At 39.4% G+C, this 115,343-nt stretch carries 106 protein-coding genes, 1 tRNA gene, 1 other RNA gene, 1 pseudogene, 1 riboswitch and 3 other annotated features (1 of these 113 running past the window's edge); of the genes and pseudogenes, 13 read left to right on the forward strand and 96 right to left on the reverse strand.

The window, feature by feature from the left end:
* Positions 1-31: 31 nt before the first annotated feature.
* From ACJ004_RS18645 to ACJ004_RS18675, 7 genes are all read right to left on the reverse strand, one after another.
* Positions 32-976, reverse strand: coding sequence for an ABC transporter permease (locus ACJ004_RS18645; protein ID WP_410894649.1), 945 nt, complete (start codon positions 974-976; stop codon positions 32-34).
* Positions 969-1,898 carry an ABC transporter ATP-binding protein gene (locus ACJ004_RS18650; RefSeq protein ID WP_410894650.1) on the reverse strand — a complete coding sequence of 310 codons (930 nt, stop codon included), beginning with the start codon at positions 1,896-1,898 and terminating at the stop codon, positions 969-971. The genes ACJ004_RS18645 and ACJ004_RS18650 overlap by 8 nt, the downstream gene beginning before the upstream one ends.
* A gap of 168 nt (positions 1,899-2,066) precedes the next feature.
* Positions 2,067-2,834 (reverse strand): tRNA threonylcarbamoyladenosine dehydratase, encoded by a 768-nt coding sequence (locus ACJ004_RS18655; RefSeq protein WP_335496630.1) that lies wholly within the window; start codon positions 2,832-2,834, stop codon positions 2,067-2,069.
* Between the two features lie 160 nt (positions 2,835-2,994).
* Positions 2,995-3,192: non-coding RNA, 6S RNA (ssrS, locus tag ACJ004_RS18660), on the reverse strand.
* A 66-nt stretch (positions 3,193-3,258) separates the two neighbouring features.
* On the reverse strand, positions 3,259-5,028 hold the full coding sequence (gene aspS, locus ACJ004_RS18665; protein ID WP_410894651.1) for an aspartate--tRNA ligase: 1,770 nt from the start codon (positions 5,026-5,028) through the stop codon (positions 3,259-3,261).
* Between the two features lie 13 nt (positions 5,029-5,041).
* On the reverse strand, positions 5,042-6,313 hold the full coding sequence (gene hisS / locus ACJ004_RS18670; protein ID WP_410894652.1) for a histidine--tRNA ligase: 1,272 nt from the start codon (positions 6,311-6,313) through the stop codon (positions 5,042-5,044).
* A gap of 93 nt (positions 6,314-6,406) precedes the next feature.
* Positions 6,407-6,648, reverse strand: a binding site (T-box leader).
* A 60-nt stretch (positions 6,649-6,708) separates the two neighbouring features.
* On the reverse strand, positions 6,709-6,885 hold the full coding sequence (locus tag ACJ004_RS18675) for a hypothetical protein (protein ID WP_283875240.1): 177 nt from the start codon (positions 6,883-6,885) through the stop codon (positions 6,709-6,711).
* Positions 6,886-7,052: 167 nt separating this feature from the next.
* Here ACJ004_RS18675 and ACJ004_RS18680 point away from each other — a divergent pair, with 167 nt between their 5' ends.
* A complete protein-coding gene (locus ACJ004_RS18680) occupies positions 7,053-8,588 on the forward strand; it encodes an N-acetylmuramoyl-L-alanine amidase family protein (protein WP_410894653.1) in 1,536 nt (511 codons plus the stop codon).
* Positions 8,589-8,626: 38 nt separating this feature from the next.
* On the opposite strand, the gene dtd is transcribed toward ACJ004_RS18680, so the two are convergent.
* The 6 genes from dtd to ACJ004_RS18710 all read right to left on the reverse strand — a co-directional run bounded on the left by dtd (position 8,627) and on the right by ACJ004_RS18710 (position 17,129).
* A complete protein-coding gene (gene dtd, locus ACJ004_RS18685) occupies positions 8,627-9,070 on the reverse strand; it encodes a D-aminoacyl-tRNA deacylase (protein WP_410894654.1) in 444 nt (147 codons plus the stop codon).
* Positions 9,071-9,082: 12 nt separating this feature from the next.
* Entirely contained in the window at positions 9,083-11,281 is a 2,199-nt protein-coding gene (locus ACJ004_RS18690; RefSeq protein WP_410894655.1) for a RelA/SpoT family protein, read from the reverse strand.
* A gap of 178 nt (positions 11,282-11,459) precedes the next feature.
* The gene (locus ACJ004_RS18695; RefSeq protein WP_410894656.1) at positions 11,460-11,972 is read right to left on the reverse strand and encodes an adenine phosphoribosyltransferase; all 513 of its coding nucleotides are present in this window, start codon (positions 11,970-11,972) and stop codon (positions 11,460-11,462) included.
* Positions 11,963-14,326: a single-stranded-DNA-specific exonuclease RecJ gene (gene recJ, locus ACJ004_RS18700; protein WP_410894657.1), complete on the reverse strand. Its 2,364-nt coding sequence runs from the start codon at positions 14,324-14,326 to the stop codon at positions 11,963-11,965. The genes ACJ004_RS18695 and recJ overlap by 10 nt, the downstream gene beginning before the upstream one ends.
* 98 nt (positions 14,327-14,424) lie before the next feature.
* Positions 14,425-16,689 (reverse strand): protein translocase subunit SecDF, encoded by a 2,265-nt coding sequence (gene secDF, locus ACJ004_RS18705; RefSeq protein ID WP_410894658.1) that lies wholly within the window; start codon positions 16,687-16,689, stop codon positions 14,425-14,427.
* Positions 16,690-16,832: 143 nt separating this feature from the next.
* Positions 16,833-17,129 (reverse strand): post-transcriptional regulator, encoded by a 297-nt coding sequence (locus tag ACJ004_RS18710; protein WP_410894659.1) that lies wholly within the window; start codon positions 17,127-17,129, stop codon positions 16,833-16,835.
* 137 nt (positions 17,130-17,266) lie between these two features.
* Between ACJ004_RS18710 and spoVB the strand changes: the two genes are divergently transcribed.
* Complete coding sequence (spoVB, locus tag ACJ004_RS18715) at positions 17,267-18,814, forward strand: stage V sporulation protein B (protein WP_410894660.1); 1,548 nt, start codon at positions 17,267-17,269, stop codon at positions 18,812-18,814.
* 32 nt (positions 18,815-18,846) lie between these two features.
* Here the strand turns inward: spoVB and ACJ004_RS18720 are convergent, their stop codons facing one another.
* On the reverse strand, positions 18,847-19,506 hold the full coding sequence (locus ACJ004_RS18720) for a DUF421 domain-containing protein (protein WP_410894661.1): 660 nt from the start codon (positions 19,504-19,506) through the stop codon (positions 18,847-18,849).
* Positions 19,507-19,769: 263 nt separating this feature from the next.
* Here ACJ004_RS18720 and ACJ004_RS18725 point away from each other — a divergent pair, with 263 nt between their 5' ends.
* A complete protein-coding gene (locus ACJ004_RS18725; RefSeq protein ID WP_410894900.1) occupies positions 19,770-20,132 on the forward strand; it encodes a TIGR04086 family membrane protein in 363 nt (120 codons plus the stop codon).
* Positions 20,133-20,176: 44 nt separating this feature from the next.
* Here ACJ004_RS18725 and yajC read toward each other — a convergent pair whose 3' ends face one another.
* The 12 genes and pseudogenes from yajC to nadB all read right to left on the reverse strand — a co-directional run bounded on the left by yajC (position 20,177) and on the right by nadB (position 32,914).
* Positions 20,177-20,470: a preprotein translocase subunit YajC gene (gene yajC, locus ACJ004_RS18730; RefSeq protein ID WP_410894662.1), complete on the reverse strand. Its 294-nt coding sequence runs from the start codon at positions 20,468-20,470 to the stop codon at positions 20,177-20,179.
* Between the two features lie 29 nt (positions 20,471-20,499).
* On the reverse strand, positions 20,500-21,639 hold the full coding sequence (gene tgt, locus ACJ004_RS18735) for a tRNA guanosine(34) transglycosylase Tgt (protein ID WP_410894663.1): 1,140 nt from the start codon (positions 21,637-21,639) through the stop codon (positions 20,500-20,502).
* Between the two features lie 23 nt (positions 21,640-21,662).
* Positions 21,663-22,691 carry a tRNA preQ1(34) S-adenosylmethionine ribosyltransferase-isomerase QueA gene (queA, locus tag ACJ004_RS18740; RefSeq protein WP_410894664.1) on the reverse strand — a complete coding sequence of 343 codons (1,029 nt, stop codon included), beginning with the start codon at positions 22,689-22,691 and terminating at the stop codon, positions 21,663-21,665.
* Positions 22,692-22,770: 79 nt separating this feature from the next.
* Entirely contained in the window at positions 22,771-23,775 is a 1,005-nt protein-coding gene (ruvB, locus tag ACJ004_RS18745) for a Holliday junction branch migration DNA helicase RuvB (protein ID WP_410894665.1), read from the reverse strand.
* Positions 23,776-23,785: 10 nt separating this feature from the next.
* Positions 23,786-24,397 carry a Holliday junction branch migration protein RuvA gene (gene ruvA, locus ACJ004_RS18750; protein ID WP_410894666.1) on the reverse strand — a complete coding sequence of 204 codons (612 nt, stop codon included), beginning with the start codon at positions 24,395-24,397 and terminating at the stop codon, positions 23,786-23,788.
* A 320-nt stretch (positions 24,398-24,717) separates the two neighbouring features.
* Positions 24,718-25,272, reverse strand: a complete 555-nt coding sequence (locus tag ACJ004_RS18755; RefSeq protein WP_410894667.1) for a BofC C-terminal domain-containing protein — start codon at positions 25,270-25,272, stop codon at positions 24,718-24,720.
* A 131-nt stretch (positions 25,273-25,403) separates the two neighbouring features.
* A complete protein-coding gene (locus ACJ004_RS18760; protein WP_410894668.1) occupies positions 25,404-26,099 on the reverse strand; it encodes a YhcN/YlaJ family sporulation lipoprotein in 696 nt (231 codons plus the stop codon).
* A 104-nt stretch (positions 26,100-26,203) separates the two neighbouring features.
* Positions 26,204-27,193: a phosphotransferase gene (locus tag ACJ004_RS18765; RefSeq protein WP_410894669.1), complete on the reverse strand. Its 990-nt coding sequence runs from the start codon at positions 27,191-27,193 to the stop codon at positions 26,204-26,206.
* Positions 27,194-28,931: 1,738 nt separating this feature from the next.
* Positions 28,932-29,066 (reverse strand): annotated as a pseudogene (gene safA / locus ACJ004_RS18775) (SafA/ExsA family spore coat assembly protein); the annotation flags it as partial.
* Between the two features lie 345 nt (positions 29,067-29,411).
* Positions 29,412-30,509 carry a quinolinate synthase NadA gene (gene nadA / locus ACJ004_RS18780; protein WP_410894670.1) on the reverse strand — a complete coding sequence of 366 codons (1,098 nt, stop codon included), beginning with the start codon at positions 30,507-30,509 and terminating at the stop codon, positions 29,412-29,414.
* A gap of 1 nt (position 30,510) precedes the next feature.
* On the reverse strand, positions 30,511-31,359 hold the full coding sequence (gene nadC / locus ACJ004_RS18785; protein ID WP_410894671.1) for a carboxylating nicotinate-nucleotide diphosphorylase: 849 nt from the start codon (positions 31,357-31,359) through the stop codon (positions 30,511-30,513).
* Positions 31,328-32,914: an L-aspartate oxidase gene (gene nadB / locus ACJ004_RS18790; protein ID WP_410894672.1), complete on the reverse strand. Its 1,587-nt coding sequence runs from the start codon at positions 32,912-32,914 to the stop codon at positions 31,328-31,330. Before nadB ends, nadC begins: the two co-directional genes overlap by 32 nt.
* 167 nt (positions 32,915-33,081) lie before the next feature.
* Here nadB and ACJ004_RS18795 point away from each other — a divergent pair, with 167 nt between their 5' ends.
* Entirely contained in the window at positions 33,082-34,239 is a 1,158-nt protein-coding gene (locus ACJ004_RS18795) for an IscS subfamily cysteine desulfurase (protein WP_410894673.1), read from the forward strand.
* Positions 34,240-34,284: 45 nt separating this feature from the next.
* Positions 34,285-34,824, forward strand: a complete 540-nt coding sequence (locus tag ACJ004_RS18800; protein WP_410894674.1) for a transcription repressor NadR — start codon at positions 34,285-34,287, stop codon at positions 34,822-34,824.
* 56 nt (positions 34,825-34,880) lie between these two features.
* Here the strand turns inward: ACJ004_RS18800 and pheA are convergent, their stop codons facing one another.
* The 28 genes from pheA to ACJ004_RS18940 all read right to left on the reverse strand — a co-directional run bounded on the left by pheA (position 34,881) and on the right by ACJ004_RS18940 (position 60,255).
* Positions 34,881-35,735, reverse strand: a complete 855-nt coding sequence (gene pheA / locus ACJ004_RS18805; RefSeq protein WP_410894675.1) for a prephenate dehydratase — start codon at positions 35,733-35,735, stop codon at positions 34,881-34,883.
* Positions 35,736-35,982: 247 nt separating this feature from the next.
* Positions 35,983-36,423 carry an ACT domain-containing protein gene (locus ACJ004_RS18810; RefSeq protein ID WP_410894676.1) on the reverse strand — a complete coding sequence of 147 codons (441 nt, stop codon included), beginning with the start codon at positions 36,421-36,423 and terminating at the stop codon, positions 35,983-35,985.
* Positions 36,424-36,465: 42 nt separating this feature from the next.
* Positions 36,466-37,758, reverse strand: coding sequence for a GTPase ObgE (gene obgE / locus ACJ004_RS18815; RefSeq protein WP_410894677.1), 1,293 nt, complete (start codon positions 37,756-37,758; stop codon positions 36,466-36,468).
* Positions 37,759-37,819: 61 nt separating this feature from the next.
* Positions 37,820-38,362 (reverse strand): Spo0B C-terminal domain-containing protein, encoded by a 543-nt coding sequence (locus ACJ004_RS18820; protein ID WP_410894678.1) that lies wholly within the window; start codon positions 38,360-38,362, stop codon positions 37,820-37,822.
* Between the two features lie 208 nt (positions 38,363-38,570).
* On the reverse strand, positions 38,571-38,864 hold the full coding sequence (rpmA, locus tag ACJ004_RS18825) for a 50S ribosomal protein L27 (protein ID WP_410894679.1): 294 nt from the start codon (positions 38,862-38,864) through the stop codon (positions 38,571-38,573).
* Complete coding sequence (locus tag ACJ004_RS18830) at positions 38,865-39,206, reverse strand: ribosomal-processing cysteine protease Prp (protein ID WP_410894680.1); 342 nt, start codon at positions 39,204-39,206, stop codon at positions 38,865-38,867.
* A gap of 15 nt (positions 39,207-39,221) precedes the next feature.
* Positions 39,222-39,530 carry a 50S ribosomal protein L21 gene (gene rplU, locus ACJ004_RS18835; protein ID WP_168245219.1) on the reverse strand — a complete coding sequence of 103 codons (309 nt, stop codon included), beginning with the start codon at positions 39,528-39,530 and terminating at the stop codon, positions 39,222-39,224.
* A 13-nt stretch (positions 39,531-39,543) separates the two neighbouring features.
* Positions 39,544-39,625, reverse strand: a sequence feature (ribosomal protein L21 leader region).
* Positions 39,626-39,698: 73 nt separating this feature from the next.
* Entirely contained in the window at positions 39,699-41,156 is a 1,458-nt protein-coding gene (locus ACJ004_RS18840; RefSeq protein ID WP_410894681.1) for an Rne/Rng family ribonuclease, read from the reverse strand.
* A gap of 40 nt (positions 41,157-41,196) precedes the next feature.
* Positions 41,197-42,063 carry a M50 family metallopeptidase gene (locus ACJ004_RS18845; RefSeq protein ID WP_410894682.1) on the reverse strand — a complete coding sequence of 289 codons (867 nt, stop codon included), beginning with the start codon at positions 42,061-42,063 and terminating at the stop codon, positions 41,197-41,199.
* Positions 42,056-42,838, reverse strand: a complete 783-nt coding sequence (locus ACJ004_RS18850; RefSeq protein ID WP_410894683.1) for a peptidoglycan DD-metalloendopeptidase family protein — start codon at positions 42,836-42,838, stop codon at positions 42,056-42,058. Before ACJ004_RS18850 ends, ACJ004_RS18845 begins: the two co-directional genes overlap by 8 nt.
* Positions 42,839-42,998: 160 nt before the next feature.
* A complete protein-coding gene (gene minD / locus ACJ004_RS18855; protein WP_410894684.1) occupies positions 42,999-43,802 on the reverse strand; it encodes a septum site-determining protein MinD in 804 nt (267 codons plus the stop codon).
* 1 nt (position 43,803) lies between these two features.
* Positions 43,804-44,484, reverse strand: a complete 681-nt coding sequence (minC, locus tag ACJ004_RS18860; protein WP_410894685.1) for a septum site-determining protein MinC — start codon at positions 44,482-44,484, stop codon at positions 43,804-43,806.
* A gap of 331 nt (positions 44,485-44,815) precedes the next feature.
* Entirely contained in the window at positions 44,816-45,334 is a 519-nt protein-coding gene (mreD, locus tag ACJ004_RS18865; RefSeq protein ID WP_410894686.1) for a rod shape-determining protein MreD, read from the reverse strand.
* On the reverse strand, positions 45,331-46,212 hold the full coding sequence (gene mreC / locus ACJ004_RS18870) for a rod shape-determining protein MreC (RefSeq protein WP_410894687.1): 882 nt from the start codon (positions 46,210-46,212) through the stop codon (positions 45,331-45,333). The genes mreD and mreC overlap by 4 nt, the downstream gene beginning before the upstream one ends.
* An 84-nt stretch (positions 46,213-46,296) precedes the next feature.
* Positions 46,297-47,319, reverse strand: a complete 1,023-nt coding sequence (locus ACJ004_RS18875) for a rod shape-determining protein (RefSeq protein ID WP_410894688.1) — start codon at positions 47,317-47,319, stop codon at positions 46,297-46,299.
* A gap of 161 nt (positions 47,320-47,480) precedes the next feature.
* Positions 47,481-48,170, reverse strand: a complete 690-nt coding sequence (gene radC, locus ACJ004_RS18880) for a RadC family protein (RefSeq protein WP_410894689.1) — start codon at positions 48,168-48,170, stop codon at positions 47,481-47,483.
* Between the two features lie 43 nt (positions 48,171-48,213).
* Positions 48,214-48,786: a Maf family protein gene (locus ACJ004_RS18885; RefSeq protein ID WP_410894690.1), complete on the reverse strand. Its 573-nt coding sequence runs from the start codon at positions 48,784-48,786 to the stop codon at positions 48,214-48,216.
* Between the two features lie 206 nt (positions 48,787-48,992).
* Positions 48,993-50,108 (reverse strand): SPOR domain-containing protein, encoded by a 1,116-nt coding sequence (locus tag ACJ004_RS18890; RefSeq protein ID WP_410894691.1) that lies wholly within the window; start codon positions 50,106-50,108, stop codon positions 48,993-48,995.
* A gap of 98 nt (positions 50,109-50,206) precedes the next feature.
* Positions 50,207-50,971 carry a hypothetical protein gene (locus tag ACJ004_RS18895; protein ID WP_410894692.1) on the reverse strand — a complete coding sequence of 255 codons (765 nt, stop codon included), beginning with the start codon at positions 50,969-50,971 and terminating at the stop codon, positions 50,207-50,209.
* Positions 50,968-51,798 (reverse strand): hypothetical protein, encoded by an 831-nt coding sequence (locus ACJ004_RS18900; protein WP_410894693.1) that lies wholly within the window; start codon positions 51,796-51,798, stop codon positions 50,968-50,970. The genes ACJ004_RS18895 and ACJ004_RS18900 overlap by 4 nt, the downstream gene beginning before the upstream one ends.
* Positions 51,798-52,793, reverse strand: coding sequence for a type IV pilus biogenesis protein PilM (gene pilM, locus ACJ004_RS18905; RefSeq protein ID WP_410894694.1), 996 nt, complete (start codon positions 52,791-52,793; stop codon positions 51,798-51,800). The genes ACJ004_RS18900 and pilM overlap by 1 nt, the downstream gene beginning before the upstream one ends.
* Before the next feature lie 16 nt (positions 52,794-52,809).
* Positions 52,810-53,565 (reverse strand): prepilin peptidase, encoded by a 756-nt coding sequence (locus tag ACJ004_RS18910; RefSeq protein WP_410894695.1) that lies wholly within the window; start codon positions 53,563-53,565, stop codon positions 52,810-52,812.
* 2 nt (positions 53,566-53,567) lie between these two features.
* Positions 53,568-54,062: a type II secretion system protein gene (locus ACJ004_RS18915; RefSeq protein ID WP_410894696.1), complete on the reverse strand. Its 495-nt coding sequence runs from the start codon at positions 54,060-54,062 to the stop codon at positions 53,568-53,570.
* A gap of 134 nt (positions 54,063-54,196) precedes the next feature.
* The gene (locus ACJ004_RS18920) at positions 54,197-55,414 is read right to left on the reverse strand and encodes a type II secretion system F family protein (protein WP_410894697.1); all 1,218 of its coding nucleotides are present in this window, start codon (positions 55,412-55,414) and stop codon (positions 54,197-54,199) included.
* The gene (locus ACJ004_RS18925) at positions 55,407-56,456 is read right to left on the reverse strand and encodes a type IV pilus twitching motility protein PilT (RefSeq protein ID WP_410894698.1); all 1,050 of its coding nucleotides are present in this window, start codon (positions 56,454-56,456) and stop codon (positions 55,407-55,409) included. Before ACJ004_RS18925 ends, ACJ004_RS18920 begins: the two co-directional genes overlap by 8 nt.
* 10 nt (positions 56,457-56,466) lie before the next feature.
* Positions 56,467-58,128 carry a GspE/PulE family protein gene (locus ACJ004_RS18930; RefSeq protein ID WP_410894699.1) on the reverse strand — a complete coding sequence of 554 codons (1,662 nt, stop codon included), beginning with the start codon at positions 58,126-58,128 and terminating at the stop codon, positions 56,467-56,469.
* Between the two features lie 15 nt (positions 58,129-58,143).
* On the reverse strand, positions 58,144-59,466 hold the full coding sequence (locus ACJ004_RS18935) for a G5 domain-containing protein (protein WP_410894700.1): 1,323 nt from the start codon (positions 59,464-59,466) through the stop codon (positions 58,144-58,146).
* A gap of 21 nt (positions 59,467-59,487) precedes the next feature.
* Positions 59,488-60,255 (reverse strand): hypothetical protein, encoded by a 768-nt coding sequence (locus ACJ004_RS18940; RefSeq protein WP_410894701.1) that lies wholly within the window; start codon positions 60,253-60,255, stop codon positions 59,488-59,490.
* Positions 60,256-60,607: 352 nt separating this feature from the next.
* On the opposite strand from ACJ004_RS18940, the gene ACJ004_RS18945 reads away from it, so the two are divergent.
* Genes ACJ004_RS18945 through ACJ004_RS18955 form a run of 3 tightly spaced genes read left to right on the forward strand, consistent with a single transcriptional unit; the run spans position 60,608 to position 62,688 of the window.
* A complete protein-coding gene (locus ACJ004_RS18945) occupies positions 60,608-61,045 on the forward strand; it encodes a type IV pilus modification PilV family protein (protein ID WP_410894702.1) in 438 nt (145 codons plus the stop codon).
* 18 nt (positions 61,046-61,063) lie between these two features.
* Entirely contained in the window at positions 61,064-61,501 is a 438-nt protein-coding gene (locus ACJ004_RS18950) for a type II secretion system protein (RefSeq protein WP_410894703.1), read from the forward strand.
* Entirely contained in the window at positions 61,501-62,688 is a 1,188-nt protein-coding gene (locus ACJ004_RS18955) for a hypothetical protein (protein WP_410894704.1), read from the forward strand. The genes ACJ004_RS18950 and ACJ004_RS18955 overlap by 1 nt, the downstream gene beginning before the upstream one ends.
* Before the next feature lie 105 nt (positions 62,689-62,793).
* On the opposite strand, the gene ACJ004_RS18960 is transcribed toward ACJ004_RS18955, so the two are convergent.
* The 3 genes from ACJ004_RS18960 to ACJ004_RS18970 form a co-directional block, all read right to left on the reverse strand.
* Positions 62,794-64,515 (reverse strand): sensor domain-containing diguanylate cyclase, encoded by a 1,722-nt coding sequence (locus ACJ004_RS18960; protein ID WP_410894705.1) that lies wholly within the window; start codon positions 64,513-64,515, stop codon positions 62,794-62,796.
* Between the two features lie 60 nt (positions 64,516-64,575).
* Positions 64,576-65,898 carry a bifunctional folylpolyglutamate synthase/dihydrofolate synthase gene (locus tag ACJ004_RS18965; protein ID WP_410894706.1) on the reverse strand — a complete coding sequence of 441 codons (1,323 nt, stop codon included), beginning with the start codon at positions 65,896-65,898 and terminating at the stop codon, positions 64,576-64,578.
* 73 nt (positions 65,899-65,971) lie between these two features.
* On the reverse strand, positions 65,972-68,614 hold the full coding sequence (locus ACJ004_RS18970) for a valine--tRNA ligase (protein ID WP_410894707.1): 2,643 nt from the start codon (positions 68,612-68,614) through the stop codon (positions 65,972-65,974).
* A 203-nt stretch (positions 68,615-68,817) separates the two neighbouring features.
* Positions 68,818-69,054, reverse strand: a binding site (T-box leader).
* A 154-nt stretch (positions 69,055-69,208) separates the two neighbouring features.
* Between ACJ004_RS18970 and ACJ004_RS18975 the strand changes: the two genes are divergently transcribed.
* Positions 69,209-69,400 (forward strand): hypothetical protein, encoded by a 192-nt coding sequence (locus tag ACJ004_RS18975; protein WP_410894708.1) that lies wholly within the window; start codon positions 69,209-69,211, stop codon positions 69,398-69,400.
* A gap of 18 nt (positions 69,401-69,418) precedes the next feature.
* Here ACJ004_RS18975 and ysxE read toward each other — a convergent pair whose 3' ends face one another.
* Together ysxE and spoVID are read right to left on the reverse strand one after the other, a co-directional pair.
* Positions 69,419-70,453 (reverse strand): spore coat protein YsxE, encoded by a 1,035-nt coding sequence (gene ysxE, locus ACJ004_RS18980; protein ID WP_410894709.1) that lies wholly within the window; start codon positions 70,451-70,453, stop codon positions 69,419-69,421.
* 109 nt (positions 70,454-70,562) lie between these two features.
* Positions 70,563-71,765 carry a stage VI sporulation protein D gene (spoVID, locus tag ACJ004_RS18985; RefSeq protein ID WP_410894710.1) on the reverse strand — a complete coding sequence of 401 codons (1,203 nt, stop codon included), beginning with the start codon at positions 71,763-71,765 and terminating at the stop codon, positions 70,563-70,565.
* A 749-nt stretch (positions 71,766-72,514) separates the two neighbouring features.
* Here spoVID and ACJ004_RS18990 point away from each other — a divergent pair.
* Positions 72,515-72,682, forward strand: a complete 168-nt coding sequence (locus tag ACJ004_RS18990; protein WP_410894711.1) for a hypothetical protein — start codon at positions 72,515-72,517, stop codon at positions 72,680-72,682.
* A 45-nt stretch (positions 72,683-72,727) separates the two neighbouring features.
* Here ACJ004_RS18990 and hemL read toward each other — a convergent pair whose 3' ends face one another.
* The 6 genes from hemL to hemA are packed head-to-tail and all read right to left on the reverse strand — an operon-like array spanning position 72,728 to position 78,945.
* Entirely contained in the window at positions 72,728-74,014 is a 1,287-nt protein-coding gene (hemL, locus tag ACJ004_RS18995; protein WP_410894712.1) for a glutamate-1-semialdehyde 2,1-aminomutase, read from the reverse strand.
* A 19-nt stretch (positions 74,015-74,033) separates the two neighbouring features.
* Positions 74,034-75,014, reverse strand: coding sequence for a porphobilinogen synthase (hemB, locus tag ACJ004_RS19000; RefSeq protein ID WP_410894713.1), 981 nt, complete (start codon positions 75,012-75,014; stop codon positions 74,034-74,036).
* A gap of 3 nt (positions 75,015-75,017) precedes the next feature.
* Positions 75,018-75,800: a uroporphyrinogen-III synthase gene (locus tag ACJ004_RS19005; RefSeq protein WP_410894714.1), complete on the reverse strand. Its 783-nt coding sequence runs from the start codon at positions 75,798-75,800 to the stop codon at positions 75,018-75,020.
* Positions 75,797-76,732 carry a hydroxymethylbilane synthase gene (gene hemC / locus ACJ004_RS19010; protein WP_410894715.1) on the reverse strand — a complete coding sequence of 312 codons (936 nt, stop codon included), beginning with the start codon at positions 76,730-76,732 and terminating at the stop codon, positions 75,797-75,799. Before hemC ends, ACJ004_RS19005 begins: the two co-directional genes overlap by 4 nt.
* 23 nt (positions 76,733-76,755) lie before the next feature.
* Positions 76,756-77,589 carry a cytochrome C assembly family protein gene (locus ACJ004_RS19015; RefSeq protein WP_410894716.1) on the reverse strand — a complete coding sequence of 278 codons (834 nt, stop codon included), beginning with the start codon at positions 77,587-77,589 and terminating at the stop codon, positions 76,756-76,758.
* A 12-nt stretch (positions 77,590-77,601) separates the two neighbouring features.
* Entirely contained in the window at positions 77,602-78,945 is a 1,344-nt protein-coding gene (gene hemA / locus ACJ004_RS19020) for a glutamyl-tRNA reductase (protein ID WP_410894717.1), read from the reverse strand.
* A gap of 278 nt (positions 78,946-79,223) precedes the next feature.
* Between hemA and ACJ004_RS19025 the strand changes: the two genes are divergently transcribed.
* Positions 79,224-79,712 carry a LiaF transmembrane domain-containing protein gene (locus ACJ004_RS19025; protein ID WP_410894902.1) on the forward strand — a complete coding sequence of 163 codons (489 nt, stop codon included), beginning with the start codon at positions 79,224-79,226 and terminating at the stop codon, positions 79,710-79,712.
* A gap of 33 nt (positions 79,713-79,745) precedes the next feature.
* Here the strand turns inward: ACJ004_RS19025 and yihA are convergent, their stop codons facing one another.
* The 13 genes from yihA to ACJ004_RS19090 form a co-directional block, all read right to left on the reverse strand.
* Positions 79,746-80,327, reverse strand: coding sequence for a ribosome biogenesis GTP-binding protein YihA/YsxC (gene yihA / locus ACJ004_RS19030; RefSeq protein WP_410894718.1), 582 nt, complete (start codon positions 80,325-80,327; stop codon positions 79,746-79,748).
* The gene (gene lon, locus ACJ004_RS19035) at positions 80,327-82,651 is read right to left on the reverse strand and encodes an endopeptidase La (protein ID WP_410894719.1); all 2,325 of its coding nucleotides are present in this window, start codon (positions 82,649-82,651) and stop codon (positions 80,327-80,329) included. Before lon ends, yihA begins: the two co-directional genes overlap by 1 nt.
* A gap of 241 nt (positions 82,652-82,892) precedes the next feature.
* Positions 82,893-84,560 carry an ATP-dependent protease LonB gene (gene lonB, locus ACJ004_RS19040; protein WP_410894720.1) on the reverse strand — a complete coding sequence of 556 codons (1,668 nt, stop codon included), beginning with the start codon at positions 84,558-84,560 and terminating at the stop codon, positions 82,893-82,895.
* Between the two features lie 222 nt (positions 84,561-84,782).
* A complete protein-coding gene (clpX, locus tag ACJ004_RS19045; RefSeq protein ID WP_410894721.1) occupies positions 84,783-86,042 on the reverse strand; it encodes an ATP-dependent protease ATP-binding subunit ClpX in 1,260 nt (419 codons plus the stop codon).
* 390 nt (positions 86,043-86,432) lie between these two features.
* Positions 86,433-87,710, reverse strand: coding sequence for a trigger factor (tig, locus tag ACJ004_RS19050; RefSeq protein WP_410894722.1), 1,278 nt, complete (start codon positions 87,708-87,710; stop codon positions 86,433-86,435).
* Between the two features lie 169 nt (positions 87,711-87,879).
* Positions 87,880-88,905 (reverse strand): tetratricopeptide repeat protein, encoded by a 1,026-nt coding sequence (locus ACJ004_RS19055; protein ID WP_410894723.1) that lies wholly within the window; start codon positions 88,903-88,905, stop codon positions 87,880-87,882.
* 298 nt (positions 88,906-89,203) lie between these two features.
* Positions 89,204-89,277 (reverse strand) — tRNA-Arg (locus ACJ004_RS19060).
* Between the two features lie 111 nt (positions 89,278-89,388).
* Positions 89,389-89,904 (reverse strand): metallophosphoesterase family protein, encoded by a 516-nt coding sequence (locus tag ACJ004_RS19065; RefSeq protein ID WP_410894724.1) that lies wholly within the window; start codon positions 89,902-89,904, stop codon positions 89,389-89,391.
* Positions 89,904-90,512, reverse strand: a complete 609-nt coding sequence (locus ACJ004_RS19070) for an XTP/dITP diphosphatase (RefSeq protein ID WP_410894725.1) — start codon at positions 90,510-90,512, stop codon at positions 89,904-89,906. Before ACJ004_RS19070 ends, ACJ004_RS19065 begins: the two co-directional genes overlap by 1 nt.
* 12 nt (positions 90,513-90,524) lie before the next feature.
* The gene (rph, locus tag ACJ004_RS19075; protein WP_410894903.1) at positions 90,525-91,280 is read right to left on the reverse strand and encodes a ribonuclease PH; all 756 of its coding nucleotides are present in this window, start codon (positions 91,278-91,280) and stop codon (positions 90,525-90,527) included.
* A gap of 128 nt (positions 91,281-91,408) precedes the next feature.
* On the reverse strand, positions 91,409-92,467 hold the full coding sequence (locus ACJ004_RS19080) for a GerMN domain-containing protein (protein ID WP_410894726.1): 1,059 nt from the start codon (positions 92,465-92,467) through the stop codon (positions 91,409-91,411).
* Between the two features lie 213 nt (positions 92,468-92,680).
* The gene (racE, locus tag ACJ004_RS19085) at positions 92,681-93,475 is read right to left on the reverse strand and encodes a glutamate racemase (protein ID WP_410894727.1); all 795 of its coding nucleotides are present in this window, start codon (positions 93,473-93,475) and stop codon (positions 92,681-92,683) included.
* Between the two features lie 15 nt (positions 93,476-93,490).
* Complete coding sequence (locus ACJ004_RS19090; RefSeq protein ID WP_410894728.1) at positions 93,491-93,940, reverse strand: MarR family winged helix-turn-helix transcriptional regulator; 450 nt, start codon at positions 93,938-93,940, stop codon at positions 93,491-93,493.
* 209 nt (positions 93,941-94,149) lie between these two features.
* Between ACJ004_RS19090 and ACJ004_RS19095 the strand changes: the two genes are divergently transcribed.
* Positions 94,150-94,452, forward strand: coding sequence for a HesB/YadR/YfhF family protein (locus tag ACJ004_RS19095; RefSeq protein WP_410894729.1), 303 nt, complete (start codon positions 94,150-94,152; stop codon positions 94,450-94,452).
* Between the two features lie 123 nt (positions 94,453-94,575).
* Here ACJ004_RS19095 and ACJ004_RS19100 read toward each other — a convergent pair whose 3' ends face one another.
* The 7 genes from ACJ004_RS19100 to ACJ004_RS19130 all read right to left on the reverse strand — a co-directional run bounded on the left by ACJ004_RS19100 (position 94,576) and on the right by ACJ004_RS19130 (position 101,255).
* Positions 94,576-95,661 (reverse strand): ATP-binding protein, encoded by a 1,086-nt coding sequence (locus tag ACJ004_RS19100; protein WP_410894730.1) that lies wholly within the window; start codon positions 95,659-95,661, stop codon positions 94,576-94,578.
* A gap of 105 nt (positions 95,662-95,766) precedes the next feature.
* Entirely contained in the window at positions 95,767-96,468 is a 702-nt protein-coding gene (locus ACJ004_RS19105; RefSeq protein WP_410894731.1) for a Na-translocating system protein MpsC family protein, read from the reverse strand.
* A gap of 499 nt (positions 96,469-96,967) precedes the next feature.
* Entirely contained in the window at positions 96,968-97,192 is a 225-nt protein-coding gene (gene gerE / locus ACJ004_RS19110) for a spore germination transcription factor GerE (RefSeq protein ID WP_026563391.1), read from the reverse strand.
* Between the two features lie 144 nt (positions 97,193-97,336).
* Positions 97,337-97,918: a class D sortase gene (locus ACJ004_RS19115; RefSeq protein WP_410894904.1), complete on the reverse strand. Its 582-nt coding sequence runs from the start codon at positions 97,916-97,918 to the stop codon at positions 97,337-97,339.
* A 145-nt stretch (positions 97,919-98,063) separates the two neighbouring features.
* A complete protein-coding gene (sdhB, locus tag ACJ004_RS19120) occupies positions 98,064-98,825 on the reverse strand; it encodes a succinate dehydrogenase iron-sulfur subunit (RefSeq protein ID WP_410894732.1) in 762 nt (253 codons plus the stop codon).
* A gap of 5 nt (positions 98,826-98,830) precedes the next feature.
* Positions 98,831-100,588 (reverse strand): succinate dehydrogenase flavoprotein subunit, encoded by a 1,758-nt coding sequence (sdhA, locus tag ACJ004_RS19125; protein ID WP_410894733.1) that lies wholly within the window; start codon positions 100,586-100,588, stop codon positions 98,831-98,833.
* 58 nt (positions 100,589-100,646) lie between these two features.
* Positions 100,647-101,255: a succinate dehydrogenase cytochrome b558 subunit gene (locus ACJ004_RS19130; RefSeq protein ID WP_410894734.1), complete on the reverse strand. Its 609-nt coding sequence runs from the start codon at positions 101,253-101,255 to the stop codon at positions 100,647-100,649.
* Positions 101,256-101,698: 443 nt separating this feature from the next.
* Here ACJ004_RS19130 and ACJ004_RS19135 point away from each other — a divergent pair, with 443 nt between their 5' ends.
* Positions 101,699-102,142: a YslB family protein gene (locus tag ACJ004_RS19135; protein ID WP_410894735.1), complete on the forward strand. Its 444-nt coding sequence runs from the start codon at positions 101,699-101,701 to the stop codon at positions 102,140-102,142.
* Positions 102,143-102,335: 193 nt separating this feature from the next.
* Here the strand turns inward: ACJ004_RS19135 and ACJ004_RS19140 are convergent, their stop codons facing one another.
* The 11 genes from ACJ004_RS19140 to polX form a co-directional block, all read right to left on the reverse strand.
* Complete coding sequence (locus ACJ004_RS19140; protein WP_410894736.1) at positions 102,336-103,553, reverse strand: aspartate kinase; 1,218 nt, start codon at positions 103,551-103,553, stop codon at positions 102,336-102,338.
* A gap of 109 nt (positions 103,554-103,662) precedes the next feature.
* Positions 103,663-103,840, reverse strand: a riboswitch (Lysine riboswitch).
* Between the two features lie 70 nt (positions 103,841-103,910).
* Positions 103,911-105,683: an excinuclease ABC subunit UvrC gene (gene uvrC, locus ACJ004_RS19145; protein WP_410894737.1), complete on the reverse strand. Its 1,773-nt coding sequence runs from the start codon at positions 105,681-105,683 to the stop codon at positions 103,911-103,913.
* A 135-nt stretch (positions 105,684-105,818) separates the two neighbouring features.
* Positions 105,819-106,133, reverse strand: a complete 315-nt coding sequence (trxA, locus tag ACJ004_RS19150; protein ID WP_218347862.1) for a thioredoxin — start codon at positions 106,131-106,133, stop codon at positions 105,819-105,821.
* Positions 106,134-106,286: 153 nt separating this feature from the next.
* Positions 106,287-107,264, reverse strand: coding sequence for an electron transfer flavoprotein subunit alpha/FixB family protein (locus ACJ004_RS19155; protein ID WP_410894738.1), 978 nt, complete (start codon positions 107,262-107,264; stop codon positions 106,287-106,289).
* Between the two features lie 38 nt (positions 107,265-107,302).
* Positions 107,303-108,076, reverse strand: coding sequence for an electron transfer flavoprotein subunit beta/FixA family protein (locus tag ACJ004_RS19160; protein WP_410894739.1), 774 nt, complete (start codon positions 108,074-108,076; stop codon positions 107,303-107,305).
* Between the two features lie 114 nt (positions 108,077-108,190).
* A complete protein-coding gene (locus tag ACJ004_RS19165; RefSeq protein ID WP_410894740.1) occupies positions 108,191-108,964 on the reverse strand; it encodes an enoyl-CoA hydratase in 774 nt (257 codons plus the stop codon).
* Between the two features lie 24 nt (positions 108,965-108,988).
* Positions 108,989-109,573 carry a fatty acid metabolism transcriptional regulator FadR gene (fadR, locus tag ACJ004_RS19170; RefSeq protein ID WP_410894741.1) on the reverse strand — a complete coding sequence of 195 codons (585 nt, stop codon included), beginning with the start codon at positions 109,571-109,573 and terminating at the stop codon, positions 108,989-108,991.
* A gap of 204 nt (positions 109,574-109,777) precedes the next feature.
* Complete coding sequence (locus ACJ004_RS19175) at positions 109,778-111,484, reverse strand: AMP-binding protein (protein ID WP_410894742.1); 1,707 nt, start codon at positions 111,482-111,484, stop codon at positions 109,778-109,780.
* 234 nt (positions 111,485-111,718) lie between these two features.
* Positions 111,719-112,126 (reverse strand): DUF350 domain-containing protein, encoded by a 408-nt coding sequence (locus ACJ004_RS19180; RefSeq protein WP_410894743.1) that lies wholly within the window; start codon positions 112,124-112,126, stop codon positions 111,719-111,721.
* A gap of 19 nt (positions 112,127-112,145) precedes the next feature.
* Positions 112,146-114,503 (reverse strand): endonuclease MutS2, encoded by a 2,358-nt coding sequence (locus ACJ004_RS19185; RefSeq protein WP_410894744.1) that lies wholly within the window; start codon positions 114,501-114,503, stop codon positions 112,146-112,148.
* A 12-nt stretch (positions 114,504-114,515) separates the two neighbouring features.
* Positions 114,516-115,343 carry the 3' end of a DNA polymerase/3'-5' exonuclease PolX gene (polX, locus tag ACJ004_RS19190; protein ID WP_410894745.1) on the reverse strand. The gene runs 891 nt beyond the window's last position, so only the last 828 of its 1,719 coding nucleotides appear in the window; the start codon falls outside the window, past its right edge; its stop codon occupies positions 114,516-114,518.

Consider the following 115,343-nt stretch of genomic DNA (forward strand, 5'->3'; position numbering starts at 1 on the left):
ATTCACATGGTGCCTGACACCCTTTATTTTTTTATGCGGCCACATCCCGTTTTTTGAAAACAATAAACGCTAAGAATTGGAAGACCGCAAAGTAGATGAGCAGCATGATGACTGAAAATGTCATTGTCATCCCTTCGACCATGGGTGCTCCTTCGACATATTGCATTAGATTTGTGTTGGCAAACAAGATGTATTTCGCCCAGTTAAATTTCATGGACAATAGCACTGTAAATTGGGCCCCTGTGAACAGTAAAAACAGCGATAAGCCGATTGCTAAGGAGCTGTTTCGAAATACGGATGAAATCATGAATGCCATTGTCGCTAACATAATTGTATCAATCGAACTTAATCCATAATAGATCAGCAAGTGGACTACAATAGGTTGTTCGGTTACTTGGCCATTGGAATAATTTAAATATGGCACCGCATGGTCTGGCATTCCAAAAAGGATTGCACCCAGCAGCGCAGAGAAAACAAACAGAATCGCCAGCATCGACACCGCAAAAAGTAAGACGGTCAAATATTTCGACATCAAAATCTTGTTGCGATTTATCGGCCGGATTAATAATAATTTGATCGTACCCCAATTAAATTCACTCGCAACGATCCCTGCTGAAATGATAATCGTAAACAGGCCGGCTAGAATAATAAGTTGGGATGCATCTTTCACAAATGTCCAGACATTATATTTTTCATTAAAGGGGATATGATGCTTTATCCGATAGTCATTTATGGCGATTTCTTCCTTGTAATATTGCTTCTCCAGCTTGGAAGTGCTCTGTTCCATCTGCTTCTTTAGTGCTTCATTTTCTTGTTGTAATGTTTGTTCCCAATTTTTATCGAGATTGAAGTCCTTTTCTTGATATTTGTGGAAAATACCAAAGATGGATATGATAACAACAAGGATCGCAATCATTACATAGGTCCCTGGTCGTTTAAAAATTTTCATCCATTCATTTTTAATTAAATTAACCACGACTTGTCACCCCCTTGTCGGTTGTCAATTCAAGGAAGCGATCTTCTAATGTCTTCGAAACCTCTCTAATCGCAAAAACTTGAATATCTTCTAATACCAACTTTTTAATTAAAAATGGAATTTGTTCTTTTGGAAGTTCGACAGTTATTCCATTCCTCGACCGATTTGCACGAACATTTGGATAGTGAACGTCAATCAGGTTCAAGGCTTGATCCGCTGGGACTACTTCTAATTCACAGGTCATTTCCGCAGCACCGTGGACAAGTTCCTGGACAAGCTGCACATCAATTAAGCGGCCATTTTGAATAATGCCAATCCGGTCACACATCATCTCCATTTCTGAGAGAAGATGACTTGAAACAATCACAGCTAGATTCTTTTCACGAGCTAGGAGACGGACATAATCGCGGATCTCTCGGATTCCAGCAGGATCTAATCCATTTGTAGGTTCGTCCAAAATTAAGACTTGAGGGTCATGCAAGAGGCACTGAGCCAATCCTAATCTTTGCCTCATTCCCAAGGAATAGGTTTTTACCTTATCATGAATTCGGTCTGATAACCCTACAAGTTCAACAGTTTCGGCAATTTTCTCTTTGGAAATGCCCTTTGCCATTCTTGAATAGTGAATTAAATTTTGATATCCCGTCAAAAATTTATACATTTCCGGGTTCTCTACAATCGCACCGATATGTCGAACAGCGTTTTCGAAATTATTTTTGATACTTGCACCGCCAACCTCGATGTCCCCTGATGTGATTGCCATTAACCCGACAATCATTCGGATCGTTGTTGTTTTACCAGCGCCATTCGGGCCTAAGAAACCAAAGACCTCTCCTTTGTTTACTTGAAAGCTAATGTTATCTATAATAGTTCGACCTTTAATGACTTTCGTTACATTTTTCAACTCGACAATAGTCTCCAAATTCTCTCTCCTCTCTTTATATCCTCATATAGTTTATCTTATTGTAGAAAAATTTGCCTCCTTATAATTGCTTATTTAGATTGGTTTGGTCACGCAGAGCCTTCTTTCCTTACCATAGAAAAAAATAGAAAACCCCAAACCAAATAGGTTCAGGGCCCAAAAAAACGCTTATTTCTCATCCGATACACGTTGTATTTTGATGCTGCTTAATAATTGTCGCACGACATAGCTTGCCATGATCAGCCCTGCAGCAGATGGAACAAAGGCATTAGATGCTGGGGGCATTTGCGCTTTGCGGATCGGTGCATTTTCATTTCCTACTTCTTTTTTGATATCTTCTCGAATCACTATCGGACTTTCGTCGGAAAATACAACCGGAATACCTTTGTGGATTCTTTCCTTACGCAGTTTTGTACGGATAACTTTCGCAATCGGATCCGTATGGGTCTTTGAAATATCAGCAATTTTAAAACGGGTTGGGTCCATTTTATTGGCTGCCCCCATACTCGAAATGATTGGAATATTTCTTTTTAAGCATTCCTTCATTAAATGGATTTTATAAACAATCGTATCTGATGCATCAACGACAAAATCCAAATTGTGGCTAAAGATCTGTTCATATGTTTCTTCTGTATAAAACATTTTTAAGGAAATGACTTCGCAGTCTGGATTAATATCTCTAATCCGTTCTTCCATAATCTCAACTTTCGGTCTTCCAACAGTGGAAAGTAAGGCGATCAACTGGCGATTGATATTGGTAATATCCACATCGTCTTTATCTATTAAAATTAACCGGCCAACTCCAGAACGAGCCAATGCTTCGGCAGCAAAGGAACCTACACCGCCGATACCTAAAACAGCGACCGTACTATTTTTCATAATTTCAAGGCCTTCTTTACCAATGGCCAGTTCGTTACGTGAAAATTGATGCAGCATGATGTTCACTCCAATTTATTAAATTCGTTAAGTTTCTTTTTCCCGATTAAAAATATATCATACACTCCATCAAAAACAAGTATCTTGATAGGAATAATAAAGTCCATAGCAAAATAAAACCTCCTGTATTGGCCAGGAGGTTGATAATATGCAAATAGAAAAGAGTCCCAATTATGCCGTCACTCTTAATTCCTTAGTTTTGATCCCGCACTCAGCAGGTGGGTGTCCTGTTCCCAAAATTGTAAGTCCCCTTACCCGTAATAGGGTGAGGCATTTACGCAATCAGGAAACTCTGGACTCCCGTATAAATAATGTTCGGTCAAAACTTCAGGCAACGTAACGTACATTTCAGGACTCTTCTTTGTTGCTTTTATGATAGCATATTAAAAAACAGGATTCAAGGCTTCATGAAAGCGAATTCTTGCTATTTTTTAACATTTAGTGACAAATATAATTCCTTCAATTGGGCCTCAGAAACTTCACCCGGAGCGTCCGTTAACAAGCAGCTGGCGCTTGCAGTCTTAGGAAATGCAATGGTATCCCTTAGATTTGTGCTTCCAGCAAGCAGCATAACCAATCGGTCTAATCCAAGCGCGATACCGCCGTGTGGTGGTGTTCCATATTCAAACGCATTTAATAAGAAACCGAATTGTTCATTGGCCTGTTCAGGTGTAAACCCAAGAATGTTAAACATTTTTTCTTGGATCGGACGTTCAAAAATACGGAGTGAACCGCCGCCAAGTTCATAGCCATTTAAAACAATATCATAGGCTTGTGCTCGCACTTTGGAAGGATCAGAATCTAAATATTCAAGGTCTTCCCTAAATGGCATTGTAAACGGATGGTGGGCAGCGTAATAACGGCCTTCTTCTTCATCGTACTCAAGGAGCGGCCAGTCAGTGACCCACAAGAAGTTGAACAAGCTTGGATCAATTAAATTTAAATCTTTCGCTAGCTTCTGACGAAGGGCACCTAATGCATCAGCGACAACTTTTTTCTTATCAGCAACAAACAGGAGTAAATCTCCGTCCGTCGCTTCAAGTGTAGCTTTAAGTGCTTGCGCGTCCTCTTCAGAGAAGAATTTAGCAATTGGTCCCTTTAGACCTTCTGAATCGACTTTAAGCCACGCAAGTCCCTTTGCTCCATATACAGCAACGAAATCTGTTAAGGCATCAATGTCTTTACGTGAGTAGTTGTCAGCAGCCCCCATCACATTGATGGCTTTTACTTGACCGCCATTTGCCACTGCTGATGCAAATACTTTAAAGCCTGAGTCCTTGACGATTTCTGAAAGATCGACAAGTTCTAAACCAAAACGAGTATCAGGTTTATCAGAGCCAAAGCGACTCATTGCTTCATCATAAGTCATCCGTGGAAAAGTGGCAGGGAGATCAACACCCTTAACTTCTTTCATTAACTTGGTCATCATTTTTTCCATCATGCCCATGATATCTTCTTGGCTTAAAAAGCTTGTTTCAATATCAATTTGGGTAAATTCAGGCTGACGGTCTGCACGTAAGTCCTCATCGCGGAAACAACGGGCAATTTGGTAATAGCGTTCAATTCCCCCCACCATAAGCAACTGTTTAAACAGCTGTGGTGATTGTGGTAAAGCATAGAACTCTCCAGGATGGACACGGCTTGGCACTAAATAATCACGTGCTCCCTCAGGAGTACTTTTTGTTAAAATAGGTGTTTCAATATCTAGGAAGCCTTCACTATCAAGGAAATCCCTGATTTGCTTGGTCACTTGATGACGCATTTTTAAGGTTTCAAAAATAACCGGACGACGGAAATCAAGGTAGCGGTATTTTAAGCGGACATCTTCGGACGCATCTGTTTTATCCGAAATCATAAATGGCGGTGTCTTTGCCTCATTAATGATTGTTACTTCTTCCGCCTGCACTTCAATCTTACCAGTTTTCAAATTATCATTAATGGTCGCTGCATCACGTGCAACAACTGAACCAACAATATCTAAAACGAATTCATTACGGATTTTTTCAGCAATTTGCAACGCTTCTTTGGATAAATCAGGATTAAAAACTACCTGAACTACCCCTGACCGGTCACGGAGATCAATAAAAATTAATCCGCCAAGGTCACGTCTTTTTTGAACCCAGCCTTTCAAGGTTACCTTTTCACCAACTGCTGACTCTGGAACTTCCCCACAAAAATATGATCTGCCAAACATAATTATCCTCCTCTTAATCCTGCAACTCTTGAAATTGTTTAATAAAAGTTGCTAAATCAATTTCTACTTGCTCACCTGTAGCCATATTTTTTACATTGATTTTATTATTTTTGATTTCTTCATCGCCTAAGACAGCTACAAACTTAGCTTTTAGACGATCCGCTGATTTAAATTGAGCTTTAATTTTTCGATCCAAATAATCTCTTTCTGCTGAAAAACCTGCTCTTCGCAACTGCTGTAACAATCCAACAGTGTAATCCTTTGCTTCCTCCCCGAGTGAGGCTAGGTAACAATCAATGCCTTCGTTGACCTCAAGCTCGATCCCTTCTGCATTTAGGGCGGCAATAAATCGTTCAATACTTAAAGCAAAGCCGATACCCGGCGTTTCAGGGCCGCCAATTTCTTCTGCTAAACCGTTATAACGGCCGCCGCCACATAAAGTGGTAATCGCACCAAATCCTTCGGCGTTACTCATAATTTCGAATGCCGTGTGGTTATAATAATCCAGTCCACGGACTAAGTTAGCATCGACCTCAAAAGGAATATCCAATTGCGTTAAATATTTTTGTAATTTTTCAAAATAAGCTTTTGAAAAATCATTTAGGAATTCAAGGATCGATGGTGCTGTTTTCATCAATTCATGCTCACGGTCCTGCTTGCAATCTAAGATTCGAAGTGGATTTTTTTCAAGACGATTTTGACAGTCATGACAAAACTCACCGATTCTTGGTTTAAAGTGATTTACAAGTGCTTCGCGGTGTGCATTTCGACTTTCCTTATCACCAAGACTATTAATTATCAACTTCAGCTTTTTTAAGCCCATTTCTTTATACAGGTTCATTGCCAGTGAAATGACTTCTGCATCAATGGCAGGATCGTTACTGCCTAATGCTTCAATTCCAAATTGAACAAACTGACGAAATCTTCCTGCCTGTGGTCGTTCATATCTGAACATTGGTCCCATATAATACAGCTTCACCGGCTGATTTGGCAGTCCAAACATTTTTTTCTCTACATAAGAGCGGACAACCGCTGCAGTACCTTCAGGTCGGAGTGTGAGACTACGTTTACCGCGGTCTTCAAATGTGTACATTTCCTTCTGGACAATATCCGTGCTGTCGCCAACGCCTCTTGAAAAAAGATCGGTGTGTTCGAATATTGGGGTGCGAATCTCTTTATATTGATATTTCTCACAAAGCTCACGGGCTTTTGTTTCAATCAGTTGCCACTTTTCTACCTCACCAGGTAAAATGTCTTGCGTCCCCCGAGGAATGTTTATGGACATAGTGGAAAACCTCCTTATATTTTTCTTATGTAAGTAGACGGACACTTCCGCTTATTTCTATACAAACAAAAAACTCCCATCCCTTGTATGAATACAAGGGACGAGAGTTAGATTTATCCCGCGGTGCCACCCTAGTTGAAGGCATAAATATCATGCACTTCCTCTTTAACAGTTAACGCCTGCTACGTTCTTCTCCTACTAGAGGTAACCCTTTTTCAGAGAGAAGCCTACGGAGTGTTCATTCATTAAGTTCCATGTAGAAATGCTTTCAGCCCAGGACATTTCCTCTCTTTTCATGAGTTTGCTTAATTACTCTGCTCCATCATTGGTGTATCACAATATGTCATTTTATTTATTTAATATTACGGAGCATCGCTGGTATTGTCAATAGCCATTTAAGATCTTTCTAAATGTTTTTTTAACTTTCTGACATCACCAATCGTAATTCCAAATTCTGATGCAAGTTCAAACGAGGTTGCATGCTGTTCCTTTTGAATAAAATCATGAAAATCAACACCGAAAAGTCGTCCATCCATTGATTGGATGTTCATTCCTTTTTCACTCGCTCTCATTCCTAATCACCTCTGTCTTTTCTTCGATACTGATATTATCTCCACCAATAGTGAAAAACTTGCATAATGGGGATGGATTTCTCAAATTATTGGACAATTTTAGTAATTCAGGAATGATTTTCAGCATTTAATACGCTAAAATAAAATAAAAAGAAAAGGAGGCTGCTATGGTCAAAAAGTATAGTTTATTGCTATTATCTATTATTCTTATTTTTGGAGCTTTCATGCCTCATGGAAAAAGTGTGGCAGCAACAGAGTCCATTACTATTTCCACCGACTTTGTCAATGTTCGTGGCGGTCCAGGACTTAGCTATCCCCTGATAGAAAAAGTTTATCGAGACGAGAAATATCCGATTGTGAAAGAACAAGGCGACTGGATTGAAATTCAATTAGCATCAGGGCAAACGGGATGGCTAGTTAATTGGCTCGTCACGAAAGAAACAAATTCAAATAATATGGGTGCCCATCCTAATTCTGAACCCACAGATAATACAGGCATTGTTAATGGAGATACCTTAAATATGCGTACGGAACCATCTGCAACCAGCCCTGTTATTGGGAAACTAACTTATGGGACAAGCGTATCCATTTATGCGAAACAAGATAATTGGTTGGAGGTTGGCTTTTCTAATCTTAGAGGATGGGTTAGTTCTGAGTTTATTGACAGCCAATCAACAAGTGTCTCTTCAGGTCCTACTCAAAAAAGTAAGTTCACAGGAACGGTAACAGCTAACAGTCTTAGTGTCCGCTCGAGTGCTTCATTAAATTCAACCCTTATTGGGTCAGTAACCATGGGCCAAAGTTTTACAATACTAGAGGAAAACAATAGTTGGGCAAAAATAGAATATAAGTCTGGTAGTTTTGGATGGGTAGCCGGATGGTTTCTTGAGAAAGATGCCATGAAGTCCCAAGCTAGACAAGCCGTGAAGGAAAGTATTATTACGATCATATATAGCGGGACGAATATCCGAAATAGACCAGATGTCCAATCAGATGTTGTCGAACGCGCCAATCAAGGCGATACTTATACCGTTAAAAGCATCATTAACGACTGGTATGAAATTATCCTAAATAACGGAAAAACAGGTTATATTGCCGGCTGGCTTGTTTCCACTAACGGGACCAATCCACAGATTGTAAAGCCAGGAGCCGAAGAATATCTAAAGAATAAAACGATTGTCCTTGATCCAGGGCATGGAGGTACTGATAAAGGGGCAACAGGAGCTAGTGGCACGTATGAAAAAGATCTTACCCTTCTTACAGCGCAGCGTTTGTCAGATAAATTAATAGCGGCAGGAGCTAATGTCTACGTAACGAGAACAAATGATTCTTACTTACAACTAGCCTCACGAGTAAATATGGCACGTAACTACAATGCGGATGCCTTTATTAGCCTTCATTACGACAGCAATATAGACCCAAGTGTTCGTGGTATGACGGGCTATTATTATCATTCATATCAACAATCTCTCGCTGAATCCATTTTCGCTTCAACAATTGGGCAAACGAAAATGCAAAGTCGAGGGGTGCGTTTTGGAGATTTCCATGTGATTCGTGAAAATAGTCAAAAAGCCGTTTTAATGGAGCTTGGCTATTTAAGCAATCCGGCAGAAGAAATGATCATAAAATCTAGTGGATTCCAAGAAAATGCCGCTTCAGGTCTGTATGATGGGTTAGCCCGATATTTTAAGGAAAATCCATAAAAAAAGGCTTAGCACTTAAATTAAGTGCCAAGCCTTTTTTATGCTTTACTGTCAACAATCAGCGTCACGGGACCATCATTGATTAGTTCGACATCCATCATTGCACCGAATATGCCGGTTTCAACACGGATACCTTTTTCCCGGAGCAAGCTATTAAAAACCTCATAAAGTTCAACGGCTTGATCTGGGCGTGCCGCATCCATGAAGTTAGGCCTTCTACCCTTTCTGCAATCACCGTAAAGGGTAAATTGCGATACAGAAAGAATTTCACCACCAACATCCACTAATGACAGATTCATCTTTCCATCTTCATCTTCAAAAATACGGAGATTGGCAATTTTATCAGCTAGATATACGGCATCCTCATGTTTGTCTGCATGGGTAACACCCACTAGTAAGACTAGCCCTTTTGTTATTTGACCCTTTACTTCCCCTGCAACGGTTACGCTGGCACCTTTACTTCGTTGAACAACTACACGCATTTTTGAAACTCCTTAATTCATCATTCGACGTACTGAATATATATCTGGGATCTGTTTAATGCGATCGACCACCTTTTGCAAGTGAGCCACATTATGGATCGCAATCGACATGTTAATCGTCGCCATTTTATTTCGATCAGTTTTTCCAGAAACGGCAGAGATATTTGTTTTCGTTTCGTTTACCGCTTGTAGTACCTCATTCAGAAGCCCTCTTCGGTCATATCCGCTAATTTCTATGTCAACATTATATTCTTTCCGGTCATTTAAAGAAGATTCCCACTCGACCGGGATTAACCTTGACTGAGCATCATTCGAGTCGATATTCGTGCAGTCCGAACGATGAACAGATACTCCGCGGCCCTTGGTAATAAAACCAACTATTTCATCGCCTGGCACCGGGTTGCAGCATCTAGATAATCGAATTAATAAATTATCGATGCCAGATACACGGACACCGGATTCACGTTTTTTCGTTGCTGGAAATGTTTTTAAATCTGTTATTGCATTAGTAATATTCGAGCTCTGTTCTTGATCTCTCTTTTTACGCCATTTCTCGGTGAGACGGTTTGCCACCTGTAAGGCTGTTACACCATTGTACCCAACCGCTGCATACATATCCTCTTCATTGGAAAAATTAAACTTTTCGGCAACCTTTTTCAGATTGTCTGTGGTTAATATTTCTTTAATATCAAATTCCATATTACGAATTTCTTTTTCAACCAACTCTTTGCCTTTATCTACATTTTCATCACGGCGCTGCTTCTTAAAGAAGGCCCGAATTTTGTTTTTCGCTTGCGATGTTTGTGCAAGCTTCAACCAATCCTGGCTTGGACCGTATGAATGTTTCGATGTCAGGATTTCAATAATATCACCAGTTTTAAGTCGATAGTCAAGGGTAACCATTTTGCCATTCACTTTTGCACCTATCGTCTTATTGCCAATTTCAGAGTGGATACGATAAGCAAAATCAATAGGAACAGAACCAGATGGCAACTCGATCACATCGCCTTTCGGCGTAAAAACAAACACCATATCGGAAAATAAGTCGATTTTCAAGGACTCCATAAACTCTTCCGCATTGGCAGTATCATTTTGAAACTCAAGGATTTCTCTAAACCAAGTTAATTTTTGTTCGAAAGAAGTGCTTTCGTTGATCGCTTCTTTGCCCTCTTTATACGCCCAGTGAGCAGCAACCCCGAATTCTGCAATTCGATGCATTTCATTTGTTCGAATTTGCACCTCGAGAGGGTCTCCCTTTGGTCCGATTACTGTGGTATGCAAGGATTGATACATGTTCGGCTTCGGCATCGCAATATAATCCTTAAAACGACCAGGCATTGGTTTCCAGCAAGTGTGAATAATCCCTAAGACAGCATAGCAATCTTTAATACTATTTACGACAATACGTACAGCTAGTAAATCATAAATTTCACTGAATTGCTTATTTTGCAAAGCCATTTTTCGGTAAATACTGTAAATATGCTTAGGGCGTCCAGAAAGCTCTGCTTTAATGGCCACTTCTCCCATACGGTTCTTTACTTCTTCAATAACATCCTCTAAATATTGCTCGCGTTCGGCTCGCTTCTTTTTCATTAAGTTTACAATTCGATAATATTGCTGCGGATTTAAATATCTTAATGCTGTATCTTCTAGTTCCCATTTAATCTTCGAGATACCAAGACGATGTGCCAAAGGTGCAAAAATTTCAAGTGTTTCGTTTGAAATCCGACGCTGCTTTTCTAAAGGAAGATGTTTAAGCGTCCGCATATTATGCAAACGGTCGGCAAGCTTTATTAGAATTACTCGGATATCCTGAGCCATTGCCACAAACATTTTTCTGTGGTTTTCTGCTTGCTGTTCCTCGTGAGATTTATATTTAATTTTCCCTAATTTTGTTACACCGTCGACAAGCATCGCCACTTCGTCATTAAAAGCTGTTTCTATATCTTTTAAGGATACATTCGTATCTTCAACAACGTCGTGAAGAAAACCAGCAGCGACCGTCGCAGGATCCATCTCCAAGTCCGCTAAAATACCTGCAACCTGGATGGGATGGATAATGTATGGCTCTCCCGATTTTCTATATTGTTCACGATGAGCATGTTTTGCGAATTCGTATGCATTTTTTACCAATTCAACATGTTCCTCATTTAAGTAGTTCCGAGTCTTGTCGATGACTTGGTCGGCTGTCAACACTAAATCATTCGCCATGAAATCACCTTTATTTTCGTCTCATTTTATTTATATAAATGTCATTCGCTAAAAATTGTTCTTTAATTTGAATGATTGTTACTATTATCGAAAAAAAAAGCCAAGATGTAAAGGGATTGAGAAGTTTTTTTTATTATATAAAGAGAGCACTCGCCTCTCGAGTGCCCTCATCAATGGTTTAGTAATGCATTAATGTTAAAACATCATAACCATCAAGTTTTTGTCTACCTTCTAAATAGCTTAACTCAACTAAGAAAGCGATACCTGCAACTACTCCGCCAAGCTGCTCCACTAATTGAATAGTTGCATCAATGGTTCCACCAGTAGCTAACAAATCATCTGTGATAAGGACTCGTTGCCCTGGTTGAATCGCATCTTTATGGATTGTTAGAATATCTTTTCCATATTCAAGTCCATACCCCACTTTAATGGTTTCCCTTGGAAGCTTTCCTTCTTTACGGACTGGGGCAAAACCAATTCCTAGGGCATAAGCCACAGGACAGCCAATAATGAAACCGCGAGCTTCTGGTCCAACGATAAGATCAATTTGACGCTCTTTGGCGTAAGCAACGATTTGGTCTGTTGCATATTTATATGCTGCACCATCATTCATTAAAGGAGTAATATCTTTAAATTTAATTCCTTCTTTTGGCCAGTCAGGTACAATTGTAATAAATTCCTTTAAGTCCATTCTGTAATTGCCTCCTCGATTTCAACCGACTCTTGAATTACTTGATCGAACCAGCCTTTTAATTCCTGAAAGGACGAAAACAATAACTCTCTTTCAAGTTCATATTGTGCTTGTTTTATTTGGTAGGTTCTAGAGTCTGATAAGTCACGCTTTTGCGCACTAGTTTTTAAAGTGATAAATCCATTGTTTATTGTAACAAAATCCAGGTCAGAAAACACCTTTGACATAAAGTTTATGGTTTCCTGTGACCAACCGCGGTGTTTAGCAAGTTCATCACCATCACGTTTCAGATCAATTGGCCCTTTTTTTAAGAGAAAAGCATAAAACCATTTAAAATGATCACGGGTCGGAACCGTGCTAAAGAAATCACTAGATTCTTTATAAAAATAAGCATAAATCCTCGCCGGCTGTTGCCCCTGAAATAAAACCTGGAGAATCTCTTTTGATGATGGAAAATCAACAAGAACAATATTTGACTTGCTCCCATTGAAGGCTTTTGCCTCTTCGATATCTTGAATTAAAATCGTCTCAGCCATCAAACTCGGATTAATTTTTTCTAGGTGTTCTTTGTTGAAAATAATAAATTTCCTGTTTTCTACAGGGACTGTATGAGAGAGACTATTGATTCGCTTCTGTCCTCGATAGTCAAATAATTGCCATGACTCTACGGCAATATCATGGATAAAAATTTGTGGTTTTCGTATATTGTTCCATTCGTTAACAGATAATTCCCCAATTAACGAAATTTTTGATGCAGGTGAGATATGGTCCACCAAGTGGCCTAACCCAAAGCCAACCCCATCCAGATTCGCACCCTTCTCATTAACGAGCAGCTTTAAATGGTTTTGTTCACTGCCTATTTTTCTGATGCTTGAAATATCAACATTATTTATTAGGACCTTTGGCTTCGGGTTGTCCATGCCAAAAGGCGCTAAAAGACTCATTTCATCTAATGCTGATAAATTGACATGTTCAAGTTGAATTTCCTCATCAAGGAATGTCACTGGAATAAAATCTTCATCGGTAAGTTGCTCTTCTGCAAGAATATTTAACCTTGCGCGAAGTTCAGCAACATTCTCTAGTTTTAAGGTCATTCCTGCAGCCATTGGGTGTCCGCCAAAGTGAGGCAGAATTTCACGACAAGTTGATAAATTCTTAAAGAGGTCAAACCCAGCAATACTGCGGGCAGAACCCTTTGCTACTCCCTTTTCTGGGTCAAAGTTTAAAACGATCACGGGCCGGTAATATTTTTCAACCAACTTTGAGGCGACAATCCCAATGACACCAGCATTCCAGCCTTCTTTGCCAATGACAAGGACTTTGTTTGTCTCAATTGGGAAGTTTTTTTCAACCTCTTCCATCGCCTCCGTCGTAATCGAATTAACAATCGACTGTCTTGACTTATTAAGAGCATCCATTTCCGCCGCCAAGTTCTCTGCTTCGATTGGATCATCTGTTAAGATTAGCTGAACAGCAAGGTCAGCATCTTCTAAACGACCCACGGCATTAATCCTTGGTGCGATTGTAAAACCAATCGTTTCTTCATTTATTGACAGGGGATCAACCCCAGCCAGCTTTAATATGGCTTTAAGGCCAATATTTTTAGTTGTTTTTAAATTTTCTAGTCCTTTTTTGGCGATCAGACGATTCTCATCTTTTAAGGAGACTAAATCAGCAATCGTTCCGATCACAGCAATTTCTAACAAATGCTCTGGTACTTCTCCGTAGAGAGCATGGGCTAATTTAAAGGCTACACCTACTCCAGCCAACTCACGAAACGGATAGGTACTCTCCGGGAGCTTTGGATGAATAATAGCAAGTGCCGTTGGTAATACCGGCCCTGGCTCATGGTGATCTGTAATTATTAGATCGATTCCAAGCTCTTTGGCAATGTTTGCCTCATGGACAGCTGATATTCCAGTATCCACAGTTATAATTAAATTTATTCCGTTTTCCGCTGCCTGACGGAAGGCATTCTCATTCGGACCATATCCTTCATTGAAGCGGTTAGGGATATAAAATTGTACATTGGCACCAAGTTCACGTAGCGTAATCATTAATACGGACGTACTGCTTACTCCATCAGCATCATAATCACCGAAAATGAGAATCCGCTCTTGCTGTTTAATGGCTTGATGAATTCTATTAACTGCAATATCCATCCCTTTTAAAAGAAAAGGATCGTGGAACTCTTCCTTTCCAAATAAAAAATACCGTGCAGACTCAACGGTATCAAAGCCACGGTTGACAAGCAGTGAAGCGACAAGAGGCGTAATATTTAATTCAGTTTTTAGGTTTTTGATAAGTTGCTCATCGGATTTACGAACAATCCATCTTGTTTTGGAACTTAACATGTGTATATTCACCCCTCAGACCTTCTTATTATACAGGAGTGTAGAACAGGATTCAATAAAAGAAAAACCGCAGAAGATCTGCGGTTTCTTTCGAAAAATTATACTTGTGGTTGGTCTGAGTACTTTTTCTTTTCCTTAACGGTTCGAATAACACCCTTCTTTTTCAGCTCTTTACCTTTCAACACAACCCAAAGGGTAGAAGCGATAAAGATAGAAGAATATACCCCAACAAGCAACCCGACAAGTAAGGCGATCGAGAAGTTACGAATCGATTCACTACCAAATAAAAGCAGTGAAATGACTGTGATTAATACTGTAAAAACTGTGTTCACAGAACGAGTCAATGTTTGACGAATACTCACATTGGCAATGTCAACAATATCTTGGAACGTTTTTATACGCTTTTTCTTATGCATGTTCTCACGCATCCGGTCAAAGGTTACGATTGTATCGTTTATCGAATAACCAACAATCGTTAATACAGCAGCGATAAACGTTAAATCGACTTCAAGTCTTGTGATGCTGAAAAAGGCAACCATGAAAAACGCATCATGCAGTAAGGAAACGATAGCTGCAATCGCCATGTATAATTCAAATCGAATACTTACATAGATAATTATCCCGATCGAGGCAATGATTAGGGAAATCACCGCATTCTTAGCCAGTTCCTTTCCAATCGTTGGAGAAACCGTGCTAACATTCGGCTCTGCACCAAATTCCTTTTTAAAATCAGATTTTAATGAAGCTACCTCATCTTTATTTAATACACCAATAAGACGAGCTGCACCAATTTCTTTTTTATCACCGGAGATAACAATATCATCTGTTTCTAAATTATGTTTCTCAAAAGCACTTTGAATTCTTTCCGTTGTCAACGGAGTGTTAGATAAAACCTCTACCCGTGTTCCACTTGAAAAATCAATCGACAAATTCAAACGGAAAATAATCAGTATGACTAAACCTACGGCAATTAGCACTCCAGAAATCATAAAATATTTGTTTCTTGGCTTAATGAAATCAATCTTATCAAAACGAGTTGGAAGATCGAGTGTATCATAATTTTGGGAGATATCCTTAATTTTAGACGGGTTGACCCCAAACCAGCTTGGTTTCTTGTTAAATAAACCACTATGAACCCAAAAACCTAACAATAGACGAGATCCGTAAACCGCTGTTAAGAAGCTCATGAGTATACTTACTATTAACATTGTCGCAAAGCCTTTAACCGTGCTTGTCCCGTAAAAGAAAAGCACACCAGCAGTTAGAATCGTGGTTAAATTCGAGTCTAGAATGGATGTAAAGGCATTTTTCTCACCAGCCTGGAAGGCTGATTTAATGGACTTACCAACCTTTAGTTCTTCCTTGATCCGCTCATAAGTGATGATGTTCGCATCAACGGCCATACCGACACCGAGTATAATCGCAGCGATACCTGGCAGTGTCAAGACTCCATTCATCCAATCGAAAATTAATAAGACGAGATAAATATAAATCGATAACGTAACCGTAGCAATGAAGCCTGGAAAACGATAATAGAAAATCATAAATAGATAAATAATGATAACGCCAATAATACCAGCGAAGATTGTTTCATTTAATGCTTGTTCCCCGAATTTTGCTCCAACTGAAGTAGAATACACTTCTTTTAGCTTAACTGGCAGGGAACCAGCATTTAAAAGTGACGACAAGGTTTGCGCTTCTTCAGCAGTGAAACTACCAACAATCGAGACTGTATTTTGATTAAATATTTGTTTTACGGTTGGAGCTGATAAATATTTGGGGTTCTCTTTTTTTACTTCCTCTTTAAAAGAGTCTTTTCCTTCTTCAAAATCAAGCCAAATAACAAGAACATTATTTGGTGCCATATTCATAATTTGTTCCGATACCTTACGGAATTTATCAGCACTCTTTAGTGTTAATGAAACGCTTGGAGCTCCATTTTCATCAAAGGTCTGCTTAGCACCGCCTTGTTTTAAGTCAGAACCATCCATCATCAATTTGTCATTAGCATCTCGGAAGGTTAGATTTGCCTGGGTAGACAAAATCTCACGTGCTTCATTTTGGTCTTTAACACCTGCAAGCTGAACGCGAATCCTGTTTTTCCCTTCAATTTGAATACTCGGTTCACTGACACCAAGGACATTAATACGTCTGTCAAGTGCCTCAGCCGTGCTGGCCATGACTTCTTTGTCAATTTTTTGGCCTTTTTTAGCAGGTTTAACATCGTACAAGACCTCAAATCCACCTTGCAGGTCTAGCCCGAGCTTAATATTGTTTAAAATGTTCTTGGTGGTTGCTCCCATTGTGCTCCCGATAATTAGAACCAAAAGAAAGAAAGCAACGATTCTACTGCGCTTTACCATTATGTATTGTTCCTCCTTAATGCATGTCCAATCGCACTATTCCGTCAATTTCTTAAATAAATATAAGAAAAAAGTCACTTCCTTCATTATGAAAGAAGATAGATTGGCTGTCAATTTACAATAAATGATAATATATATTATTTTTATTTAAGAAGTTCTTTTAATTCATCTTCATCTTCCATAGAGAATTCCGAAGCCTTATAAGCCTCAATCGTCGCAAAGTTGATGTAATCACTAGATTTAACAGACAGTATTTCTTGGATAATTTCGTACAGTTTCATTTCTTCCTTCTTTTTTTTCCACTTTTTCTTAATTAAAAAATCCCAAAATTCCTGTTCTGATACAGAATCAAGCCCTAGCAGCTGAAACTCCACAAGTTTACTTGATATGGCTGGTTGAACCTGGGTGCGAAAATGTTCGAATCTGTGACTATCATCCATTATGACTTCCTCCTTGGAAAATCTCCCCTTGAATTGAACCCTGCAAAAAGCTGTTACTACTTGTCATGCTTTGTCCACCCTTAAGCATATAGTTAATTGTATATGAATTCTTCTTATTTGAGAAGGTGGGAATCAGCATGTCGAAGTTTTTAAGAGGGACCTTTATCCTATTAATTGCAGGCCTTGTCACAAGGGTCCTTGGTTTCATTAATCGGATTGTTATAGCACGAAGTATAGGAGAAGAAGGCGTTGGCTTATACATGATGGCGTTTCCTACATTTATCCTTGTAGTAACGCTAACTCAGATGGGACTCCCTGTGGCTATTTCAAAAAATGTGGCAGAGGCAGAAGCCAATGGAAATTTTGCGGAGATTAAAAAAATTCTTGTCGTTTCCCTCGCGACAACAATTTCACTGTCCCTAATTTTTACCCCAGCACTAATTTTACTTGCACCACTGCTAGCGAAAACATTGTTTACGGATCCACGGACCTATTATCCCTTAATTGCAATAGCTCCAGTTGTTCCCGTGATTGCGATTTCCTCGGTGTTAAGAGGCTACTTTCAAGGAAGACAACAAATGCGTCCTTCCGCCATTTCACAGGTTTTAGAACAATTTGTACGAATTACGCTGATTGCTGTAATGACAAAAGCATTCCTGCCTTATGGAATCGAATATGCTGCTGCTGCTGCCATGGTGTCTTCTGTGATTGGTGAACTTGTATCACTCGTCTACTTAATGACTACCTTTAAATTAAAAAAACGCTTTAAACTACGGAAAAATTTCTTTCAATTTGTTAACAGTGGTAAACAAACATTCAAAGATCTCATGGATATTGCCCTGCCGACTATGGGAAGCCGGATGATTGGCTCCGTGGCATGGTTCTTTGAACCAATTGTTGTGGTTCATAGCTTAGCCCTTGCAGGTGTCATCACCGTCGAAGCCACGAAACAATACGGTGCCTTAACTGGTTTTGCGATGCCACTGTTGATGTTACCGTCATTCATTACCTTTTCTTTAGCCACTTCACTCGTCCCAGCGATTAGTGAGGCAAATACCCAAAACAACAAAAAATTGATTGAATACCGATTACAGCAAGCATTAAGATTTGCTTTTTTATCAGGTGGATTGGCCGTCGTTGTTCTTTATGTGTTAGCAGACCCTTTAATGCAACTTATGTATGGCTCAGCAAAGGGCTCTTATTTCATTCGGCTAATGGCTCCCTTCTTTATATTCTATTACTATCAAGGACCATTACAAGCCGTACTTCAGGCATTGAATCTTGCGCGAGCCGCTATGATTAATAGTCTTATTGGTGCCATCGTTAAAACAGCTGTGATCTTTTTACTAGCATCGCAAGCCACATTTGGCATTAATGGAGTAGCATTAGGGATTATCGTCGGCTTTGTTTTGGTAACAGTTCTTCACTTTGCCACAGTATTAAAAAAGATTTCCTTTTCGTTTTATGTTCGCGATTATGTAAAGGGATTTTTGGTTATGGGTGGCACTGGTTGGCTTGGCTATTGGATATTTGCCCATCTATTCCTTAATGAAGTGTTAACCATTAGGGTCTTATTTTCATTACTAGCAATGGCCATTTCCTATATTGTCTTAATACTTTTATTAGGTCTGATTAAAAGGGATGAGCTCCAACGGATCCCTTGGCTAGGAAATTTTTTCACCTAAAAAATAAGACACGCTTCCCGCGTGTCTTTTGTTCATTCATCTTTTATATCGATAAAGAATTTTCCATTTTCAAAACTACAAAATGAGATCTTCTTAACATCCCTATAGCCCTGTTTTTTCAATTCCTGCCGAAGCCAGAGATTTGTTTTATTAATTCGCTTCAAATTTTCTTCTTCAATATACCCATCTAAAATTAGAGGAATGGTAATGTCTCCCTGATGAGATTCATCATCACTATTTTTTAATTTTTCAATGACTGACAAACTTCCAGAGGATTCAAGGATTGCAAACTCTACGTCAGCAATACTACGAATGTTTTTTTCACGGAGCTGAGTCATTAAATCATCAAAATTATAACGCTGCTTCCGCATCGCTGACTCATCTATTTTCCCCTTATTAATAATAATGCTTGGCTGTCCATCAATGAGATTTCGAAATTTTTTACTCTTTAAAGAAATGATTGCAAACAATATTTGAATTAACATCAATAACACCATTGGGATTATCGTATGAAAAATTTGTATTTCCGGTTTTTCAATGGCTACTACTGCCAACTCACCAATCATAACGAAAACCACAAGATCTAAAATACTTAATTCACCAATTTCCCTTTTCCCCATCACACGAAAAATGATCAGGATTAAGCAATAGAATACTAGCGTCCGTACCACAATCGTTACATAATTGTCCACAACAGTCTCCCCTTTATTTACATTCAATTATATTGTTTGCATTAATCGATAAAAAATCAGCGGAAGAAACTGCCAAATATATCTCAATTCATGAAAAGTAACGAATTTTTAATTCTACTTTTCCCCTTCCACGAATACGCTTGTACTAGGAAGAAACTTATCTAGGGTCTGGCAGTACAGAATTTGAAAATAAAAATGCCAACCTAAATGGTAATTGAAGGGGGAGAGTTAAAATCGAATCGAAAAGCTTTGGTACTTCTATTCTGTACGGATTAATTTTCATTCTAGTTTTTGCTGTAATTAGCAGCCTAATATTTGCGTTTATACTTAGGTTCACGTCTGCACGTGAAGTATCACTACAATACGTAATTACGGCATTATCATTCATCGGGCTATTCGGAGGCGGTTTTCTATCTGGTGGAAAAAGAAAAGAAAAGGGCTGGCTTATTGGGGGATTAACTGGATTAATTTACTCGCTCATTGTCTTTTTGTTCCAATACTTAGGATATGATCGCTTGTTTAACGCCGAACAAGTAATATACCATACTTGCTACACATTAATTGCAATGATGGGTGGAATTTTAGGAGTAAACATTTCAACAAACAATTCACGAAGATCGGTATAAAATATAAAGGAAGCCATAATCACGGCTTCCTTTTTTGTCTGTCATTATTTTGTTAGATTAACGCTTCCCTCACCAGCATCAGCAGTGACTTCACGAATGGCATTACGATCAAATGTTAGACGGCTTCCGTCACCACATTTGATTACGGCTTTATTCTCATCAATTGAATCTATAAATCCATGTAGTCCACCAATCGTGACAATTTTATCACCCTTTTTTAAATCGCTTTGCATTTGCTTAACCGCTTTTTGGCGCTTTTGCTGTGGGCGAATTAATAGGAAATAAAATAACACAAACATTAATATTAATGGAATGATTGTACCAATTCCTCCAGACATCCTGTTTCCCTCCTTTCAATATACATCTATTAGAAATTTTTCGCGTTCGGTTTGTTAAAACCATAACGTTCAAAAAATTCTTCTCTAAAATCACCAAGCCGGTCTTCCATGATAGCTTGTCTGACTTTCTCCATTAATCTTAACAGAAAATAGAGATTATGGTAAGACGTTAAGCGAATTCCAAACGTTTCATCACATTTTACTAAGTGACGAATATATGCCCGGCTATAATTTCGGCAAGTGTAACAATCACAATTTTCATCAAGCGGACCAAAATCCCTCGCAAACTTAGCATTCTTTACCACTAGGCGGCCGGTGCTAGTCATCAATGTCCCATTTCTGGCAATCCTTGTTGGCAATACACAGTCAAACATATCAATCCCACGAATAGAACCGTCTATTAAAGAGTCTGGGGAACCCACTCCCATTAAATAGCGTGGTTTATTAGATGGTAAAAGTGGTGTCGTAAACTCAAGCACACGATTCATAACATCCTTCGGTTCACCTACTGACAAACCGCCTACAGCATAGCCCGGGAAGTCTAACGAAACAAGGTCTCGCGCGCTCTGCTTGCGAAGTTCCTCATATTCTCCTCCCTGGACGATTCCAAATAGACCTTGGTCATTTGGGCGGCTATGTGCAGTTAAACAGCGCTCCGCCCATCGAGATGTTCGCTCCACAGACTTTTGCATATACTCAAATGTGGCAGGAAATGGCGGACACTCATCAAATGCCATCATAATATCAGAACCAAGGGCATTTTGAATTTCCATCGCCTTTTCTGGTGATAAAAATAATTTTTCACCACTCATATGGTTGCGGAAATGAACGCCTTCTTCTTCAATTTTACGGAATTCACTTAAACTAAATACCTGAAACCCGCCAGAATCAGTTAGGATTGCTCTATCCCAGTTCATAAATTTATGTAATCCGCCAGCTTCCCTGATGATCTCATGACCAGGTCTGAGCCATAGATGATAGGTATTACTTAAGATAATCCCCGCGCCCATTTCCTTTAAATCTTCGGGGGACATTGTTTTTACCGTTGCAAGTGTTCCAACAGGCATAAATGCAGGCGTATCAAACGTTCCGTGCGGTGTATGTACCCTGCCGAGTCGAGCCCCTGTTTGTTTACATGTCTTGATTAATTCATAACGAATTGCAGTCAATATTTTTTCTCCTTCCTAATGCTTTAGATGATTAACATCGCATCACCAAAACTAAAGAAACGATACCGTTCAGTAACCGCAGTTTGATAGGCATGTAACACATGTTCTCTGCCTGCTAAGGCACTGACTAACATAATTAAGGTTGATTTTGGTAAATGAAAGTTGGTAATCATCCCATCAATTGCTTTAAATTCATACCCTGGATAAATAAAAATATTCGTCCAACCGCTGCCTTCAATAAACTGTCCATCATTTGCAGAGGCAATGGTTTCAAGGGTCCGTGTTGAGGTAGTCCCTACTGAGATAATTCTGCCCCCATTTCTGCGAACTTCGTTGAGCAGCCGTGCTGTCCCCTCTGTGACCATATAAAATTCGGAGTGCATATCGTGTTCCAAAACTTCCTCTACACTCACAGGACGGAATGTCCCAAGACCAACATGGAGGGTAATAAAGGCAATATGGACTCCTTTTTCTTTAATCTTTTCTAATAAGCTGTCTGTAAAATGAAGACCTGCTGTTGGCGCCGCGGCTGATCCAGGTTCACGTGCATACACGGTCTGATACCGATCTCTGTCCTCAAGCTGCTCTTTTATATATGGCGGCAGTGGCATCTCACCTAATTGGTCAAGTACTTCATAAAAGATACCCTCATATTTGAATTCTAAAACACGCCCGCCATGGTCCGAGGTACCTGTACATACAGCTGAAAGAAGGCCCTCGCCGAACTCAATTTCGGTTCCTTCCTTCACTCTTTTTGCTGGCTTGACAAGTGTTTCCCACCGGTCTCCTTCCAGCTGCTTCAAAAGTAAAACTTCGATTTTGGCACCTGTATCTTTTTTGACACCAAAAAGACGTGCAGGAAGTACCTTGGTATCGTTTAATACAAGGCAATCTCCTTCACGCAAATAATCAATCACATCTTTAAAGACTTCATGTTTTATTTCGCCTGATTGTTTATTAAGGACCATTAATCGGCTGTCGGTTCGATTATGTAATGGAACCTGCGCAATTAATTCCTCAGGCAAATGAAAATCAAATAAATCTACCTTCATATTATGACACCCTAATCTATTTTTTAATAATAAGGCTGTGTTAAACTTGTCTGTTGATTTCCGCTTCAGACGCTTCGGTTTAGCTCTGGGGTGGAACTTCCATACCAAAATGATGATAGACCAACGGAGTTACCACCCTGCCACGTGGAGTTCTTTGTAAAAAGCCAATTTGTAATAAATACGGTTCATATACATCCTCGATTGTTTCAGATTCCTCGCCAATGGAGGCGGCAATCGTATCAAGGCCGACAGGTCCACCGCGGAATCTTTCAATAATGCCTTTTAGCAGTTTATGGTCGATATGGTCTAACCCAAGTTTATCGACTTGGAGGAGTTCGAGCGATTCTCGTGCAACGGCAAGATCAATTGTCCCATTCCCTCTTACCTGGGCAAAATCTCTAACCCGGCGGAGGAGACGATTTGCTATCCTTGGGGTCCCTCGAGATCTCCTAGCTATCTCTGCTGCTGACAGATCGTCGATTTCGGTTCCGAACACTTCTGCTGTTCGAAGCACAATATTTTTCAATTGGTCTTCTTTATAATACTCGAGACGACTTAAAACTCCAAACCGGTCGCGTAATGGTGCCGATAAGGAACCTGCCCTCGTTGTCGCGCCTACAAGAGTAAACGGTGGGAGGTCAAGGCGGACAGACCTCGCACTTGGTCCTTTACCGATGACAATATCAAGACAAAAATCCTCCATCGCTGGATATAGCACCTCTTCAATCGTCCGTTGCAAGCGATGGATTTCATCGATAAATAAAACATCTCCAGGTTCGAGTGCAGTTAGAATAGCAGCTAAATCACCAGGCCTCTCAATTGCAGGTCCTGATGTGGTCCGAATGTTTACGCCCATTTCATTGGCAATAATCACTGCAAGTGTTGTTTTCCCCAATCCCGGTGGTCCATAAAGAAGGACATGGTCTAACGTTTCCTTCCGCATTTTTGCCGCTTTGATATAAATATCGAGGTTTTCCTTTACCTGATCTTGTCCTATATATTGACTTAGAACTTGCGGCCTAAGGCTCTGTTCAATGCTCAACTCGCTCTCGTTAACTTCACTAGAAATAATCCGGTCTTCCATCAATCATCACCTATTTTAAAAGCCGCTGAAGGGCTTTCTTAATGTATTGGTCCGTAGACATTTGTTCTTTTCTTAACTCAGGTGTAATCTTTTTGATTTCTTTCTCGGAGTAACCCAATGCTTTCAAGGCAAGAATTGCTTCTTCTAAGTTAGAGCTGCCAGATTGTGTTTGTAAGTGAAGTTGGTCGCTATTAAATAGATTTGGGAAATAGTCTGGAACGATGTCCTGCAGTTTTCCTTTTAGGTCCAGGATCATTTGACGGGCCGTTTTTTTACCAACTCCAGGGAATTTGACGAGGAAACTTTCATCTTCATTTTCAATGGCGGTCACCACTTGCTGAACTTCACCGGAAGCAAGGATTGCCAGGGCCCCTTTTGGTCCAATTCCGGAAACATTTAATAATTTTGTAAAAAGCCTTTTCTCTTCCCTTGTTTCAAATCCGTAAAGAGCAATGACATCCTCACGAACATAGTGGTAAGTATATACTGTTACCATTGATTCCATTTTACCCGTATAGATAAACGGATTGGGCGTTGCGATTTGATAACCGATTCCATTGTTCTCAATCACGATATATTCAGGCCCGACAAATTCGACGGTCCCTTTAATAAATTCGTACACTTATATTCTCTCCCCTAATTTTACACTGTATTTCATTCTACCATACTATTTTAAGTAAGTTGTAGAAAATAACGGTTTGGCGGAATATCAAACTATTCGAGAAATTTGAAATTTGCTAATTGTATTTGGGATTCGCTCATTGAATTGTGGAATTCGCCCATTAAACCGCAGAATTCGCTCATTGAATATGGAAATTCGCTCATTATACTGTGAAATTCGCCCATTGAATCCCAAAATCGCTGTTCGAACTCGATTTTTAACTGAGAATTCAAAAAAAAACCAAACTGAAATGGCGGCATCAGTCTGATTCGTTGATATTGCTATTCTTTTTTTAATGAATACGGCTTAAATGTCTCTAAAACTTCGACATACCGATTCTTATTTTTTATAGGAATGCCTTGAATCAATTCTTCTTGCTTTGTACTTTCTAACTTCTTAATATCTATTTGAAAAAATGATTGAATAATCCGTAACTGGTCAGGTCTGCCATTAAATATACTTAAAACACCCTCTTCGGTAATTCCAAAAAAGCCATTTGCTTTAAGCAATGGTGATATGTCATTAACTTGCTTCCGAAATACCATTGTTGACTCGTCCATATCAATTAGCTGCCACTGGTCATATTTTGCCCAAAAATTTTCCATGGACCAGCATGTCTCATGAACCACTTCTTGACTTATTTCCCCGTCCAAATAGACCCGTTCCAAAATAACCTCCATATTTAGCGGTTCGGTCTTTCCCTCTTTCTGATGGTTATCGATTGGAGCGGCTGAGCCAATGATCGTTATTCCCTTAGCATTAAAAATAAACATGAAGAGAAGAACAGCGAACCCGGCAAAAATAAACCGATACCATGCCATCCAATGATACCTCATGCTACTCACCTCTTATTGTTAAAAATTGAACATTCTATTCAGTACTAGTGTAGCCTTATTTTGCCTTTTTATCCTTCAGTCCATTTTAAAAAGGGTAAAGCAAAAAAAGCTTTACCCTCGCTCAGAAGGAATTACCTTCCACCCTTTTCTTGTTGACTGTCATTGTAGATATTGCGGTCGCGGCCAATCTTTCCCTCATCAAATATGACCTTAACCGTTCTTCCATTTGCGTACGGCTTTACGGCTTTCTTAATGGCTCTTTTGGTTGCAGAGGCTTGATCATTATCAATTAAATTTACAGAAACTATAATTGAACTACCGTAAGCGACGGATCTGACGTCCTCTACATTTGGAACCGCGGCTACGGTGTTTCTGATTTTATTAGTTACGTTATTCTGAAAGTCAGGGTCGGTAGCTACCCCAGTATTTCTCATATTTACATTTAGGTGACCGTGATAATTCATATCGCTTGTACTAAATCGATTATCACGTTGCAAGAAATTACGATCTTTGGATGCAATCGGTGTTGTTGGATTTTTCGGATTCCCATTTTCATCCCTTGTTTGAAGCTGATTTCTTCTATTTTCGTTAATAACTTGATCCTCATCCCCAAGAGTATGGTCCATCATTTCCGTAATTGCCCCGTCATTATCTCTAAAGAGATTGTTATTAGAGGTTGGGTGGTTTTCATTGGAGTAATAACCGACCGGTGTTGGTGAATAATTATTGTTTTCGTTAACCCCTGCACGATCATTATTACTTGCACATCCAGCCAGCCCAATCATTAATGTGGCTGAAAGAGGAATCATCCACTGTTTCTTTTTCAAGCGAAAAAACCCCCTCCATTAACATCCTGAGCATGTTAGCTATGCTCTCTATTAGGGTGCTAACTTTGAGGGGATTTCATTCAGACGGTTACTTCCAGCTAAGTTCAGTTTAATAACTCCTTTAGGTGATCAATAAATTTTTTCCTTGCATAAAATTGACTGATCGTTAAGTCCATAACTTGTTTGTATTTTGTATGATCAGTGTAGGATTTTTCACGAATCATTCGATTCCATTCCCGAAAAATGTCCGCAGGATAGGCTAATGCATATAAAAAAGCCGCTTCGTGTAAATATTTCTTTATTGGAGAAAGGCTCGAAAGTCTTTCGAATGACCAATCGATGTAAGGTAAAATCCGGTTGGCATATTGTAAATAATCAAATGAGGCAGGACCAATACTGATTAAATCAAAATCAATTAGATTTAACTGGCCGTCTGAATCCCTTAAAAAATTATGGTGGGCTACGTCCCCATGGAGAATGAGCGAGGGTTCTTTTAGAAAGAACCTCCGGTTATTTTCCATTCCTTCTAACGACCAGTTTGCCCAATCAATCATTTCAATGATGAATTGATCATTGATAAAGTACCCAAGATAGGGCAGATTATTTGAAAACACATTTAATCTTTCCGTCCATTTTTCGATAAGGTGACCTTTTGGAAGTAAGGTTCGATAGCGCGCTTCAATCGAGGCTGTGGTTTGGTGAAATAATTCTAATAACTCAATTCCTTCTTGGCGATTTTTATGAGAGTGGAAAGAAAATACAGCTTTATTTGGAGGTATGTACTCCATACATCCAAAATAAGTTCCTTCAAAAAATAACTGTTCTCTCACAGGTGAAGTTAAAAATAAATAGGTCTTTGTAAATCCCTCTTTTTTCAGAGTGGCTGTAAAAGCTTCTTGGAGTCTAAGTCTACTGTTGGTATGGTACCCTTTAATGACATAAGTATTTTTATCCGTTCTTAAATAAATCACAGATTTTCGAATCGGAACCATCTGTAGGATTTTTTCATGAAACTGTGATTGAAAATAAGAGAGGAGACGATCAAAATAATCATCGTCTCCCTTTTTATGATTTGTCGTATTAAAGGCTCTCATCTTGGTAACCTGGCATACCGTAAGGATTTGTTCCGAGCGAACCCATACCATATGGATTCAAATAAGGTGGCTGTGCAGCATTAACAGGTCCTGTATATGGTGCGCTGTAAATTGGCGGTGTTGGCGGCACAAAGTTTGTTGGCATTGGTGCTTGCTGCGGCATAGCTGTTGGTGCCGGCATTTCCGCAGGTGCCGCTCCACAGCCGCAATCGCCCATTGCACCACTTCCCACTGGTAACCCTTCCGTCGGCTGCATGAATGAACCAGGACCAGTTATTTCTGGAGATCCGTAGTTATAAGGTTCACCCATTTGACCACTCATTTGTGGATACCCGAATGGCGTTTGGCCATTTGGTGCTCCCATTCCATATGGATTTCCCATAGCTGGATTTCCGAACATGTTCCCAGGCATTACCCGTGATGGAGCAAAGTCAGTTGGATAATGTACTGGTTCGAAGCCAGATGGGCTTTCCATTGGGTATCCGGTTGGCATTTGACCGTATCCCGCTGGCATCTGCTGGCCATAACCTTGTGGCATTTGACCATATCTCGCTGGCATTGCCTGACCATAACCTTGTGGCATTTGATCGTATCCCGCCGGTATCTGCTGGCCATAGCCGTGTGGCATTTGATCGTATCCCGCTGGCATTTGCTGGCCATAGCCGTGTGGCATTTGATCATATCCCGCTGGCATCTGCTGGCCATAGCCGTGTGGCATTTGATCATATCCCGCTGGCATCTGCTGACCATAGCTTTGTGGCATTTGACCATATCCTCCTGGCATTTGCTGACCATAGCCGTGTGGCACTTGACCATATGCTCCAGAATCCATGTATGGGTACACTGGCTGTTGTGGTGATTGTACACCCATGACTGCACCCGGACTATATGCTGGATTCATAACAGGCAATTGCGGCATAAAGGATGATGATTCATCAGCGAAATGCGGCGCAGCAAACGATGTGCCTGCAATAGTTGGTGCTGCTCCTGGACTGCCTGCAAACCCACTAGGCATTACCTGTGGCATTGGCATCATCCCTCCCTGCACTTGTGGGTAAGGCATTATTGGGTGCATAGGCATCGGGAATCCACCAAATGGAGGACAGAATCCAGGTCCTGGCATAATTGGAGTAACTGGTACACAATAATCCTGTTGCGGTGCCACCGCTGCTGGTGCTTCCATTACTGGTGGTGGTGGTGCTGGAATAAAAGGAGTCTCTTTTATTGGAGCTTCCTTTATTGGCGCTTCTTTGATTGGAGTTTCCTTGATTGGTGCTGCTTTGATTGGTGCTGCTTTGATTGGTGCTGCTTTGATTGGTGCTTCTTTGATTGGAACCTCTTTCTTTGGTACTTCTTTTATTTCAGGTAGGATATTGGCAGGTTGTGGCTGTTGTACAGTCATATTTTGCATATTCATCATGTAATAATTGTTAATATCTATTTCTGGGACGATTTGTAGAGGCATTTTTGGAGTATAAGGTGCTTTTGGTGCTTCTTTTATTATTGGAGCTTCTTTAATTGGTGCCTCCTTGATTGGCGCTTCTTTAATTGGGGCTTCTTTGATAGGCGCTTCCTTAATTGGTGCTGCTTTAATCGGTGCTTCCTTTACGGGTTTCTCTTTGACTAACGGTTGCTCAGCAAGCGGCTGTTCTTTCTTAACTCCTAAGTTGATTGTTGTACCTGGTTTAGTTCCCATTGGGGCTTCTTTTTTTATTGTTCCACCTGAAGTTGGGACCTTTATTTTCATACCGGGCATAATCATATCAGGGTTGCTGAGCTGTGAATTCATCTTTTTCAGCTCTTCAAAATTCACGCCGTACTTCTTGGCTATCTTCCAAAGAGTATCCCCTTTCTGTACGATATGGATCTTCACTCTGATTTCCCCTCCTATGGCATAAGTCCATATAGTCTATGTGAAAATGGGCAAAGTGCTATCCTTCTTCACAAAAACTTATGCTATTTTTCAAAAGAATATGAATCCCCCCTGATGATTTCATTAAATAATAAAGGCTATTTACGCAAAGATTATTGTTTTTCGTATAAGTTCATCAAACCGTAAAACTATTTGCTTCGTGGCATCTTTTCGTATGAACTTTTGCGAAAATTAACTAGAAACTTAGTAAATAACCTTTATAAAGCTCCAGAAGCAGTAAAGTTTACGAAAAGAGCCATAATGAAAAAGATGCAATCAGAATGAATTGCATCTTTTTAAGATTTATTATGAATTTATTAACATCCGCTCAAGAGCCAATTTGGCATTTTCAGCAACGTCAGGACTTACTGTAATGATATTATTTGTCTCTTCAAGTGTGTCGAGGCTCCAGACCAAATGCGGCAGGTCAATCCGGTTCATCGTTAGACATGGACACATTTGCGGATTTAACGAGATGATTTTTTTATCAGGATGATTTTGAATCAAGCGATTGACAAGATTCATTTCTGTACCAATTGCCCAAGCCGTTCCTGGCTCTGCCTTTTCAATGGCTTTGATAATATAACTCGTTGACCCTGCCATATCGGCTAATTCCACTACTTCGCGGCGGCATTCTGGATGAACGATGATTTTCATATCAGGATATTTGTAGCGTGTATCAATAACATTTTGAACAGTGAAATTTTCATGAACCGAACAATGCCCTTTCCAAAGGATGACCTTAATTACTGAAGGATCACCTTCAAATTCTAGTTCATTTGTAATTGGGTTCCAAACAGCCATTTCGTCTAAGCCTACACCTAGTTCAACGGCTGTATTTCGGCCTAAATGCTGATCGGGTAAAAATAAAATACGTTCCTTCATTTCAAATGCCCACTTAACCATCGTTTCTGCATTCGAAGAAGTTACTGTTGCCCCGCCATGTGCACCAACAAACGATTTAATAGCTGCTGTTGAATTGACATAGGTTAAAGGAAGGATTGTATCTCCAAAAAGTTCCTGAAGCTTTTCCCATGCTTTTTCGGTTTGTTGAAGATCGGCCATATCAGCCATCGAGCAGCCCGCGCGCATATCAGGCAAGATGACCTTTTGATTTTCGGTCGTTAAAATATCTGCTGTTTCTGCCATAAAATGAACTCCACAGAAGACAATAAATTCTGCTTCTGTATTATCAGCTGATAACTGTGCGAGCTGTAAGGAATCACCCGTGGCATCCGCAAACTGGACAACCTCGTCTTTTTGATAATGATGGCAAGGAATATACAGTCGTGAACCAAGCTCTTTCTTGACCTCAATTACCCGGTTTTCGAGTTCTTCTCTTGACATTTGTTTGTATTTTTCTGGGATCATCTTATTTTTTTGTAACGTCGCTAATATGTCCATATTACTCATCTCCTTTAATCCATTGCACTTTTACACTAATATCGAGTGCTTTATATGAATGAGTTAAGTACCCGAGGGAAATATAATCCACACCTGTTTCGCGATAATCAGCAATATTAGTCAATTGGATTCCGCCTGAGGCCTCTGTAATGATCGAGTCTGGAACCAATTTTATTAATTCTTTAATTTCTGCCGGTGTACGGTTATCAAACATGATCACATCTGCTCCTGCATTTACGGCTTCCAATACCTGTGCTTCCGATTCCACTTCCACTTCTACTTTCACCATATGGCCTGCATTTTTGCGAACTGCTTCAACTGCCTTCGAAATGGAACCGGCAAAAGAAATATGGTTATCTTTAATCATGATTCCATCATATAAACCGAAGCGATGATTATATCCGCCTCCACAGCGTACAGCATACTTTTCAAGCATGCGGAGACCAGGCGTTGTTTTCCGAGTATCACAGATTTTCGTATGGCCGCTATCTAGGGTGTTAACCGTTTTTCTAGTTAGTGTAGCAATCCCGCTCATCCGTTGAATAAGATTCAAGATCACTCTTTCCCCTTTTAATAAATCAGCTATTTTCCCAGAGACTTGAGCTAGCTGATCACCATATTTAATGGTTTGACCATCCTTCACAAACACACGAGTAGAAATTTCATTATTTAGCAGCTGAAACCCAGTCTTAATAATTTCCTCTCCGCAAAAAATTCCTTCATCTTTTGAAAGAAATACAATTTCTCCATTCGTTTCATCTGCAAAGATTAAATCGGTGGTAATATCTTGTTCCCCGATATCTTCAATAAAAAACTTCTCAAGTTGCGAGCGCAGTTTCAATGTGTTCATTGCACTTCTCCATTCCCTGTTTATAGTTATGAATAATGGTTTTCCTTAACCACTGGTGATCATCTTCTTTTGGAAAATCACTTCGAAAGTGACCGCCCCTGCTTTCTGTCCGTTTTAATGCCGCATCTGTGATCAGATTAGCAATAATCAACATAAAAACCTTCGTTATATCATCTGGTGAACATGTATCCAAATGGATGCTTTCGGCCTTGTATTGATTTAACCAGGCTAGCTGCTTTTTCAAATTCTCTTTATTTCGAACAATTCCAACCCGTTCCATCATTAAATCTTTAATTTGCTGGACATCTGGTAAATTCAATACTCTTTCTTGATTGGGATGAATGAAGTACTTGTTCTGTTCTAACTCTTGCGGTACTTTACATGTTTCATTTATCCACTTTGATAATCGTTCCCCTTGAAATAATCCCTCTAATAAGGAGTTACTCGCTAAACGATTGGCACCGTGTAAACCAGTACAGGAAGCTTCACCGATAGCATATAGTCCATCGATCGAAGAACGTCCCATTAAATCGGTTTTAATTCCTCCCATTAAAAAATGACTTCCTGGAGCAACAGGGATTTTTCCACCCGCTATTTGGATACCATTACCCTCACATATAGAGGTGATCGAAGGAAATCTTTTTTCAAAGTCATCAATGTTGCTGATATCTAAATAAATCTGTTTTCCGTTTTTTAGGAATTCATAAATCCTTTGTGAAACTACATGCCTAGGGCCGAGGTCTTTTAAGGGGTGAACACCCTCCATAATCTGAGTCCCATCATCTGTAACTAGAGTTGCTCCTTCTCCCCTCACAGCTTCAGATATTAGCCCCTTTGTTTCACCATTTATATATAAAAGCGTAGGGTGAAATTGATTAAATTCCATATCAACGATGTCTGCACCTGCTAGATAAGCCATTGCAATCCCATCACCACTGACAGTTTTTGCATTAGAGGTATAGGTATATAACTGACCACAACCCCCAGTTGCGATGATTACATGCTTGCCATAAAAGCTTTGAATCGCTTCAGTCGATGTTTTAGATTTAACGCCGATACATCGGTTCTGTTTGGCATTTAGGAGTAATTCATATGCGAAGACATTTTCTTCAATAGTGATATTTCGCTTTTGCCCCAATTCACTAATCAGATGTTCCATGACATTTTTACCAGTGGCATCACCACCGCCATGAACAATTCTCTTCTCACTATGTGCTCCTTCCATTCCAAGGAACAATTCACCATTTCGTTTTTTATCAAATATTTCGCCTTGTTGTGCTATGTGCATGATAAGATCCGGTGCCGCAGTAATGACTTCCTGAACAACCTCTTGATTGTTGTGGAATCTTCCCGCTTCAAGCGTATCGACAATATGCTTAGAGGGGTGGTCGTTTACCCCTAGTGCAGCCGCAATTCCGCCTTGAGCAAGATAAGAATTGGCCGTTCTTATTTTTTCTTTTGTGATTATCCTCACATTTAAATCGTTAGTTAACTTTACAGCCAACTGTAAAGCCGCTACTCCACTTCCAATAATTAACACATCATCATTTGTCATATGTTAACCCTCCTGACCTAACAGGTGTCTTGACATATATATTTACATAGAATTAAACTAAAAACAAGTATTTTTATAGAAAAATAGAAACACCTCCTGATGGATCTAGATTGTTTCTAAGTTTATGTTGATTCATTACCCTATAAAATGAGAATTGGAGAAGGATCATGAAATATTTTGATTTTGCAGCGACAACTCCACTTGACCCTGAAGCCGCGGAAGTATATTTGAAGGTGGCAACAGAATACTTTGGTAACTCAAGCAGTCTCCACGATACTGGCGGTCAGTCCGCTGCATTACTTGAAAATTGCCGGGAAGAATTGGCCAAACTTTTAGGAATTGATAAAAATGGGCTGTTTTTTACAAGTGGTGGTACGGAGGGGAATTTTTTAGCAATAGAGGCCTTGTTGTCCGTTCCCAAAAAAGAGGGTAACCATATTATCGCAGGAATGGCGGAGCATTCATCCATCCATGGAATCCTAAATAGACTAAAGGAATTTGGATATGAAATTACACTGCTTCCGCTTAATTCACAAGGCCTGATTGACCCAGAACAGCTCAAACATTCAATAAAACCAGAAACCATTTTATTCGTGCTGCAGCATGTGAATTCTGAAATAGGCACGATCCAGCCAATTGATGAAATCACAAAGATTTGCAAGGACAACGAAATACATTTTCACAGCGATTTTGTTCAGTCTTTTGGAAAAATTGATGTAAAAAGGATTGCTCCACTTATAAGCAGTTTTTCTTTTTCTGGCCATAAAATATATGGTCCAAAAGGGATTGGGGGAGTCTATGTCGATCCCATTCTTAAATGGGAGCCATTCTTTCCTGGAGGCTCGCATGAACGTGGATTTCGTCCAGGAACGTTAAATGTTCCGGCCATTGCGGCAATGACAGTCGCCGCGCAGAAAATAATCGGAAATTTGCAAGAGGATACTAATAAATATCAATTATTGCGGAAAACCTTTATTGAAACGCTTGAACCAATTAAAGAAAAAGTGAAAATTCACCAAGCAAATGAAGCCTCGCAGCTCGCCAATATTGTTGGACTAGGGATTTCCGGCATTGAGGGCCAATGGATGATGCTTGAATGTAATCGGCTTGGCTTTGCGATTTCAACGGGTAGTGCCTGCCAAATTGGCATGCAATCCCCTGCAAAAGTGACTCAAGCATTGGGATTATCCACTACGGAGGCAAAAGAATTTATCCGGATCTCTTTTGGTCATTCCACGAGCTTGGAAGATGTAGTGAAGCTTGGGGAAAGTATCGTTTCTATCGTTCATGCCTTCGAGGCTGCTTCCGTTATATTAAAAAATTAAACTGTGCTAAAATAGTAAAACAGCAATAGAAATAGGGGGAATTTTATGGTAGAGCAAAAAAAAATATTGGGAGAGGAAAGGAGGTCTTTCATTTTACAGCTGCTAAAAGACAGTCCTGTCCCGTTGACAGGAAGTGAACTCGCCAATCGAACGAATGTTAGCAGACAGGTGATTGTCGGAGATATCACGCTTCTTAAAGCAAAAAATGAACCAATTATTGCAACCAGCCAAGGTTATATTTATTTAAATCAGAACGCCACCAATTATTCCTTTGAAAGAACCATTGCATGCAGACATTCACCTGAAGACACCGAAAAAGAACTATATTTGCTCGTTGATCATGGGGTATTAGTGAAGGATGTCAAAATTGAACACAAGGTTTACGGTGATTTGACTGCGTCGATTATGGTTTCAAATCGCCAAGAGGTGAAACAATTCATGGCAAACATACAAAAGACAGGTGCTTCTTTATTATCTGAGCTAACGGATGGAATCCACCTTCATACCATCTCAGCCTCAAGCATTCAAGTCTTAGATCACGCCGAAGCAGCCTTAAAAGCAGAAGGCTTTTTGATCGAATCCTAAAAGCTTCCGTGCCGAAATCGAACTTAAAAGGACCCGAAAAACGGGTCCTTTTTATGTTAGTCTAAATTCACTAAAACAGATGGATAGCTGCCTAATAAGGTGACACCACAGCCTAATGCTTCTATTTCTGCAATTGCTCCAGGTATTAACACCTCATCCAGTTTCATTTCCAAATCTATAATAAAAAAGTAATTGCCAATTCCTGTTTTCATCGGTCTCGATTCAATCTTTGATAAGTTTAATTTTCTCCAGGCAAACGCGGATAACACCTGATGAAGGGCCCCGGCTGGGTCCGAAGGGAGTGTTACCATCAGTGTCGTTTTATAATGGGATGAACCGCTAATCGACTGAAAATCGAGTTCTTTCTCGGAAAGAACGACAAAGCGGGTATGGTTATAATCAAAATCGTGTATATTTCTTTTAACAATGGATAATCCGTATTCCTGCGCAGCCAGTTCATTGGCAATCGCAGCAATTTTCAACTCTGGGTTTTCCATTACCATCAATGCCGCTGCTGCTGTTGACGACACACTTTCAAATGGAACACCCTTTAAATGGTTATGTAAATATTTATGGCACTGGGCAATAGCATGAGAATGGCTAAATACCTTACTGACATCCTGCCAATTTTCCTGATTATCCGGATGGACCATCAAATGCTGTTTGATTGGCAAGGTAATTTCACCAATAATTGGTATTTGAACAACCTGTGTTAAATAATCAAGAGTAATATTCACTGAGCCTTCTAAAGCATTTTCGATTGGAACCACTGCCAGTTCTACTTCTTTATCGACGATGGCATCCATACTTGCAGGAATTGTTTGATAGGGCTCAAGTTCAAATCCTTGAAAAACTTTTTTGACTGCTAATTCTGTGAATGTAGCTTTTGGTCCTAAGTATCCAACCTTCACTTTCCCCACTCCTTATTTTTTTGGCTGTGTTAAACTTGGCTGTTGATTTCCGCTCCAGGCGCTTCGCTTTCCGCGGGCGTTGCGGGGAGCCTCCTCGGCGCTTCTAGCGCCTGCGGGGTCTCCCCTGCCCCGCACTCCCGCAGGAGTCTTCGCGCCTTCCGCTCCAATCAACAGAGTGGAAAAATCAACAATACCCCTTCACACGGCCATTTCTAAAAAGAAAGCTGAGAGCCAGTGGTAGTTATTTCTACACACCTGTTCCCAGCACTTCTACCTTTTCTACAAATTCGAGTTTCCTTAGTTCTTTCAGCAACTCATCTATTTCCATCATAATGTTAGAAGTGTTTAATGAGAGTGTCACATTCGCCCTGCTTTGCAACGGAATCGTTTGGTGAAGGGTAACAACATTACAGCCTGAGTTTGCAACAACACCGAGCAATTTGGACAGCGTACCTGAGCGATCTTCCAAATGAAAGAAAAGCGAGATGATCTTTTCCTTTTTAATGGTTGAGAAAGGAAAAACAGTATCTCTGTATTTATAAAAGGCACTTCTGCTTAAATCCGCTTTTTGCACTGCATCTGCAACTGATTCTGCTTTACCACGATCTAACATTTCTTTCACATCAAGCGTTTTTTTCATCGCTTCCGGCAAAACGTCTTCACGCACTAAGTAAAATTTTTTATCCATTTTTATCACTCTACCCTACTCTCTTCAGGACAGAAACCCTTCTTATTCAATAAACTCAAATTCGAACTCCATTAATTTCACAATATCCCCGTCTTTTGCTCCTCTTTCCCTCAAGGCTGCATCTACACCAAGACCACGAAGTTGACGTGCAAAACGACGAACCGATTCTTCTCTTGAGAAGTCTGTCATTTTAAAGAGTTTATCTGTTTTTTCACCAGAAACGACAAATGTACCATTCGGTTCTCTTGTAATTTTAAATGCTTCCGGTTCTGCCTCGTGCTTATAAAGAACACGATGCACACCCGTTGTTTCCTCTTCCTCATGCTCAAGTGGAAATTCTGGTGTTTCCTCAATCTTATCTGCAACAGCATATATTAATTCGCGAAGACCTTTTCTGGTTACCGCTGAAATCGGGAAGATAGGATATTCCTCTTCAAGCTGCTCCTTAAACTTTTTCAAGTTCTCTTCTGCTTCAGGCATATCCATCTTATTGGCGACAATGATTTGCGGGCGCTCGGTTAAACGTAAATTGTATTCACTTAATTCACGATTGATGGTCTGGTAGTCCTCATATGGGTCCCTGCCTTCCATCGCAGCCATATCTATAACATGAACAATAACCCTTGTCCGTTCAATATGACGTAAGAATTGATGACCTAAGCCCACGCCTTCACTTGCTCCCTCAATCAACCCCGGAAGGTCTGCCATAACAAAGCTTCTGCCATCTTCTGTTTCTACCATCCCAAGATTCGGAACAATGGTTGTAAAATGGTACTCGGCAATTTTTGGCCTTGCCGAAGATACAACTGATAATAGCGTTGATTTTCCAACACTCGGAAATCCAACTAGACCGACATCAGCAAGCAGCTTCAATTCAAGAATGACTTCACGCTCTTGACCTGGTTCTCCATTTTCCGAAAGCTCAGGTGCTGGGTTTGCAGGGGTAGCAAACCGTGAATTTCCGCGCCCGCCACGGCCGCCTTTGGCAATAATCGCCTGTTGACCATTCTCCACTAAATCAGCAAGGACTTCCTGCGTATTTGCATCAATGACAACGGTTCCTGGCGGTACCTTAACAATCATATCCTTTGCACCGGCACCGTGCTGGTTTTTGGACATGCCATGCTCACCACGTGGTGCTTTAAAATGACGTTGATACCGGAAATCCATTAAAGTGCGTAAGCCTTCATTTACTTCAAAAACAACATTCGCACCTTTCCCGCCATCTCCACCAGCTGGACCACCTTTTGGTATATATTTTTCTTTACGGAACGCGACCATACCATTACCGCCATCTCCGCCTTTTACATAAATCTTCGTTTGATCAACAAACATCTTATTCCTCCAGTCTGCATTTCGAGTCAATAAATGTCACGAAAAGTGTCTTAACTTTAACCTATTTTTTTTGAAAAGGTATAAAAACCTCTATTGCAAGTTCACTTTCTGAGAAGTCCTTAACCACTATATCGAGTAGACTATGGGGTCCTGCCAGGAATTCTTCAATTATTTCACTTTTTATTATTATCCCGCTAAAATCAAAAAAGAAACGAATTCCCTTTGATTGCTGGTCAATTGTTATCGATAAATGATTTTCTTGGAAAGCCTCAATTGCTTCATTTAAACATTTAAATAAAAGGGTTGTCCAATTGGTCAACAGTGCTTCATTCAATTGAAAAGATTCTGTATCTTGAAGCACCTCATATTCCAGTTTAAAGGAAGGATTCTCCCAATTTGATTTTAACAGCAGTGAGGCAAACAAAGGCATTTTCAAATTCGAGAGCTTTGACTCATGTTGGGCTTCTATAATAATTTCATCGATGACCGATTTAGCCCGGTCGATACGGTTTAAATCCAAGTTCCCTTTTATTAACTGAAGCCTATTTAACCAATCATGCCGAGAATGCCGAAGCACCTCAACAATATCCCATTCTTTCTCCATACGTACACTCCCACATTAAGTGTCGCAACACCAGTTTGCTGATAGTATATCAAAAAATTAACAATGAGTAAGCTTATTTTTGTGATGAAAGATAATTAGAGGCAAAAAGAAGCATCTACGAAGCGTTTCCCGAAGTATAATATGGAAGGAAAATTCGTTAGCAAAAAGAAAACTCTAACCAAACAGGTTAGAGTTTTCGGTAGTTAGCTTAAGCTTCTTGAGCTACTGGATAAACGCTCACTCTTTTGCGATCACGACCGACACGTTCAAATTTCACAACGCCGTCAACTTTTGCAAAAAGTGTATCGTCGCCTCCACGGCCAACGTTTTCACCTGGGTAAATCTTTGTACCGCGTTGACGGTAAAGGATTGAACCACCAGTTACGAATTGACCATCTGCACGCTTAGCGCCAAGACGCTTTGAGATAGAGTCACGTCCGTTTTTTGTAGAACCTACACCCTTTTTAGATGCAAACAACTGAAGATCTAATTTTAATAACATTTATTCCACCTCCTGCTTTTTGAAGGTAATCTTTATGTGCTTTCCGTACTCTTCTTCAATCGCCCGTAATGAAACGGCCATTCCTTCGAGAAGAAGCTGTACTTTCTCTTGCGTGTTTTCTGGAAGATTTTCCGGGATTACACAGCGGAGAAAACCAGGCTTATTTTCAAACTCTGGAGTCACACCTGTTAAGGCATGAACTGCATTGATTGTCCCAACAGATACTGCCGAAGCTCCTGCACAAACGATATCCTCGCCATGCTTAGCAAACTTGGCATGTCCGCTCATTGTAAACGAATGAATAATTCCGGACTCCGTACGATTAATCGTAATTTGAATCATCTATTATTCAACACCTTACGCGTTGATTTTTTCGATGACTACTTTAGTGTAAGGTTGACGATGACCTTGCTTCTTGTGGTAGTTTTTCTTCGCTTTGTACTTGAAAACAGTAATTTTCTTTTGACGACCTTGCTTTTCAATTTTAGCTGTAACCGTAGCACCTGCAACAACAGGGCTTCCTACTTTTACGTTTTCACCGCCAACGAAAAGAACTTTGTCAAAAGTAACTGTTTCACCAGCTTCTGCATTAAGTTTTTCAATGTAGATAGCTTGGCCTTCTTCGACTTTCACTTGTTTACCACCAGTTTCAATAATTGCGTACATGAACTGCACCTCCTTATAAACTCAGACTCGCCATATACAGGGGCTTATGCTTTCACACAAATCTTACTACCTGTTCTGTGCGGTTGTAGCACGGGTGCTACAAACATAACATTAAAATCCTAACATATTCTAGGCAAAAGTGTCAATAGAAATTTAGGAAGATCAGTTTCATTCCAATTCTTTTGGAGCGATCTCGTTCACATTGCCGAACTGCTTTAATACATAAAAATGGCGGTTAGATGGTTGAATCGAAAAGTACAGTTTAAAATGTAAGAACTCTTCTAATGATTCTCGATGGGCTTCATTAGGTCCTAGAAGCTGATCTTTCACTTCAGCGGTTGTTTCCACCAAGACAGCCTCAAATTCGGAATAGCGGTGCTCAAGTAACTCTCGCTCAAGCCTAAAGCCTAATGTTTCTGGACTGAGGATCCGGCCCGTCCCATCACAAACAGGACACTTCACCTCCAACGCCTCTGAAAGGGTGACCTTTGTTTTCTTTCGTGTCAGTTGAAGTATGCCTAACGGGGTAAAGCCCATAACTTTTGTTCTTTTTTGATCCTTAGTTAATTCCGATTCAATTAGATTGAGAATGACTTGCTTGTCCTTTTCACGTTTCATATCGATGAAATCGATGAGGACGATTCCGCCAATATCGCGCAGACGCAGTTGTCTTACTACTTCCTTCGCAGCCAATAGGTTCGTCTTTAATACTGTTTCCTGATAATCTGTCTTCCCGGAAAATTTACCAGTGTTTACATCAATGATGGTTAACGCTTCGGTTTCATCAAAAATCAGGTAGGCGCCATGATCAAGCCAGACAATGCGCTTCAGAGCTTTATCAATTTCATGCTCTATATTATGTACAGAAAAAATATTCTCTTTTCCATTGTAATAACTATGTTTAACCCGATCATTTTGCTCTTCGGTCAGCCTTTTTAGTGGTAAGTCATCGACGATAACTTCTCCATCCGTCATTCTATCCACTTGGTCCAAAATCATTTCAACGAAGCTATCTTTTTGAAAAAGTATCCCTGGCTTTTTTAGGGCGGCAGTTTTTTGCAGTAGTTGTTGATGCTGCTCGCGGAGGGACACTAATTCGGAATGGACTTCTTCTTCCGTACTTGATAGTGCTGACGTCCGGAAAATGATCCCTTCTTCTTCTGTCTTTAAGTGATTTCCGATTCGACGAAGACTCGCTTGTTGTCGTTCATCAGCAATTTTTTTTGAAACTGCTACATAACGGCCCTTTGGCATGTAAATCAGATTAGGGCCCGCGATTTCAATAATCCCCGTTACTCGGGCTCCTTTTGTACCGGTTGCATCCTTGTCAACCTGAACGAGCATTTTTTCACCCTGATGGACGAACGAGCTAACATTCTTTTGTTTATCAGTTGATAAGAGATACGAAGGAAGGACATCTCGGTGTAAATACGCATTTTTCTCTTCGCCAATATCAATAAACACCGCATTCATTCCAGGTAAAACTTTTGTCACAGTCCCAAAATAAATATTACCGACCAGCGATCGATGCTCTGGCCGGTCAAAGATGATATTTTCCACACGGTTGTTTTTCAGATAAGCAAATCGCTTTTCCCGTGAATTGTAATTAATAATTAATGTTTCCAAAAACGCAACCTCACTTTTTTTCTTTACATTATACCGTTAGTTAGTAAGAAAAGAGAAGGTCGCTGATTTTGTCTGTTAATCGTTTCTCGGTAAAATAGGCATGCAATAGCTCATTTTCATCTAACATACCTTTTTCCTTGCCATCGGCTTCAACAATGATTGGATGTTTGCAGCCGCGTTGAAACTTTTCTAGGACGTGAATGAGTAAATCCTCTTCATTGGCCTCAATTGGTTTCAAGGTTTGCAGACTTGATTTCTTCCCATAGTAGCGCTCTAATAAAAATCTCATAAAGATAAAGCGGCGCTGCTTCCATTCATGGTAGAGCGAAAAATAAAGGAAGGCGATGATGATCCATACATTGATATGGGTTGGGGCAGCTATAACGATCATCAGCGAAAAGATTGATAGGCTGACCAAAGAAAGGATGAGCGTTATACGATGGGCATTCGGAAAGGAACTCTTTAATGAAAGTAGTAAGAATACCAGTTTCCCCCCATCAAGCGGCCATACTGGAAAGAGATTGAATATAAAAATCATCAGATTATAGCTTAAGAATAGTTGGAAAAGGTCAACAGGCATCAGGTTAATGCTAACCAGTCCATAGGCTAAAGCCACCATCCACACATGCTGAAGCGGCCCTGCAAGTACGACAATGGTTTCTTCCTTTAACGGTCGGTTGCCATGCTCATCCATTTCGGCAACACCCCCAAATGGCAACAGGGTGATTTTTTTGACTCTCCAGGAAAAAAAAGAAGCCGCAGCCGCATGCCCCAATTCATGAATAAGAATAATTCCCAGCAATAAGCACACCTCAAGGAAATGAGCGGTTGCAACTGCAAGTGCAATGACAATCCATAACAATGGGTGAATAGTAATAAGACGTAGTAATTGTATGACTCTATTCAAAGCGAATCACCTGAATTGGGTCAATAAATTTATCGTCTTTTTTAATTGCAAAGTAATATTTACCTTTATCATCATCTGCGGATCCAGAGACCGTACCAACCACTGTTCGCTTTTCAACATATTCATATAATTTAACCTTGATTTCCTCTAAATTACCATACCATGTTTCCGTTTTATCAGCATGTTGAATGACGACCGTTTTCCCAAGACCGTCTTTTACACCTGCAAACATAACGAAGCCCTCATTAATCGTTTGTACGGACGCCCCTTTTCCTGTTTCAATCATAATGCCCTGCCCATTCTTTTCAAAGTTTTCAAGGATTTTCCCCATTGCTGGGACAGAAAACTGGGTGTCAGCGACCTCTTTTTTCCCTACTTTGTCTTTATCAGAAAAAGGTAGGAGTGCCAAAGGCTTTCCAAACTTGCTTTCGTACCAGTTTGATACTGTCGCGAACTTAAAATCCTTATCCATTGTTTTCATGACCACATCTCTTGCTGGATCAAAAGCAGTCGTATGATTCCGAAATAATATGGCAATCACTAAAAACAGGAGGATAGAAGACAATATTTTGAAAAAGAAGACTTCCTTCTTAAATAATGGATGCCCGTCATCTCCATTACTACTATCTCCTGGTGGGGTATACTGATTAAAGCCATATTTTTCATCATCACTAGGCCAAGCAAGCTGGGGGTCAAGACTTTTTACAGTTGTTCCTTTATCATTTTTTCGCTTGGCGATTCGTCGCCGAATTTCTTCCGGTGTAGACCGCGCCATTTCCATCCACCCTTTTCACACTAATTTGTACAAGTCTATGAAGGGGGATTGAAGAGTATGTCTTTAAAATAAAACAACCTGTCCACAAGTGAGTAGACAGGCTGGTAAAGATATATAAACCAGTGAACATAGGCTAGGTTCAGTGTCGCTTCCGCTTTTTTTACCGCACACCAAAGAACTTTTTAATTTTTGTAAAGACGCCCTTTTCAGTATTTTCAAGCGACTGTAGCGGAATCGATTCACCAAGAATTCTTCTCGCAATGTTTCGGTAAGCAATCGATGCTTTGTTATTAGGATTGAGGGCAATCGGTTCACCGTGGTTGGAAGCTTTAATAACCTCATCATCATCGGCAACAATGCCAATCAGTTCGATCGAAAGATGCTGAGTAACTTCATCAATCTCGAGCATATCTCCGTTCTTCACCATATGATTTCGGATCCTATTGATTACTAATTTTGGAGACTCCATGTTTGGTTGTTTTTCAAGCAGGCCAATAATGCGGTCAGCATCACGAACGGCAGAAGCCTCTGGCGTTGTCACAACAATCGCCTTATCAGCTCCAGCAATTGCATTTTGGAAACCTTGTTCAATACCTGCTGGACAATCAATAATGATATAATCGTAGTCTTGCTTTAATTCTATGATTAGTTCTTTCATTTGCTCTGGCTTTACAGCGGATTTATCAACAGTTTGTGCGGCTGGCAATAAATATAATAACCCTTCAAACCGCTTATCCTTAACTAGGGCTTGATGGACTTTACACCTTTTTTCGACGACATCGACAAGATCATAAATAATTCTATTTTCAAGTCCCATAACAACATCCAAGTTACGAAGACCGATATCTGTATCTACTAAACATACTTTTTTTCCTTGAAGGGCTAATGATGTGCCGATATTAGCAGAAGTTGTTGTTTTTCCCACACCACCCTTACCGGATGTAATTACGATTGCCTCTCCCACTTTAATGTCCCCCTTCTAATCTCGTTAAATTAGGTCTTAATTGGATTAAAACTTGTAATCTATCAACAATGATTTGACGGTTATCATCGATGTAAGCACATTCCATTTCCCGTTTTTCATTGTTATGTATGCTGTCAGGTGCACTATTTAAACAATCACTAATTCGAAGCTGAGATGGCTTCATACTAGATGCGGCAATGACTGAATCATCATTCCCATAGCAGCCAGCATGTGCAATACCCTTTAATGTTCCCATTATAAAGATGTTTCCACCTGCAATAACGGTTCCACCAGGATTAACATCGCCAATTAACAGCAAGTCACCAGGTACTTCGAGGACTTGTCCGGAACGAATAATTCTAGAAACAGTCATTACTTCCGTTTCAGCTATTAACTGCTCAGCTTCATCCTTTGTAATTACATTAGATTCAATATCATCAACCACAAAATTTTTCTTTTGGCGAATTAAGTCTTTAAGTTCTTCCCTCTGCGGTTCTGTTAAATAGCGGTTACCGATTTCCACTTTAACAGAAGTTAAATGACGCTCATCCTGCGTCCTTGAGTTTGCTGAAAGTTTATGGTCAAGTTCCCTTTTTAGTTCTTCGTAAGAACAGCTATCATCAAGATGAAGGACAAGACCTTCCTTCGTCCCTTTTATTGTAACATTTTGCCGTTTTTTCATGGAGATTTTTTCACCTCATAATAAGAAAGCAATTTCGAAACAAGCCATTCCTGTCTATTTCAAGAGGGATTGGAAATCCCTCTTGCTTATTCCGAATCAATAGTCATACTATCCTAATTAAATTTCGACATGATGCGTCCATTCTCCTCTTTTTTTGAAAAGGCTATTTTCGCATAGATTGTTGTTTTTCGTATAAGTTTATCAACCCGTATAACTATATGCTTCGTGGCACTTTCGTAAAAACTTTTGCGAAAATTGCCTAGAAACTTAAGTTATGACCCTTATAAAGCTCCAAAAGCAACAAAGTTTACGAAAAGAGCCTTTGAAAAAATCAATCAGCCCTTATTGCTTCTGAATGTTTTTCAAATAGCCACTTTAATGGATAGGCAGCAATAAGCGTAACCACTGCATTTAATATAAGGGTTGGGTAAAAACGCAAGTTCATAAAGCCGATAAAATCAAGGTCTGTAACATGGATTAAATAGTTCATTTCATAAACACCAATTTCTAATAATGAGATCCCGAGAAGAGCCGCAAGAAATGCTGTAATAATATTGGCTTGCAAAACCTGCAGTAGTTTATAAATAAGATAAGAGATAAATGGATAAAGAAATAAGTAAATGCCAATAATTTCGACATAAACAATGTCAAATAACAGTCCAAAAATGGCCGCAAAAATGATTCCATGTTTTTTTCCGACAAAAATCGTTAAAAACAAAAGGGCAATAAAAAGAAAGTGGGGAACGAATATTCGTTCAAACCCAAATACTTTTTCCGGTAAATACTCCACAAAAAGACTTTCTACAATAAAAAGTAAAAGAAATAAAAGAGGAAGAAGGAATTTTCTCACAAATCCTGCCCCTTCCCGTCTGTTGTTTCCATATTAACTGGCTTGGTCATTAATCTTTTTATGACAATGACATTTTCAATATCATAAAAGTCCGCCCCAGGCTGTACTAAAGCCGTTTGATTTAAGCCATACTGATCGGGTGTAACCTCAACCACTTTTCCAATCAGCAGTCCTTTTGGAAAAACACCACCTAGGCCAGAAGTAATAACTTTTTGACCTTTTTCAATTTTTTCTCCTGATGGAATGGCCTTAACTAATAGCAATTTTCGTTTGTCATCAAATCCCTGGACAAACCCGTAAACATCTTTTTTGCCCTGAATAACCGCTGAAATACGATTTTTAGGATCCATTGCACTTAACAGTTGTACGGTTGAACTAAATTGTGTTACATTTTTTACTTTTCCAATCAGGCCTGTTGCCGTAACGACCGCCATATTTTTTTCGATGCCGTTTAATTTGCCTTTGTCGATAATAATCATTTCATGCCAACGATCAGGGTTTCTGCCAATTACGGTAGCTGGTAATGGTTTGAAGTCTCTCAGGGTTCTTTTTTCACCGAGAATGTCACGTAATTCTACATTGTCTTGTTTAAGCTCTTGAACTTGAGCTTCAAGATTAACAAGATTTTCGACCCGCGATTTTAATTCCTTATTCTCATCGTATGTATTTTGCAAGTCCTGAAGATTTTCAAAAAAGCCTGTCACAAAATGGGTAGGCTTTGAAACCAGGGATTGAACCCAGCCGGTGGTATCTTTTAGAAATTGCTCCGGCCAGGATAGTTTGCTTCTCTCCCTTAAAGAAAACCCAATCAATGCCACGAGAACAATGATGCTGACAAGCAAAATAATCAGACGTTTATTCAGGAAGAACTGTGGCATGATTATACACCTCTATTTTTCTAGATAAAAAGTATAGTTTGTAAATTTCGATATTCGATACATGTGCTCATGGCACAAATGAATTTAACGAGAATCTCTTGATTTGTTTTTAAATAAATGAATATGATCCAACGCTTTACCAGTACCGATCGCAACGCAATCAAGCGGGTTCTCGGCAATTAGAACAGGCATTTTTGTTTCTTCACTAATAACCCTGTCCAGATTACGGAGTAATGCCCCCCCACCAGTTAGAACAATCCCGCGGTCCATAATGTCAGCGGCAAGTTCCGGTGGTGTTTTTTCCAAGGTATTCTTGACTGCTTCGACAATTGCAAAGACCGTATCTCTTAAAGCTCCGGCAATTTCTTTGGCGGTTATTTCAATCGTCTTTGGCAGACCTGTTAATAAATCCCGCCCGCGAATTTCCATATTGTCGACGCCTTCAGGGTCCCCTGCAGAGCCAATTTCCATTTTAATAGCTTCCGCGGTCCGGTCCCCGATCATCAAGTTATAGTTTTTTCTTATATAAGTAATAATGGAATCGTCCATTTCATCGCCAGCTACGCGAATAGATATGCTTGTAACAATTCCACCTAATGAAATGATGGCCACCTCAGTGGTTCCCCCGCCAATATCAACGACCATGCTGCCAGTTGGCTCCCACACAGGTAAATTGGCGCCAATTGCTGCAGCGAATGGCTCTTCAATCGTATACGCATCCTTTGCGCCTGCCTGTCTCGTTGCATCGATCACAGCCCTTTCCTCAACGGCCGTAATCCCTGAGGGAACACAAACCATGACATAAGGATTGCTAGCAAATACATTTTTACTTTTCTGGGCTTGACGAATATGGTACTTCATCATTGCCGCTGTTGTTTCAAAATCAGCGATAACTCCGTCCTTCATCGGTCTTAATGCGACAATATTCCCCGGTGTCCGCCCAATCATATTTTTCGCGTCGTTACCAACTGCGACTATGTTTTTTGTATCTGTTTGCATCGCCACAACCGAAGGCTCACGCAGGACAATTCCTTTTCCTTTTACATATACAAGGGTATTTGCAGTCCCCAAGTCAATCCCAAGATCTCTTGCTCTAATTCCAAACATAGTTTTGTATCTCCCTTTCTGAACCTTAATGCAAAAACTCTAATAGGTAATTAATCACTCTAATATCATGTCTTTTTTCTTAATATTTATCTAGTTAGTACTTAAGTAGTCCTAAAAAATCATAAGCATTATTATAACTCAACGTTAAATAAATTCATAGTTTATAAATACCCTTTTTCCTTAAGACTTACAAACTTATTCTCCCCGATAATCAAATGATCAAGTAAATCGATGCCAATGATCTTTCCGCATTCGACAAGCCGCTTGGTCACCTCAATGTCCTCACGGCTTGGAGCCGGATCCCCAGAAGGATGATTATGTGCCGCAATGATGGATGCCGCGGACCGCTTTAAAGCCTCGCGGAACACCTCTCTAGGGTGGACAATCGAGGCGTTTAAGCTTCCAATAAAAATGGTTTGTTTATGAATGACTTGGTTTTTGGTGTTTAAATACATACAAACAAAATGCTCTTGTGATAAAAAGCGCATATCATTCATTACATACTTTGCTCCGTCTTCCGGGGAGCGGATCACATATCGGTCCTTATAATCCAGGTTGGCAATCCTTCGGCCAATTTCGACAGCGGCAAGGATTTGAACAGCCTTGGCTGAACCAATCCCTTTGATCTCGGTCATTTCTTCTAAGGTAGCTGCTTTTAAAGTACGTAACCCTTCAAAATGGGTTAATAGCCGATTCGATAATTGCAGAACAGATTCGTCTTTTGTTCCAGTTCTCAGCAAAATAGCGACTAGTTCATGATTCGATAAACTTTGTGGCCCATGTTGAATAAAGCGTTCTCTCGGCCTTTCATCTTGAGGGAAATCACGGATCATTAATGTATTGGTGGACACTTTTTTTCCTCCCTTTTTTAAGGGAGTTAATGAACAAAAAAGTTTAATACGGCAACTGGTAGCCTGCCTTTTTCAATTCTCTTATCAATCGTGAAACAGGCAGTCCGACAACCGCAAAATAGTCTCCGTTTATTTTTTTGACAAGCATACTTCCGAGTTGTTGAATGCCATATGCACCTGCTTTATCAAGCGGTTCACCACTTTTTACATACGCCCGTATTGAGTCGTCCGTTAACTCCCAAAACCAAACTTCTGTTCTTTCATAAAACTTTGTCGTACCGGTTGGAGACACAATTGATACTCCTGTAAAAACTTCGTGATGCTTACCTGACAAGCTTTTTAACATAGCAAAAGCTTCTGCTTCGTCTGCGGGCTTCCCTAAGATTTGATTATTCGCTACAACAATTGTGTCCGAGCCAATCACAAAGGCGTCCTGATTTTCTTTAAAAACAGATTGTGCCTTACGATCGGCTAACTCCATCACAACTTCTTTAGGAGAGAGAGCTGGGTCAAAACTTTCATCAACTTCACTGCTTGAGATCGCGAATGTTAAACGGAGAGTTTCTAGAAGTTCTTTTCGCCGTGGAGAAGAAGAGGCTAAAATGAGGTTCTGCATTCGATCACCTGACCTTTTGGTACGTATTAGGGAGATACAATTCAATCGTATCAGAAATTGTAATAGCAAACAATTTTTATATAATTAAATTTTGATGGAATTTGTAAAATTATGCGGATTATTTCTGTTATGAGCAGAACAAAAAGGCCTATCAAGAATTCGATAGGCCTTATTTCCCGGAAAATATCGAGGACTGTCGATATTGATTAATTAGAAAAATATATCGACAGGAAGTTTAATAAATGCTGTTGTGCTTCCGTAAGATTTTTCTCTTCTTTTGACTCTTGATATGACTTTACTTTTTCATTCGCACTAACTAATTCTGCTTTTAGATCTTTTATCTTTTCATTTTTCACACTACCTTTTAATGTTGCATCAATATCGGACAGAACATTGCTCTCATCCTCAGAAAGGTCCTTGGTCACGAGTGCATTGGATGTAGTAAGAGATAACGTTTGATAAATAGTCGGGACTGTTTTTAAGAAAGTCTTTTCTTTATCCGTGAGATTAGAAAACTTTTTTTCCTCTAATAACAATGGCTTGGCAAATACATCTTTAACTCCATTTTCTTTATATTGGGCTCCTAATGCCTTCGCTTCTTCAATCGAATCTGCTACACCGAGAAATAAATAATACTTTCCATCCATTTCCACTGCTCGGGATGGCACGCTTTTTGATAGATTGGAAGAAATTTCTTTAGCACCAGCTTCTGATGAAAAGACCCCGCCTTGAATGACATAAGTCGTTAACTGCGATATGGCCGCAGAGGAAGTATTCTTGCCTTCCGACGTTTTCGTCTCCGTGCTGACAGGCTTTTCTGTGACCTCTATTGGTTCGGTCGTTACCGCCTTATTAGATGGGGGGGTTATCACTAACTTAAGCATAACCACTCCAATAGTTGTTCCAATCAGGATGGCGAAGGCTGCCGAAATTAAGATCGTGCCAAAAGGACGGCCATTTTTCTTTTTAGTGTTTGTTGAAAAGGTTGTTATTTTTGGAAGGACAGTTTTTTTGCTAGTTTGACTGGGGACAATTTTAAACTCCTCAATGTCATGATCAGAGGATTCAGGGATAATCCAGTCGAAACTTTCGTCAACCGACTCTTGTGCAGCCGCCGTCTCACTAAAAACATCCGATTCTGATTCTGTATTCTCCCTATTTATTTTTATCACTTTAGGGATGACGTCATTATTGGCTTCATCCTCTTTTTTTAGAGGAATTTCTTGATGGGGCGGGGTTTCTCCATTTAATTTTATCTTAATTGTATTGCCTTTATTAGGCTTGTCCACTAAACCGTACTCCTCTCTCTTCCGATGGGTCATTGATTTCATCCTATCATAAGAGAAAAAAAAAATAACAAGACTTTTGTCGTCTTGTTATCGTAGACTTTCGCCAAATTATTTACTAGTTTGCCATGATGTTAATTAGATCCTGTTGTATCGGAAAACTGGCTAAGTGGATTTTCTTTATTTGCTGGCTCTGGTGCATCTATTTCTGGAAGTTCAGCTTCTAGGTCTTGTAAGTCAGGCATGTAAAAAGCTGAAACAGTCAGACTGTAGCTTATTGGCTGTTCCTCTTGCGACAAACTAGTTATTTCTTGACCACCAGAATAAGTAATCGCGTCGACAACAACAATCCTTGGCAACGATTCAAGAGTTTCAATAAACTTTTCTAAATCCTTGTAAGTTGGGGATTCCACACTAAGCTGGACTGTTAACTTTTTTAATCCAGTTGGTGCAGCCGAGCCAGTTTGCTGATTTTCTGAGTTCGAATTTACAGTATTGGGATCAGCCGTTGTTTGACCAGCATTTGCATTTTCCGGATTCGTTTGATCATTGGTTGAAGCCGCATCCGCATCTTTACTAAAGCTCATGGCAGAAATTTTACTATTAGAAATGTTTTCTGCTTTTTCTAAATCTAATATGAGCTGTTCTTGAAGCGGCTGGACAGGGACTCTTTTCTGAAGCCCCCTTGTATCTTCAGTATTTCCTTCAGCAGTGCTAACCTTTTTTTGACTAACAACCTCTAATAGCTTTTGTTCGGACTCTAAGGATTTCGTCTTAATTCCTACTTCAGTATTCAATGGTGTTAGGATAAAAAATTGGGCATATGCAATGAGTAATATTAACAAAAGAGTGCTGGTTCCAATTATAAGTTTGTTTCTTAGGGAGAAATGAAGCTTCATGAACCCTTCACTCCTTCCTCATTTTGATCTTTGTCTTTGATATCTTTCTTAATGGCCTCTTTATTAAATTTAATTTCAAATTGTCCTGTATAACGAGGCACAATATTACTCGTAGAACTGTCTGAAGATGATATTGTGTTATTTTCTATATTTTGATTTACGGTGGTATTTGTTGTATTAGTAGAGGTATTCTGATTAGATGTTGAATCAGTCACCGCATTATTTTGATTTACAACGGTTGAATTAGCATCAGTGATCGTTTGATTCGCAGAACCTGTTGTTGTACTTGTTGTATTTTCTTGGCTATTTGAAGCTACTTCATTATTAGTAGCATTGCTTTCGGCTTTAGACTGCGCTGCAGATAAAGAACTCAGACTTGCTTCTTCCACCCATTTAGAGTGATTGAGGCTGTCTAAGAAGTATGCCGCTTCCCTTGCCGTGTCAAATTGAACCGACAGTGATACTGCTCCAGTTTCTGTGTAACCAAAAGAAAGAATAAAACCACGCTCTGGCAATAGAGAGGTAAGATGCTGCATTACTGGTACCGTTTGAATAGGATATTCGTTAGCCCATTGAATTGCGCTTTTTAATTGGTTAACAGAACCTGCTGAAGCGCCTGTTTCGCTAGTTTGATTTTCTTTTTCAACAATTTTTTGAGTACTCGAAATTTGTTGTTCTAATGAAGCTAATTCATTTTTTATTATTTGTGCTTTCCAAAAATAAAAACCACCTATTAGAACTGTCAGTACAAGTAAACTAGATAATGTAATAATGAAACTATATTTTTTTGGTTCCTTTTGCGGAAGCAGGTTAATATCTACTAACATTATTTCACCTCTTTTAAAGCAAGACCTAAAGATAGTAAAAAGTTAGCCGGTAAGCTTCCTGTTTTTCCATTCGATATTGCATCTAGAGATAACAAATCAACTGGAGCTTCAAATCTTTCTTTCATTTCATCTTTGATTGCTTGAAGCATTGGATGGTCACCAGTAAGCAGGAACCTAGATACATCCTGTTTTTCCTTGCTTAGTGAGTATCTATAAAAATCAAGTAATTTAAGTAATTCTTTAAAAATATCTTCAAACTGAAGGACCAAATCATTTGTATCACCAATAAATTTAATTTCCACCTTGCCTAAGTTGTCCCGTTTAATATCCCACTGTTCGGAGTTAAAGGGTAATGCGAATGGGCGCATAACAACAGGAACACTATCTTCAAATATACATAAGTTAACACTTGTTAAATCAAACTGAACAATAATAAGTTTTTCATTTTGATTTGCTTGACCAAGCTCATGAAATAGACGGTAGAGTGCAAGTGGTGAAATATCCGCTGCGATTGGATTTAATTTCAAACTAGTAAATAAGTTGGCATATTCCATTACATGCTGTTCTGGTGCCGCGAACAGGAGAAGGTCCTTTGTCTTCCCATTATTCGACAGTGGAAAAATGTCAAATATCGGTTCTTCAAAAGGTAAATGGATACTTGATCCTAGTTCCAAATACAGATAGCCCTTCATTTCATCTTCCAGGATTTCTGCTGGAACCGTTACTTTTCGGATGATGACTAGCTGATCTGGTACGATAAAGCGGACCGAACGTCGCTTAATCTTCCAATCATCAATACATTCATCTAAAATAATCGCTAGGGAATCAATATCCATAATTTTCCCATTACTAATAATTCCTGGTGGAAGCAGGCGTTCTCCCCATTTTTGTGCTCCTGGGGGGTTTGTTTGTTTCAATTCAAGAAAACGAATCGAATGGTCATTGACCACCAGGTTAACTATTCGGTTTTTGGATGTGAAGAGGGAAAAAGCCATATAAATAACCCCTTAATTAATTTCCGTTATTTAGAAAACGTAAGTAAAAGTCAATGATTTCTGTTCCCCAATAATAGGCGGTTAGTGTACCTGCAGCAATAAACGGTCCAAATGGAATGGGTTGCCGTCTTTTGACGATTTTAAAAAGTAAGGCTAATCCACCAATTACTGCACCGTATAATGTTGAGAGAAAGAAAGATAAGAGGACAAGCTTAAATCCAAGGACTAAGCCAAGCAGTGCGTAAAGTTTCACATCCCCGCCTCCCATTCCACCCTTGCTGACAACAGCAATAAGTAAAAGGAGGCTGAAACCTGTTACTGCACCAAGGATACTGTCCCACCATGGGCTAAGCGGCCAAAGTATACGCTCCAATAAAAAAATCCCTGCAAACCAAATGAGAATTTTATCAGGGATGAGCATATAGTGAATATCTGAAACAATGATAATCATAAACATCGAAATTAGTGAAAGTGCAACTAACAATTCACCAGACCACCCGATCACTAGTGGTGCAGTTGCAAACAGAATCCCTGTAAGTAGTTCAAAAGTCGGATAGATAGGAGAAATCCGCGACTGACAGCCGCGGCATTTTCCTCTTTGAATTATATATGAAACCACAGGGATGAGTTCGTGTGCTTTTAATTGGTGCCCGCATTTTGGGCATGCTGACCGTGGTGTTACGATTGATTTTTTTAATGGGACCCTTAGACCTACTACATTTAGAAAGGAACCAATTATGATACCATAAATAAACAATAAAAAGAGGATCATTTTTATTTAACATTATCTCTTGTTAAATTAGTAGCGCTTACTGCTACAGCACTATCTCCTTGAACACCTCTTGTAGCATTTACAAGTTTAACTTCAGAAACAGCGCCACTAACAACCTTTACATATGAACCTGTAGTTGGAGCAGCATTAAGTGCTTTGACTTCAGCAAGTGTATTGTTAGTACCTTTTGTATATCCATTTGATGTTTTATCAGGGTCAGTTACTGTATCAAGATATTTTGCGTCTTCTAAGTATTCCAAAGTTAAAAATTTATCGCCGGATTGCAAATCTGCATTATTAGCAATTGCCATCTTAGCAGCAGATACCATTTGTTGAGCATTAGCTACGTGTGCATCTTTTTTAGTATTATCAATTAACCCTAAAATTGATGGTACTGCAATGGCAGCAAGAATACCTAAAATAACAATAACTGCAAGTAATTCGATAAGGGTAAAACCCTTTTGATTTTTAAGCTTATTTTTTAAGATTTGACGCATTATTCCAGCTCCTTATGGTTCTATGAACCTAGTAATAATTACTCTTGTAGTATACAGTAATTGACAATGAAAAGAAAAGAAGATTTTATGGTATTTTGTCATATTCCGTCGGGAATTTCTTATTCTTTTTGCAATTATTGATTGTTCTGTTGAAACTGGTCGAACATAGTGAACATTGGGACCATAATTGCTGCTACAATCGTCCCAACCAATCCTGCCAAAAGAACAACCATGATTGGTTCAATTAACGATTTCAAGCGATCAGTACCTGTTTCTACTTCCTTCTCATAGAATTCAGCAATTTTCGAAAGCATCGCATCAAGTGCACCTGTTTCTTCACCAATCACAATCATTTGAGTGACCAAAGGCGGAAAGGCCCAATGGCTTTTCATCGGTTCTGTCATGGACCGTCCTTTTTCCAGTGAGTCGCGTGATTCTTGAATGACTTTCGCGATAACTTCATTTTCTACTACCTTTTCAACAATCGACATCGCTTGAAGTATCGGTACAGAACTAGTGAATAAAGAACTAAGCGTCCTCATCATCCGTGCAAGGGCTGCTTTTTGTAACAGGTTACCAAAGATAGGCATCCTGAGCAGAAAATAATCAAAATAGTATTTCGTTCTAATATTTTTATTAATAGTAATTATGGCAAATACAATTAAAAAAATAAATATAGCTACTAACCACCAAAATGATTGCATAAAATCACTTGCGGAAAGAACAATCCTTGTAATTGCAGGTAGTTGTCCACCTAAATCAGCAAACATCGTTACAAAAGTTGGCACGACAGCTACAAGTAGAAAGATGACAACGACGATCGCAATAATTCCAACGGCAGCAGGATAAGCTAAGGCAGAAACAATCTTTTGTCTTGTATAGTGCTGCTTTTCGAAATGATCGGCTAAGCGCTCGAGCGTCTCATCTAAACTCCCGCTGACTTCGCCTGCTCGAACCATATTAATGAACATCGGAGTAAAGATTTTCTTATGTTTCGAGACCGCCTCAGAGAGTGGATTACCCTCCCGTAATTCCTGTTCAACGTCTAACAATGCCTTCTTAAGTGCTTTACTATCTGTTTGTAATGCAAGAATGGCGGTTGCTTCGACAACCGTCACCCCTGCCCTGATTAACGTCGAAAATTGTCTTAAATAAATGACAAAATGCTGTATTTTAACTGGATTTCCTATTGATATATCCTTAGTCATTATGGTCTCAGGGACTTCAGTCATCCCAATGACTCGGATCCCTTCTTCCTTCAACTTGAGCATCGCTTCCCGCCTGGAGCCAGCATGAACAGTGCCCTGCTTTTTGCCTCTACGATCCCGGCCTTCATATTTATATCTAGCCATTCATCATCATCTTTTCGTGCAAATATTGGGTCGCTGATTCTTTTTGAATCAGTTTTCGATCAAGAAGGTCACGAATACTCATTTCAAGTGTATGCATTCCTTGGGCACGGGAAGTTTGCATTGTACTTTGAATTTGATGAACCTTTTCATTCCTTATTAAATTGGCTATCGCAGGATTATTTACCATAATCTCAGTTGCAGCTTTTCTTCCTTTTTTATCTGCTGTAGGAAATAATCGCTGAGAAATGACCCCAACGAGGACCGACGCTAACTGAACACGAATTTGAGGCTGTTGTGCCGATGGGAACACATCAATAATCCGATTAATGGTTGTCGGTGCACTCGAAGTATGCAGTGTACCTAATACAAGATGTCCTGTTTCAGCTGCAGTTATGGCAATTGACATCGTCTCTAAATCCCGCATTTCACCGACAAGAATAACATCTGGATCTTGCCGAAGTGCCGCCTTTAATCCACTTGCATAATTATTTGTATCAAAACCAACCTCACGTTGATCAATAATTGAGTTTCCATGGCGGTGAAGATACTCAATTGGATCCTCTAAAGTTATGATGTGCTTCCGCATTGTCCGGTTCATATAGTCAATCATCGAAGCAAGTGTTGTTGATTTCCCGCTGCCAGTTGGACCAGTAACAAGAATAAGTCCCTGGGGCTTTTCCACTAGTTGTGAGACAATCTCTGGCAAGTCTAACTCCTCTATGGATGGAACCTTTGATGACACTACCCTTAGGGCAATTGAGACACTTTTCCGCTGATGATAGGAATTGACACGAAAGCGTGAACTTCCCGCCACACCATATGAAAAGTCGAGCTCCCCTTTATCCTTAAAAACATCCCACATATTTTCAGGAATAATGGCTTTTGCCATTGCTTCCGTATCGGCTGGTAGTAAATTGTCTGTCCCGTACCTTTTAAGGTCCCCATTAATTCTCATAACAGGAGGAACACCGACTGTTAGATGTACATCCGAAGCTTTATATTCAATTGCAGCACGCAGTATTGCGTCGATTTTTTCTTTCATGTTCGCACTCCTACTCTAGAATCGCTACACGTAATACTTCTTCGGTTGTTGTTAACCCTTGTTTGACTTTTAATAATCCATCGTCAATTAAAAAGATTGTTTTATTTTTACTAGCTAATTCCTTTAGTTTTTGAAAGGATTCGCCGTTCATCATTGCCCTGCTCATTTCATCATTTATTACTAAAACCTCATGTAAGGCAATCCTGCCTTTATAACCGGTCATGTTACAAGAAGAGCAACCTTTTCCTCGGGATATTTTATCTACTTTCATCCCACGTTTAGCAAAAATTTCAATTTCACGCTTTGAGGGTTCTTGAATTTCCGTACAGTCCCGACATACTTTACGGACAAGGCGCTGTGCTACAATACCGCTTAAAGAGGAAGCAAGCAAGAACGGCTCAACCCCCATGTCTATTAATCTCGTAACTGTACCGATTGAATCATTTGTATGAAGAGTACTTAGTACTAAGTGTCCGGTTAATGAGGCACGAATCGCCACCTCTGCTGTCTCTCTATCACGGATTTCTCCCACCATGATAATATTAGGATCTTGACGAAGAATCGATCTTAGTCCTGCTGCAAACGTCATACCTACATTTTGATTCACTTGAATTTGGCTGATTCCTTCCAGTTGGTATTCGACAGGATCTTCAATTGTAATGATATTGACTGCTTCGCTGTTCAGTTTGTTTAGTGCTGCATAAAGGGTCGAAGATTTACCTGATCCTGTTGGACCTGTAATAAGGACGATACCAGTAGGCTTTTCAATCATTTCAGCAAATCTTTTCGCATTAAGAGAATTAAAACCAAGTTTATTAATGTCATTTAATGTTGAGCCCATATCCAAAATCCGCATGACTATTTTTTCACCATACACAGTCGGCAGCGTGGATACACGAAGATCAACTGGATGAAACTCAAGATTTAATTTAATCCGCCCATCTTGGGGAATTCTGTGTTCAGTAATATCCAGTTTAGACATAATTTTTATTCTAGCGGTTAACACGCTTTGCATATGACGCGGGAGAACACGTTCCACCCGAAGAACACCATCAACTCGGTAGCGGATAACAACCTTGGTTTCTTGAGGATCCATATGAATATCGCTAGCCCTTTGGATGACTGCATTAGACAAAATCTGATTCACTAGGCGGACAATTGGTGAGTCAAGGTCGGTTACATCATCAACTCGTCCCTTGTCATTATGCTGAAGTTCATCCAACAGTTCGTCGAATGCATCATCCACATCATAATATTTGTTAATAGATCTAAGAATATCGTCTTTTGTGGCAATCGCAGGCTCTATTTGAAATCCTGTTGACAAACGTAAGTCATCAATAACAAAGAAATCCATAGGATTAGCCATAGCCACAAATAATTTATTTCCATCTTTTTTTAACGGAATAATTAAATTCCTTCTTGCTGATTCTTTTGAGATAAGTGAAAAAAGGTTTGTTTCAAATGGATAATTAAAAAGGCTAATATGTGGGATACCGAGTTGAAATTCCAACACTTCAATTAACTGTTGCTCGGTTATTAAGCCTCTGTCCAATAAAGCCTCTCCAATTTTTTGAGTCGGACTCTTTTCTTCTAGGGTAGTTTGAAGCTGCTCAACTGTAATTAATCCTTCTTCAATTAATAAATCACCAAGTCTTTTACGTGCTTGCCTCATATTCATCCCTGCTTTTTATTTTGGTTGTTCATTCGTGTTTCCCCAAATTTTACTTTCATTTGTATCTTGCTGTTCTGGATCAGAAGTTGTCGCTGTATGGTTATTGTTTGTGGTTGTTTCAACAGACTGATTAGTTGTATCAACCTGAGTACCAGATGAATCAATGGTTGGTGTGGTTTCTTGCGTGCCTTCAAGTCCATGTATTTCCACTTGATATATAGGTGGATAATAATCCTCAGAAATTAGTTCAGTCTTAATAAGTTGGTCACCTTGATATATTTCGCGATATACCTTAACAATCTGACCCTCTTCTCCCTTTGTTTGTATCTTTGTTTTACCTGGAAGTAGCAGTGGGCTATATTGAATGATAGTCTTAGGTGCTAATTTTTGTTCATCTTTTGTGCTTATTTTATAAGTATAAATTAATTTTTCACCCTTCATCTCAACCTTTAACTGGTTATTTTCCAGGTGTAGTGTAAGAATATACTTCGCTTTATTTGGATTCGTAATCACAAAATCCGCCTTTTTGATCGGGTTAACTTTAGCTTCGAATCCTAAACTAGAATAATCTGGTAAACTACTATTGATGTTTCTTTCTACAATTGAAAAGTTTGAGGGCAGAATTACTTGATAAATTCCAGTTGCCATCAAGTTTAATGAATCAATATCATCAATTTTTTGTTTCTTAGCAAACTCGAGTAGTGAAAAAGTAGATTCTGCGGCAATTTCTATTTCAGGATTCTTCTCTATAATTGATTGCAAACCTAACGGTATATCTTTTATTTCAACTACTGCAGTGTTTACGACTGACTCCTTTTTGATATCGTCTGAAAGTAAGAAACCATTAAAAAGGTCGATAGTCTGTGAACCAAATTCAAAAAGTGCAGCAGTGGAGTTTAGATTCTTGGTAAGCTTGTCCGCATCAACGTCACTCGTTTTAATCTGAGGAAAGAGTAGCCCTAATTGTTCTTCAACCTGAACTTTATCAACAGTAATGATTGCAGGATTTAATTGACCATCCTTCATGGAGTTGACTGTTTGCTGGGCATCAAGATGAAATTGGTTTAAATTAAAAGGAGCAGTTTTTTCTCCGTACTGTAGTTCGATAGACGTTTTCTTAAGCCAATCCAAATACTTTTCCTCTAATAGACTAATTGCTTCATCCTCTGTTTTCCCTGAAACATTTAATGGACCTATTGTTGTCCCTTCGGAAAATTCTCCATCTATATTTGTTATTTTTTCAAATGCTTTCACACCATAATGAGAGAAGCCGAAAATAAATGTGGTTCCAATAAATAAAACAAAAAACAACTTTATGAGTTGCTGATTTTTGCCCAAATGTATTTGCCTCCCTTCATACTACTTTTGCAAACTAATTTTTTTTATGGCGCTAATTTCATCAAGAACTTCATCTTTACTCACAGCCACTTCTTTAGGTGCCAGTAAAAAATCAAATGTAGAATCTTCGATTAAAATATCTTCATAGTTAAAATCCATTTTATTAGGGATGATTGTTGTGCTTTGATTTATTTCTTCAATCTGGTCAACTTGTTCTTCTAATGCTTCAACGAGTAATGACTCAATATCAGACAAATACCCAATTTCAGGTTCAATTTCTGGAAAATTCTCTATAACTTCATCTTCTAAATTCCGTTTAAGTAAAAATGAAATGTCATCATCATAAAGATTTTTTTCATCCTCAATATTTTTTTCAAGTCCATATCTTGTCAAAAGATCTCTACTATCAGTCACATTTGCAAGTGTATGTTCAACTATTGTTTTATCCTTAAGGTCAAAGGGTTTAGTAGTCTTTTCTAGTTCACTTTGTGAAACTGAAGCATTGAAAAAATACTCGTCAGATAGCTCTTCTTCAATTAAGGGTACTTCTTTAAACAGCAAAGTACCAATGCGTTTGTTCATGAAATAAGCTGTAAAAAAAATGAGTGCTACTAACATCATTGCCGTTTCCCATAATTGGAAAGTTGAAGCAGCCGCAAGACCTCCTAGTCCAAGTAAAAAACTTGCCAAAACTGCCAATAGCTTTCCTTTGAAAGTGAAACCCAGCGGTATAACGAAAATTATTAACATTAGAATTATCATAGAACCAAAGGCCCAAATAATCGACATATTAGATTCACAACCTATCTATCATCATTAATACTATTAATCTACATTTTATCTTAAATTATTTAATTATTTGATCATTTCTATTAAAAATAGACAAAATTCTTCCACAAAATATTGTATAATACTATTAAATATTTTAAAAGCAGCAGGATCAAGATAATTTTCTGGCAGTATTTTCAAATGTTTTCTACTTAAACTCTTCCTCTCTATAATTCTATCTATATTTGTTAGTTGATAATTATAGTATTTTTGTCCTATTATAAGATAGATATCTTCTTGAATTCTTTGAGACCCACTCAATCTTCCAAAACAAAACCTTATTATGAATTCACCCTTGAAGGGATTGGAATAGATGGAAATAAATAATAATGAAAAAGGGTTTACTTTAATCGAGGTACTTGTATCATTAGTCATTTTATCGATTATATTTTTATCAATTTTGCGCTTATTTCCACAAATGGGACTTATGAATAAGGTAAATGAGGATAAAACCCAAGCTATAAATACGGCTAAACAATTATTAATAGATTGGCAAAACTCCGTTGAAGTGCAAAATTATCTTGAAGACCCAACAACTGGAAGTCTGCCTGGATTTGTTAAAGCTGAAGGTGATTATTACTACTGTACAACAACTAAAGGTGAATTTACTGCAAATATAAAAATAAAGCAAACAACTGACTTAACTTCGGCTGCAACAGCTTCTCCATTTGAAGTCCATTATATTGAGATCCAACTTTTGAATAAAAGAAATTCTGTTGTCAGTGAAATATATGGTTACATTAGATTTTGATTAGAGGAGATGATTTTATTGATCCGTAACCACCGTGGATTAACATTTATCGAGTTATTGGTTTCTATAGCTATCGTCTCCTTTATTGGTATTATTATTGTTAGTACCCTATCCCAAAGCGTTAACTATTCACAAAAATCTATTTCTAAAAATTTTATACAACAAGAAGCAAATATCCTGAACACACAATTGATAAAAATCCATCAAAAATCTAAACAATATGTCCTTAGCAATTCAAATTGTGAAATAAATGTATCTATTACCAATAAAGACGATAGTACACAAACCCAGCTATTTACCAATACCAAATTATGCTATTCAATAAATCTTTCAGGGATTGTAATTCCAGGGCAGGAGGATAAAAATTTAATTCTTACTGTATCAGATCGTAATGACCCTAATAACAGTATCAAGATTACCACATTACTCTATCGTTTAAAGGATGGTGGATTTTGATGAAGAATGAGCAGGGGTATACACTCGTTACTGTTTTATTAATAATAACAATCTCGATGATTATTTTCTTATCATTTGTGGGACTATCTTTTAGCAGTGTTAAACAAAATCAGGTAGTCGAGAAGAACTCCAAGTCAGTAGCATTGGCTGAAATGGGCATATCCTATTATCAGGTTGCAGTACAAAATATATATGAAGCTAACAAACAATCAGTTAATGATCAAGTAAAAGCAAGAATCGAACAGGATCGAGAGGATCGAGCTACCGGACTTAAAACTGAGGACTATTATGTTAGCCTAGGAGTCTCGTTAATGAAAGAAGCCATTCGACAAGGGCTTGCTTCGGAGCGAAGTTCTGTTTCGTTAGAGGGAAAACCAAATTCTTCATTTTCCATTCAAGAAAGTAACTATTTTGATGTGAGCAAAGATAAGAAAATTCTTTTGAAAATTAATGGTGTCGAGAATGGAAAAAGTACCACACTTAGTACCGAGCTTGGCTTTACTCCCGTCATTAGTGGTCTAAATGGAACTAGTGGAGTTTCTTCTACTTATGTTCTACCTACCTTTAGCACGGTTCCATTACCTATAAATGTTCAAAGTACCTGTAAAAATCCTGTCACATTTAATATCGCTTGTACCGAAACATTAGTTGATACTCTTAAAACCTATTCCGATAATATCAACGGACTTAGCAATAAGCTTATTTATTCCTCCTATCCGACAGGTGTTTTTACCATTAATGGAAATGCCAATAGCATGACAAATATGAAAATCCATACAGAAAATTCCTTTTATTTAGGAAAGAATGCCAATAATGCCTCCACTTTGTTCCTTGAAAGTAAGGGAAATGCAACGTTTGATAGCCAATTTAGGTTAGATACTGCCTCAAAGGTTTATATTGGTGGGATATTAACCGTCAATGGGCATTTCGAATTAGCTGGTAATTCCATCGTTTATGTCGGGGGAAATGCAATTATCGGTGGGAAGTTAACTATCCCTAGTGGTTCAACGATGTGTGTCGGAGGAACATTAACTGTTGCGAAAAAACAGACAATCACTGGTAATTTAATTGTAAAAGGAAATGTAACAGACGCTGTGTTTAAACAAAAATGTGGAAACCCATCCACTCCACCTGTGGACATTACTTGGGAAGATAAACTACTAAATAGTGTTAACTATGAATACTAATTGATAGTAAAAAAGTACACATTCAAGGAAATTCACAAGAATGTGTACTTTTTCTATTTTTCATATAAACTCAATTTTTGAAGTAAAGACCTATTTAACATCTACTTAACACGACGAATACTCCGCCACCCGATTCCTACCAGCTCTTTTCGCACCAACATAAAGTGCTCTGTCTGCATGGCGGATTAGTGCTAAGGAGTCTTCCGCATCCTCAGGTGCCGTAGCTACCCCAATCGAGGCAGTAATCATGACCTTCTGCTGTGTGTTTTCAACATCTAAGGACTGTTTGATTGTAAATGGCCAATTGGCGATCATTCGCCTTATTTGTTCTGCCATTACGAAGGCAGCTTCTTTTGATGTATCAGGTAAAAGAATGACAAATTCTTCTCCGCCATATCGAGCGACGGTTCCATGCGTATGTTCAATTAGCTTACTTAGCCGGTTTGCCAGCTCAGACAGGATTTCATTGCCGCTTTGGTGCCCATACGAATCATTAACTTGTTTAAAATGGTCAATATCAAGAATGATTAATGATAGCGTTCGGCGCTCGAACCGGGTTAATTTTTCATATTCTTCGGATAGCAGATTTTCAAAATAGCGATAATTATACAGTTTTGTTAACGAGCAGCGTTCACTTTGCATTTTTGTGAGTTCATAATGCTTGGCATTTTCAATGGCAACCGCAAAGTGAGAACAAAGGATATCAATAATCATAAGCTGGAACTTTTCAAAGGCACGCTTTCGCTTCGATGCAAGTAATAATACGCCAATTACTTTCTTGCTTCTCACGATCGGTACACCAAGAATACTTTCAGCATCATCAGGTAGATGCCCATTTGAATATTGATGCCACTCTTTCCTTGCTGTGTATAAGAAAGTTTCTTGCTCACCCCAAACCATCCCGCTAATTCCTTGACTTTTTTTCACAGGTGGTAAACTATTGGGCATGCCATCTTCGATCCCTCGAACCAATATAAGCTCATCATTCTTTGACACCTCAAGGATATAAGCATAATCAACTGGTAGCATTTCACTAACCTTTTGAATTAACAACTCAACCACATCATCAACTTTTAGACGCTCGGCCATCTGATGTCCAATCTCTGCAGCCTTTTGTAAATATTCATTGATTTTTTCACTAGAGTAATAGAGTCTGAAAATCATCGATAAACTAACAAAAGGGATCCCTACAAACAACAGGGCTAAACTTCCGACCTGATTATAAAGGATATACAACACAAACCCAATCGGAAAGGTGATGAAAGTCGTCGTGGTCTCAACAATGAAATCCTTTCCAAAATAAGATTCTTTGCTTTTATAGACAAGGCGAAGATTACATGAAAAGATAATTTGATTCACTGAATAACTTACGACTGCATATAAGAAGGCAAGCCACATTGATTTGGTGTCGTAAGCAAAGTCAGGACCTGTCTGTCCACCAAACAGGTAATAAGCAATACCGCTGGTAAAGGAAACTATAAAGAACATATTCAAGTTAAGTGGCAAGCGGAATAATTCACCGTTTCGGAGAATTCTTGACTTAGTCAGTACTACAAAAACTGCTATTTGTGCAAAAATGATTTCAACAAATAAACCAAACATTAAAAAGGTAGCAAGCGCCACCCATTGGATTAAGAATATAAACATCTCATTAATGACAATTGGCATCGAAGCAACCACACAGGTTAAAAGCAAAAATGCAAAGATATCTAACCATTGCCCAGATATATGTGGAGGATAAGTCTTATAGGTGAACCAGGTTCCAGCGGGAACCATTAGAAACCAGGTAAGAAAAATCGCGTTCTTAATGGACGGTTTCACTTCCATGCTTATCCTCCTTACTGTTTTATAAAGATAAAATAATTTTACCATTATTAAAATAACTTGTCACAAAGAAGTTGTCTTATTTTTCAAACATTTGTCTAAAAATGGTTTTACCTCTGAAATAAAATAGAGTGAACCAGTTATTACTAATACGCTGTTGCTTTCTAGTGTCTTTATCTCCTCTATAAGAAAAGATCGCCAATCATCGACGGCCAGCTTGTTTGCTGACTGGCTTATTATCAGTAATTCCTCCGCTTTCTCTGCCCGTGGAAAATCAAAGCTAACAAAGGTAATTTGTGAAGCAATTTTATCAAGTTTGGCAATCATCTTGTCCAGCTTTTTATCCGTTAACGCAGCAAATACCACTTGGATTTTACGATTTGGATATCTCGTTTCTAATTCATGAGTGAGAGCCGCAACCCCTTCCTCATTATGAGCCCCGTCAATGATGACAAGTGGACTTTCAGACAGAATTTCAAACCTTCCTGGCCAATACGCCTTCTTTAATCCAGCTCGAATCGCCTGCTCAGTCAGGATAAACTCATCCTTCTGATGTAAAAATTGAGCGGTAATAACAGCAAGAGCCGCATTTTCAGTTTGATGCTGGCCAATCATGCTGATTTCTAAATGGTCGAGTGCTTCAAATTGGGTGGAAACGTTAAACACTTCGCCCTTTACTAAAGATTTATGGCCGCTAATCGAAAATTCCTGATCTAACCGATAAAGTGGTGCCTCTTTCTTTTGCGCTTGTTCTTCAATTTCCTTAATTGCGCCAGCGTGTTTAACAGCTGTAAAAAGAGCCGTGTTCTTTTTAATGATCCCTGCTTTTTCAAAGGCAATTTCTTCATAGGTAGACCCAAGGATATTGGTGTGATCTAGACCGATGTTGGTAATGATGGAAGCTAACGGTTGAATAATGTTTGTGGAGTCAAATCGACCGCCTAAACCCACTTCAAAAATAACGATGTCAACCTTGTTTATATGTGCAAAATAATGGAACGTCATTGCGGTAATCACTTCAAACTCGGTTGGTCCGCCCAGCTCCGTTTCTTCTAACTCATCTGCCAGCGGAAGAATGATGTTTGTTAGCTGAAGCAGTTCCGCATCGGTAATTGCTTTGCCATTGACACTAATTCGTTCGTTAAACTGTTCAATATAGGGCGAGGTAAAGGTACCAACCGTATACCCACCTTCTTCAAGAATCGAGCGAAGAAAGGTAACGGTGGAACCCTTTCCATTTGTACCGCCAATATGAACGGTCTTCATTTTTGTTTCGGGATGGCCAAGTCTTTCCATCATCCATTCCATCCGCTTTAAACCTGGTTTGATCCCTAGTCTTAACCGTGCATGGATCCATTCTAGGGCTTCTATATAGGTAGTAAACATCCGTGACACCCCATCTTTTTGTAAGATTAATAAGATGAGACGACCCCATTGCTGGACTCGCCTCACCTATTGTTTACCCTCTTAATTCTTTAATTCGCGCTTCAACAATCGCTCTCTTCTCGCGATAGTCATTTTCCTTTGCCCGCTCTTCAGCTACAACACTTTCAGGGGCTTTTTTCATGAAGCCTTCATTGCTTAATTTCTTTTGAACCCTTTCCACTTCTTTATTTAAGCGGTCAAATTCTTTTTCAAGACGAGCAATTTCTTCGTCAATGTTAATCAGGCCTTCAAGCGGCAGGATGATTTCTAAGCCAGTGATTACAGCTGTCATGGCTTTTTCAGGTGTTTCAAGCTCTACGCCCATTTGCAATTCTTCTGGATTACAGAAGCGTTCAATGTAGCTGCGGTTAGTTTCAATCGATTTAAGAACCGTTTCATCCTTTGCTTTCACAAGCATTTTGATTTTCTTACTCATTGGCGTGTTTACTTCAGCACGAATATTCCGTACGGAACGAATCATTTCCACAAGCAGCTTCATTTCTTGTGCGGCTTGGTCATCAGATAGTGCTGGATTTACTTCAGGCCACTTCGCTGTCGTAATCGATTCCCCTTGATGAGGAAGGTTCTGCCAAATTTCCTCGGTGATAAATGGCATGAATGGATGTAATAAACGCATCGTTTGATCTAATACATGAGCCAGTATTGAACGAGTTGTTTTCTTAGCCGTTTCATCTTCGCCATATAACGGCAATTTCGCCATTTCAATATACCAATCACAGAAGTCATCCCAGATAAAGTTGTATAAAGAACGGCCAACTTCACCAAATTCATAGCGGTCAGAAAGTCTTGTCACATGTTCAATCGTTTCATTTAAGCGTGTTAAAATCCACTTGTCTGCAACCGATTTTTCGCCGCTAAAATCAATTTCATCATAGGTCATGCCGTCCATATTCATTAACGCAAAGCGAGAAGCATTCCAAATTTTATTGGCAAAGTTCCAAGTCGACTCTACTTTTTCAAAGCTAAAGCGTAAATCTTGACCTGGAGAGCTTCCTGTTGAAAGGAAATATCTTAGCGCATCGGCACCGTATTTTTCAATAACATCCATTGGGTCAACGCCGTTGCCAAGGGACTTACTCATCTTCCGTCCTTGCTCATCACGAACGAGGCCGTGGATGAGAACATCTTTAAATGGACGCTCACCTGTAAATTCGATACTTTGGAAAATCATTCTCGATACCCAGAAGAAGATAATATCATAGCCAGTCACTAAAACATCAGTTGGGAAGTAACGCTTGTAATCGGACGCTTCAGTATTCGGCCAGCCCATCGTCGAAAATGGCCATAATGCGGAACTGAACCAAGTATCTAGAACGTCCTTATCCTGTTCCCAATTCTCAGCATCTGCAGGTGCTTCTAGACCAACGTATACTTCACCTGTTTGCTTGTGGTACCAAGCCGGAATTCGGTGACCCCACCAAAGCTGTCTCGAAATACACCAGTCGCGGATATTTTCCATCCAGCGCAGGTAGGTTTTTTCAAACCGGTCTGGTACAAAGGTTACTTTTTCTTCTTTGTTTTGTAAGGCTATCGCTTCATCAGCGAGCGGCTGCATTTTAACAAACCATTGTGTAGAAAGGTACGGTTCAACAACGGCACCGCTTCGTTCGGAGTGACCTACGGAATGTGGATGCTCTTCAATTTTGAAAAGAACCCCTTGTTCCTGCAAGTCTTTTACGATTTGCTTACGGCATTCGAAACGGTCTAGCCCTTTATACTTGCCGGCCTTATCATTCATAGAGCCGTCTTCGTTCATAACGAGAATCCGTTCAAGCTTGTGACGATTTCCTATTTCAAAATCGTTCGGATCATGCGCTGGTGTAATTTTTACCGCTCCAGATCCGAATTCCATATCCACATAATCATCAGCAACAATTGGAATTTCACGGCCAACGATTGGCAGTATAACGGTTTTACCTATGAGGTGCTTGTAACGGTCATCTTCTGGATGAACGGCAACCGCGCTATCACCAAGCATCGTTTCCGGACGGGTTGTCGCCACTTCGATCTGTCCAGAACCATCGGCAAGCGGATAACTCATATGATAAAAAGCACCTTGAACATCTTTATAAATTACCTCGATGTCTGATAAAGCTGTTTTGGTGGATGGATCCCAGTTAATAATATATTCCCCGCGGTAAATGAGGCCTTTGTTATAAAGGGTAACAAATACCTCTTTAACAGCATCAGACAAGCCTTCATCCAGTGTAAATCGCTCACGGCTGTAATCTAAGCCTAAGCCAAGTTTTGACCACTGCTGTCGGATATGGGAAGCATACTCTTCCTTCCACTTCCATGTTTCCTCAACGAACTTTTCTCTGCCTAAGTCGTAGCGGCTTTTGCCTTCACTGCGAAGCTTTTCTTCTACTTTTGCTTGGGTAGCAATCCCAGCATGGTCCATCCCAGGTAACCAGAGAACATCATATCCCTGCATCCGTTTCATGCGAGTAACGATATCTTGAAGAGTTGTATCCCAGGCATGACCTAAATGAAGTTTTCCCGTTACGTTTGGCGGCGGGATAACAACCGTATACGGTTCTTTACCCTCATCATCTTTTGCTTCGAAAAACTTCCCTTGTAACCACCATTCATACCGACCTTTTTCAATCGTTTGCGGGTCGTATTTAGTAGGCATTGTTAGTTCCTTTGTTTCCATAGTTAATTCCTCCTTATAATAAACTAATCGTGAAAAGTGATTTCATATGAGCAGCACACCAACCAACATAACAAAGGCGGTGTGAGCAGAGCCAGGCTTCACTTAATTCGTGTGTAAAATGTATTTTTTCACAAAGGTTGAATATCCTGATTCGTTCTTGCGCCGCTCCGCCCTTTTTCCACATAAAAAAACCCCAATCGTCATAAAAGGACGAATGGAGTTTGCTTCGCGGTACCACCTTTTTTCCAATCAAAAAAACTGATTGGCACTTATGTAGATAACGGATTTAGTCCGTCTCCAACTAATAGGATTTTTAAAATCCGTTCGCTGAAGAAGCTCGTGGGCGACCTTCCGACTTTCTGCTTAGGAAATCTTCCAGCTAATGATTTCCCTCTCTTTAAGCAGGTTTGTATCGTACTCTTCCCTGTCATTGCTTATATAATTAAATTTATATTGTTATACTACCGAAAAAAAGGGTTTGACGTCAATAATGATATCCACTTTTTTTATTTTTTATACTATATGCTTCTTTTTTGGAGAATTCTCCGCACTAGTGGAATATACATAAAGAAAATAAAAAAGGGGGGGTTGTCGGTGAAGAGAAATTTCCATAAATTTAAATACCAACCCTGGTTTCGGACTTGTCGGAGGGTTTGCGCGCAGTTAGTTGTTCCTTTTGTGATCTTCCAATTTATTCGAACACTGATCATTCCTACATTCTTTGATATCGTGTTATTAACTTTATTTGTCGCGATTGCGGTGTCCATCTATTTTGAAATCGTATAAGGAGCCCTTGTAGCAAGGTTATTGCTGCTGGGCTCCTTCTTTTGCTGCTGCCTGCGCATCAATCTCGGTCATTCTCATGACGACATACTCAGAATTTTTCAAATGCCAGTAACGGTGCTGCAGCTGGCGTACATATTTTAACTCATTTTTAGGACGCTGTTTCCGATAGTAACTCTCTGCTACTTGGATAATCGGAATTGGAAGCGCTAAATAGCTGAAGAATAATAATTTTTCGTCTGCTTTAAATGGAAAGTATTTAAAGTAATGATACACCCAATCGATAGCTGTATCGCTTCGTTTTGGATTGGTATTTAGGGCTCTTGATAAATAAGGCAGAAGGTCATGAATCGGTGATCCATACCGAGCATTCTCAAAATTTATAAAAAAGCCATATCCTTTATCATCATATAAAAAATGCTCGGGTGATAATTTTCCGTGTGTAATCACCATGCGGGCCTTTTCGTTGTCTTTTGTTTTTTCATACCACTCTTCAAATTTCGTTTTCGAGAATCGCAGCGCCTGGCTGATTTCGTTGTAATACAGGCAATATAACAATTCGAACGGCGACATGTACGTCTTTTTTTCACATTCGTCGATGTAACCATCGAGAAATTCCTGTTGTTTTTCAAGCTGCTGAAGGGTCTTCTCATAGTGCTCGGTTCGTTCTTCTTTGTTCATAGTAATTTCTTTGGCGGAAAGGGTATGAAGCCGCGCAAGCTCACGAAAAAGCTGCTGATTTTTGTGCTCACGGTCTTCCTTTTGTTCATTGGACATCCACGGCATTAAGTAATAAAGATTATTTTCATGTAAGACTGCATACCTGCCATCCATGGTAGGGTAAATGGGAACGATGCGGTTATACCCTTTTTGGTAGAGAAGATGAACATGGCGAATAAAGTCGGTCCCGGTCGTGGGGTCGATTTTTTTTAAAGCAAAAGTTCCTTTGTTTGAATAAACCTTTAGAACGCTGCCAAAATCCTCTACAAAATGTGGTTCGATTAGGTAATGTTTTAAAATAGATGCAAGTGGGCCTATATAATTCGAGTTATTCATGAGAACTCAACTCTCTTTCATCAGAAGAGCGTAATCGCCTATTTAGCGGCGACAAACATGTCATGAAAAGAAGGTGAGCAGGTCAAATGAACCCGCTCATCTCTTTCAATTATTTTTTTGCAAAGCTGCTAGGAATATATAATACTTGGCCTTCGTATACATCTTGATTGATTTCAAGATTATTAACGCGAAGGAGGTTTTGCACCGATACGTCATATCGATCGGCCACGCTGTTAACGGTATCTCCCTTTTGGACGATGCAAATCTTTACTCTTGCTTGCTCAGTACTTTCATCCTTCCGAGCAAAAAACTCGGTTAAGGTCATACTTTTCTTTTTGGCGGCTTTTTTCTTTTTCACATTCTTTGGTGGTGGTTCTTCATGTGCGGAAGAGCTTTCTTCAACCTGACCAGCTGGGGCATGCTCTGCCTCGGAAACAATCTCTTCCGCATCCTCTGGTCCAGGCACACCAGCTTCACTTCTTGCTTCTTGCAAATACCATGCAGGTTGGCTCTCTTCACTTTTTACTTCTGGGATATTTAATGCTGGTTGGTTTTCGTCATTTTTTTCTTCTTGGCTATTCCATGATGGTTGATTCCCTTCATTTCTGGCCGCTTGTAATTCCCATACAGGTTCGTTTTCCTCTTCTTCCATTTCTTCCTGTGGTTGATAATTGAAGGTCGGAAATTTCGGTAAAACCTCTACACTCTCTTCTTCCTGCGGTTTCCTAGCCTCTGCTTCAAACAAGAAGTTATCTTGATAATTACTTTGAACTGTTTCTAGTTCAACTTCTACTTCTTCCACTTCTTCATTGGCTTTTTCAAGTTCAGCACGATAGACAACCTCAATTTCTTCTACTTCTTCCTGCGGTTGTTGTAGTTGATCGGTTCCATATAAGCCGCTAATAGTTAGTTCTGCTGCCAACTTCAGGCAACTGCGTTCAGGAATCGAATAGTCAAACGATTCAACGAGAACATCGATATCGTAGATACTTTGAATCCGATTATTAGGGATGGTAATGTCGACTGGGAATCGATGTGAAAATTCACATGTTCCTTCCTCGCTTGCATCGACCCTCTCCACAAACTTTTGTGAAACTACACCTTCCTCTTCGCTTTCATTGTTAGTTTCGTAACTTTTATATTCGCCTGTGAGTTCGAGCGAACCTCTTATGGTTACGTACTGATCGTTTTCCTGGATGGTAATGTCCGGATCTAAAGAAATGGAGACCAATTCTTCGACTTCCTGTCCTTTTCTAAACCACAAAGATTCCTCCAAGGAAAAGCGTAGGCACGATTGGTTCTCTTGGGACAAAGCGACTCCTCCTTTCGTTTCCTTTACGCAAAATCACTATGTCACTTACACTCTATGACCCATGGGCTCTAAATATGATACTTTTGATTAGAAAAGAATCGTAGTTTTTGGGGATGGAGACTTAGATAAAGCTTATTTTGTTTTTAGAGGGGTTGATTCCTCCATGATGAGTGGGAATTCCGCCGATTTTCTATTTTATTCCGCCAAACTTGAACTTTATTCCGCCAGCTTCCATCGTTATTCCGCCAAAACTCGAATCTATTCCGCCAAACAGCTTTTAAATACTATTTTAATGAGTGCTCAGGCCTGGAGACCTCTGTATTATCATGGGAGCGGGCCTTACTAAGGTACGGGGGGATTCCGCCGATTTTCTATTTTATTCCGCCAAACTCGAACTTTATTCCGCGAGTTTTCATCGGTATTCCGCCAAAACTCGAATCTATTCCGCCAAACAACTATTATTTACCTATTTTAATGAGTGCTCAGGCCTGGAGACCTCTGTAATGTCATGGGAGCGGGCCTTACTAAGGTACGGGGGGATTCCGCCAAGTTGAGTAGGAATTCCGCCGATTTTCTATTTTATTCCGCCAAACTCGAACTTTATTCCGCCAGCTTCCATCGTTATTCCGCCAAAACTCGAATCTATTCCGCCAAACAGCTTTTAAATTCTATTTTAATGAGTGCTCAGGCCTGGAGATCTCTGTAATATAAGATAGTATGCCTTTACTAGGGTACGGGGGGATTCCGCCATGTTGAGTGGTAATTCCGCCGATTTTCTATTTTATTCCGCCAAACTCGAACTTTATTCCGCCGGCTTCCATCGTTATTCCGCCAAAACTCCTATTTATTCCGCCAAGCCCGATTTGTCATCTCCCAAAAGCCAGTCCACAGACTGGCTCAACAAATTAAGCCCTTAATCATACAAAAACACCCACCATACCTGGTGGGTGCCTAGAACAATATTATTTAAGCTTTGAGAATGCGATCTCAGCTGCTCGGATTGTCTTTTCGATATCTTCATCTGAATGCTCAGTGGATAAGAACAAGCCTTCAAATTGTGATGGCGGTAAGAAGATCCCTTGAAGAGCCATCTCACGATAATATGCTGCGAAGAACTCCAAATTGGATGATTTCGCCACCTCATAATTTATAACATCTTGATTGGTAAAGAAGAAGCCAATCATTGAACCCGCACGGTTAAATGAGATTGGAACATCATATTTTTCAGCCGCTGCCTTGAAGCCCTTTTCCAATAGATCTCCTTTACGGATAAATTCCTCGTAATGTTCTGGAGTTAATTGGCTTAATGTTTCAAAACCGGCTGTCATTGCAAGTGGATTACCTGACAAAGTTCCTGCTTGATAAATTGGACCGCTTGGTGCAATCTGCTGCATGATTTCCGCTTTACCGCCGTAAGCTCCTACAGGAAGTCCACCGCCGATTACTTTACCCAGACAGGTAATGTCAGGAGTGATATTGAAATACCCTTGAGCACAGTTATAGCCCACACGGAAGCCTGTCATCACTTCATCAAAAATTAGCAATGAGCCGTTTTTGGACGTAATCTCACGAAGTCCTTCTAAGAACCCTGGAAGAGGTGGCACTAGACCCATGTTCCCAGCAACAGGTTCAACAATGATACATGCAAGATCATCACCGAATTGTTCAAACGCAAACTTCACACTTTCTAAGTCATTATATGGTACAGTGATAGTGTTTTTTGCAATGCCTTCAGGAACACCTGGGCTGTCAGGTAACCCAAGTGTTGCCACTCCAGAACCCGCCTTAATCAACAGGGAATCCCCGTGACCATGGTAGCAGCCTTCAAATTTCAAAATTTTGTTACGGCCTGTATAGCCTCTAGCTAAGCGAAGCGCACTCATCGTCGCTTCTGTTCCTGAAGATACCATCCGAATCACTTCAATCGATGGTACTCGTTCAATCACAAGATTAGCAAGTTTATTTTCCATTAATGTCGGGGCACCGAAACTTGTACCAAGCTCTGCCACCTTTTTTAAGCCTTCAACTACACGGTCATTCGTATGACCAAGGATAAGCGGTCCCCATGAAAGGACGTAGTCAATGTATTCATTGCCATCAATATCATAGATCTTTGAACCCTTGCCTCGTTCCATAAAAATCGGGTCCATATTTACTGATTTAAAAGCACGTACCGGGCTATTTACTCCGCCTGGCATGAGAGTTTGGGCTTCTTTAAATGCTTCTATCGACTTAGTATACGAACGCATGCCGTTCCCTCTTTTCAAATTATTGGTCTTCTCTTAACCAGCGAACCGCATCTTTTGCAGCATAAGTGATGATCAAATCCGCCCCTGCACGTTTCATGCCGATTAACATTTCAAGCACGGTGTTTTTCTCATCAATCCAGCCGTTTTGTGCAGCCGCTTTAATCATTGAATATTCTCCACTTACATTATAAATAACAATTGGTAAATTAAAGGTATTTTTCATATCACGAACGATGTCAAGGTATGGCATACCTGGCTTCACGATCAGGAAGTCTGCCCCTTCAGCCACATCAGATTCGGCTTCTCTAAATGCTTCCATACGGTTCGCAGGATCCATTTGATACGTCTTACGATCACCAAATTGCGGTGCTCCTTCAGCTGCTTCACGGAATGGACCGTAGAAAGCTGAGGCATATTTTACGGCATAAGACATAATCGGAATCTCAGTAAAGCCCGCTTCGTCTAATCCTGCACGAATAGCAGCCACAAAACCGTCCATCATATTAGATGGTGCAATAATGTCTGCCCCTGCTTCTGCCTGAGCTATTGCAGTTTTTACAAGCAATTCAAGGGATTGGTCGTTCAGAATCTTCTCTCCTTCAACGACTCCACAATGCCCATGGCTTGTGTATTCACATAAGCAAGTATCAGCTACGACAATAATCTCAGGGAATTTTTCTTTGATAAAGCGAGTCGCTACCTGGACAATCCCATGGTCATGGTATGCTTGCTCACCGCATGCGTCTTTCGTTTTCGGAATGCCAAATAGTAAAACTGACTTAATTCCATGGGCAACGATATCTTCCATTTCTGCTTCTAGATGATCCATTGATACTTGGAATACACCCGGCATGGATGAGACTTCCTTACGGATATTTTCACCTTCGTAAATAAATAGTGGATATATGAAGTCCTCCGCTTTCAAGTGATTTTCACGCACAAGCGAGCGCATACTTGCACTTGAACGTAAGCGGCGATGACGTTTAAATTGAAGTTCCATTTATTATTCCTCCATCTCTAAATAAGCAATCGTACTTCTAATCATTTCTTTAACCGTATACTCTTTAGGTGACGCATGGACCGTTAATCCATAGGCACGTAATTTTTTCTCGGTTACAGGCCCAATACAGCTAATCAGGCAGCTTCTTAACTGCTCATCTAGTCCATATTCCTTAACGACATCCATTAGATGATCCACCGTCGAAGGGCTTGTAAAGGTAAGGATATCAAGTTGATGATTCGCTAGCATATCCGCCAGCATATCACGACTACTATCCGGCAGGTACGTCTCGTAAATGACCACCTCATCTACCTGTGCACCGAACTTATGTAAGGAACGAGCGATATATTCTCGAGCAAGATTGCCTTTCGGAAGGAGCACCCTTGAATCCCTATCTATAAATGGGCTAAATTCTTCTACAAACGTTTCCGCCACATAGGCGGATGGAACAAACTCAGGTGAGAACCCCATCTCTTTTAAAACCTCTGCCGTCCTTTTTCCAATGACAGCGATTTTTGGAAGGGTACAGCCTTGCCCTTCCTCTTTAAAAAAAGAAAAGAAGGTTTCAACTGTGACATTGCTCGTAAAAATTAACCAGTCATATGTATCAAGTGCCATCAGTGCATCATGCAGACGCTGATTTTTTTCAATCGGACGAAAGGCAATAAGAGGGATTTCGATTGGAATCCCTCCATACCTTTCAACCAACTGCGAAAAGGATTTTGCTTGATTTTCTCCTCTTGGAACAAGAACCTTTTTATCAAGCAAAGGCAACGATTGGATCATTGACCTTCAAGCTCCCGTTTCACCTTTTCAATCAGGTCTTTTCCACCCTTTTGAATTAATAGGTCAGCCGCCTGAATACCAAGCTCTTCTGGATTTTGTCCTCTAACTTCTTCTTTAATTATTTCATGTCCTTCTGGTGAAGCAACTAAAACATTTAGGACGATTTCATCATTTTCAGCCACATATGCGAAGCCAGCAATTGGTACCTGACACCCACCCTCCATTTTTTGAAGGAACGCACGCTCAGCACGAACGGCTCTTTCTGTTTTCTTGCAGGTGAATTTTTCAAAGAGTTCTAGAAGTTCTTTATCATCTTCACGGCATTCGATTGATAAAGCCCCTTGACCCACAGCTGGAATACAAAGGTCTGCATCTAAAAATTCAGTCACGACATCTGAAGCCCAGCCAAGGCGGGAAAGGCCTGCAGCCGCTAGAATAATCGCATCGTATTCTTCCGTTTCTAATTTTGCTAATCTTGTATCCACGTTCCCACGAATCCATTTAATCTCTAAATCTGGTCGCGCCACTAACAGCTGTGCACTACGGCGCAGGCTGCTTGTTCCGACAATCGCACCTGGCTTTAAATCTTTTAACTTCACATGTCCTCTTGAAATCAGCGCGTCACGGTGATCTTCACGGAAAGGAATGCAGCCAATTGTCAGTCCCTCTGGTAAAACAGCTGGCATGTCTTTCATACTATGAACGGCCATATCAATCTCTTTATCAAGCATAGCCTGCTCGATCTCTTTTACAAATAATCCTTTACCGCCAACTTTTGAAAGGGTAACGTCCAGAATTTGATCCCCTTTTGTGACGATTTCTTTTACTTCGAATTCAAAACGAGGGTCCAAGTTATTGAGCTGGTCCATCACCCAGTTTGTTTGTGTTAAAGCTAGTTTGCTTCGTCTAGAACCTACAATGATTTTTCTCATGATTGCTGCCTCCTTGGTTTGCACTACGCATACCATAAATGAAAAGATGATAATCGACCTAATAAGAAAAAGTTAATTAAGACAATTAAAAATGCGGCTGTATTCCAAATCGCTAATTTTCGTCCCGATAAATTTTTCATAATATGCAAATATAAAAGGATACTATAGGCTATTAATAACATAAAAGATCCAATAATTTTCATATCGTACCAAGGCATCCCGGGTACCTTAAGGAAGGCCCACTGCAGTCCTAAAATCAAACTAAGCAGCAGCATAGGAACACCGATAACGGCCAATATGTAAGATGATTTTTCGAGTTTATCTAAGTCAGCAAGTCGTATGAGCCTAGTTCCCCATTTTTTCCTTTTTAATAAATCATATTGAAGCAGATATAAAGATGAAAATACAAAGGATAGTGAAAAGGCTCCATATGATAGGATGGCCATCGTTATATGGATCAACAGAAGTTCGGAAACAAGCTGCTTAGCCATGATATGCGAACTATATTGCATCGGCGCAAATGTATGAATCGCCATTACCGTAAAGCCAAGGATATTCGTAAAAAAGACGATAAAATCAACACGTAATAAATGATTGATAACAATTGATAATGTGACTAATATCCAAGCATAAAAATAAAGTCCCTCAAAAATCGTTAGTACAGGGAACCTGCCTGTTTTATACATATAGCTTGCGAGGAAGACGGTTTGTAAAATCCATACAAATGCAAGTAACCAGAAAGCAATACGGTTTGCCTTCCGGTTATGGTGTAGAAAATCGAAAAAATATAACAACACACTAAAGGCATAGAGAACAACAGTTAATTCGTGTAGCCTTGTCATAAAGACATTAAACATAGAATGTACCCCTTATGACTGAAAGGAAGCCCGCGGTGTTGTAACCGGTATTAGATTGGTTTCGGCTGCTTTCGAATGTTGTTCTTGAACAAGCTCTTCAATATTAAAGATTTTCATGAATAGATCCATAGCCTGATTTGCATCAGGACGCGCAGCCAATTCTTTTGCTTGTAAGATAGGATCCTTTAAGAGCTGATTGATGATACTTTTTGTGTGCTTATTTAAAACTTTTAAATCACGCTCAGATAAATTTGGTAATTTTCTTTCCAAACTAACCATCGTTTCAGATTGAATGACATGGGCTTTTTCTCTAAGTGCTGAGATAACTGGAACCACACCAAGCATTCCAAGCCATTGCTTGAACTCGACGATTTCTTTTTCGATCATGAGCATGATTTTTTCGGCCGCTTTCTTGCGCTCTTGCAGGTTGGCCTCGACAATCCCCTCTAAATCGTCAATATCGTATAAAAAGACATTTTCAAGTTCACCAATTTTTGGATCAAGGTCGCGCGGTACGGCAATGTCTACCATAAATAATGGCTTACCCTTACGTTTTTTCTCTACTTTAACCATCATGTCTTTTGAAATGACAAAGTCCTTCGCACCAGTTGAACTAATTAGGATATCAGCTTCCACCATTGCTTTCTCTAACTCAGCCAATTTTCTCGCTTTACCGCTGAATCGATTCGCTAAGTCGATCGCCTTTTCATAAGTTCGGTTAATAACAGTTACTTTCTTCACTCCATTACCATGGAGGTTCTGGGCCGCTAACTCACCCATTTTGCCTGCACCAAAAATTAACACATGTTTATTGGCAAGCGAGCCAAAAATTTTCTTGGCTAACTCCACTGCTGCATAGCTGACAGAAACGGCATTTGCACCAATATCTGTTTCTGAATGCGCGCGTTTTGCAAGGGTAATTGCTTGCTTAAACAAGTGGTTAAATACGGTACCTGTAGTGCCTTCTTGCTGTGCCAACATGAAGCTCGTACGAACCTGTCCAAGGATTTGTGTTTCCCCTAAGACCATAGAATTAAGTCCGCATGTAACATTAAATAAATGATCAATCGCCCCATCATCTTCATACACAAATAAGAACGGAGAAAATTCTTTTTGTTCTAATCCGAACCATTCTGCCAGAAATTCTTTAATATAATAGCGGCCTGTATGTAATTGATCTACAACCGCATAAATTTCCGTACGATTACATGTAGACAAGATGATATTTTCTAAGATGCTTTTTTTGGTATTTAACTTTTTTATGGCATCCGAGAGGTCGGCTTCATTAAATGACAACCGCTCACGTATTTCAACAGGGGCAGTTTTATAGTTTATACCGATCACTAATGTATGCATTTGTAAGGACACCCCCAATAGATATTGCAACTTAACTAGTATGATTATATCATGAGCAATTTCGTCTTTTGATCGAAAAATGTGAACAGAAAACGAAACTATATGTTAATATATTTAAGTAACATCGCTGATGAACAATCCCAATAGGGACAGATTAGCAAAGTTTACTTTAAACTTTCTTAATAATAATAAATGTTTTCTTAAAATACTTCCTTATGTACAGTATCAAAAAAACGGACGAGTTTCAAGTGAACCTTACTGGAAGTGTGGTGTTTTTAATGAAGAATCAACGAATTTTTCCTGGGATTATTCTCATAGGCTTTGGTGCTTACTTTTTGTTGCAGCAAACCGGTATTACTATTTTCCAACAATTTTTCACATGGCCGACTTTATTGATCATCGTCGGAATTGCTTTTTTAGGGCAGGGATATTCTGCAAATGAATATGAGGCAATTCTTCCAGGGGTCATTATGGCTGGATTTGGACTCCATTTTCATGTAGTGGGCAAAGTGTCCTTTTGGCCAAGCAACACAATCGGGATGTTAATTTTAATCATTTCTATAGGATTTTTCCTGCGGTTCCAAAGGTCGAATTCTGGTTTGTTCCAAGCATTTCTCTTTCTTATTTTAGCTGTTCTCCTCTTATTTTATGATAAAATTACTGCTTATTTTGATTTACTGCAAAACGGAATGAGTTTTGTTTGGAAGTTTTGGCCAGCTCTACTGATTGTGGTTGGGATTTATTTTCTACTTAAGAAAAAAAAATAACGCCTGGCGCGTAAATGCCAGGCGTTTATTTTTTTACATAAAGCTCTGTAATGCCGACCATGCTTCATCTTTACCCAGTCCTGTTTCAGATGAAAAGAGAATCATTTGGTCTTTTTTATCAACATCCATCGTTTCACGGACGATTTTTAAATGCTTTTGCCATTTCCCCTTTGGGATTTTATCGGCTTTAGTTGCGATGATGATGCAGGGGATATCATAGTGCTTTAAAAATTCATACATCATCACATCATCCTTTGATGGTGGATGTCTAAGATCAACAATTTGCACTGCTGCTTTTAGTTGCTCGCGTGATGTAAAATAAGTTTCAATCATTTTCCCCCATGCCGCACGCTCCGATTTAGATACTTTGGCGTATCCATAGCCAGGGACATCCACAAAATGCATTATTTCGTTAATCAAGTAGAAATTTAGCGTTTGCGTTTTTCCAGGCTTGGAGGAGATTCTTGCAAGACCTTTTCTATTTAGCATCTTATTGATAAAAGATGATTTTCCGACATTGGAACGGCCGGCGAGCGCAAATTCAGGTAAATCTGTCTCTGGGTATTGGTCTGGCTTTACTGCACTGATGACAATTTCTGAACTGACTACCTTCATTACACTTCACCTTCTAAAAGGGCATGCCTCAAGACTTCATCCACATGAGAAACAAGGACAAAATCGAGTTCATTCCTAACGCTTTCTGGTATATCATCAATATCTTTTTCATTATCTTTTGGAAGAATAATCTTGGTTAAGCCGGCTCGATGAGCACTAAGTGTCTTTTCTTTCAAACCGCCAATAGGAAGGACCCTTCCTCTTAACGTAATCTCACCAGTCATGCCGACTTCGCGGCGAATTGGTCTGCCCGACAAGGCTGATACCAATGCTGTAGCCATGGTGATTCCTGCCGATGGTCCATCCTTTGGAACGGCACCTTCGGGAACATGAATATGGATATCATATTTTTCATGGAAGTTTTCATCAATTCCTAGTTCTTCCGCCTTGGAACGAATATAACTAAACGCTGCTTGTGCTGACTCCTTCATGACGTCGCCAAGCTTTCCAGTTAATACAAGCTTTCCTTTACCTGGTGCCAAAGAAACTTCAATCTGGAGTGTGTCTCCCCCAACTGTTGTATAGGCTAACCCAGTTGCTACACCGACCTGATCTTCGGACTCAGCCATCCCATAGTGGAATCTTGGCTTTCCTAAGAATTCTTCGATATTCTTTTCCGTAATGACGACTCGCTTCTTCTCACCTGATACAATTATTTTTGCTGTTTTCCGGCAAAGGGTAGCCATCTGACGTTCTAAGCTTCGAACACCAGCTTCACGGGTGTAGTAACGAACGACTTTTAGAATGGCATCATCGCGGACTTGAAGAATTCCTTTTGATAGACCATTTTCTTTTACTTGTTTTGGAAGTAAATGATCTCTACAAATATGGACTTTTTCAAGCTCGGTGTAGCCCGCAATCGTGATTATTTCCATTCTGTCTAATAGTGGCCCAGGAATCGTTGATAGATTGTTGGCCGTTGCGATAAACATGACCTTAGAGAGGTCATAGGTTTCTTCTATATAATGGTCACTAAAATTACTGTTTTGTTCAGGGTCTAGGACTTCAAGCATGGCGCTTGATGGATCACCGCGGAAATCACTAGACATTTTATCGATTTCATCGAGTAAAAAGACAGGGTTAATTGTTCCTGCTTTTTTCATTCCTTGGATGATCCGTCCCGGCATGGCACCAACATAGGTTCTCCGATGTCCGCGAATTTCGGATTCATCACGCACACCGCCAAGTGATACACGAACAAAATGACGATTGAGCGATGTTGCAATTGAGCGGGCAAGACTTGTTTTACCCACACCTGGAGGCCCTGCAAGACAAAGAATGGGCCCTTTTAACGAATTGGTCAGCTTTTGGACTGCTAAATATTCGAGGACACGTTCCTTTACCTTTTCAAGACCAAAATGATCCTGATTTAAGACTTTTTCTGCACGGATTATGTCAATGTCATCCTCCGTTTTCTTCGACCAAGGGAGGGAAATGAGCCAATCGATGTAGTTCCGAATGACTGCACTTTCCGCTGAACTCGCTGGTACTTTTTCATAACGGTCTAGTTCCTTTTGGGCAACTTTAAGAACATGTTCAGGCATACCTGCTTGCTCGATTTTTTTTGTAAGGTCGGCAATTTCACCCGTTTTGCCTTCCTTATCGCCTAATTCCTTTTGGATCGCCTTCATTTGCTCACGCAAATAATACTCTTTTTGTGTCCGTTCCATCGAACGCTTAACACGCTGACCAATCTTTTTCTCTAGGTTCAAGACTTCTTTTTCGTTATGAATGATATCAATTACTTTGTTGACTCTTTCTTTAGGATCCGTTGTTTCCAAGATTTCCTGCTTTTCCTTCAGCTTGATTGGTAAATGCGAGGAAATGATATCTGCCATTCTGCCAGGCTCTTCTATATCAGCCACAGAAGCATAAGTTTCTGCAGAAATCTTCTTCGATAATTTTATGTATTGCTCGAAATAGTCAAGCATAGTTCTCATTAAGGCTTGATCTTCGACATCTTTCGTGTCTGGGTCATCATAGGTTATCACTGTAACCGCATAATAGTCTTCTTCATCATGAAATGAAATGATTTCCCCGCGATTTAATCCTTCTACCAATACTCTTATCGTACCATTAGGCAGTTTAAGCATTTGTTTTACTTTTGTTAATGTTCCTATTGTGTATAAATCCTCTTCAGAAGGGTCATCAATCGATACTTCCTTTTGAGTGGTTAAGAAGATTAAATGGTCATCTACCATTGCTTTTTCAAGTGCTTGTACTGATCTTTCACGTCCTACATCTAAATGAAGGACCATTGTCGGATAGACGAGCAATCCTCGAAGCGGCAGGAGGGGGACGATCAATTCGTTCTTTTTCGTCAAATTACTGCACCTCCACATGCAAACAATTTTTCTCTGCTAAATCAGAATGGTCTTTGTACAATTCTATCCTATTTATTTTTAAGTGTCTATTTTTAGAGATAGAGGGTGAATTCTCTTTTCAGCATACATTTATTTTCCCCAATCATTCCGAATTCTTTCTATAATAATGGTAGAATTCTTTTGATAAATTAGGCAAAAAAACTTCGGTTTGCCTATTGAACCACAAACCGAAGTTTATAAATTAGATACTCTCTTTTTTTGATAACTCAATTGATGCAGGAATCGCATCCATTTTTTGATAGTTATTGACAAGGGCAACCTCAAATACTTCGTGGAGATGGGAAACCGGAACAATTTTAATTCCTTCTATTTCATTTAAAATGGTTTGCATGTTTTCTTCTGGGATAATTACCGTTTTTGCGCCGGCTTTTTTGGCAGCTTTTACCTTTGGATACACTCCGCCAATCGGTTTCACATTTCCATGGATACTTATTTCTCCTGTCATCGCGACCGTATTATCGATTGGAATTTTATAAATAGCTGAATAAATTCCAGTTGCCATTGCAATACCTGCCGATGGACCATCGATTGGAACACCTCCCGGGAAATTCACATGTATATCAAAGTCGTTTGCCGGGACACCCATAGATCTCAAAACGGTAATTACGTTTTCGATTGAACCACGTGCCATACTTTTTCGCCGAATCGATTTGCCTTGTCCGCCAATACTTTCTTCGTCTACAATTCCTGTGATATTGATCGTCCCTTTATCTTTTGCTGGGATGACGGTCACTTCTATTTCTAGCAATGCACCTGAATTCGGCCCATAGACCGCCAATCCATTAACAAGGCCTACATGTGACAAATCATTAATTTTCCGTTCCATTCGTGGTGACATTTGACTAGCATGAATGACCCACTCAATATCTTCATCCTTGATAAAATTACGGTCCTCCGTTATCGCCAATCCTGCCGCAATTTGAATCAAATTAACCGTTTCGCGTCCATTCCTTGCATAGTTTGAAAGCGTATTGACGCCTGTTTCATTGATTTGAAGGTTCACTTTTTTGGCAGCCTTATTAGCAATTTCTACGATTTCTTCTTGAGTTAAATCCCGGAAGAACACCTCCATACAGCGCGAACGAATGGCAGGAGGAATTTCACTAGGTGTTCTTGTCGTAGCCCCAATTAAACGGAAATCTGCTGGGAGACCATTTTTAAAAATATCATGGATATGGGTAGGGATTTGGTTATTTTCCTCATGGTAATACGCACTTTCGAGGAAAACTTTCCGATCCTCTAACACCTTTAAAAGTTTATTCATTTGAATCGGATGTAATTCTCCGATTTCATCGATAAAAAGAACTCCACCGTGAGCATTGGTAACAGCCCCTTGCTTTGGCTGCGGAATTCCTGCTTGTCCCATTGCACCTGCCCCTTGATAGATGGGGTCATGCACAGAACCAATCAACGGATCAGCAATTCCTCTTTCATCAAATCGTGCGGTTGTTGCATCTAGTTCAATAAAAACAGATTCAGGTTTGAAGGGTGATTTACGATTTTTTTTCGCCTCTTCTAACACTAGGCGTGCAGCCGCTGTCTTTCCAATTCCAGGTGGCCCATAAATGATTACATGCTGGGGATTTGGTCCACATAGTGCTGCTTTTAATGATTTGATTCCATCTTCTTGGCCGACAATGTCTTGAAAGCTTGAAGGCCGCACTTTTTCAGCTAATGGTTCTGTAAGTGAAATAGATCTCATTTTACGAAGTTGCTCCATTTCCTTCCGGGATTCCCGATCAATGGATACTTTTTGTGTACGCTGATTCCTAAGCAAATTCCAAAAATACAGCCCAATAATAATTCCGAAAAATAGCTGTATAAATAAGGCAATCCCCGTCCAACTCATACATTTCCCTCCTGCGCTTCAACTTTTTACTAAATATATATTAATAAGTATTTCCTGCAGTGGGGTGGAATAAACCACATAATATAAGAAACTATCGGGAGAGCTGTGGAAAAAAAGATTCGCTTATTAAATGGGGAAATTCGCCCATAAACTATAAAAAGTCGCTCATGGACCCCGAAAAGAATAGAAAAAGACCTGGCAAATGCCAGGCCTTTCGATATATTATGCAGATTTTTCTTCAGCAACAACAGTTCCATCTTCTAATAAGAGTGTTGGAACACCATTATTTACAACCGTTTCTTTGGTAATGACACACTTGGTAATGTCATCACGAGAAGGAAGGTCAAACATGACATCAAGCATAATTCCTTCAATGATGGAACGTAAACCACGGGCTCCTGTTTTGCGTTCAATTGCCTTTTTGGCAATTTCCGTCAAAGCACCCTCTTCAAATTGAAGTTCCACATCATCGATTTCAAGCATTTTTTGATATTGTTTAACAAGCGCATTTTTCGGCTTTGTTAAAATTTCAATCAATGCAGCTTCATCTAACTGCTCAAGGCTCGCAATTACTGGAAGACGCCCGATAAATTCTGGAATTAATCCAAAGCGGAGTAAGTCTTCAGGTAATACTTTAGAAAGAAGTTCTTTTTGTGTAACTTCCTGCTGCTTAATATCTGATCCAAAACCAATTACTTTTTGTCCTAAACGGCGCTTGATAATCGGTTCAATTCCATCAAATGCTCCACCACAAATAAAGAGAATATTCGTGGTATCGATTTGGATAAATTCTTGATGTGGATGTTTTCGTCCACCTTGAGGCGGAACACTAGCAACCGTACCTTCAAGAATTTTTAATAAGGCTTGTTGAACACCTTCACCGGAAACATCCCTTGTAATAGAAGGATTTTCAGATTTACGGGCGATTTTATCAATTTCATCAATATAAATAATCCCTTTTTCTGCCTTTTCTACATCATAATCTGCAGATTGGATTAATTTTAACAAAATGTTTTCAACATCTTCCCCAACATATCCGGCTTCAGTAAGTGAGGTAGCATCAGCGATAGCAAATGGTACATTTAAAATACGAGCTAATGTTTGGGCTAGTAATGTTTTACCACTTCCTGTTGGTCCAATCATACAGATGTTACTCTTCGCAAGTTCAACATCATCTATTTTGCTATTGGAATTGATGCGCTTATAGTGGTTGTATACTGCAACAGAAAGTGATTTTTTTGCTTGATCTTGACCGATAACATATTCATCAAGAATTTCACAAATTTCTTTCGGCTTTGGTACATCCTTAAATTCTACTTCTTCTTCTGTTCCAAGTTCTTCCTCAACAATTTCGGTACAAAGTTCAATACATTCGTCACATATGTAAACTCCTGGACCGGCAACAAGTTTACGAACTTGGTCCTGCGTTTTACCACAGAAGGAACACTTTAATTGTCCTTTTTCATCATTAAATTTAAACAAATCCTTTCACCCCTTAAAACGTGTTAGTATCTACGAGAAGCAGTGAATTACACAAACAAAGTCATTTTTTTCTCTAATTATTGAATAGTATGTATTTTGCATTGTAACACATAAAGCCAATGGACTGGAAATAAAAAGCTTTAGCTAAATAGGGTTGCATTTGTTTGTGTAGTTCATTTTCAAATTACTTATGTATTCATTAATCTTAACCATTATGATAAAAATAAATCTCAAAGCTGTCTGGAAATTATTTTATATTTAATTCGCTTTGTCATAGATGATTTCCTGCCCATTGTTAAAAATGTTCCTACTTCTTATTATAATATGTATTTGTAAAAATGTATAAAACAAGGCACGATTTAAATCGTGCCTTGCAATATTTAAAATTAATTACTTCTTGTTTTCAACAAGAAAGTCTACTGCTTTTTTAAGTTTAAGGTCTGATTTGATGCCTTCAAGTCCGCCTAATGCTTGTTTGATGTTATCAACAGTCATGTTGTACATGCCAGCCATATTTTCAAGTTCAGCATTAACATCTTCGTCAGTTACTTCTAGGTTTTCTGCCTTCGCAATCGCTTCTAATGTTAAGTTAACACGTACGCGGTTAACAGCTTCTTCCTTCATTTGCTCACGTAAAGCATTTTCGTCTTGACCTGAGAATTGGAAGTAAAGCTCAAGGTTCATACCTTGCATTTGTAAGCGTTGTTCGAACTCTTGAAGCATACGGTTTACTTCGTTGTTAACCATAACTTCTGGAATTTCCACTTCTGCATTTGCAGCCGCTTTTTCAACAACTGTATCACGTAACTGATGCTCAGCTTCTTGCTTTTTGCTGTTTTCTAAACGAGTTTTGATTTTCTCTTTAAGAGCGTCTAATGTTTCAACTTCATCATCAACATCTTTTGCAAACTCGTCATCTAATTCAGGAAGTTCTTTACCTTTAATTTCGTGAATCGTTACTTTGAAGACTGCAGGCTTACCAGCAAGTTCAGCAGCATGGTATTCTTCAGGGAATGTAACTTCCACATCTTTAGATTCACCAGCAGCGAGTCCTACTAATTGCTCTTCAAAACCTGGAATGAATGATCCAGATCCAATTTCAAGTGAATGGTTTTCAGCTTTTCCACCTTCGAAAGCTACGCCATCAACGAAACCTTCGAAATCAAGAACAGCTGTATCTCCGTTTTCCACTGTGCCTTCTTCTTTGATAACAAGCTCAGCTTGGCGCTCTTGAAGAGTTTTTAGTTCGTTAGCAACATCTTCGTCAGTAACGTTTGTATCAAATTCTTCTACTTCTAAACCTTTGTATTCACCAAGAGTAACTTCAGGCTTAACTGTAACAGTAGCTTTGAAGACAAGTTCTTTGCCTTTTTCCATTTGTTCGATGTCGATATCAGGACGATCTACTGGCTCAATTCCTGTTTCGTCAATTGCATTTCCATATGCTTCTGGAAGAAGAATATCTAATGCATCTTGATATAAAGATTCTACACCAAAACGTTTTTCAAACATTGCACGAGGCATTTTACCTTTACGGAAGCCTGGAACATTTACTTGCTTAACTACTTTTTGGAATGCCGCGTTTAAACCTTCGTTTACTTTGTCAGCACTTACTTCAACTGTAAGAACGCCGCGGTTTCCTTCTAACTTTTCCCATTTGACTGTCATACCTTTTCCCTCCAACAATCTATTCTCATATCATTCGTAACGAATTTGAGTAGTTTGGAAATCACTTGTCCAACAAGCTAATTTCCTTTTTTTAAATGTAAAATATAGTTTTTTACACAATGCAACCACTACATTATAACATAGGATTGTTTTCTTTCAACAGCCTAGCCTATATATTAGGATAAGAAATTTTCTCAATTTCCTCGATTTTGGCCATTGCTTCTTCAATTTCCTTCACGGATACATCGTATTCATTTGAAAGGAAATCGCTCCTCGTATTCATCCCCATATAGTCTTGTGCCAAGTGGTGAAAGGCTGCGGCCCAAGCAAGAGTGCTTTGCGGCTCTATTTCAAAGGGATAGCTCATAAAAAAAATACGTTCCACCATTCCGCTCGTGTTTTCAAAAAGACCAGGGGTTTCGCTTTCCATCCTAGACTTGACTAGAGCCTTTACCTCCGTCATTCTTGGTTCTTCTCTAACCTCTGGAAGTTGTGTTGGAATAATTTTCTTTTCCATTCCAAATTTCCTGATAGATAGCTCTCTATCAATTTCCTGCTCTTTTAGAAGAGTTAAGAGGATTGTTTTTAAAAATGGATGACCTGCTTCCGCTTCTAAATATTCAGCAATTTCAGGGAGGTAGGGGCGAATATTTTTCTCTGCAAGACCTGAAACGAGGAGCATTTGTTCATTTAGATTATCATTCGCTAATAGGTTTAACTCTTGGACCATTGTTTCCTCAGGTTCGATTGCTTCGAGATCTAGTTGTCGATTATCTGCCATCCGTCTGCTGAATTGAAGGATTGTTAAGAAATGATCATGCTTTTCAGGCGGAATCTCTTTTTCGTCTAAGAGGGCTTCAACTGTTGTAACGATTTCCTGATATTCATGAAGCTGGATGAGTACTGTCAAATAAAGGTCGACCATTTGCAGGTAATCACCGATCCCCTTATGGAGCATTTCCTTGGCGAGCGCTTTCGCTTTTAGAAAAGAAGAAGCTTCAAAATAAGCAAGAACCAGCCCGATCAAGATTTCGTCATTATCAGGGTCATATTCTCTTGCTTCTTCCAATAGGTTTATCGCTTCTTTAAACTTTTTTCTTTCAAGGTTTTCGAGACCTTTGTCAGTCAATCTTTTTTCAAGACCGGGAAAAAAGACTACATTATCAATTCTTTTCACTGGTTCCCTTTTTTTCATAAAAAACCGTCCTTAATTAGAAAAGCGCAAGCGCTTTGATCAGCCCCGACAAGAGTTGGAGGTCCTGACAGTGAAGTCGCTTTTTGACTTCATTGGCAGGACCGAAGCGTCTCGAGGGGCTAGGCGCTGGAGCTAGACATTTTTCAAAGTTACTTGGAAAATAGTGTAACATAATTAGAGGGCAAAAAAAACTTATCCTCATGTGGTGAGTACTATGACAATTGATTTCCGAAGCTTTCTAACAAAACAGAAAAAAACCCACTTAAAAAAGTGAGTTTTTTTCTGTTATGTAGTATAGCGTCCCAGGAGAGATTCGAACTCCCGACCCACGCCTTAGAAGGGCGTTGCTCTATCCAGCTGAGCTACTGGGACATATGTGTTGTTTAAGACAAGATTTATTATATTATTGTAATATCAAAAAGTCAACAGACTTTTTAATATTTTTTTCAAAAAGAATAAAGGGAGAGAAATTCTCCCTATCATTTATGGCAGGATAAACTCCCGGGCAAGCTCTGAAATTTCCCGTCCACTTACTTCAAACACGTTCATCTTAATTTTTTCATCCAGCAAATCAAGGATAATATAAGTCTTTTCAAAGCGTTCCCTTGGTAGACGGATGCTGCTTGGATTTAAAAATAAGATTCCATCAATCACTTCCGCACCGAAGACATGGGAGTGTCCAAAACAGACGATATCGGCGTTTACTTCCTGTGCTTTGTATTTTAAATTCATCAAAGTGGATTTAACCGAATAGCGGTGCCCGTGCGTAATAAAAAACTTCCGACCCGCTACTTCAGAAATCGTCTCTAATGGATATCCTCCGCCAAAATCACAATTCCCCATTACGGTTAGATATCCGGAAATCGAATGATGGTCAGGGGGCAATTCCGAATCACCGCAGTGAATCATTAAATCGACCTCGGCTAAATGCCTTTCTCTTAAGACATCTAGTTCATTCGTTAATCCATGGCTATCACTAACAATTAACACCTTACTCATTACTGGCCCGCTCTTTCTAAAATAGAATCCAGGACTACATCCAGCTTTTTTAACGCATTTGCCCGATGGCTGATCTTATTTTTTTCATCCGAAGACAGCTCTGCCATCGCTAAGCCCTTCTCAGGCACATAAAAAACCGGATCATATCCAAAACCATTGGAACCCCGTCTTTCTTCAAGGATACGGCCTTCACAGGTGCCTGACACCGTTATCGTTTCTTGACCAGGAACTGCGACTGCCAAGGCACAGTAAAATCTTGCAGACCGCTTTTCTTCGGGAGCTTCTTCTAATTCAGAAAGCACTTTATCTGTATTATTATCGTCATTCTTTGGTTCCCCTGCATACCGTGCTGAATAAATCCCTGGTCTTCCTTCAAGGGCATCCACGATTAAACCTGAATCATCACCAATCACCATTTTTCCTAGCGCTTTGCTGACAGCTTCGGCCTTCAAAGCCGCATTTTCTTCAAAAGTCGTGCCGGTTTCATCGACCTCAGGAATTTCAGGAAAATCCAGCAAAGTTAGAACCGTGATCCCTCTTGAAGAAAAGATATGCTCGAATTCCCTCGCTTTTCCAGGATTTTTCGTTGCAATAATTACTTCTTTCATCGTAATCGCCTCTTATTTTTGTCTTCGTGATTCTATCTTTCGGGTAATCTCTTCACCTAGTACTGCTTTTTGGTGTTCAAATAGTTCCATCAGACCTTCTTGCGCAGCACTTAGCAAGCCTTGTAACTGTTCATAGGAGAACGTTGATTCCTCTCCTGTTCCTTGAAGTTCTACAAATTCTCCATTTCCGGTCATGACCACATTCATATCCACATGCGCTTTCGAATCCTCAGCATAGTTTAAGTCAAGAACCGTTTCGTTATTTTGCAGAATCCCGACACTTGTTGCTGCTAAATAATCGGTAATCGGAAATTTGGCAAAAGATTTTTTCTCAGCAAAGGCATTTAATGCGAGTGCCATCGCGACAAATGCTCCTGTAATTGAAGCAGTGCGGGTCCCGCCATCCGCCTGGATTACATCACAATCAATCCAAACAGTTTTTTCACCAAGTGCCCCTAAATCGACAATTGCTCTTAGAGCGCGACCAATCAATCGCTGAATTTCCATGGTTCGACCGGAAACCTTACCTTTGGAGGATTCGCGAATGTTTCTTGTTTCTGTTGCTCGTGGGAGCATGGAATACTCAGCAGTAATCCAGCCCTTTCCTTCCCCTCTCATAAAGTGAGGTACTCTGTCTTCAATACTCGCTGCGCAAATCACCTTCGTGTTTCCTACAGAAATTAAGACAGAACCTTCCGGGTGCATTAAATAATTTGCTTCAATATGTATGGGCCTTAGTTGTAACGGCTCTCTTCCATCAAAACGCACCAATACTATACTACCTCCTTTATATTTTTAAATTGGTACATCATTTACCTTAAATACCAAATAAAGAAGAGGCGGCATTCAAGCCAACCTCTTTCATCGTCACTATATAGTATAACAAATATTTTTTTTTAAAAACTACCTGTGTTTACTTTTTCTGGTCGAGTTACTGGTTCAGTTAATTTTTTACCATTATCATCTTTAATATCTGCTTTGCCATTTACTTCAACCGCCACTTTTTCAACGCCCTCTTGTTCCGTTAAGGAAAGGACCAGCGTATCTAATAAGTGCTGGGAGATTTCCTTTTCTTTGAAGCTTCCAAATATATTTTCATTAAAATTCAAGGTTACTTTTCCGTCCTCATACTTGGGTGCTTCTAGGAGCGCCACATCTGACATAAATTCAGATACCAGTGTTGATTTCTCACTAGGTCCTTTGATTAATTCATTAATAACTGCAACATAGTTATCTTTTTCCTTATTGCTCACCCGGCGTGTAACAGGGACATAATAGTAGGAGCCCTCTTCCCCGCCAATATAGTAAACTGTAACAGGTTTAGTATTGGTAATATCATTTACATCCGCTGTATCAATGTTGATACCGGTTGCTCTTGAGAGATTTTCGCTTATTGGTGTTCCGTTAACAGGCATCTCAGTTAAATCATGACCATTCATTTTAAGCTTCACAGTTTTAACATTATTAAACTGAGTCAGCGTCCAAGTAACGGATTGGAGAATTTTCATCTCATCTTCCGCTTGGTAATTCTTAAACTCTTTTGAAAAATTAACCGTAGCAACGCCATCTTTATCAATATTCACAGAAAGCTCTGTGTCCTCTGGAAGAACCGCCCGAAAATCATTTGGGAGTTTGTCTGTCACTGGACCATTTGCTACTAAATATTCAAGTGCCTGTTTAGCAACCGAATTGGTTTTCGGCAGATCCAGTGTCTGCGGAACGACATAACCGTCTTTATCAACCAAGTAAAGCTCGGTTTTAACGGTGTTTGCCTTTGCCTCCTTACCTGCTTCTTTCACAGTCGTTTCCTTACTGGTTTTATCCTCCTTAATAGTCACACTCTTTGGCGGATCGATTTCCTTTTGTGTTTCAGACCCTAACAATCCACAACCTGACAGTAGAACTGTTGATGTAAGCACAGTCGATACAAGGATCTTTGCTTTATTTTTAGACATAACTATTTCCCCCCTAAGACAGTTTGTACTAACATGTATACGAGCCTAGTGATAAATTAGACCGACTTAAACAAAAAAATAGAACAAAATTATAAAAATAAATAGAAATAGTAAAAAGGTGTCAGGCACCACTCGTGGACATTTGTCCACGAGTGGTGCCTGACACCTTCGTTTGTACCAAAAAAATCGAGCTTCATATAAAGAAGGCTCGATTTATAGCTTAATTTTTTTGACTTCGTTAATTGGAAACCCCAGCCACTGTGAGGCAATTTTTGAAAAGATCCTTCTTGAACCAGTGGTGTAAAATTCATGTTCTGGCTCTTCCTCGCACGTATCTAATAACCCATTATACTGAAGGATTGCACTTATTTCACGAGCGGTCTCGTCACCAGAGCTAATAACGCTGACAGATTCACCCATCACATTTTTAATAACTGGCTCAAGCAGCGGATAATGGGTACAACCTAAAATAAGAGTATCCAATTTTTGATTGAGCATTGGCTTTAAAGCCTCATCGACAATTCTCTCCGCAATCGGTCCATTAAATTCGTTACTTTCTACAAGCGGAACAAACTTCGGACAGGCATGCGCTGTAACAAAAAGCCTACTATTTAAGGATTTTAATGCTCTTTCGTAAGCCCCACTTTTTACAGTACCCTCTGTCCCAATAATTCCGACACGATAGTTTTTTGTATTCTTGATTGCTGCACGTGCTCCTGGATTAATTACCCCTAAGACTGGAATCGATAATTCCTTTCGAATCTCGTCTAATGCCGCAGCTGTAGCTGTATTGCAAGCAATTACAAGCATTTTAATTTTTTTTTCTAATAAAAAAGAGGTCATCTCCCACGTGAACCTCTTGACTTCCTTTGTGGTTCTTGGACCATATGGACAGCGTGCTGTATCTCCCAAGTAGATAATTTTCTCATTTGGAAGCTGGCGCATTACCTCTTTGGCAACTGTTAATCCGCCAACCCCTGAATCTATTACACCAATTGCTTGTTTCAAAACCTATCGCCTCTTTTAACGCATTTCATAATGCAATTTCGTTAAACTTTTTTGAAGAAGTTGAATTTCTTCCGAAGAGAAATCAACCAACACTTCTTCTAAATAAGCTTGACGCTTTTTAATTACCTCATCAATGATTCTTTTACCCTCTTCAAGTAAATGTATTCTCACCACACGACGGTCGTTTGGATTTTTCACCCGCTCTACGAGCAGATTTTTTTCCATTCGGTCAACTAGATCTGTCGTCGTGCTACATGCCAAATACATTTTATTAGAAAGGTCCCCAATCGTCATATCACCATCTTCAAAGAGCCATTGCAAGGCAATGAATTGTGGAGGAGTAATTGTATAAGTACTTAACATCTCTCTTCCTTTTTGCTTGATGATTCCAGAAATGTAGCGTAAATCCTTTTCAATATTTGCAACAATGTCACTATTTGCTCTTTCTGAATTCTCGACTTTCATCTCATACACTCCTATAAAAAGCTTCTCTACTAAAAAAAGATATCTATTTAAAAAGTATTGTTAATCCCTGACGGTCTTCATGCTTGACCTTATTTTCTACTTTTTTCGCCAAAATTTCAAGTTGAAACTATTAGAAAAATACTATAATATCACTCTTTGGAGATAATAATCAAAGGAAATTTCAATAAAAAACCAAAGGTGAGAAAAGAATGGAAATTGTAATCAGTACGTCTGCACTCAAATGGTTTAAAGATGAGGTCGAATTAAAAAACGGGGATAAAGTAAAGTTTTACCCGAAGGTATATGGAAACAGCCCTGTCCAAGAAGGATTTTCACTCGGTTTCACTGTAGATAATTATCCGATCGATATAATTGTCAAAGTCGAAGCGGAAGGCTTGTTATTTTATATTGAAGAACGGGATTTATGGTTTTTCAATGGACATGATTTACATGTCGACTACAATGAAAAAACGGACGAAGTAGAATATAGTTATACCAAATCGAAGGAATAATGATTAATAATAGGAAGGGTGATATTCAGCCCTCCTATTTAATCTTTCTGACATCTCATCCCTATTTCACCTGCCATAATTAGTTAAGCCCCCACTCCTTTTCTCTAGTTAGAATTTCTTCTGTTAATCTATCGGCAATATTACTTCTATAAGTGTTCCTTGGTCATCGCTCCAGAAATGAACGGTCCCATGATGATTTTGAACAATTTGTTTGGAATTCATAATCCCTAATCCAGTTCCACTTTCCTTCGTTGTAAAAAATGGTTCTCCGATTCGTTTTAACACTTGTCTTGGCATGCCGCAGCCTGTGTCCTTAAATAACATCTTTACATAATGACTCCCATGATGTTTAATCTCAATCGTGATGCTACCGCCATTTGGCATCGCTTCAATTGAATTTTTCAAAAAATTAATTACGACCTGTTTTAGTTGATTTTTATCGCCGTTGATAATTAGGTTTCCACAATTGTTTACAAATTTAATGTGAATGTTTTTCATAATAGCTTGCGTATCAATCAGCGTCTTCACCTCTTCAACTAGGGTTTGAAGAAGAACAGGTTCAAATTTCAAATCTTGAGGTTTTGCTAATACCAATAATTCGCTGAGGATCAGTTCAATCCGATTGATTTCAGATTGGATAATATCAAAATATCCCTTATGGTCATGTAATTGTGTTTCCATGAGTTGAAGAAAACCTTTAATTGCCGTGAGCGGATTTCGAACTTCATGTGCAATCCCAGCTGCCAATTGTCCAGCAACGTTTAATTTCTCCGCGTTTAGCAATAATTCAAGTGTCTTTTTTCTCTCGGTAATTTCCCTGATGATAATGTGCCGTGCGGGTTTATTTTGAAAAATCGTCGGAATCCCTTTTGCTTCCGCCTCGAATGTGGTTCCGTCCAACCGGAACAATATATACTCTTGAAAGTCTGTTGCTTCCCCGCGATCAATAATTTCCTCTCGTTCTTTAATAAATCTATGATAGTCAGGATGAATCATATCGACTATTTTCTTTTGTTGAATATCTTCTTTTCTAGATGCTCCAAATAAACTAGCCCCTGTTTCATTGATAAATAAAATTTCATCTCCGCTAGCAATAATCACAGCATCAGGGGAATGTTCAACTAATTCCCGATAGGATTCCTCACGTTTTTCTATTTCTTTTTCTATCGTCAGTTTATTATGGTTATTATTTTTCGTTGAAGAGTTCATCTTGTTTATTTATTCCTTCCCCCATAAAATAAAAAGCCAAGATAGGAAGTATCCCATCTTGGCTTATGTCTAGCTCAATCGCAATTGTCTAGCCCATTTCTGCCTCTATGCTTTTGGTGATAAGATCAGTACGATTACACTTTTATCGCGGTTCAAATCCCAATCCACAAATATATCATTCACTTTTGTTTGCAGGATCGCTTCAAAATTACCGCTGCCATGTAATAATCGCTTCTCAAGGTTCCGTTTCGCAAGCCTTAATGCTTCAAAATTTCCTATTCGAATTAACTCCTTTTCAATCGGTACAAGAATTCCGTTTCGAATAACCACCAGCGTCCGTTCATTTAATAAATAAGAAATGACTTCCTCTGGTTTTTTTTCCGCTTGAAGGCTAATTCTATTTATTTCCTGGTGAAGAGCATCTTGACCATGATAACTATATTTTTTTTCATATTGAGGTTCGCCTTCGGTAGAGGGAGAGCCTATACAAACAAATAAGCCACTTTTATTATGTAATCCCCAATCATAATAAAATTCAATTACTTCCATTTCTGTCAGTATTTTAATATAGGCTTTAAACTCAGGAATTAATGTTTGCATTAACAAATCCCTTGTGGTTTGAACAATGGTTTCTTGTTGCTGCCCTAACAAAACACTTTCAGAAGGCGTAATAAAGTTCCGTAAATAGACTGTCATTACTGAGTGATTATAGGAAACAAAAACTGATTCGGGACCTTTTCCGAAATTTTCACGGAGTGTCCTCCCTATAAAACCCGCTAGTTCCGTTTGTACTTGTTTGATTTCCAAGAAAAACATCCTTTTTGAGATAAAAGCATTATTTCTTTTATCCTAAATTTATTTTAAAGGTCTATAACTAGATTATCAATTTATTTATGAGAGTTTATTCACAAATTATGGAGAAATTCATTTAAAAATCACTTTAAATCAGGATGGTTGTATACCCTAGCAATGAACACCGAATAAAATTCGATTCCAGATGAACAATAATCTTAGTGTTACTCGTTAACACGAAAACTTCAATGTGGAGGGGTATACTTTGAATATATTTTACGGCTTATTCTCAACCTTACTCATTCTAGGTTTTAGAGCAGCATTCTTATTTAGTAATACATTCTCTTGGTTAAAAAGGATGGTAAGAATACCTGCATTCAATTAAGCAGCTAAGTATTTCAAGTATCAATCATCTGCATTGGATTCAAAAAAGGTAAGCATCTCGGATGCTTACCTTTTTTATGACATATCTATTCAAAATTAACCGGCGTCCCCTGAAGGATGCCGGTCAGAGTTAAAGTTCTAGCTCTCCCATTCGAAGGAGCTCTACAACAGCTTGAGAACGCCCCTTTACACCAAGCTTTTGCATGGCATTTGAAATGTGATTCCGAACCGTTTTTTCGCTTATAAATAATTCACCAGCGATTTCTTTCGTTGTTTTGTCTTGTACTAATAACTCGAATACTTCTCTTTCACGTTTGGTGAGTAACGGCTTATGATTATAAACATTCTCCTTCAAGTACTGTAACCCTCCTTGCCTTCGCCAGTTATGAACACGGGGTGGGTATATATTTAGTCAACATATCTTATGTGCACAATACAAATGTAGTGACTATATTTACTTAGAAGAGATTGATTTTTATAAAAAAAAAGCTCCTAATCCTTAGGAACTTTTCAATGTTGCATAAATAATATATCGCTTGGGTGCATTCCCTACATAACTGAATGGATAACAAGTGGTTAAAATTAATTCCTCTTTTTCATGTTGGAGCGTAATAATGCTCGTATCATCAGACTTTACAATCTTCGTGTCAATGATTTCATAAGAATAAGATCCATAAGGCATTTTCATTTTAAGCAAATCACCAATCTTTAACTCCCCTAATTTACGAAAAACGGTGTCACGATGTCCAGATAAAACAATTTGTCCTTGATCGCCCGGAAAATACGCACCTTTATAATGACCGACACCTTTTTCGAGGTCATCCGGTTCTGTTCCTTCAACGATGGCCAACTCTGCTTTGATTTTTGGAATAGCTAAAAGACCGACTGTTTCTCCCATATCAGGCGGTGGACTGTTTACAACCCTCTTTTTAGGAGCAACTGCAGGCTGATCTGCAATCAGTTCCTTTGCTTCCTTAAGTGATGCTTGTGTTTGAGTTTTTACATCTATAAACTGCCAAAGTCCGATACCTACTAAGATGAGTCCCGTAAAAATAATTAACAGCGAAAATTTATTTTTCACCACTATTTACCGTCCTTTTCTAACGAGCTTTACATTAATTAGAGTATAACAAACCGCTCCTAAAAGAACCAATGCAATAATTCGCCCATAAACGACAAAAAAACCTTCTTTTCCACAATAGAAAAGAAGGTTTTTAGAATCCTTATTACGCGTGATCACTGCCAAAGAAGCTTCTAAAAGCTTGAATGGTTGTATCACGGTTCAACGCTGCAATCGAGGTAGTCAAAGGAATACCTTTAGGGCAAGATTGAACACAGTTCTGTGAATTACCACAGTTAGCAAGACCGCCATCGCCCATAATCGCTTCAAGTCGTTCTGCCTTATTCATGGCACCAGTTGGATGGGCGTTGAAAAGACGAACTTGTGAGAGCGGCTGTGCACCAATGAAATTTGATTTACTGTTTACGTTCGGACATGCCTCAAGGCACACACCACATGTCATACATTTAGAAAGTTCATAGGCCCATTGACGCTTTGTTTCAGGCATACGTGGACCAGGGCCCAAATCGTAAGTACCATCGATTGGAATCCATGCTTTTACTTTCTTTAAAGCGTCGAACATTCTGCTTCGGTCAACTTGAAGGTCACGCACCACTGGGAAGGTCTTCATCGGTGCTAATCGAATCGGCTGTTCTAATTGATCGATGAGCGCTGAACAAGATTGACGCGGTTTGCCGTTAATGACCATAGAACAAGCACCGCAAACTTCTTCTAAACAGTTCATGTCCCATGCAACTGGAGTAGATGCTTGTCCTTTTGTATTAACAGGATTTTTACGGATTTCCATTAACGCCGAAATGACATTCATATTCGGACGATAGGGAACCTCAAATTCCTCCTCATAAGGAGCAGTGTTTTCGTTATCTTGACGTGAAATAATAAATTTCACCATTTTAGTTTCAGCCATTTTTCCTACTCCCCTTTATTTTTAGCATAGTTACGTTCACGTGGCTTAATTAATGAAACGTCAACATCTTCGTAATGGAAAGCCGGTGCTGATGTACTATCAACGAATTTCGCCATTGTTGTTTTTAAGAATTCCTCATCATTACGTGTAGGGAAATCAGGTTTATAATGGGCACCACGACTCTCATTACGGTTATATGCACCAATCGTGATAACACGAGCCAATTGCAGCATGTTTTGTAGTTGACGAGTAAAGGCTGCCCCTTGGTTACTCCATTTAGAAGTATCATTAATGTTAATATTTTGATAACGTTCTAATAGTTCTTGAATTTTTTCATCTGTCTTTAATAGCCTGTCATTATGGCGAACAACGGTTACATTATCCGTCATCCATTCTCCAAGCTCTTTATGAAGAATATAAGCATTTTCATTTCCATTTAGAGACATAATAGCATTCCACTTATCTTCTTGTTCTTTGACATGACGATCAAATACAGTGGAAGATACAGCATCCGAACTCTTTTCTAGACCTTTGATATATTTCACTGCATTTGGACCAACAACCATTCCACCATAGATAGCTGAAAGCAAGGAATTGGCACCTAAACGGTTGGCACCATGTTGAGAATAATCACATTCACCGGCTGCAAACAGACCTGGAATGCTTGTCATTTGGTCATAATCAACCCAAAGTCCACCCATTGAATAGTGAACAGCAGGGAATATTTTCATTGGAACTTTACGAGGGTCATCCCCCATGAATTTCTCGTAAATCTCGATAATTCCACCAAGTTTAATATCCAATTCATGTGGATCCTTATGGGAAAGATCGAGGTATACCATGTTCTCTCCATTGATACCGAGTTTTTGATTAACACAAACGTCAAAAATTTCTCGAGTTGCGATATCACGAGGTACAAGGTTTCCGTAAGCTGGATATTTTTCCTCTAAGAAATACCAAGGCTTACCATCTTTATACGTCCAAATACGTCCACCTTCACCACGAGCAGATTCACTCATTAAGCGAAGTTTGTCATCCCCAGGAATGGCCGTTGGATGGATTTGAATCATTTCTCCGTTAGCATAATAAGCACCTTGTTGATACACAATCGATGCCGCTGAACCAGTATTAATAACTGAGTTAGTTGATTTTCCAAAGATAATCCCAGGGCCGCCGGTAGCCATGATTACGGCATCACCTGTGAAGGATTTAATTTCCATGGTTTTTAAATTTTGAGCAACGATTCCACGGCACACACCATCGTCATCAACGACAGCACCTAGGAATTCCCAGCCCTCATATTTCGTAACAAGACCTGCTACTTCTTCGCGACGAACCTGTTCATCCAAAGCATAAAGCAGCTGTTGACCAGTGGTTGCCCCTGCAAAGGCTGTCCGGTGGAACTGTGTACCTCCGAAACGGCGGAAGTCCAATAGTCCTTCTGGAGTACGGTTAAACATAACTCCCATACGGTCCATTAAGTGAATAATACCAGGCGCTGCGTCACACATCGCTTTTACTGGAGGCTGGTTAGCTAAGAAGTCTCCGCCATAAACGGTGTCATCAAAGTGAATATATGTTGAATCGCCTTCACCTTTTGTATTTACTGCTCCATTAATACCACCCTGGGCACAAACAGAGTGAGAACGTTTAACAGGAACAAGAGAAAACAATTCTACTGGTGTTCCTGTTTCTGCAACCTTAATCGTTGCCATTAAGCCAGCTAAACCACCGCCAACTATAATTACCTTACCTTTACTCATTGGTGACTCACTCCCTTAATCCAAAATCCAATATTTTTACGGTCAATTATTTCATTTGTTATACAAAAGCTAGTAATGTCGTTACACCAACATAGGATAGAGCCAAGAAAATAATTATTGTCACGTATGTAGAAATAACTTGAGAACGAGGCGATACAGTGATGCCCCAGCTTACCAAGAATGACCACAATCCATTTGCAAAGTGGAAAATCGCTGAAATGATACCAACAACATAAAAACCAAACATGAATGGGGAAGAAAGAATATCTTGCATCATTTGGAAGTTAACTTCATTTCCAAATGCTGCCGCTACGCGGGTTTCCCATACATGCCAAGTGATAAAAATTAGTGTAATTACACCAGACACACGTTGGAGCAAAAACATCCAGTTTCTGAAAAAACCATATTGACTTGCATTGTTTTTAGCTGTAAAAGCAATATACAGCCCGTAGATCGCATGAAATAAAATCGGTAAATAAATAATTACAGTTTCTAAAACATAGCGAAAGGGAAGATTCCCCATAAAGTTCGCAGCTTTGTTGAAGGATTCTACCCCTTCTGTTGCATAGTGGTTAACAACCAGATGCTGCATCACGAAGATTCCAATAGGAATAACCCCTAGCAACGAATGCAATCTCCGATAAACAAACTCTCGATTACCCGCCATAAATGTACCCCCCTATAATGTTTAAAAAAAATGATGTTTAGTTTCTATCAATTTAAAACCCCTTTGTTTGAAACCTAGCATCACTGTGACAATAATGTGACATGTCCATTTTACTCCCATCATCTAAGAGCGTCAAGAAAACGGATACACAATTTCTACATAAAAATAAAATTTTTTAAATATATTGAAATTATAATAGATTGGTTATTTCCGCTTTCTAAAATGGATATATTTTGAAAATTATTCGATTTATATTAATAATTGCCAAGATATAACGGTTGTTAATTTTCCCATAAAGGGAATGATAATTATTATGAAAAACATGGTTAGGTATTGCAAAATAACAAAAAAACTAAGCTAATTTGATTCGTTATAACTAGAAAAACTGTAATGAAACTTTATAAAAAGTGTATATAATAGAATGATAGAAAGAGGGGAAGCTTGTGAATAATAGTACAATTGTTAATGAAACAATAACTACTGATGAACCAAGGTCCATATCCATGTTCGGTTATGAATTAATCAGAGAAATTCTTTTGCCTGAAATTTTAGGAAAAGATACACCTGAAATTTTATATTGGGCCGGAAAACGACTCGCACGAAAATATCCATTATTGGATATAGATCAAATTATTGATTTCTTCGCCAAGGCCTCATGGGGTCAGCTGGAACTTATAAAGGAAAATAAAACAGAGTTCCAATTTGAATTGATGAGTCCGCTTATTGTTTCACGTGTCAAGTCCAAAGCTGAGCACTTTTTCCAACTCGAAGCAGGATTCCTAGCTCAACAAATTGAACTTCAAAAAGAAGCCAATGCTGAAACCTTCGAGCATCCAGTAAAAAAATCAAACAAAGTCCTTTTCACAGTGAAATGGGAAAAAAACTAATCGAAAATGGTGTCAGGCACTTGTGAGTGACTGACACCATTTTTCTTGGCTAGCTCCAGCGCCTAGGGGCTCGGGTCATAAGCCAATCCGTCATGAAGGTTAAAAAGCAACCTTCACGTCGGCTCGTCTTATGCCTGTCGCCCCTAGGAAAAAATGAACTACTTTTTTCCCTGAACAAGGCGCTTCCGCTATTCTATTTATTCGCTAGTTCGAATGCTTCGTGCAAAGCTTCTACTGCTTTTAACATATTTTTTTCTTCTACCACGGCAGAAACCTTAATTTCTGAGGTGCTGACCATTTTAATTTGGATGTTGTTTGCAGCAAGTACCTCAAACATCCTTGCTGCTACACCAGGATTGGAAATCATTCCTGAACCGACAATCGACACTTTCGCTAATTTGTTTTCAGCGTCAATCTGCTCATAATTAAGCACTGATTTATTATCTTCAAGGACATTTAAAGTTTCTAATAGATCATCTGTATGAATAGAGAATGACAAATTTGCAGAGCCACCCTCTGTTGTGCTTTGGATAATAATATCCACATTCAAATGATTTTCAGCAAGTGTTGTAAAGATGGTAGACAGGCTTGTTAATGAATTGGCTAAGCCTAATACTGTTACTTTTGTAATTTCGTCTTCAAATGCGACACCACGGACTACTAAGTTTTGTTCCATTGCTGCTTCCCCCTCAATGATAGTTCCTTCTATTTTCTCCATACTCGAACGAACCTCGAGCCGTACTTGATAGTTTTTGGCAAATTCTACTGCCCGAGGATGAAGTACACCCGCACCTAAATTAGCTAACTCAAGCATTTCATCGTATGATACCGATAATAGTTTGCGAGCACTCTTAACATACCTCGGGTCTGTTGTGAAAACTCCAGTTACATCGGTATAAATGTCACATTTATCCGCCTTCAGGGCAGCAGCCAATGCCACCGCTGTTGTATCAGACCCGCCACGGCCCAGTGTGGTAATTTCACCATCTACCGTGATTCCCTGGAATCCAGCAACAATAACTACTTTGCCAGCTTCGAGCTGAGTTTCAATCGCTGCTGTTTTAATATTAGAAATCCGGGCATTTCCGTGGACTGGTTCTGTCATAATTCCAGCCTGCCAGCCTGTAAAGGATACGGCATCAAGTCCTTCCTGGTTGAGAGCCATCGACAATAACGCAATGGTCACTTGCTCTCCAGTTGATAACAGCATGTCCATTTCCCGTTTATTAGGCTGCGGAGAAATTTCCTTTGCTAAACCGACAAGTGTATCCGTTGATTTACCCATCGCAGAAACAACCACAACAACATTGTTGCCTCGATCGATCTCCTCTTTTACACATGATGCTACATTTAAAATTCTTTCTACACTAGCAACGGACGTGCCTCCGAATTTTTGTACAATAATCCCCATGTTCGATTTCTCCTTCTTTCAAGTGAATACGTTAGTTTTCCCCAAATAAAAAAAGCAATGAGAGGGCATCTCATTGCTTAAAACACGAAAAAAAATTCTCGCACCTACAATGTAAGATAGCTCTCCAAGACATTAGTCTTGACAATCCAGCATTTATTCAATACGGGACCAGCAAAGAAAGAAATGAGACCCTCTTTACTTCGGCGAACATCCCCTTTCATGATTCTTCTCAGAAGCTCATCCTTCTCAGAACCACTACTCTTGAAGCTCGCACCTCTACCTTCACTTTAATACGTAAAAGTGATAGTAAATTAAATTTTCACTAATTATAGCATGTTCTTTTTTTACTGACAATCACTAGGATTGAAGTTTTTTGATTAATTCTTCTGCTACATTCGTAGGAATTCCAATATTTATGATTTCCTCTTTACTTGCTTCTTTCATTTTCTTCACAGATCCGAACTGTTTTAACAATAACTTTTTCCGTTTCTCACCGATTCCCGGAATATCATCAAGTAAGGATTGAAAAGTACTTTTACCTCGAAGCTGGCGATGGAAGGTAATCGCAAAGCGATGGACTTCATCTTGAATCCTTTGCAGTAAATAAAACTCCTGGCTGTTTCTCCCTAATGGAACAATCCCTAAAGGATTGCCGTACAGCAATTGTGAAGTCCGGTGTTTTTCATCTTTTACAAGTCCTGACAGCGGAATATCAAGGCCTAATTCATTTTCCAAAACGTCACGTACGGCTTCGACATGCCCTTTACCACCATCGATGATAATTAAATCAGGAAGAGGGAGTTCCTCTTTTAAGGCACGTGAATACCTTCTTCTCGTTACTTCCCGCATCGATTCATAATCATCCGGTCCCTGAACGGTTTTGATCTTGTATTTTCGGTATTCACGATGATTTGCCTTGCCATCAATGAAAACAACCATTGCTGATACAGGGTCCGTCCCTTGGATGTTGGAATTATCAAAGGCTTCGATCCGGTGCGGTGTGTAGATTCCCAGTAATTCGCCCAGGTTCTCGACCGCCTTTATGGTTCGATCTTCATCTTTTTCAATCAATGAAAACTTTTCACTCAAGGCAATTTTGGCATTTTTGATAGCCAATTGAACAAGATCCTTTTTTTGCCCGCGTTGCGGCTGGAGCACTTTTACTTCTAAGAGTTGTTCGGCTAAACTCAAATCGACTTCATCCTGGATAAGAATTTCCTTTGGCTTAAAGTGATTAGCTTTCGAATAAAATTGACCGAGGAACGTTAAGATTTCCTCCTCTGGCTCATTATAAACAGGGAACATGGAAACGTCCCGCTCAATTAATTTTCCTTGGCGGACAAAAAAGACTTGGACACACATCCAGCCTTTATCGACTGCATAGCCAAATACATCACGATCGGTAAAATCGGTCATCGTAATTTTTTGTTTTTCCATAATAGTTTCAATATGAATGATTTTATCACGATATTCTTTTGCTCTTTCAAAGTCTAATTCTTCGGACGCCGCAGACATTTTTTCCTTAAGTTCTTTCTTAATTTCCTTATAACCGCCATTTAAAAAACGAGTAATTTCATCCGTCATTTGTTTGTACTGTTCTTCATGTATTTCATTCACACATGGTGCCAGGCACTGCCCTAAATGGTAGTATAGACAGACTCGATCCGGCAGGGTTGAGCATTTGCGGAGCGGATAAATTCGGTCAAGAAGCTTTTTGGTTTCATTAGCGGCAGTCACATTCGGGTAGGGACCAAAGTATTTGCCTTTATCTTTTTTTACTTTTCTAGTGATGATAAGTTTCGGATGCCTTTCTGCTGTCAGCTTTATAAACGGATACGTTTTATCATCCTTGAGCATGATATTGTATTTGGGATCGTATTTTTTAATTAAATTCAGTTCCAGTAGAAGTGCTTCTATATTTGAGGAGGTAACAATATATTCAAAGTCCTCAATTTCATTGACTAGTCTTAACGTCTTCCCATCATGAGACCCCGTGAAATAGGAACGGACACGATTCTTTAGTACTTTGGCCTTTCCTACATAAATAATCGTTCCCTGACGGTCTTTCATTAAGTAGCAGCCAGGCTGATCTGGCAGCAGCGTCAGTTTTTGCTTGATTGTTTCATTCATTCCGGCCACTCCCCTCCCGTCTATTTTTGTTTATCTTATAAAATTTTAAAGGAAACTTAGTCTAATTGAAAGAAGTCTTTGTAAAAAAGAAAAACCTCAGCTGGAATATTCCTAGCTAAGGTTTGTTTTTTATACTTACACGTGTTTTTCTAAAACACTTGCTAATGCATCTTTTGGTTGGAAACCGACAACTTTATCTACGACTTCGCCGTCTTTCATAACTAATAACGTTGGGATGCTCATAACACCGAAGTTTGCTGCAGTTTGCGGGTTATCATCCACATCAAGTTTTGTGATTTTTACTTTTTCGCCCATTTCTAGATCAAGTTCTTCAAGAACTGGAGCAATCATTTTACAAGGTCCGCACCATGGTGCCCAAAAATCTACAAGAACAAGGCCTGAACCTGTTTCAGTCGAAAAGTTTTGATCTGTTAAATGTGAAATTGCCATTTATATTGCCCTCCTAATAATTACTGATTTACTACCGAAAGTATAACATCGTTTGGAAAATCAAGCTAATAAATTGCTTCATCGATAATTCTAATTCATCCTCGGTATAATCCTAAAAAAAAACGAGCGGAGGCCATCCGCTCGCCCTTCTTATTATGAGTGTACTTTCAGCTTTTTAAACTCTTCAGTTAGTAATGGTACAACTTCAAACAAGTCGCCCACGATTCCATAATCGGCTACCTTGAAGATGTTCGCTTCTGGGTCTTTGTTAATAGCAACGATTACCTTTGAGTTGGACATTCCCGCTAAATGTTGAATGGCTCCAGAAATTCCACAGGCAATATAAAGGTCTGGTGTAACAACCTTTCCAGTCTGGCCGATTTGGAGCGAGTAATCGCAATAGTCAGCATCACACGCACCACGGGAAGCACCTACTGCTCCACCAAGGACGGCTGCAAGTTCTTTAAGTGGTTGGAAGCCATCCGCACTTTTTACACCGCGGCCTCCTGATATAACCACCTTTGCTTCACTTAAATCAACGCCTTCACTTGCTTTTCTAACGACCTCTTTAATAATGGCGCGAAGTTCTTTGATGTCTACTGAAAGAGTTGATACATCACCGCTTCTGCTTTCATCTTTTTCCAGTGGAGCAATATTATTTGGTCGTACCGTTGCAAAAATTAAGCCATCGGTAACTATTTTCTTTTCAAATGCTTTACCTGAATAGATTGGTCTAGTGAAAACGACATTTCCGCCAGCTACCTCAACAGCTGTGGCATCGGAAATTAAACCTGATGCTAATTTTCCAGCAATTCTTGGCGATAGGTCTTTACCAAGTGAAGTATGACCTAAAACCAATCCTTCTGGTTTTTCTTGATCAAGTACCGCTAAAAGCGCCTGAGCGTACCCATCCGATGTATAAAGTTTTAATTTTTCATCTTCAACTGACACTACTCTGTCAGCACCGTAGTGAATTAACTCAGTCGATAGAGCGCTTACAGAAGCACCCACTAAAACACCAACTACTTCTCCGCCCTCAGCAACCGTTTTTGCTGCTGCAATAGCTTCGAAAGATACATTTCGTAATGAACCGTCGCGAACTTCTCCTAATACTACTACTTTTCTTGACATTCCAAATACCTCCTGAGAGCAATTTTTATATAAAAACGTTAGATTACTTTTGCTTCGGTATGAAGAAGATGAACAAGTTCTTTCACTTGGTCATTCAAATCGCCAGCTAAAACGCGGCCTGCTTCTTTTTTAGGAGGCAAATAAATTTCGATCGTTTTAGTTTTGGCTTCTACATCGTCTTCTTCGAGATCAAGGTCGTCTAATTCTAATTCTTCAAGCGGCTTCTTCTTTGCTTTCATGATTCCAGGTAAAGATGGATAGCGCGGCTCGTTTAGACCTTGTTGTGCAGTTACTAATAGAGGAAGGCTAGTTTCAATGACTTCAGAATCGCCTTCGACGTCACGGGTAACGGTTACATTTGTTCCGTCAATTTCTAACTTAGTAATCGTTGTTACATAAGGAATGTTTAGTAATTCCGCTACTCGTGGTCCTACTTGACCTGTTCCACCGTCAATCGCAACATTTCCACCAATGATTAAATCTACATCTTTTTCTTTTAAATATTCAGCAAGGATTTTTGCTGTTGTAAATTGATCTCCGCCTTCAACATCATCCTCCGTGTTGATAAGGACTGCTTTGTCTGCACCCATAGCAAGCGCGGTACGTAATTGCTTTTCTGTTTCTTCAGTTCCGACAGAAATAACTGTTACTTCTCCACCCTTAGCATCGCGGACTTGGATAGCTTCTTCAATTGCATATTCGTCATAAGGATTGATGATAAATTCAGCACCATCCTCATTGATTTTTCCGCCAGAAATCGAAATTTTTTCTTCCGTATCAAAGGTTCTTTTCATTAATACAAAAATATTCATCGTTTAGATTCCCCTCCTAGTAAATTTAAAACATTTGTTCAGTTCTAAAGATTAAGATAACTTTTTAGAAAAAAATTTTTTGAAGCCCTTGCAATTATACCTATAAAGGGAAGTTTATTCACCTTTAAAATGTGGTTCCCTTTTTTCAATAAAGGCTTGGATGCCCTCTTTGGCGTCGTTAGAAACAAAAACCTCACCAAATAATTCAGATTCCCTTTTGGAACCTTCATAGAACTCTTCTGTTTTTGCATAATTTAATAATTCAATCGTTGCCTTAATTGACCCTGGGCTTTTCTTCACAATTTTCCCTGCTAGTTTATGTGCCTGCTCGACTACTTCTGTGTCAGGAAAGGCTCGATTTGCTAGGCCATATTGGACAGCCTCGATACCTGTGATGGGCTCTGAAGTGAACAGCATTTCCGCCGCTCTTGCCACCCCCACATATTTAGGCAAACGCTGAGTACCAGCGAATCCTGGTATTAAGCCAAGTTGCAGTTCAGGAAGACCTAGTTTTGCATTCTCACTAACATAGCGGATATGACAGGCCATTGCTAGTTCAAGCCCTCCGCCAAGGGCTGCCCCATGGATCGCTGCGATAATCGGTTTCGGAAATTTTTCCATCCGATCAAATAAATCTTGTCCAAACTTACCAAGATCAGAAAACCCTTCAGAAGAAGTCACTGTAGTAAATTCTTTAATATCAGCACCTGCAGAGAAAAAGCGCCCTTCCCCATGAATGACAATCACCCGGATCTCACGATTGGGCTCAATTTCATCAAGCACTGCCGACAATTCCCTTAAAAGTCCTGAGGAAAGGGCGTTTGCCGGAGGACGATCGATTGTAATCGTGGCAATACTGTCTTGATAAGACCATTTTAAGTAATCCATTGGAATTCCCCCTATAAAAATTAACTACCGGCTTCCGCATCCATTAATCAAGAGGCGATGGACTGGAGATGCCAGTGCTTCTAGATCATACTTTTCCTCGTTCATCACCCACGATGTCACGGTTTCATCAATTGTACCGAATATCATTTGCCGGGCAAGACGGATATCGAGGTCGATTGAAAACTCTCCTGTTTCTTTACCTTCAATTACAATCTTGTCAATTACCTGTAGGTAACCTTTTAGGACATCATTAATTCGAAGCCGCAATTCCTTATTCGATTGCCGTAACTCGAGTTGTGTCACGATTGCCATGTGATGGTCTTCAGAAAGCATACTAAAGTGAGCTTTAATCATCATTAATAACTTCTCTGCCGCTGATCCTTTTCCTGCAATCATTGTATCTATTTTTTCAATGAAACTTCCCATTTTTTCTTCAAAGAGAGAGATAAGGATGTCTTCCTTGTTTTTAAAATAAAGATAAATGGTGCCATCGGCCACTCCAGCTTGTTTAGCAATTTTTGAAACCTGGGCCTGGTGGTAGCCATTTTCAGCGATTACAACCACCGCAGCATCAATAATTTGCATGTATTTTGGTTTATTTTTTTTCAACTATATCCCTCCTTTGAAAGAAAAGTTCCGTTTCAGTTAATACGGTTATCAGTATTAAAAAGAAAAATATGAATGAATAATCATTCATATTTTAATAATAGTTATTATCTATTGATCTGTCAAGATATCTAATCACCTTTTTCATATTCGGGGCATTAGGACAGGCTGAATCTGTCAAAAAAAAGAGGAAGCAATCTCCATGATTTATGCATGTTTTTGGCTTTCTTCTTCTATTTTTTGTTTCTCTTCTTCGACAAGCATTCTTCTTAAAATTTTCCCGACTGCTGTTTTCGGCAATTCTTGTCTAAATTCATAGTATCTCGGGGCTTTATATGCTGCAAGATATTTTCTTGAAAATTGGTCCATTTCTTCTTCCGTTAGCGTTGAACCTTCCTTTAAAACAATATATGCCTTGACAGTTTCTCCACGGTACGGATCAGGAATACCAGCTGCAACCGCTTCGACAACATCCGGATGTTCGTATAATACTTCCTCTATCTCTCTTGGATAAATATTGTAGCCACCGGCAATAATCATATCCTTTTTGCGGTCAACTACATAAAAATACCCTTGTTCATCCATATAGCCAAGGTCACCTGTATATAACCATCCCTCATGTAAAACTTCCTTGGTATCCTCTGGACGATTCCAATACCCCTTCATGATTTGCGGCCCTTGTATCACTATTTCCCCAATTTCCTTGATTGGCACTGTTTCACCTGTCTCTGTTGATACTACTTTCACTTCAGTATCTGGCCATGGTACACCAATACTTCCCTTCACCCGAGGGACATCCCACAAAAAGTTAGCGTGAGTGACTGGTGAGGCTTCCGTTAAACCATAACCTTCTACAAGTTTCCCTCCGGAAACCGCTTCAAACTTCTCTTGTACTTCAACAGGTAGTGCCGCGGAGCCGCTAATACAAGAATGGATTGATGATAAATCAAATTTTTTCAATTCAGGATAATTTAAAATTCCAATATAAATGGTTGGTGCTCCTGGAAACAGTGTCGGGCGCTGTTGTTGGATCGTTTTTAATGTTGTCTCAACATCAAATTTAGGTAATAAAATCATTTTATTGGCCTGCATCACCGATAAAATAAGCACGGTTGTCATGCCATAGACGTGGAAAAACGGGATAATTGCGAGAACGGATTCTTCACCAGGCTTTGATTTATAAAGCCATGCCTTGCACATCTTTGTATTAGCAATTAAATTCTTATGTGTGAGCATAACACCTTTCGGAAAGCCTGTTGTCCCTCCTGTATATTGAAGGAGCGCTACATCTTCATCGGGGTCAAAATCAACATTCCTCACTTTTTTAGGCTTCATTTTTAATATTTCCGAAAGCAAATGGGTGCTTCCTCCGTGCCTTACATTCACGACAATACCATATTGTTTTTTCTGCATGAAGGGATAAATTAAATTTTTAGGGAATGGCAAGTAGTTCTTGATAGCGGTTACAATTACATATTTTAATTCTGTTTGCGGCATCACTTTAGATACGCGTGGGTAGAGGATGTCAAGTGTGATGATGGCCTTTGCACCAGAATCTTTCATCTGGTATTCAAGTTCACGTTCCGTATATAATGGGTTCGTTTGAACGACAATTCCGCCCGCCATTAATATCGCAAAATAACTTATCACGGCCTGTGGAGTGTTAGGCAGCATAATGGCGACCCGGTCACCTTTAGAAATGCCGAGGTCTCCTTGCAGGTAACCTGAGAAATTCATTACATCTTCATAAAGCTTTTTATAGGTAATATCTTTTCCCATAAAATGAATAGCAACTTTTTCAGGGTATTTTACAGCAGAATTCACTAAATATTGTTGAACGGGTTCACTGGAGTACTCCAGTGTGGCAGGTATTTCGTTTGGATACAGTGCCAGCCACGGTTTAGATTCATACATAATATCCCCCTTTTCTATATGGATAATTATAAAAATTCAAACTTCTCTTTTATTATAGTACAGTACTTCCCATTAAACAATTGATGATACAGTAAAAAAATCACCGCTGAATTATCCCTCAGCGATGATTTTCAATTACGCAAAAAACAACATATAGATTAAACCAATTAGCAAAAACAAGCCGCATAATCCGAGAAGTATCTTAGCTAATGTCTCCACATTTTTATTCTCCCCTTACGTAATACCTGCACCAATGACAATCGATAAGCCAATAGAGATCACCATCGAAATCAATCCAACGGCACGGTTATCATTTTGAATTTCTTCGTCAATTTTAAATTTGGGGGTTAAAAATTCAAAGATAAAATAACCTACTATTAATAATAAAAATCCATAAATTCCCCAACCAACCATGAAAAGCAGCGAATTGCTCTGTTCGATCGTACAGCGAAAGATATTGGCCACACCAAATATTTTTCCTCCAGTAGCCATCGCCACAGCGACATTTCCTTTTTTGATTTCTTCCCAATTTTTATATTTGGTCACCATTTCAAAAATAGCTAAAAAGACAACCAAACATAAAATGACGACACTATAGTACGCTGCAATTTGAATATATTCGTTCTCCCAAAACTGGTCCATTGCCAAAACTCCCCGGACATTATTTAAACTCAACGATGGTTACACCTGATCCGCCTTCCCCAGCTTCTCCAAAGCGAATTTTTTTGACAGATCGATGGTTTCTTAAGTATTCCTGAACTCCCTGTCTTAACGCGCCTGTGCCTTTACCATGGATAATCGATACACGTGGATAACTAGAAAGCAACGCATCATCAATGTATTTTTCCACTTTAAGGAGAGCATCTTCATACCTCTCCCCACGAAGGTCCAACTCTAGTTTAACATATGAATCCCGACCTTTTACAATTGCCATCGGCTTGGTTTCGACTTGTTTCGGGGTACTCATATATTCCAGATCTTTTTCTTTTACTTTCATTTTAAGAATACCGATTTGGACCTGCCATTCATTCGAAGAAACTCTTTCGACGAGCGTACCCTTTTGATCAAAAGTAAGTACCTTTACCTCATCACCAGGCATATACGTTTGTTTCTTTACTTTTTTATTCGCCAGTTTAGCGGATTTCGGTATTTCTGGCGCAGCTTCTTCAAGACGCCGTTTTGCTTCAATTAATTCATGCTCTTTAATATCCGCATGCTTTTCCGTGCGCATTTTTCGAAGATCGCGGATCACCTTTTCGGCCTCACTCTTTGCCTCTTCGACGATTTCTCCCGCTTTTTCAGCTGCTTTTTCAAGCATGGAGTCCTTTTTCTCGTAAAATTCCATCAGTTGCTTTTGCAAGTCTTGATGGAGTTTCTCTGCAGATTTTAAATAATCTCGCGCTTCCTCTTGCTCTTTTTCTGCCAATCGTTTACTGTCTTCCAATGAGGAAATCATCTTATCAATTTGGTTTGTATCTTCACTTACATGTGAGCGGGCAGCCTGGATGACCCAATCATTTAAGCCGAGACGTTTGGAGATTTCAAAAGCATTACTCCGGCCTGGAACTCCTAATAACAATTTATAAGTTGGGCTTAATGTTTCGACATCAAACTCAACACTAGCATTTAACACACCCTCGCGGTTATAACCATATGCTTTTAACTCTGGATAATGAGTCGTTGCAATGACTCTTGCACCCCGTTTGTGAACCTCATCCAGAATTGAAATAGCCAAGGCCGCGCCTTCCTGCGGATCGGTGCCTGCCCCCAGTTCATCAAATAATACCAGGCTATTAAAATCGACTCGATTTAAGATATCGACAATATTAACCATATGGGATGAAAATGTACTTAAGCTTTGTTCAATGGATTGTTCATCGCCGATATCCGCATAAACAGCATCAAAGACGGCCAGCTCTGAACCGTCATACGCCGGAACTTGCAAACCCGCCTGGGCCATTAATGTACACAAGCCTAGTGTTTTTAAGGTGACCGTTTTTCCGCCAGTATTTGGTCCCGTGATGACAATCGTTGTATAATCTTTTCCAAGCATGATGTCGTTTGCCACCACTTCATCGATTGGAATAAGGGGATGTCTTGCCTTATATAAAGCAATTCTTCCTTCATTATTCATAATCGGCATGGATGCTTTCATCCGTTTCCCGTATCTAGCTTTTGCAAAAATAAAGTCTAAGTTAGCCAGGACCCCCACGATTACTTTTAGTTCACCATCGTGCTCAGCCGCAGCGGCGGATAACTCTGTCAGAATCCTGTCGATTTCCAGTTGTTCCTTCACCCGAATATCCTGGAGTTGATTGTTTAATTGCACAATCACTTGCGGTTCAATAAACAGGGTTTGTCCTGATGCGCTTTGGTCATGAATAATCCCGCCGTAGTGACCGCGATACTCCTGTTTAACAGGAATAACAAACCGATCATTACGGATCGTGACAATGGCATCAGAAAGCATTTTGCTAGCATTCGACGAACGAATCATGCTTTCTAGTTTTTCCCGGACCCGCGATTCATTGGATCTAAGCTGATGCCTTAAGGTTCGGAGCAGGTCACTTGCACTGTCTAATACCTCACCGTTATCATCGATAGCGTGTTTAATCGAATGCTCAAGGTTGGTGAGCGGAATAATTCGCTCTGCTTGTTCAGACAAAATTGGAATTTCGGTTCTTTCATCGGCAAACTCCTCGATAAACCGTTTCATTTGCCGGCTTGCATGGATCGTACTAGCGATTTGGATAAGTTCATGCGGGCTTAACACACCACCAATGACAGAGCGTTTAATGTGGGCGCTGATATCATGGACACCAGAAAGTGGTACATTCCCTTTCACACGAAACACTGTGGCTGCTTCATCCGTTTCTGCTTGCAGTTTAACTACTTCTTCAAAATCTGTGGATGGCACTAAGTCCTGTATTTTTCTTCTCCCAAGGGAAGAAGCAGCATGTTCTAACAGTTGCTCTTTAACTTTCGTGAATTCTAATACTTTTAAAGCTTTTTCTTGCATGGAGATAACCTCCTATCCTCGATTATGTAAAAATTCTAGCAGGTCATTTTTATCCAGGGCATTTAAAACAGATGATTTTTTAATCCAGCCCTTTTTGGCTGCGGAAACACCGATTTCCATATGCTTTAATGTATCCATTTTATGAGCATCTGTATTGATGAGAATTTTCACCCCTGCCTCCTGTGCTCTTCGTAAGTATTCAGCTGCTAGGTCAAGCCTGTTTGGGTTTGCGTTTAGTTCTAATGCCGTATTGGTTTCTTTGGCAAGTTGGATCAGTAGATCAATATCGACATCATATCCTTCGCGACGGCCAATTTTTCTACCGGTAGGATGAGCAATTAAATCCACATGGGCATTCGTTAACGCCGTCTTTAGACGCTCCATGATTTTTTCCCGTGGTTGGGAAAAAGCAGAATGAATAGAGGCAATCACGAAATCCATTTCAGCTAGGAACTCATCGTCATAGTCCAAGCTGCCATCTGGAAGGATATCCATCTCAACACCTGCCAGAATAAGAAAATCATCATACTTTTCATTGAGTCTGTTAATTTCTTCTCTTTGACTTAAAAGTCTTTCACGCGTCAAACCATTAGCCACTTTTAAATACTGTGAATGGTCAGTGATGGCCATATATTGATAACCTCTTGTCCGGCATGCTTCAGCCATTTGCTCAATCGAATGGGCACCGTCGCTCCAAGTGGAATGCATATGAAGATCACCTTTGATATCTACTAACTCTATTAATTCCTGTGCAGTGGTGAAAGTCTCTACTTCCTTCCCGTCCTCTCTTATTTCTGGAGGAATGAAGGGAAGATCGAAATGTTTGAAAAATTCTTCTTC

Origin of the sequence: Neobacillus sp. 204 (assembly GCF_046562815.1) — a bacterium.
Taxonomy (GTDB): domain Bacteria; phylum Bacillota; class Bacilli; order Bacillales; family Cytobacillaceae; genus Neobacillus.

What these genes read in the sequence shown, in the direction of transcription:
- sdhB (WP_410894732.1), bottom strand. Translation starts at nt 98,825, where the DNA reads ATGGCTGAAACTAAAATGGTGAAATTTATTATTTCACGTCAAGATAAC.
- ACJ004_RS18885 (WP_410894690.1), bottom strand. Translation starts at nt 48,786, where the DNA reads ATGCAGAACCTCATTTTAGCCTCTTCTTCTCCACGGCGAAAAGAACTT.
- recJ (WP_410894657.1), bottom strand. Translation starts at nt 14,326, where the DNA reads ATGTTAAGTTCCAAAACAAGATGGATTGTTCGTAAATCCGATGAGCAA.
- trxA (WP_218347862.1), bottom strand. Translation starts at nt 106,133, where the DNA reads ATGGCAATTTCACATTTAACAGATCAAAACTTTTCGACTGAAACAGGT.
- ACJ004_RS18810 (WP_410894676.1), bottom strand. Translation starts at nt 36,423, where the DNA reads ATGGATAAAAAATTTTACTTAGTGCGTGAAGACGTTTTGCCGGAAGCG.
- ACJ004_RS18965 (WP_410894706.1), bottom strand. Translation starts at nt 65,898, where the DNA reads ATGTTTACTACCTATATAGAAGCCCTAGAATGGATCCATGCACGGTTA.
- ACJ004_RS18940 (WP_410894701.1), bottom strand. Translation starts at nt 60,255, where the DNA reads ATGTCGATTATTTGGGCCTTTGGTTCTATGATAATTCTAATGTTAATA.
- ACJ004_RS18955 (WP_410894704.1), top strand. Translation starts at nt 61,501, where the DNA reads ATGAAGAATGAGCAGGGGTATACACTCGTTACTGTTTTATTAATAATA.
- ACJ004_RS19090 (WP_410894728.1), bottom strand. Translation starts at nt 93,940, where the DNA reads ATGAAAGTCGAGAATTCAGAAAGAGCAAATAGTGACATTGTTGCAAAT.
- nadC (WP_410894671.1), bottom strand. Translation starts at nt 31,359, where the DNA reads ATGAACACATTGAAACTGCGCTCGCAACTTGAGAAGTTTTTTATTGAA.
- ACJ004_RS18895 (WP_410894692.1), bottom strand. Translation starts at nt 50,971, where the DNA reads ATGAAGCTTCATTTCTCCCTAAGAAACAAACTTATAATTGGAACCAGC.
- minC (WP_410894685.1), bottom strand. Translation starts at nt 44,484, where the DNA reads ATGAAAAAACGGCAAAATGTTACAATAAAAGGGACGAAGGAAGGTCTT.
- ruvB (WP_410894665.1), bottom strand. Translation starts at nt 23,775, where the DNA reads ATGGAAGACCGGATTATTTCTAGTGAAGTTAACGAGAGCGAGTTGAGC.
- ACJ004_RS18925 (WP_410894698.1), bottom strand. Translation starts at nt 56,456, where the DNA reads ATGAAAGAAAAAATCGACGCAATACTGCGTGCTGCAATTGAATATAAA.
- rpmA (WP_410894679.1), bottom strand. Translation starts at nt 38,864, where the DNA reads ATGTTATTAAAATTAGATCTTCAGTTGTTTGCATCTAAAAAGGGTGTA.
- ACJ004_RS18830 (WP_410894680.1), bottom strand. Translation starts at nt 39,206, where the DNA reads ATGATTCAAATTACGATTAATCGTACGGAGTCCGGAATTATTCATTCG.
- ACJ004_RS19055 (WP_410894723.1), bottom strand. Translation starts at nt 88,905, where the DNA reads ATGAAAAAAAGGGAACCAGTGAAAAGAATTGATAATGTAGTCTTTTTT.
- ACJ004_RS19015 (WP_410894716.1), bottom strand. Translation starts at nt 77,589, where the DNA reads ATGTTTAATGTCTTTATGACAAGGCTACACGAATTAACTGTTGTTCTC.
- mreC (WP_410894687.1), bottom strand. Translation starts at nt 46,212, where the DNA reads ATGCCACAGTTCTTCCTGAATAAACGTCTGATTATTTTGCTTGTCAGC.
- nadB (WP_410894672.1), bottom strand. Translation starts at nt 32,914, where the DNA reads ATGACAAATGATGATGTGTTAATTATTGGAAGTGGAGTAGCGGCTTTA.
- pilM (WP_410894694.1), bottom strand. Translation starts at nt 52,793, where the DNA reads ATGGCTTTTTCCCTCTTCACATCCAAAAACCGAATAGTTAACCTGGTG.
- ACJ004_RS18690 (WP_410894655.1), bottom strand. Translation starts at nt 11,281, where the DNA reads ATGGCGAATGATTTAGTGTTGACAGCCGACCAAGTCATCGACAAGACT.
- ACJ004_RS19080 (WP_410894726.1), bottom strand. Translation starts at nt 92,467, where the DNA reads ATGTCTAAAAATAAAGCAAAGATCCTTGTATCGACTGTGCTTACATCA.
- ACJ004_RS19180 (WP_410894743.1), bottom strand. Translation starts at nt 112,126, where the DNA reads ATGGACCAGTTTTGGGAGAACGAATATATTCAAATTGCAGCGTACTAT.
- dtd (WP_410894654.1), bottom strand. Translation starts at nt 9,070, where the DNA reads ATGCGTGTAGTTGTTCAACGAAGTAAAGGTGCCAGCGTAACCGTTGCA.
- ACJ004_RS18960 (WP_410894705.1), bottom strand. Translation starts at nt 64,515, where the DNA reads ATGGAAGTGAAACCGTCCATTAAGAACGCGATTTTTCTTACCTGGTTT.
- ACJ004_RS18915 (WP_410894696.1), bottom strand. Translation starts at nt 54,062, where the DNA reads ATGCGTCAAATCTTAAAAAATAAGCTTAAAAATCAAAAGGGTTTTACC.
- ACJ004_RS18755 (WP_410894667.1), bottom strand. Translation starts at nt 25,272, where the DNA reads ATGAGGTATCATTGGATGGCATGGTATCGGTTTATTTTTGCCGGGTTC.
- queA (WP_410894664.1), bottom strand. Translation starts at nt 22,691, where the DNA reads ATGAAGGTAGATTTATTTGATTTTCATTTGCCTGAGGAATTAATTGCG.
- ACJ004_RS19070 (WP_410894725.1), bottom strand. Translation starts at nt 90,512, where the DNA reads ATGAAAGAAGTAATTATTGCAACGAAAAATCCTGGAAAAGCGAGGGAA.
- ACJ004_RS19065 (WP_410894724.1), bottom strand. Translation starts at nt 89,904, where the DNA reads ATGAGTAAGGTGTTAATTGTTAGTGATAGCCATGGATTAACGAATGAA.
- hemA (WP_410894717.1), bottom strand. Translation starts at nt 78,945, where the DNA reads ATGCATACATTAGTGATCGGTATAAACTATAAAACTGCCCCTGTTGAA.
- ACJ004_RS19165 (WP_410894740.1), bottom strand. Translation starts at nt 108,964, where the DNA reads ATGGATTACTTAAAATGGTCTTATCAAGACAGTATTGCCACGATTACA.
- ACJ004_RS19025 (WP_410894902.1), top strand. Translation starts at nt 79,224, where the DNA reads ATGAAGAATCAACGAATTTTTCCTGGGATTATTCTCATAGGCTTTGGT.
- tig (WP_410894722.1), bottom strand. Translation starts at nt 87,710, where the DNA reads ATGACAGTCAAATGGGAAAAGTTAGAAGGAAACCGCGGCGTTCTTACA.
- ACJ004_RS18990 (WP_410894711.1), top strand. Translation starts at nt 72,515, where the DNA reads ATGTTGAGTGGTAATTCCGCCGATTTTCTATTTTATTCCGCCAAACTC.
- ACJ004_RS18710 (WP_410894659.1), bottom strand. Translation starts at nt 17,129, where the DNA reads ATGGATGATAGTCACAGATTCGAACATTTTCGCACCCAGGTTCAACCA.
- ACJ004_RS18795 (WP_410894673.1), top strand. Translation starts at nt 33,082, where the DNA reads ATGAAATATTTTGATTTTGCAGCGACAACTCCACTTGACCCTGAAGCC.
- ACJ004_RS19140 (WP_410894736.1), bottom strand. Translation starts at nt 103,553, where the DNA reads ATGGGGATTATTGTACAAAAATTCGGAGGCACGTCCGTTGCTAGTGTA.
- ACJ004_RS19005 (WP_410894714.1), bottom strand. Translation starts at nt 75,800, where the DNA reads ATGATCCAATCGTTGCCTTTGCTTGATAAAAAGGTTCTTGTTCCAAGA.
- aspS (WP_410894651.1), bottom strand. Translation starts at nt 5,028, where the DNA reads ATGTTTGGCAGATCATATTTTTGTGGGGAAGTTCCAGAGTCAGCAGTT.
- ACJ004_RS18820 (WP_410894678.1), bottom strand. Translation starts at nt 38,362, where the DNA reads ATGGAGAAAGAATGGGATATTGTTGAGGTGCTTCGGCATTCTCGGCAT.
- ACJ004_RS18890 (WP_410894691.1), bottom strand. Translation starts at nt 50,108, where the DNA reads ATGACCCATCGGAAGAGAGAGGAGTACGGTTTAGTGGACAAGCCTAAT.
- spoVB (WP_410894660.1), top strand. Translation starts at nt 17,267, where the DNA reads ATGTCGAAGTTTTTAAGAGGGACCTTTATCCTATTAATTGCAGGCCTT.
- ACJ004_RS18680 (WP_410894653.1), top strand. Translation starts at nt 7,053, where the DNA reads ATGGTCAAAAAGTATAGTTTATTGCTATTATCTATTATTCTTATTTTT.
- hemB (WP_410894713.1), bottom strand. Translation starts at nt 75,014, where the DNA reads ATGGAACTTCAATTTAAACGTCATCGCCGCTTACGTTCAAGTGCAAGT.
- ysxE (WP_410894709.1), bottom strand. Translation starts at nt 70,453, where the DNA reads ATGAATAACTCGAATTATATAGGCCCACTTGCATCTATTTTAAAACAT.
- hemC (WP_410894715.1), bottom strand. Translation starts at nt 76,732, where the DNA reads ATGAGAAAAATCATTGTAGGTTCTAGACGAAGCAAACTAGCTTTAACA.
- yajC (WP_410894662.1), bottom strand. Translation starts at nt 20,470, where the DNA reads ATGTCTGGAGGAATTGGTACAATCATTCCATTAATATTAATGTTTGTG.
- secDF (WP_410894658.1), bottom strand. Translation starts at nt 16,689, where the DNA reads ATGGTAAAGCGCAGTAGAATCGTTGCTTTCTTTCTTTTGGTTCTAATT.
- hisS (WP_410894652.1), bottom strand. Translation starts at nt 6,313, where the DNA reads ATGTCCATAAACATTCCTCGGGGGACGCAAGACATTTTACCTGGTGAG.
- ACJ004_RS18850 (WP_410894683.1), bottom strand. Translation starts at nt 42,838, where the DNA reads ATGGCGCGGTCTACACCGGAAGAAATTCGGCGACGAATCGCCAAGCGA.
- ACJ004_RS18970 (WP_410894707.1), bottom strand. Translation starts at nt 68,614, where the DNA reads ATGGAAACAAAGGAACTAACAATGCCTACTAAATACGACCCGCAAACG.
- ACJ004_RS19095 (WP_410894729.1), top strand. Translation starts at nt 94,150, where the DNA reads ATGGAAATTGTAATCAGTACGTCTGCACTCAAATGGTTTAAAGATGAG.
- ACJ004_RS19185 (WP_410894744.1), bottom strand. Translation starts at nt 114,503, where the DNA reads ATGCAAGAAAAAGCTTTAAAAGTATTAGAATTCACGAAAGTTAAAGAG.
- ACJ004_RS18900 (WP_410894693.1), bottom strand. Translation starts at nt 51,798, where the DNA reads ATGTTAGTAGATATTAACCTGCTTCCGCAAAAGGAACCAAAAAAATAT.
- nadA (WP_410894670.1), bottom strand. Translation starts at nt 30,509, where the DNA reads ATGGACATATTAGCGACGTTACAAAAAAATAAGATGATCCCAGAAAAA.
- ACJ004_RS19130 (WP_410894734.1), bottom strand. Translation starts at nt 101,255, where the DNA reads ATGGCGGGTAATCGAGAGTTTGTTTATCGGAGATTGCATTCGTTGCTA.
- ACJ004_RS19155 (WP_410894738.1), bottom strand. Translation starts at nt 107,264, where the DNA reads ATGTCAAGAAAAGTAGTAGTATTAGGAGAAGTTCGCGACGGTTCATTA.
- rplU (WP_168245219.1), bottom strand. Translation starts at nt 39,530, where the DNA reads ATGTACGCAATTATTGAAACTGGTGGTAAACAAGTGAAAGTCGAAGAA.
- ACJ004_RS18800 (WP_410894674.1), top strand. Translation starts at nt 34,285, where the DNA reads ATGGTAGAGCAAAAAAAAATATTGGGAGAGGAAAGGAGGTCTTTCATT.
- obgE (WP_410894677.1), bottom strand. Translation starts at nt 37,758, where the DNA reads ATGTTTGTTGATCAAACGAAGATTTATGTAAAAGGCGGAGATGGCGGT.
- hemL (WP_410894712.1), bottom strand. Translation starts at nt 74,014, where the DNA reads ATGCGTTCGTATACTAAGTCGATAGAAGCATTTAAAGAAGCCCAAACT.
- ACJ004_RS18910 (WP_410894695.1), bottom strand. Translation starts at nt 53,565, where the DNA reads ATGATCCTCTTTTTATTGTTTATTTATGGTATCATAATTGGTTCCTTT.
- yihA (WP_410894718.1), bottom strand. Translation starts at nt 80,327, where the DNA reads ATGAAGGTAGTCAGTTCAGAAATTGTCATCAGTGCAGTAAAGCCAGAC.
- ACJ004_RS18875 (WP_410894688.1), bottom strand. Translation starts at nt 47,319, where the DNA reads ATGTTTGGAATTAGAGCAAGAGATCTTGGGATTGACTTGGGGACTGCA.
- ACJ004_RS18765 (WP_410894669.1), bottom strand. Translation starts at nt 27,193, where the DNA reads ATGAGAGCCTTTAATACGACAAATCATAAAAAGGGAGACGATGATTAT.
- ACJ004_RS18930 (WP_410894699.1), bottom strand. Translation starts at nt 58,128, where the DNA reads ATGAGGCAAGCACGTAAAAGACTTGGTGATTTATTAATTGAAGAAGGA.
- ACJ004_RS18920 (WP_410894697.1), bottom strand. Translation starts at nt 55,414, where the DNA reads ATGGCTAGATATAAATATGAAGGCCGGGATCGTAGAGGCAAAAAGCAG.
- ACJ004_RS18655 (WP_335496630.1), bottom strand. Translation starts at nt 2,834, where the DNA reads ATGCTGCATCAATTTTCACGTAACGAACTGGCCATTGGTAAAGAAGGC.
- lonB (WP_410894720.1), bottom strand. Translation starts at nt 84,560, where the DNA reads ATGAGTTGGACGGGGATTGCCTTATTTATACAGCTATTTTTCGGAATT.
- ACJ004_RS19160 (WP_410894739.1), bottom strand. Translation starts at nt 108,076, where the DNA reads ATGAATATTTTTGTATTAATGAAAAGAACCTTTGATACGGAAGAAAAA.
- ACJ004_RS18675 (WP_283875240.1), bottom strand. Translation starts at nt 6,885, where the DNA reads ATGAGAGCGAGTGAAAAAGGAATGAACATCCAATCAATGGATGGACGA.
- ACJ004_RS18945 (WP_410894702.1), top strand. Translation starts at nt 60,608, where the DNA reads ATGGAAATAAATAATAATGAAAAAGGGTTTACTTTAATCGAGGTACTT.
- ACJ004_RS18695 (WP_410894656.1), bottom strand. Translation starts at nt 11,972, where the DNA reads ATGGACTTAAAGGAATTTATTACAATTGTACCTGACTGGCCAAAAGAA.
- sdhA (WP_410894733.1), bottom strand. Translation starts at nt 100,588, where the DNA reads ATGAGTAAAGGTAAGGTAATTATAGTTGGCGGTGGTTTAGCTGGCTTA.
- ACJ004_RS19175 (WP_410894742.1), bottom strand. Translation starts at nt 111,484, where the DNA reads ATGTATGAATCTAAACCGTGGCTGGCACTGTATCCAAACGAAATACCT.
- uvrC (WP_410894737.1), bottom strand. Translation starts at nt 105,683, where the DNA reads ATGAATGAAACAATCAAGCAAAAACTGACGCTGCTGCCAGATCAGCCT.
- ACJ004_RS19100 (WP_410894730.1), bottom strand. Translation starts at nt 95,661, where the DNA reads ATGAACTCTTCAACGAAAAATAATAACCATAATAAACTGACGATAGAA.